Origin of the sequence: Sphingobacterium sp. Lzh-3, from assembly GCF_046764375.1 — a bacterium.
Classification (GTDB): Bacteria; Bacteroidota; Bacteroidia; order Sphingobacteriales; family Sphingobacteriaceae; genus Sphingobacterium.
Map to the genome: position 1 here is coordinate 5014613 of NZ_CP177226.1, position 115343 is coordinate 5129955.

At 38.1% G+C, this 115343-nt stretch carries 104 protein-coding genes, 5 tRNA genes and 1 other RNA gene (2 of these 110 running past the window's edge); 49 read left to right on the top strand and 61 right to left on the bottom strand.

All coding sequences use genetic code 11. The annotated features are described in order from the left end of the window. Positions 1-553: the 5' portion of a hypothetical protein gene (locus ACLCDV_RS21120; RefSeq protein ID WP_411972173.1), read on the bottom strand. Its footprint begins 47 nt before the window's first position; only the first 553 of its 600 coding nucleotides appear in the window; the start codon lies at positions 551-553; the stop codon falls past the left edge of the window. Positions 554-598: 45 nt separating this feature from the next. Between ACLCDV_RS21120 and ACLCDV_RS21125 the strand changes: the two genes are divergently transcribed. Next, the gene (locus ACLCDV_RS21125; RefSeq protein ID WP_201667337.1) at positions 599-1501 is read left to right on the top strand and encodes a pirin family protein; all 903 of its coding nucleotides are present in this window, start codon (positions 599-601) and stop codon (positions 1499-1501) included. A gap of 139 nt (positions 1502-1640) precedes the next feature. On the opposite strand, the gene ACLCDV_RS21130 is transcribed toward ACLCDV_RS21125, so the two are convergent. Both ACLCDV_RS21130 and ACLCDV_RS21135 read right to left on the bottom strand, forming a co-directional pair. Beyond that, positions 1641-2240 (bottom strand): DUF502 domain-containing protein, encoded by a 600-nt coding sequence (locus ACLCDV_RS21130; protein ID WP_046671757.1) that lies wholly within the window; start codon positions 2238-2240, stop codon positions 1641-1643. Between the two features lie 44 nt (positions 2241-2284). Continuing rightward, positions 2285-4726 carry a bifunctional UDP-N-acetylmuramoyl-tripeptide:D-alanyl-D-alanine ligase/alanine racemase gene (locus ACLCDV_RS21135; RefSeq protein ID WP_411972174.1) on the bottom strand — a complete coding sequence of 814 codons (2442 nt, stop codon included), beginning with the start codon at positions 4724-4726 and terminating at the stop codon, positions 2285-2287. A 77-nt stretch (positions 4727-4803) separates the two neighbouring features. On the opposite strand from ACLCDV_RS21135, the gene ACLCDV_RS21140 reads away from it, so the two are divergent. The 3 genes from ACLCDV_RS21140 to ACLCDV_RS21150 all read left to right on the top strand — a co-directional run bounded on the left by ACLCDV_RS21140 (position 4804) and on the right by ACLCDV_RS21150 (position 5567). After that, the gene (locus tag ACLCDV_RS21140; protein ID WP_075994013.1) at positions 4804-5292 is read left to right on the top strand and encodes a regulatory protein RecX; all 489 of its coding nucleotides are present in this window, start codon (positions 4804-4806) and stop codon (positions 5290-5292) included. Positions 5293-5404: 112 nt separating this feature from the next. Next, positions 5405-5477 (top strand) — tRNA-Gly (locus tag ACLCDV_RS21145). 5 nt (positions 5478-5482) lie between these two features. Then, positions 5483-5567: transfer RNA gene (locus ACLCDV_RS21150), tRNA-Leu, on the top strand. Between the two features lie 117 nt (positions 5568-5684). On the opposite strand, the gene ACLCDV_RS21155 is transcribed toward ACLCDV_RS21150, so the two are convergent. The 3 genes from ACLCDV_RS21155 to ACLCDV_RS21165 all read right to left on the bottom strand — a co-directional run bounded on the left by ACLCDV_RS21155 (position 5685) and on the right by ACLCDV_RS21165 (position 9471). Next, positions 5685-6413 carry a chromate transporter gene (locus ACLCDV_RS21155; RefSeq protein WP_411972175.1) on the bottom strand — a complete coding sequence of 243 codons (729 nt, stop codon included), beginning with the start codon at positions 6411-6413 and terminating at the stop codon, positions 5685-5687. 252 nt (positions 6414-6665) lie between these two features. Continuing rightward, a complete protein-coding gene (locus ACLCDV_RS21160; RefSeq protein ID WP_075994015.1) occupies positions 6666-7187 on the bottom strand; it encodes an OmpA family protein in 522 nt (173 codons plus the stop codon). A 97-nt stretch (positions 7188-7284) separates the two neighbouring features. Next, positions 7285-9471 (bottom strand): glucoamylase family protein, encoded by a 2187-nt coding sequence (locus ACLCDV_RS21165; protein WP_411972176.1) that lies wholly within the window; start codon positions 9469-9471, stop codon positions 7285-7287. Between the two features lie 160 nt (positions 9472-9631). Here ACLCDV_RS21165 and ACLCDV_RS21170 point away from each other — a divergent pair, with 160 nt between their 5' ends. After that, positions 9632-10585 carry an acetyl-CoA carboxylase carboxyltransferase subunit alpha gene (locus tag ACLCDV_RS21170; RefSeq protein WP_046671762.1) on the top strand — a complete coding sequence of 318 codons (954 nt, stop codon included), beginning with the start codon at positions 9632-9634 and terminating at the stop codon, positions 10583-10585. A 267-nt stretch (positions 10586-10852) separates the two neighbouring features. After that, a tRNA-Lys gene (locus ACLCDV_RS21175) sits at positions 10853-10925 on the top strand. Between the two features lie 442 nt (positions 10926-11367). Here the strand turns inward: ACLCDV_RS21175 and ACLCDV_RS21180 are convergent. The 3 genes from ACLCDV_RS21180 to ACLCDV_RS21190 all read right to left on the bottom strand — a co-directional run bounded on the left by ACLCDV_RS21180 (position 11368) and on the right by ACLCDV_RS21190 (position 15080). After that, positions 11368-11529, bottom strand: coding sequence for a hypothetical protein (locus tag ACLCDV_RS21180; RefSeq protein WP_411972177.1), 162 nt, complete (start codon positions 11527-11529; stop codon positions 11368-11370). Positions 11530-11556: 27 nt separating this feature from the next. Next, a complete protein-coding gene (locus tag ACLCDV_RS21185; protein ID WP_411972178.1) occupies positions 11557-12909 on the bottom strand; it encodes an AcvB/VirJ family lysyl-phosphatidylglycerol hydrolase in 1353 nt (450 codons plus the stop codon). Between the two features lie 272 nt (positions 12910-13181). Then, a complete protein-coding gene (locus ACLCDV_RS21190; RefSeq protein WP_411972179.1) occupies positions 13182-15080 on the bottom strand; it encodes an alpha-L-fucosidase in 1899 nt (632 codons plus the stop codon). A 381-nt stretch (positions 15081-15461) separates the two neighbouring features. Between ACLCDV_RS21190 and ACLCDV_RS21195 the strand changes: the two genes are divergently transcribed. From ACLCDV_RS21195 to ACLCDV_RS21210, 4 genes are all read left to right on the top strand, one after another. Continuing rightward, positions 15462-15914: an SRPBCC domain-containing protein gene (locus tag ACLCDV_RS21195; protein WP_317669718.1), complete on the top strand. Its 453-nt coding sequence runs from the start codon at positions 15462-15464 to the stop codon at positions 15912-15914. 92 nt (positions 15915-16006) lie between these two features. Further along, the gene (locus ACLCDV_RS21200; protein ID WP_411972180.1) at positions 16007-16435 is read left to right on the top strand and encodes a DUF1801 domain-containing protein; all 429 of its coding nucleotides are present in this window, start codon (positions 16007-16009) and stop codon (positions 16433-16435) included. Positions 16436-16443: 8 nt separating this feature from the next. After that, on the top strand, positions 16444-17373 hold the full coding sequence (locus ACLCDV_RS21205; protein ID WP_411972181.1) for a DUF1801 domain-containing protein: 930 nt from the start codon (positions 16444-16446) through the stop codon (positions 17371-17373). 23 nt (positions 17374-17396) lie between these two features. Continuing rightward, a complete protein-coding gene (locus tag ACLCDV_RS21210; RefSeq protein WP_411972182.1) occupies positions 17397-18221 on the top strand; it encodes a VOC family protein in 825 nt (274 codons plus the stop codon). Positions 18222-18296: 75 nt separating this feature from the next. Here the strand turns inward: ACLCDV_RS21210 and ACLCDV_RS21215 are convergent, their stop codons facing one another. After that, entirely contained in the window at positions 18297-18716 is a 420-nt protein-coding gene (locus tag ACLCDV_RS21215; protein ID WP_411972183.1) for a SufE family protein, read from the bottom strand. A gap of 12 nt (positions 18717-18728) precedes the next feature. Then, the gene (locus tag ACLCDV_RS21220; protein ID WP_411972184.1) at positions 18729-19952 is read right to left on the bottom strand and encodes a SufS family cysteine desulfurase; all 1224 of its coding nucleotides are present in this window, start codon (positions 19950-19952) and stop codon (positions 18729-18731) included. Between the two features lie 190 nt (positions 19953-20142). On the opposite strand from ACLCDV_RS21220, the gene ACLCDV_RS21225 reads away from it, so the two are divergent. Beyond that, on the top strand, positions 20143-21135 hold the full coding sequence (locus tag ACLCDV_RS21225) for an acyl-ACP desaturase (protein WP_317669714.1): 993 nt from the start codon (positions 20143-20145) through the stop codon (positions 21133-21135). A 78-nt stretch (positions 21136-21213) separates the two neighbouring features. Here the strand turns inward: ACLCDV_RS21225 and ACLCDV_RS21230 are convergent, their stop codons facing one another. The 8 genes from ACLCDV_RS21230 to ACLCDV_RS21265 form a co-directional block, all read right to left on the bottom strand. Then, positions 21214-22743: a peptide MFS transporter gene (locus tag ACLCDV_RS21230; protein ID WP_411972185.1), complete on the bottom strand. Its 1530-nt coding sequence runs from the start codon at positions 22741-22743 to the stop codon at positions 21214-21216. Between the two features lie 54 nt (positions 22744-22797). Beyond that, a complete protein-coding gene (locus ACLCDV_RS21235; protein WP_411972186.1) occupies positions 22798-24570 on the bottom strand; it encodes a peptide MFS transporter in 1773 nt (590 codons plus the stop codon). A 137-nt stretch (positions 24571-24707) separates the two neighbouring features. Continuing rightward, on the bottom strand, positions 24708-25037 hold the full coding sequence (locus ACLCDV_RS21240) for a helix-turn-helix domain-containing protein (RefSeq protein WP_046671770.1): 330 nt from the start codon (positions 25035-25037) through the stop codon (positions 24708-24710). 66 nt (positions 25038-25103) lie between these two features. Then, positions 25104-26474, bottom strand: coding sequence for a Mur ligase domain-containing protein (locus ACLCDV_RS21245; RefSeq protein WP_286770958.1), 1371 nt, complete (start codon positions 26472-26474; stop codon positions 25104-25106). A 7-nt stretch (positions 26475-26481) separates the two neighbouring features. Continuing rightward, positions 26482-27321, bottom strand: a complete 840-nt coding sequence (gene prmA / locus ACLCDV_RS21250; protein ID WP_120333341.1) for a 50S ribosomal protein L11 methyltransferase — start codon at positions 27319-27321, stop codon at positions 26482-26484. Positions 27322-27330: 9 nt separating this feature from the next. Then, positions 27331-28098: a triose-phosphate isomerase gene (gene tpiA, locus ACLCDV_RS21255; protein ID WP_120333340.1), complete on the bottom strand. Its 768-nt coding sequence runs from the start codon at positions 28096-28098 to the stop codon at positions 27331-27333. Between the two features lie 11 nt (positions 28099-28109). Continuing rightward, entirely contained in the window at positions 28110-29276 is a 1167-nt protein-coding gene (locus tag ACLCDV_RS21260) for a putative sugar nucleotidyl transferase (RefSeq protein ID WP_317669713.1), read from the bottom strand. Between the two features lie 78 nt (positions 29277-29354). Next, a complete protein-coding gene (locus ACLCDV_RS21265; RefSeq protein WP_046671774.1) occupies positions 29355-29603 on the bottom strand; it encodes a type B 50S ribosomal protein L31 in 249 nt (82 codons plus the stop codon). Between the two features lie 225 nt (positions 29604-29828). On the opposite strand from ACLCDV_RS21265, the gene ACLCDV_RS21270 reads away from it, so the two are divergent. Continuing rightward, complete coding sequence (locus tag ACLCDV_RS21270; RefSeq protein ID WP_333627189.1) at positions 29829-30167, top strand: DUF2853 family protein; 339 nt, start codon at positions 29829-29831, stop codon at positions 30165-30167. Between the two features lie 23 nt (positions 30168-30190). Here the strand turns inward: ACLCDV_RS21270 and ACLCDV_RS21275 are convergent, their stop codons facing one another. Both ACLCDV_RS21275 and ACLCDV_RS21280 read right to left on the bottom strand, forming a co-directional pair. Further along, positions 30191-30835: a carbohydrate-binding family 9-like protein gene (locus ACLCDV_RS21275; RefSeq protein WP_317669711.1), complete on the bottom strand. Its 645-nt coding sequence runs from the start codon at positions 30833-30835 to the stop codon at positions 30191-30193. 79 nt (positions 30836-30914) lie between these two features. After that, the gene (locus ACLCDV_RS21280) at positions 30915-32021 is read right to left on the bottom strand and encodes an aminoglycoside phosphotransferase family protein (protein WP_317669710.1); all 1107 of its coding nucleotides are present in this window, start codon (positions 32019-32021) and stop codon (positions 30915-30917) included. Positions 32022-32251: 230 nt separating this feature from the next. On the opposite strand from ACLCDV_RS21280, the gene ACLCDV_RS21285 reads away from it, so the two are divergent. Then, positions 32252-33598, top strand: a complete 1347-nt coding sequence (locus ACLCDV_RS21285; protein WP_317669709.1) for a Gfo/Idh/MocA family protein — start codon at positions 32252-32254, stop codon at positions 33596-33598. A gap of 144 nt (positions 33599-33742) precedes the next feature. Then, positions 33743-35035: a hemolysin family protein gene (locus ACLCDV_RS21290; protein WP_286850113.1), complete on the top strand. Its 1293-nt coding sequence runs from the start codon at positions 33743-33745 to the stop codon at positions 35033-35035. A gap of 93 nt (positions 35036-35128) precedes the next feature. On the opposite strand, the gene ACLCDV_RS21295 is transcribed toward ACLCDV_RS21290, so the two are convergent. The 8 genes from ACLCDV_RS21295 to ACLCDV_RS21330 all read right to left on the bottom strand — a co-directional run bounded on the left by ACLCDV_RS21295 (position 35129) and on the right by ACLCDV_RS21330 (position 48033). After that, positions 35129-36718: a peptide MFS transporter gene (locus ACLCDV_RS21295; protein ID WP_317669707.1), complete on the bottom strand. Its 1590-nt coding sequence runs from the start codon at positions 36716-36718 to the stop codon at positions 35129-35131. 83 nt (positions 36719-36801) lie between these two features. Further along, positions 36802-38376, bottom strand: coding sequence for a peptide MFS transporter (locus ACLCDV_RS21300; protein ID WP_411972187.1), 1575 nt, complete (start codon positions 38374-38376; stop codon positions 36802-36804). A 274-nt stretch (positions 38377-38650) separates the two neighbouring features. Further along, on the bottom strand, positions 38651-39541 hold the full coding sequence (locus tag ACLCDV_RS21305; RefSeq protein WP_411972188.1) for a TIM barrel protein: 891 nt from the start codon (positions 39539-39541) through the stop codon (positions 38651-38653). Between the two features lie 22 nt (positions 39542-39563). Next, positions 39564-40292, bottom strand: a complete 729-nt coding sequence (locus ACLCDV_RS21310) for a (Fe-S)-binding protein (RefSeq protein WP_313187393.1) — start codon at positions 40290-40292, stop codon at positions 39564-39566. Between the two features lie 20 nt (positions 40293-40312). Next, positions 40313-41611, bottom strand: coding sequence for an MFS transporter (locus ACLCDV_RS21315; protein ID WP_317669705.1), 1299 nt, complete (start codon positions 41609-41611; stop codon positions 40313-40315). A 10-nt stretch (positions 41612-41621) separates the two neighbouring features. Next, entirely contained in the window at positions 41622-42941 is a 1320-nt protein-coding gene (locus ACLCDV_RS21320) for a D-alanyl-D-alanine carboxypeptidase (protein ID WP_411972189.1), read from the bottom strand. Positions 42942-43010: 69 nt separating this feature from the next. Next, on the bottom strand, positions 43011-44741 hold the full coding sequence (locus ACLCDV_RS21325; protein ID WP_411972190.1) for a RagB/SusD family nutrient uptake outer membrane protein: 1731 nt from the start codon (positions 44739-44741) through the stop codon (positions 43011-43013). 22 nt (positions 44742-44763) lie between these two features. Next, a complete protein-coding gene (locus tag ACLCDV_RS21330; RefSeq protein WP_317669702.1) occupies positions 44764-48033 on the bottom strand; it encodes a TonB-dependent receptor in 3270 nt (1089 codons plus the stop codon). A 431-nt stretch (positions 48034-48464) separates the two neighbouring features. Here ACLCDV_RS21330 and mqnC point away from each other — a divergent pair, with 431 nt between their 5' ends. From mqnC to ACLCDV_RS21345, 3 genes are all read left to right on the top strand, one after another. After that, positions 48465-49589, top strand: coding sequence for a cyclic dehypoxanthinyl futalosine synthase (gene mqnC, locus ACLCDV_RS21335; RefSeq protein WP_075994034.1), 1125 nt, complete (start codon positions 48465-48467; stop codon positions 49587-49589). A gap of 9 nt (positions 49590-49598) precedes the next feature. Beyond that, positions 49599-50159, top strand: coding sequence for an SMC-Scp complex subunit ScpB (gene scpB / locus ACLCDV_RS21340; protein WP_293903845.1), 561 nt, complete (start codon positions 49599-49601; stop codon positions 50157-50159). A gap of 153 nt (positions 50160-50312) precedes the next feature. After that, entirely contained in the window at positions 50313-50474 is a 162-nt protein-coding gene (locus tag ACLCDV_RS21345) for a hypothetical protein (protein WP_167450446.1), read from the top strand. 87 nt (positions 50475-50561) lie between these two features. On the opposite strand, the gene trxA is transcribed toward ACLCDV_RS21345, so the two are convergent. The 3 genes from trxA to ACLCDV_RS21360 are packed head-to-tail and all read right to left on the bottom strand — an operon-like array spanning position 50562 to position 52446. Then, on the bottom strand, positions 50562-50858 hold the full coding sequence (gene trxA, locus ACLCDV_RS21350) for a thioredoxin (protein ID WP_088162818.1): 297 nt from the start codon (positions 50856-50858) through the stop codon (positions 50562-50564). Beyond that, the gene (locus ACLCDV_RS21355) at positions 50858-51589 is read right to left on the bottom strand and encodes a rhodanese-like domain-containing protein (protein ID WP_411972191.1); all 732 of its coding nucleotides are present in this window, start codon (positions 51587-51589) and stop codon (positions 50858-50860) included. Before ACLCDV_RS21355 ends, trxA begins: the two co-directional genes overlap by 1 nt. Positions 51590-51597: 8 nt before the next feature. Continuing rightward, entirely contained in the window at positions 51598-52446 is an 849-nt protein-coding gene (locus ACLCDV_RS21360; RefSeq protein ID WP_411972192.1) for a glycoside hydrolase family 25 protein, read from the bottom strand. 67 nt (positions 52447-52513) lie between these two features. On the opposite strand from ACLCDV_RS21360, the gene ACLCDV_RS21365 reads away from it, so the two are divergent. The 4 genes from ACLCDV_RS21365 to ACLCDV_RS21380 all read left to right on the top strand — a co-directional run bounded on the left by ACLCDV_RS21365 (position 52514) and on the right by ACLCDV_RS21380 (position 54253). Further along, a complete protein-coding gene (locus ACLCDV_RS21365) occupies positions 52514-53398 on the top strand; it encodes a bestrophin family protein (protein ID WP_153846862.1) in 885 nt (294 codons plus the stop codon). 95 nt (positions 53399-53493) lie between these two features. Beyond that, positions 53494-53578, top strand: a tRNA-Ser gene (locus ACLCDV_RS21370). 189 nt (positions 53579-53767) lie between these two features. Then, the gene (locus tag ACLCDV_RS21375; RefSeq protein WP_411972193.1) at positions 53768-53950 is read left to right on the top strand and encodes an RNA polymerase sigma factor; all 183 of its coding nucleotides are present in this window, start codon (positions 53768-53770) and stop codon (positions 53948-53950) included. A 218-nt stretch (positions 53951-54168) separates the two neighbouring features. Continuing rightward, positions 54169-54253: transfer RNA gene (locus ACLCDV_RS21380), tRNA-Ser, on the top strand. A gap of 65 nt (positions 54254-54318) precedes the next feature. On the opposite strand, the gene ACLCDV_RS21385 is transcribed toward ACLCDV_RS21380, so the two are convergent. Continuing rightward, a complete protein-coding gene (locus ACLCDV_RS21385) occupies positions 54319-55209 on the bottom strand; it encodes a response regulator transcription factor (protein WP_343569077.1) in 891 nt (296 codons plus the stop codon). Positions 55210-55381: 172 nt separating this feature from the next. On the opposite strand from ACLCDV_RS21385, the gene ACLCDV_RS21390 reads away from it, so the two are divergent. Then, complete coding sequence (locus tag ACLCDV_RS21390) at positions 55382-55924, top strand: hypothetical protein (protein ID WP_411972194.1); 543 nt, start codon at positions 55382-55384, stop codon at positions 55922-55924. 319 nt (positions 55925-56243) lie between these two features. Then, positions 56244-56780 carry an ExbD/TolR family protein gene (locus tag ACLCDV_RS21395; RefSeq protein ID WP_411972195.1) on the top strand — a complete coding sequence of 179 codons (537 nt, stop codon included), beginning with the start codon at positions 56244-56246 and terminating at the stop codon, positions 56778-56780. Between the two features lie 187 nt (positions 56781-56967). On the opposite strand, the gene ACLCDV_RS21400 is transcribed toward ACLCDV_RS21395, so the two are convergent. Beyond that, a complete protein-coding gene (locus ACLCDV_RS21400) occupies positions 56968-57534 on the bottom strand; it encodes a hypothetical protein (protein ID WP_317669690.1) in 567 nt (188 codons plus the stop codon). A 188-nt stretch (positions 57535-57722) separates the two neighbouring features. Here ACLCDV_RS21400 and ACLCDV_RS21405 point away from each other — a divergent pair, with 188 nt between their 5' ends. Further along, positions 57723-58115: a group III truncated hemoglobin gene (locus tag ACLCDV_RS21405; protein WP_411972196.1), complete on the top strand. Its 393-nt coding sequence runs from the start codon at positions 57723-57725 to the stop codon at positions 58113-58115. A 105-nt stretch (positions 58116-58220) separates the two neighbouring features. Here ACLCDV_RS21405 and ACLCDV_RS21410 read toward each other — a convergent pair whose 3' ends face one another. From ACLCDV_RS21410 to fbaA, 3 genes are all read right to left on the bottom strand, one after another. Then, positions 58221-58889, bottom strand: coding sequence for a sterol desaturase family protein (locus tag ACLCDV_RS21410; protein WP_317669688.1), 669 nt, complete (start codon positions 58887-58889; stop codon positions 58221-58223). A 234-nt stretch (positions 58890-59123) separates the two neighbouring features. After that, the gene (locus ACLCDV_RS21415) at positions 59124-59798 is read right to left on the bottom strand and encodes a head GIN domain-containing protein (RefSeq protein WP_313187430.1); all 675 of its coding nucleotides are present in this window, start codon (positions 59796-59798) and stop codon (positions 59124-59126) included. Positions 59799-59933: 135 nt separating this feature from the next. Then, the gene (gene fbaA / locus ACLCDV_RS21420; protein ID WP_153846853.1) at positions 59934-61013 is read right to left on the bottom strand and encodes a class II fructose-bisphosphate aldolase; all 1080 of its coding nucleotides are present in this window, start codon (positions 61011-61013) and stop codon (positions 59934-59936) included. Positions 61014-61329: 316 nt separating this feature from the next. On the opposite strand from fbaA, the gene ACLCDV_RS21425 reads away from it, so the two are divergent. The 6 genes from ACLCDV_RS21425 (at position 61330) to ACLCDV_RS21450 (ending at position 67402) form a co-directional block, all read left to right on the top strand. Next, entirely contained in the window at positions 61330-61677 is a 348-nt protein-coding gene (locus tag ACLCDV_RS21425) for an ArsC family reductase (RefSeq protein ID WP_153846852.1), read from the top strand. A 169-nt stretch (positions 61678-61846) separates the two neighbouring features. Then, positions 61847-63793 (top strand): M1 family metallopeptidase, encoded by a 1947-nt coding sequence (locus ACLCDV_RS21430; protein WP_317669686.1) that lies wholly within the window; start codon positions 61847-61849, stop codon positions 63791-63793. A 121-nt stretch (positions 63794-63914) separates the two neighbouring features. Then, the gene (locus ACLCDV_RS21435) at positions 63915-64601 is read left to right on the top strand and encodes a carboxypeptidase-like regulatory domain-containing protein (RefSeq protein WP_411972197.1); all 687 of its coding nucleotides are present in this window, start codon (positions 63915-63917) and stop codon (positions 64599-64601) included. Positions 64602-64716: 115 nt separating this feature from the next. Next, positions 64717-65130, top strand: coding sequence for an Rrf2 family transcriptional regulator (locus ACLCDV_RS21440; protein ID WP_201638667.1), 414 nt, complete (start codon positions 64717-64719; stop codon positions 65128-65130). A gap of 7 nt (positions 65131-65137) precedes the next feature. Continuing rightward, a complete protein-coding gene (locus ACLCDV_RS21445) occupies positions 65138-65785 on the top strand; it encodes an NAD(P)-dependent oxidoreductase (protein ID WP_411972198.1) in 648 nt (215 codons plus the stop codon). Between the two features lie 132 nt (positions 65786-65917). Continuing rightward, complete coding sequence (locus ACLCDV_RS21450; protein ID WP_317669684.1) at positions 65918-67402, top strand: amino acid permease; 1485 nt, start codon at positions 65918-65920, stop codon at positions 67400-67402. A 66-nt stretch (positions 67403-67468) separates the two neighbouring features. Here the strand turns inward: ACLCDV_RS21450 and ACLCDV_RS21455 are convergent, their stop codons facing one another. Continuing rightward, positions 67469-68011 (bottom strand): DUF1543 domain-containing protein, encoded by a 543-nt coding sequence (locus ACLCDV_RS21455; protein WP_411972199.1) that lies wholly within the window; start codon positions 68009-68011, stop codon positions 67469-67471. 156 nt (positions 68012-68167) lie between these two features. Here ACLCDV_RS21455 and ACLCDV_RS21460 point away from each other — a divergent pair, with 156 nt between their 5' ends. Then, positions 68168-69037 (top strand): serine hydrolase, encoded by an 870-nt coding sequence (locus ACLCDV_RS21460; protein WP_411972200.1) that lies wholly within the window; start codon positions 68168-68170, stop codon positions 69035-69037. A gap of 95 nt (positions 69038-69132) precedes the next feature. On the opposite strand, the gene ACLCDV_RS21465 is transcribed toward ACLCDV_RS21460, so the two are convergent. The 4 genes from ACLCDV_RS21465 to ACLCDV_RS21480 form a co-directional block, all read right to left on the bottom strand. Continuing rightward, the gene (locus tag ACLCDV_RS21465) at positions 69133-69675 is read right to left on the bottom strand and encodes a hypothetical protein (RefSeq protein WP_115046770.1); all 543 of its coding nucleotides are present in this window, start codon (positions 69673-69675) and stop codon (positions 69133-69135) included. An 86-nt stretch (positions 69676-69761) separates the two neighbouring features. Further along, positions 69762-70649 (bottom strand): bifunctional 5,10-methylenetetrahydrofolate dehydrogenase/5,10-methenyltetrahydrofolate cyclohydrolase, encoded by an 888-nt coding sequence (locus tag ACLCDV_RS21470; RefSeq protein ID WP_411972201.1) that lies wholly within the window; start codon positions 70647-70649, stop codon positions 69762-69764. Between the two features lie 64 nt (positions 70650-70713). Continuing rightward, the gene (gene lepA, locus ACLCDV_RS21475) at positions 70714-72504 is read right to left on the bottom strand and encodes a translation elongation factor 4 (RefSeq protein WP_046672392.1); all 1791 of its coding nucleotides are present in this window, start codon (positions 72502-72504) and stop codon (positions 70714-70716) included. A gap of 144 nt (positions 72505-72648) precedes the next feature. Next, complete coding sequence (locus ACLCDV_RS21480; RefSeq protein WP_411972202.1) at positions 72649-73638, bottom strand: cation diffusion facilitator family transporter; 990 nt, start codon at positions 73636-73638, stop codon at positions 72649-72651. A gap of 267 nt (positions 73639-73905) precedes the next feature. On the opposite strand from ACLCDV_RS21480, the gene ACLCDV_RS21485 reads away from it, so the two are divergent. From ACLCDV_RS21485 to ACLCDV_RS21500, 4 genes are all read left to right on the top strand, one after another. Then, a complete protein-coding gene (locus ACLCDV_RS21485) occupies positions 73906-75111 on the top strand; it encodes a pyridoxal phosphate-dependent aminotransferase (RefSeq protein WP_232475608.1) in 1206 nt (401 codons plus the stop codon). A gap of 173 nt (positions 75112-75284) precedes the next feature. Further along, entirely contained in the window at positions 75285-77315 is a 2031-nt protein-coding gene (locus tag ACLCDV_RS21490) for a M3 family metallopeptidase (protein ID WP_411972203.1), read from the top strand. Between the two features lie 252 nt (positions 77316-77567). Further along, positions 77568-77935: a transfer-messenger RNA gene (gene ssrA / locus ACLCDV_RS21495) on the top strand. Between the two features lie 402 nt (positions 77936-78337). Next, the gene (locus ACLCDV_RS21500) at positions 78338-79267 is read left to right on the top strand and encodes a class I SAM-dependent methyltransferase (RefSeq protein ID WP_317669678.1); all 930 of its coding nucleotides are present in this window, start codon (positions 78338-78340) and stop codon (positions 79265-79267) included. A 240-nt stretch (positions 79268-79507) separates the two neighbouring features. Here ACLCDV_RS21500 and ACLCDV_RS21505 read toward each other — a convergent pair whose 3' ends face one another. Then, on the bottom strand, positions 79508-80134 hold the full coding sequence (locus ACLCDV_RS21505) for a hypothetical protein (protein WP_411972204.1): 627 nt from the start codon (positions 80132-80134) through the stop codon (positions 79508-79510). Positions 80135-80380: 246 nt separating this feature from the next. After that, positions 80381-80545: a hypothetical protein gene (locus ACLCDV_RS21510; RefSeq protein ID WP_411972205.1), complete on the bottom strand. Its 165-nt coding sequence runs from the start codon at positions 80543-80545 to the stop codon at positions 80381-80383. A 710-nt stretch (positions 80546-81255) separates the two neighbouring features. On the opposite strand from ACLCDV_RS21510, the gene ACLCDV_RS21515 reads away from it, so the two are divergent. The 3 genes from ACLCDV_RS21515 to ACLCDV_RS21525 are packed head-to-tail and all read left to right on the top strand — an operon-like array spanning position 81256 to position 84927. Continuing rightward, the gene (locus ACLCDV_RS21515) at positions 81256-81408 is read left to right on the top strand and encodes a hypothetical protein (RefSeq protein WP_411972206.1); all 153 of its coding nucleotides are present in this window, start codon (positions 81256-81258) and stop codon (positions 81406-81408) included. 28 nt (positions 81409-81436) lie between these two features. Continuing rightward, entirely contained in the window at positions 81437-81814 is a 378-nt protein-coding gene (locus ACLCDV_RS21520; protein WP_411972207.1) for a hypothetical protein, read from the top strand. Next, the gene (locus tag ACLCDV_RS21525) at positions 81814-84927 is read left to right on the top strand and encodes a lantibiotic dehydratase (protein WP_411972208.1); all 3114 of its coding nucleotides are present in this window, start codon (positions 81814-81816) and stop codon (positions 84925-84927) included. The genes ACLCDV_RS21520 and ACLCDV_RS21525 overlap by 1 nt, the downstream gene beginning before the upstream one ends. On the opposite strand, the gene ACLCDV_RS21530 is transcribed toward ACLCDV_RS21525, so the two are convergent. From ACLCDV_RS21530 to ACLCDV_RS21585, 12 genes are all read right to left on the bottom strand, one after another. Continuing rightward, entirely contained in the window at positions 84924-85628 is a 705-nt protein-coding gene (locus tag ACLCDV_RS21530) for a LytR/AlgR family response regulator transcription factor (RefSeq protein WP_411972209.1), read from the bottom strand. The genes ACLCDV_RS21525 and ACLCDV_RS21530 overlap by 4 nt on opposite strands. Further along, positions 85625-86758, bottom strand: coding sequence for a sensor histidine kinase (locus ACLCDV_RS21535; RefSeq protein ID WP_411972210.1), 1134 nt, complete (start codon positions 86756-86758; stop codon positions 85625-85627). Before ACLCDV_RS21535 ends, ACLCDV_RS21530 begins: the two co-directional genes overlap by 4 nt. A gap of 634 nt (positions 86759-87392) precedes the next feature. Continuing rightward, complete coding sequence (locus ACLCDV_RS21540) at positions 87393-88013, bottom strand: hypothetical protein (RefSeq protein ID WP_411972211.1); 621 nt, start codon at positions 88011-88013, stop codon at positions 87393-87395. A 17-nt stretch (positions 88014-88030) separates the two neighbouring features. Further along, positions 88031-89008, bottom strand: a complete 978-nt coding sequence (locus ACLCDV_RS21545) for a M12 family metallopeptidase (RefSeq protein ID WP_411972212.1) — start codon at positions 89006-89008, stop codon at positions 88031-88033. A gap of 18 nt (positions 89009-89026) precedes the next feature. Beyond that, positions 89027-89368 (bottom strand): DUF4377 domain-containing protein, encoded by a 342-nt coding sequence (locus ACLCDV_RS21550; protein ID WP_411972213.1) that lies wholly within the window; start codon positions 89366-89368, stop codon positions 89027-89029. Positions 89369-89592: 224 nt separating this feature from the next. Beyond that, positions 89593-91140, bottom strand: coding sequence for a S41 family peptidase (locus tag ACLCDV_RS21555; protein WP_411972214.1), 1548 nt, complete (start codon positions 91138-91140; stop codon positions 89593-89595). A gap of 7 nt (positions 91141-91147) precedes the next feature. After that, a complete protein-coding gene (locus ACLCDV_RS21560) occupies positions 91148-92872 on the bottom strand; it encodes a thiol-activated cytolysin family protein (protein WP_411972215.1) in 1725 nt (574 codons plus the stop codon). A gap of 126 nt (positions 92873-92998) precedes the next feature. Beyond that, the gene (locus ACLCDV_RS21565) at positions 92999-93922 is read right to left on the bottom strand and encodes a hypothetical protein (RefSeq protein WP_411972216.1); all 924 of its coding nucleotides are present in this window, start codon (positions 93920-93922) and stop codon (positions 92999-93001) included. Positions 93923-93991: 69 nt separating this feature from the next. Beyond that, complete coding sequence (locus ACLCDV_RS21570) at positions 93992-95146, bottom strand: thiol-activated cytolysin family protein (RefSeq protein ID WP_411972217.1); 1155 nt, start codon at positions 95144-95146, stop codon at positions 93992-93994. 21 nt (positions 95147-95167) lie between these two features. Beyond that, a complete protein-coding gene (locus ACLCDV_RS21575; RefSeq protein WP_411972218.1) occupies positions 95168-96355 on the bottom strand; it encodes a thiol-activated cytolysin family protein in 1188 nt (395 codons plus the stop codon). A 531-nt stretch (positions 96356-96886) separates the two neighbouring features. Further along, positions 96887-97918 (bottom strand): glycoside hydrolase family 18 protein, encoded by a 1032-nt coding sequence (locus ACLCDV_RS21580; protein WP_411972219.1) that lies wholly within the window; start codon positions 97916-97918, stop codon positions 96887-96889. Between the two features lie 87 nt (positions 97919-98005). Beyond that, positions 98006-99199 (bottom strand): DUF5009 domain-containing protein, encoded by a 1194-nt coding sequence (locus tag ACLCDV_RS21585; RefSeq protein WP_411972220.1) that lies wholly within the window; start codon positions 99197-99199, stop codon positions 98006-98008. Between the two features lie 453 nt (positions 99200-99652). Between ACLCDV_RS21585 and ACLCDV_RS21590 the strand changes: the two genes are divergently transcribed. The 3 genes from ACLCDV_RS21590 (at position 99653) to ACLCDV_RS21600 (ending at position 101740) form a co-directional block, all read left to right on the top strand. Continuing rightward, positions 99653-100696 carry a hypothetical protein gene (locus ACLCDV_RS21590; protein ID WP_411972221.1) on the top strand — a complete coding sequence of 348 codons (1044 nt, stop codon included), beginning with the start codon at positions 99653-99655 and terminating at the stop codon, positions 100694-100696. Positions 100697-100708: 12 nt separating this feature from the next. Next, positions 100709-101212, top strand: coding sequence for a GNAT family N-acetyltransferase (locus ACLCDV_RS21595; RefSeq protein ID WP_075994058.1), 504 nt, complete (start codon positions 100709-100711; stop codon positions 101210-101212). A gap of 84 nt (positions 101213-101296) precedes the next feature. Beyond that, positions 101297-101740: a hypothetical protein gene (locus ACLCDV_RS21600; RefSeq protein WP_411972222.1), complete on the top strand. Its 444-nt coding sequence runs from the start codon at positions 101297-101299 to the stop codon at positions 101738-101740. Between the two features lie 61 nt (positions 101741-101801). Here ACLCDV_RS21600 and ACLCDV_RS21605 read toward each other — a convergent pair whose 3' ends face one another. Continuing rightward, entirely contained in the window at positions 101802-102620 is an 819-nt protein-coding gene (locus tag ACLCDV_RS21605; RefSeq protein WP_411972223.1) for a universal stress protein, read from the bottom strand. 117 nt (positions 102621-102737) lie between these two features. After that, positions 102738-103625, bottom strand: a complete 888-nt coding sequence (locus ACLCDV_RS21610; RefSeq protein WP_411972224.1) for a sugar phosphate isomerase/epimerase family protein — start codon at positions 103623-103625, stop codon at positions 102738-102740. 279 nt (positions 103626-103904) lie between these two features. Here ACLCDV_RS21610 and ACLCDV_RS21615 point away from each other — a divergent pair, with 279 nt between their 5' ends. Both ACLCDV_RS21615 and ACLCDV_RS21620 read left to right on the top strand, forming a co-directional pair. Then, positions 103905-104087, top strand: coding sequence for a hypothetical protein (locus tag ACLCDV_RS21615; RefSeq protein WP_088162842.1), 183 nt, complete (start codon positions 103905-103907; stop codon positions 104085-104087). A gap of 478 nt (positions 104088-104565) precedes the next feature. Further along, positions 104566-105039, top strand: coding sequence for a helix-turn-helix domain-containing protein (locus ACLCDV_RS21620; RefSeq protein ID WP_411972225.1), 474 nt, complete (start codon positions 104566-104568; stop codon positions 105037-105039). A gap of 9 nt (positions 105040-105048) precedes the next feature. Here the strand turns inward: ACLCDV_RS21620 and ACLCDV_RS21625 are convergent, their stop codons facing one another. Next, positions 105049-106104: a fatty acid desaturase gene (locus ACLCDV_RS21625; protein WP_411972226.1), complete on the bottom strand. Its 1056-nt coding sequence runs from the start codon at positions 106102-106104 to the stop codon at positions 105049-105051. A 178-nt stretch (positions 106105-106282) separates the two neighbouring features. On the opposite strand from ACLCDV_RS21625, the gene ACLCDV_RS21630 reads away from it, so the two are divergent. Further along, entirely contained in the window at positions 106283-106777 is a 495-nt protein-coding gene (locus ACLCDV_RS21630; protein WP_333577082.1) for a hypothetical protein, read from the top strand. Positions 106778-107362: 585 nt separating this feature from the next. Here ACLCDV_RS21630 and ACLCDV_RS21635 read toward each other — a convergent pair. Both ACLCDV_RS21635 and ACLCDV_RS21640 read right to left on the bottom strand, forming a co-directional pair. Continuing rightward, entirely contained in the window at positions 107363-107773 is a 411-nt protein-coding gene (locus ACLCDV_RS21635; RefSeq protein WP_317669648.1) for a hypothetical protein, read from the bottom strand. A 276-nt stretch (positions 107774-108049) separates the two neighbouring features. Then, positions 108050-109912, bottom strand: coding sequence for a YfbK domain-containing protein (locus tag ACLCDV_RS21640; protein WP_411972227.1), 1863 nt, complete (start codon positions 109910-109912; stop codon positions 108050-108052). Positions 109913-109993: 81 nt separating this feature from the next. Here ACLCDV_RS21640 and ACLCDV_RS21645 point away from each other — a divergent pair, with 81 nt between their 5' ends. The 5 genes from ACLCDV_RS21645 to ACLCDV_RS21665 form a co-directional block, all read left to right on the top strand. Beyond that, complete coding sequence (locus ACLCDV_RS21645; protein ID WP_411972228.1) at positions 109994-110572, top strand: RNA polymerase sigma factor; 579 nt, start codon at positions 109994-109996, stop codon at positions 110570-110572. Further along, complete coding sequence (locus tag ACLCDV_RS21650) at positions 110559-111830, top strand: TonB family protein (protein WP_411972229.1); 1272 nt, start codon at positions 110559-110561, stop codon at positions 111828-111830. The genes ACLCDV_RS21645 and ACLCDV_RS21650 overlap by 14 nt, the downstream gene beginning before the upstream one ends. A gap of 174 nt (positions 111831-112004) precedes the next feature. Further along, positions 112005-113975 carry a transglutaminase domain-containing protein gene (locus ACLCDV_RS21655; RefSeq protein ID WP_411972230.1) on the top strand — a complete coding sequence of 657 codons (1971 nt, stop codon included), beginning with the start codon at positions 112005-112007 and terminating at the stop codon, positions 113973-113975. 393 nt (positions 113976-114368) lie between these two features. After that, positions 114369-114920 (top strand): dihydrofolate reductase family protein, encoded by a 552-nt coding sequence (locus tag ACLCDV_RS21660; RefSeq protein ID WP_411972231.1) that lies wholly within the window; start codon positions 114369-114371, stop codon positions 114918-114920. Further along, positions 114910-115343, top strand: partial view of a MepB family protein gene (locus ACLCDV_RS21665; protein ID WP_411972232.1) — the 5' portion only. The gene runs 100 nt beyond the window's last position; 434 of the gene's 534 nt are visible here — the first part of the coding sequence; it begins with the start codon at positions 114910-114912; the stop codon falls past the right edge of the window. The genes ACLCDV_RS21660 and ACLCDV_RS21665 overlap by 11 nt, the downstream gene beginning before the upstream one ends.

A 115343-nucleotide genomic window follows, 5' to 3' on the forward strand; every position in this document is an offset into this window, starting at 1 on the left:
TCATCAGCAAATTATGTTTTTCCGGAAAAAGATAGTCCAATCGCTGTCGAAAATCACGTATCAATGTGCTGCTAAACTGACTTTCCAGATAATGGTTCACGCGGTAGCTAACTTCCAGCATAATCACCTTTGATGAGCCCGACAATCGGATCCGAACTGGATGAGAAGACATCGTATTATAACCATTTTCAACAGCATGCTGTACCACAGGAAAAAGAATGAGCGGCGGCAACATAATTTCATCCTGAGACTGTAGCTTATTTTCCCATTTGACTGAAAAACCTGCTGGAAGAAAACGTTCGGCCAACTGCAAATATTGGTTCAACAAGTTCAGCTCTACCTGCATAGTCTCAAATCGGTCAACATGAAGCTTAAGCAACTGCTCTTGAAAAACAAAATAGTCCACTGGATCTATTTTGTTATTTTGTATAAAATGCCCTATCAAAAAGCTGTCCAGCTGACTGTTCCTAAAAGACAACCTATCCGCTAGCGCCAAAAGCTCTTCATTTCTTACACTCTTTTTACCCAAAAACCGATTGATTATACTGGACATTTCTTAAATTGCTTTAGATTAGAAACACAAAAATAAGGAAACATTATGTCAAATATTGCAATAGTTATTGAAGAAAGAGCCGCTGACATAGGCAATTTCTTAGTTGGGCGACTTCTTCCTTTCAGGCAGAAACGTATGGTCGGCCCTTTTATCTTTATCGACCACATGGGACCTGATAACATTGCCGAACCGCACTTTATGGATATTGCTCCACATCCGCATATCGGGTTATCCACATTGACTTATCTATTCGAAGGTAGCATTATGCACCGTGACAGCTTAGGAAATGCCGTGGAGATCAAACCAGGAGCAGTCAATTGGATGACGGCAGGTAAGGGTGTCACACACTCTGAAAGAACTCCCGAACAGCTGAGATCGACGCCGCACGACCTACATGGGCTGCAGATTTGGGTGGCCCTACCAAAAGAACTCGAAAAAATGGAACCTAATTTTGTTCACATAGAAGAACCGCAGCTTCCACATTGGACCGAAGACGGTGTATCTTATTGTTTAATTGCAGGTGAAATTAAAAACCATCGTTCCGAGGTACCGGTATATAGTCCATTATATCTTATTGAAATCAAAGCAGAACAAGATGCGACCATTAAACTGGGCGATCACCTATATGGCGAAAGTGGATTATATATCCTTCATGGGACTGTTCATGCGGAAGGCCAGGAATTCGGTCCAAAACAGATTTTAGTTGCCAAGGATGCGAAACTATGTGAATTCGAAATGAAGGCGGGTACTTCAGTTTACATTTTTGGGGGCGAACCTTTTCCTGAACAACGATATATCGACTGGAACTTTGTCGCTTCAGACATTGAAACATTAAAAATAGCGCGCGAAAAATGGGAAAATCATGAATTTCCAAAAGTACCTGGCGATGACGGCTATATTCCAATCCCACCAGTAAATCCGACTTTAGGGCAGAAAAAAAATCAATAGCAATGTCCTATACCAATAACGACATGGACGTATAAATTGGAAAAGCCCCACAAGTAGAAAGACAGAATAAGCAAAAATAAAAATGCTGGAAATCATACAACGACTTCCAGCATTTTTATTTAACCGATATGAAAGCCGACTAATGGGCTATCCCGCTCACACCACCGGAAACAACGAGTTTCATGGCATCTGTTGGAGACATATCTAATTTTTTCACCTTATCTGCACTGATAATGACGACCTGCCCTGCAAAAGAGTAGGAATATGGAAAATACACCATAACTTCTTCTTCAAGCCCAATGCTTTTTAAATCATGCTGCGTTAAGAAACCTATCTTTTTCAGACCAAACTCATTCACCGTCACCAGGACAGGTTCATTAAATTTCTTTGCATCACCAACAAAGGCCTCTGTAAAATCTTTAATCGAAGAATATAAGGTATTTAAAAGTGGAATCCGCTGGATCTGATGATTAATCCACACTTTAATGGGGTCTGTCACAAAATTTGTAAAAATAAGCCCCGCGAGAACCAATACCAAAATAACGGTCAGAATACCTATTCCTGGAATATACAAGGGGTGCCCTCTATCATCCTCCAAAAAATGTTCAGTTAGATTTAATGCCGAATCAACTGATGCAACAATCCAAACTATTAAAAAAATAGCACCAGCTAGAGGAACCACCACCAGGATACCTCGTATCAAATAATTAATAAATCCTCTGATTAATTTGCTAAACATGAATTGAAAATCAAATATTATTCAAAAATGCAGAATATCCTTTATTATTCATAAAAATATACTCTTTTTACGCGTTGGGAAATACTCGTCAGCAGTTCATAAGGAATTGTTCCTATAGCTTTCGCCGCTGACTTTATATCAGGGTACACGATAACTTCATCTTCCTCTCCAACTTCCACATCCGTAACATCCAACATACACATATCCATACATATATCACCTATAGTAGGGACTAAAAACCCGTTTATCAACATTTTACCAACACCGTTACCAAAACGCCTATCGTAACCGTCCGCATAACCAATTTTAATTGTCGCAATCTTACTGTCTCTATACAGGACGCCGTGCCTATTATAACCTACGGTTTCACCTGCAGGGAGGTATTTAATCTGTGTCACATTCGTTTTCAAGGTACTCGCCTCCCTAATGGGTAAATCATGACGCTCAATATCGATACCATAGAGACCTATCCCCAACCTCACCATATCAAAATACGCATTCGGCCACAATTCAATACCCGATGTTGCTGCAATATGACGTAGAAAAGAATATCCTATACCACTTTCGAGACGCTTTGTAAATTCATCCAGCAGATCAATTTGTCGTTGTGTAAATTCCCGATCCTTTTCATTACCTGCAGACGCTAAGTGGGAAAATGCAGATTTAACCTCTAAAATCGCTTCCGCACGTAGCACCGCTATTAAACGATCGACCTCGTCAGGCATAAAACCCAACCGATGCATACCTGTATCTATCTTAATATGAATCGGAAAAGAAGCTATTTGTTTCGTTTTCAGAAAATTCAAAAAGGAGAACAATATTCTAAAGCTATAAATTTCCGGTTCAAGGTGATACTGAACAATGGACTCAAAAGAACTTTCATCAGGGCTCATCACTACAATAGGTAATTTTATGCCCGCACCACGCAAATCAACTCCCTCATCCGCAAAAGCAACCGTCAGATAATCCACCCGATTGAATTGCAAAAGATTTGCGATCTCGAAGCTTCCACTACCATACGAAAAAGCTTTTACCATGGTCATCAACTTCACCTGTTTCGGCAGCAGCTGTCGATATACGTTCAAATTATTCTCGAGTGCATTCAAATTGATTTCAAGCACTGTATCATGTGATTTTGCAACTAAAAGCTGACTGATACGTTCAAAATGAAACTCACGTCCTCCTTTCAATAACACCGTGGCATTTTCAAAAGAAAGCGACCTAATATCGGCCAAGAAAGCAGTTGTATCGCTATATGAAATAGAAGGCACATCAAATTGTGCTGCCACTTTAGGCAACACTTCACCTATCAATATCAATTTATCCAAACGATACTCACGAAGCAAACGTTTCAGCTTGGACAAACTTTTTTCATCTTCGATATGGACCCCAGGGATATCCGACAATATCAACATCTTGAACGGATGCTGTCCCTGCTGATTTAAAAACTCCAGGGCTATCTGCAGCGCATCCAGATCATTACTATAGGAGTCATCGATAATGGAGCTATTCTTTTTTCCTTTTTTTAACTCAAGACGCATCGCCACGGGCTGCAACTCTTTAATCCTCGATGCGATCACTTCATTTTCATAACCAAAACGTAGCATCACCGCTACACAATTTATCGCGTTCTCAACATTTCCTTTATCCACAAACGGTACTTCAACAGCAAAGGTGCGACCGGTATAATAGAACGTGACCATAGTAAATCGGTCGTTAACCTGTTTGATGGAGTATACTTCCAAAGAAAGGCCCTCATCAAGTCCCCAAGAAAATTTTCGTGGCCTATATGGCAATTGAATATTTTCGAGGTAACTATTTGGAAAAATCATGGTTTCAACATTTTTAAAAAGCTCGAGCTTTTCATAAATCTTTTCCTCCTTAGATTTGAAACCAGCTTTGTGGGCAACACCGATGTTGGTCAATAGTCCTATAGTTGGTTTTATCATCTGCTCAAGGCGCAGCATTTCCCCCTTTTCTGAAATCCCCGCTTCGATTAGCGCAAGATTATACTGATCGGACAACCCCCACAAGGACAAAGCCACACCAAGTTGAGAATTATAGCTCTTAGGACTTCGGTAAATCTTATATTCAGGAGACATAAGCTGGAAAAGCCACTCTTTTACAATCGTTTTACCATTGCTTCCAGTAATTCCGATGACAGGATAATCAAATTTCTGACGATGAAAAGTTGCCAGCTCCTGCATAGCAACTAAACTATCCGCTACCCAAAGAATATTAGCTTCCAAAAGCTCCATTTCCTGTCCCTCATCGGCCTGAAGCACAAAATTACGAACTCCTTTTTCGTAGGCTTCCCGGATATACCGATGACCATCTCTGTTCTTCTGAAGTGCAAAAAAAATGCCCTTGTCCGCCTGGGCAATTTTACGGCTGTCATAAAATAAATGCTGGACAAAAGAATTGGGATCCGTGATAAATGTGCGATTGGGATGTAAAATCTGGGCGATTTCCGATATTTTGTACATTCTCCTGATATATTTTGATTGTGTCAAAACTGAACATTTTTTTAGTTATTTCATATTATTTTTGAAATTTTGACAATATGTTTGACGAAGAAAAAAGAAACAAGAAGATATTAACGCAGCATCAGGCGCAGTTGAAAGCGGAAAGCTATTGCGTCTATCAAGAACGCGCACAGCAAGAAGTACGCGATAAGCTCTACAGCTGGGGACTAAACGAAGAAGAAGTCGAAAATGTATTGGCCAATTTGATCAGCGATAATTTTTTAAATGAAGAACGCTTTGCTATTGCCTACTGTAACGGAAAACTCCGCATGAAAGGCTGGGGTAAAGTAAAAATCAAGCAGGCACTCAAAGCAAAAAGGGTATCCGAACAATTGATAAAAATTGCATTTAAGCAAATCGATCTAGATGAATATGAACAAATCTTAAATCATATCATTGACAAAAAACTCCGTGAAATTAGTGGTAAGAACCATTATGCAGTTAAAAACAAAGTTTATCAGTTTGCACTATCCCGCGGATTTGAAAGTGATTTAATTTTTTCTACACTGAATTCAAAGGAGTTATAAAAAACACAGAAAGAAAGTAAATAAATATTTTGCAATATTGAATTTTCGCTCTATATTTGCATCACCAAAAAGGAACGCAAGGTTCTTTTAAAAATTGAAATAAAATTCCAATGCGAAAATAGCTCAGCTGGTAGAGCACAACCTTGCCAAGGTTGGGGTCGCGAGTTCGAATCTCGTTTTTCGCTCACCTGCCTAGGTGGTGGAACTGGTAGACACGCAGGACTTAAAATCCTGTTCCCGTTAAGGGAGTGCGGGTTCGATTCCCGCCCTAGGTACAAGAAAGCTCATCTAACGATGGGCTTTTCTTGTTTATGCGCATATGTTACCTCGAATGGCCCTATCAAATTCACAAAACTCCCTTCAATCTTTAATAAACTTGCTTGCGAAGCTCATCAGCCCATGGGCATTTTATTTAATCGCCATAAAAATAAGAGAAAGCCGTAGGCCAGACTCAACAATATAAGTTTCAACATGCCTATTTTATACTTGAATAAAAGAAAAAGTGAAAATAACACCCAAACCAGAGCCATCGGATCAATGGCATACCAAGAACTGACACCACTTGGAAATAGAATCCCTATACCTAAATAACAGGCCAAATTAACGATTACACCAACTACGGATGCAGTCACTAAAGATAGGATAAATTGTATACATGTATTTTTTTGGGTCCGTTCAATCAGTGGCGCCCCAACAAAAATCAAGGCAAAGTTTGGAAGAAAAGTAAAATATGCTGTAGTGATCAAACCTATTGCTGCCATGGAATAGGACTGATGAAAATGATTGAAGCCAGCCATAAAACCAACATAGGCCAAAACAATCACTAAAGGCCCCGGGATAGCATCAATTTTGGAAGTTTTTGACAAGATTGCATAGCGTAGTAGACCAACAGCAATCACACCCACAATAATCCAGGGCATTGGAAGCCCAGCAAAATACGATAGCAGAAAAGCGGCCAATGCGACCAAATAATGCCATGTGCTGACAAGAGATTTCTGCCCCATCCGAAAGGTTGCAAATATAATGATCGCTAGAACTGCAGGTTTTAAACCCGAAAATAAAGCAATAAGCAATGCGGAGTTGCCATAGTGTGCATATAGTGTACTGAGTCCACAAACCAAAAGGCTTCCCGAAAAATTGGCTTCTGTCTATTATCTTCTTCTAAATTCATCTTTTTCAACGCTTTTTATCTTAGCCTCAGATTTTATCGAAAACAATTCCGGCAGACAGGCCCCATTCCGATTTCTCCCGTATTAAAACACCTTGTTTCGGGAGACCATACACAGCGGCATAAAACCGCCATATAACTGCATAAAAAAAGCGAGATATCTTAAATATCTCGCTTTTTTTATATTAAGAATTGGTCTGATAAACTATTTTTTATCTAAAATAGTAACTTCCACTCTTCTATTTTTTTGACGTCCTTCCGGACTTTTATTATCTCCAACTGGATTTGATTGACCGAAACCTTTTGCCGTAATGCGCGATTCAGCAACCCCTGAATCTACCAAGAACTTCTTAACAGACGCCGCTCTTTTATCGGAAAGCCACTGATTATACTCAACAGTACCCGTAGCATCAGTATATCCATCAACTTTGATCTTATTATTACTTTCCTTCAAGATCAACGCTAATTTACTAACTTCAGTTTTTGCCTTCTCAGATAGGTAAGAAGAGTTTGTTGGAAACAATAAATCAGACGATATACTAAACTTAATCCCTTCATCAGTTCTTTTCGCATCATTAAAATCCTTCTTCACATTTTTCAAACCATCATCAGTTCCATCTTTTGTTACAACTGCACCTGGATTGACTACAATAGCTTGTTGTTTACAGGAAAATAACGATAAACTTGCACATAAGGTTAAAATTCCCAAATTAATTTTTCTAAGCATGTCGTTTCTAACGTATTTAATATCGATTTAAGCAAGTAAATATAGCGAAAAAAGTCCAATATGACATCCGTTCTACGTCATATCTAACGTAACAAATCTATTTCTTGGTATATACTTTTTCTAAAGTCTTTTTTACCTCAGGAATATTCTCATACAATTTCCAAATCATGCCTGAATTTGCATTCTCGATCATCACGGCAATCGTTGCTTGATTCCTCGCACGATAACTTTCAGAAACATCGTTGTTTTTAATATCAATCCAGCTTCTGAAACCATATTGTGTAAATAACACATCAGCGTATTCTTCGTAAAATTTACGTAATGCTTTTAGACCAATCTCCTTTTCAAATGGGTAAGCTGCAATAGCTATTGCAGGATTCACCAAATACCCCTGATAGGTATCTTCCACATTTTCCACTCCCCAAATATCGGTAAATCGAGTCCCTATACTCATTTCATTATCTCTCCGTTTATAGGCAAGAATATAATTCGATAAATATTTCTTGTAATCTACAAAATCATCTACTTTCCCTTTAGGATCCATAATCAAAAAGGGACGATAGACAGCCATCAATGATTCATTTAAACTGCCGCCTGCAATACTTTTGGCAAAAATAACTTTGTCGTCGGAGTATATCGAAATTCCGGCATTTCCCGTGTCGCCAATTAAAGGGTTTGCACTTATTAAACGCGCTAAAGAATCATTTAATTTCATTTTGAGTTCAGGAGCCAAATCATTGGAGTCATCCCCAAAATACAATTCGTTGCCTTTATGTTTGGTTGCAAATCCATTGATATAAGCTGAAATAGCTAAAGGGTGGGTAGGTGAAGACATCGCCAGCAAATACGTACCCAAACTCTCGTTAAATCCACCCAAAGGCTTCGATCGAGCTGTACTGTCTACAGGCGACCACTTATTCCAAAGTACATCAGGATTCTGTGCGTCTGTAAAATAGTTCCAATTTATACGTTCCCAGAGCTTCGTAATGTTATTTCTCAACGTCTGTTCCTCAGGATCCTCTTTAGAAAAATATTGGCGAGCGATTAAAAGCGACTCCATGATATGGGAGGTTCCGCGCAAATCGTACGTTGGAATTGAGTCGCGATAAAAAGGCACCCCCGACCGGCCATCGTAAAGCGCCGTAAAGACCCCTTGATGTTGTTGCGCACTGCTCAGAAATTTCACAATCCGTGTTAATCTAGCCAAAAGAGCTTGTCGCGAGATCAAGTTATTCTCTCCTGCCACAAGTAAGCCCAAGATCGCATAGCCAGTTTCATTTGTAGATACAATAGCCTGCCTATTGCCTCGATCAGGCAGAAACATACCACTATTCACATCATAGTTGTCTATAAAATAATTCACATGAGCATTCCGGATAAAATTTAACATCTCCGTATCCGTACCTTTTTTTGCCTGTACCTCCCTAACCTCAGAAAAAGGAGATTCAACATAATTATAGTCTACCCAAGCGATCTTATAATAATAAGATTTGTTATATTCATTTACTCTATCTAGCGACTTCTGTACATAGATGGGTAAAATTGCTATCGGCTGAAAATTGAGTTTATCTTCCGAACGGTAGATTTTCACATAGCGAATACTTGGTGTTAGCGGCAATTGCCAGACCAACTCGACTTGTTTATCCACGGAACTGATCTTAGATAAGATAGCTGCTGATGACAGTCTTACCTTTGGATAGTTTTTGGGCAAAAACTCTATTTGATCGATAAATAGTTGATTTGTCTGCAGTGCAGTTCCATTCTGTTCCAAAATTAAAGCAGAAACAGGCTTCCCTAATGAAATTCCTACAAATTTAGCGACTGGAATGGAAACATTAAGCCAAGTATCATAAGCAAAATCATCGATATAATTTGCGATATCCACAGCATTTGTCCTCGTATCATTTTGCTGTAAGGTGACCTTTGGCAATTGTCCCTTTTCAGTATTACTTTGAATAAAAAGCTTAAAAGTTAGCTGATCGTCCTTGGCAATTAAATAGGGAAATTTCTGTTTATCGTTTAAAATACTTGCCTCCCATTTACCATTAGGAGAAGAAACGTACCGCAAAGAAAGCGAATTGCCTGGCGTAAAAAACAAACTATCGGAAACCGGTAGGCTATAGCTTACATTTTGGATCCATGATTCACCAGTATAATGAGCGATACTCTTCGCATAACTCCCGTTGATAACACTATTGTCGAATAAAACCTCAGGATAACTTTCTGATCGAACGAGTGTAGGTAAGATCAGTAACAAAATAAAGTAAAAATATTTTTTCAGCATAAGTCAACATTTTTCACAGGCCTACAATCAAAAACTAAGCCACCAGTACGATTATAACGCAAATGTAACAAAGGAATTCCAATGATATTATCCTCCCTAATTTTAATTTCAGAAAAAATGCGCTAAATTAGCCCTCTGAATATTTTCATAAAATAGATATATGAAAACCACGTTTGATTTTGAAAAGCCAATTGCAGACTTGCAATTGCAAATTGAAAAGGTAACTCAAGTTGCCGAAAAAACTCAAGTTGACATGAGCGCAACCGTTCGTGAGCTTGAAGAAAAGCTTGCTTCTACTGAAAAAGAAATATACGGCAATTTAACAGGCTGGCAGAACGTTCAAATGTCACGCCATCCGGATCGCCCTCAGACTTATGATTATATAGAGGCTATCTGCGACGAATTTATCGAGTTACATGGTGATAGAACCGTTAAGGATGATAAAGCGATTGTCGGTGGTATGGCTTCTATTGATGGTAATGCCGTTATGATCATCGGTCATCAAAAAGGTAAAAATACCAAAGAGCGTCAATACCACAACTTTGGAATGGCCAATCCTGAAGGCTACCGAAAAGCCCTACGTTTAATGAAAATGGCTGAAAAGTTCAATAAACCTGTGATCACTTTAATTGATACGATGGGTGCTTATCCAGGACTTGAAGCTGAAGAACGCGGACAGGGTGAAGCTATTGCACGTAACCTCATGGAGATGGCTGTATTGAAAGTTCCAATCATTTGCGTTGTTATTGGTGAAGGAGCTTCAGGTGGAGCTTTGGGTATTGGCGTTGGAAACAGAGTCTACATGATGGAACATACCTGGTATTCGGTCATATCACCTGAATCTTGTTCTTCTATCCTATGGAGAAGCTGGGATCATAAAGAAAAAGCCGCTGAGGCATTAAAATTGACTTCAGAAGACATGTTGGGTAACGGCTTGATTGATGGTATTATCCCTGAACCGCTAGGTGGTGCTCACCAAGATCCTGCGGCAGCAGCGGCTAATCTAAAAAGCCAGCTGTTGAAAGATCTTGCAGAATTGACGGCAAAAGATAGCGATACATTAGTTACTGAAAGAATTGACAAGTTTAGTAAAATGGGCGTGGTAACTGAATAATGTTATCAATACCAGCCTAAAAAATAAAAAAGTCAGCAATTAGCTGGCTTTTTTTATGGCTATTCTACATCAAAAATATGTCTCCTCGTTCCAAAAAACAGCCTCCATACAAACCAATCCTATCCGCAAGTTTCCTAAAAGGCTTTTTTAATAAAAAATAATTCAGTAATTTTTAAATAGTTACAACTTTAATCAATAAAAAAGACAAAAACATTTTGCACAAATAACTTATTTTTCTACCTTTGCATCACTTTCAAAAACAGAAAGGATTCCGTAGCTCAGCTGGTAGAGCAATACACTTTTAATGTATGGGTCCTGGGTTCGAATCCCAGCGGGATCACAAAAGAAAAGCTAATCTTACGATTAGCTTTTTTTGTTTTAACAGTATTTGAACCCGAAAGAATTATCGGAAGGTTTTGATCGGAACATGTTAATCTACTTCCCAAAATGCTTTATTACCCACGATAACGATCGTTCTGTTACCTAAGCGTAGTCTTTTTTTTTAGCTGTAACAAATTAGGATCAAGTAGGAAAGAAATTCGCTCTTATTACAATGCTTGTTCAGTGATGGTTCAGTGATTGTTCAGTGCTCGTTCAGTGATGGTTCAGTATAAACTGAATAATAACTGACTAATTACTGTCTAAAGATTGATTGAAAACTGGTATTAGCTATAAGCTAGTATGAGGATATATCATTTTTGATATTTATCTCTATCATCTTATCATCAAGAAATTGTGGCAATCAGCAAAATTGATCTTCTCAAGGTTAGGAAATGGGCGGGTTAAAGCACAAACACAGCAATCAAATCAATATTGCTCATGCCAAAAGACTTCAATACATCGATCAGCGAGGCCTCCAAGAAAGTACCTTTAGTAAGAAGAATAAGAAAAGCCAGAATTTCCTTGAAATAATAATCATTAGCCTTAAGTGAACGTTTCATCATTAGGCTAGACGATATGATTAAACGTGGCTATTTGATCGCTATGGAGCTGATCACCTTGGCGGCAATAGCTTCATAATCATTATCAAAGTGGTGCCCTCCAGGTAAGATTTCTACAGGTGCTCCTGTATTTCTAAACTTCGTTGCAATCTCGCTATCTTCCCCGAAACCAAATATACACAGTTTATGCAGACTGACTTTCTTTAACTCCGCTACCACATCATAAGGTTCGCTTCGATCACCTAAACTTAGCATATCCGCCACATGGATCTCAAAATCGGCCTGATCATCTGGCGATAACAAAACCAATCCAGTGGTCGCTTTTCTTAACTTCTCGGGAAGGCGGTTGGCGATAAAGGGTATCACACAGGCCCCAAAAGAATAACCCATTATCGAAAAATTGATATTAGGTTCCCTTTCCTGAAAATAGGTCAAGATCTCGGACACTTCCTTTGTCGTTTGTTCTGGTGTCTTTGCATTCCAAAAATATTTCTGTGCATCCAAGCCGATCACTTTGATCCCTTTTGTCGCAAAAGTACTGGCCAGCTCCCTGTCGAAACTGGTCCAACCACCATCGCCAGAAATCATAAACATCAATTCCCTTGTAGCGCCCTTGGGTTCCAATATCTCAATAGGCATATCCGTTTTGAGTACACCCGCATTTTGGCTAGGCTGGCCCGCCACCTGCAACTTTTGAAAGGCCATCCGGAACTGGGGCAGCCAATTATCGGCAATGGAGAAACCATGCCCTACTTTGGGCAAGCTGACCAATTGGACATTTTCTATCCCTTTAAGAAAATCTGCTGTGGCGTTAAAGGGGCAGGTCTGATCTTTTACACCATTAAGTACCCAAAACGGAGCGGCCAGCTTTTCGCTACGATCCAGATAATAACTTTTTCCTGGCTTTAAGATATGGGAAGATAATCCACTGCCCTTACAGAGTGGTTTAGCCATATTGATATCCGGACAGAAGCCTAAGGCAATCCCGCCACGAAAAGTACCTGCCGGAGCCTGGGCAATCAAGCCATAGATCAGGGTTGCCCCATAGGAGTAACCTACCAATATGGGTTTCTGATAGCTTTCAAACTGATATTTCTTTTGGAGGGCCATGCTGAGCTGCTCGAAATCTGCAGCAGGATAATAACAATCCTTTTTTGAACGTGCCATTGAAGTAGCAAAATGCTTCGCGTCGATACCCGCGACGAGCGCCCCCTGTGCAGCTAGAAATTTAGCCATATTAATTACCCCAAACTGCCAACCTCCATCTCCAGAAACAAATAACACCAAGGCATTTGGTTTACCTTTCGGGGCGTACATGCTCAGCTTGCCGAAACTTCCATAGGAGAAAGTCTGTTGGGCGATGGCACATTGCGAAAACAACATGATAAATAAATACAAAATAAGCGATGATCTTTTAGCGGTTTGATCCATGGCAATCCTTCGATAGCGGTTAATATTTACTAGTGTAATTTAATAAAATGCGAATGGATTATGAAAGATATTTCTACGGTATTTTACCTTAAAAGCTATCAGATACTGAGATAGCTCTCGCTTAGATCATGTAGACGATCCACCTGACCGGAATGTATTTAGCTCTAGCATTTTGAACGGCTCTCAATTCCGCAAGAGGGGATGCGCACCAAGCTCAATACAAATTATTCGGGCAGCAATATGACTTCCAAAAACTTCACCATTTCGGTCCCCGCTATAGTATGGGCATGTAATTCAATCACTTGCTTGCCCTTTGGTAATAGCACCGTACCCAATTCAAGTTGATTGTCATGCAAACTGACAGAAGACGACGGATCTATTGTAAAATCCATATTCTTCCCTCCTAAATTTAAGCCGAGCTTCCCTCCCGTACCTGCAACATCTTTCACATACCGTATAGCCACCTTGAAGCGTCCGCCATTTAACACATTCGTTTCCCATCTCAAACCCTGACTTAAACTAGTCCAACCCGTCACATAGTAGCGATTCCTTTTACCATCCCCAAACTTCATCGGACTACCTATCTGTTTTGCATAAAAGGTTAGTAGCCGGTTTTTATTGATATTATGATCCACATACATTAAATCAGGATTAATTGGATTCGTTATCGTATCCTTCAATTGCACCACCACAACGAGGTCATCCTCCTGAGACGTAATTTGATCTATAGGAATATGTAGTCCATCTTTTTCGGATCTATATTTTCTGATCTTTTCTCCGGACAATAACGAAACAGAATTAACCTTAGCAATCAGTCCGCCGACAATGAGATCATTCCGTAGAGGGCGTTCGAATATATGTAAATACAAGGTATTTTTACGCTGTGTAATGACTCCCCAGGGCTGACGAGGTAAACGAGATGGTCCAACATCAATGACACTTTCACTATTCCCCCGCATCCACTGTCCTAAGCCCTTTAAAATTTCGACGTCAGCACCGTCGATGCTTCCATCACCCTTGGGGCCAATATTCATTAGAATATTCCCACCCATGGCCCCAGCCTTCGCTAAGAGTTTGATAAAATGAGCGGTCGGTTTATGGCTCTTATCGGTCGACGAATAGCCATAGGATTCATTTGTAGTTGGTATGGCCTCCCAATAAGCGCCAGAAGCAACTGGATAATATTCCTCAGGTCGATCTGCCGTATTCAGATAATCGCCATAATTCTTTTCCTCGGTACGCGCCAATCGACCATTGACTATGATATTCGGATCTGCTGTTCGAATAGCCTTTAAAATTCTCAGGTTTTCAGATAGCGGCAACTTATGAGGTGTATCAAACCACAACAAATCCGGATGATAACGCTGAATAAGTTCCTCAATCTGTGGAATCGCCTTTTGATCTACATAATGCCTGGCCTTTGTCAACCATTCGGGATACTTGTCAAACCAATTTGTACCACCCAACAATTTATCCCCACCTGGATTACTGTAATCCCAGTCATTGCCCGGAGCATCCGGATGCTCCCAATCAAAAGCATGCGAGTAATAGAATCCAAACAAAAGCCCATATTTATGGCAGGCTGCTGCTAATTCCGCCAATGGGTCCCTTTTAAATGCGGTGCTTGACAATGAATAGTCACTTGAAAATGCAGAAGGATACATCGCAAAGCCATCATGATGCTTAGCCGTGATGATAAAATATCTCATCCCTGCATTTTTTGCCAACAATACCCATTCCTCTGCATCAAACTTTAAAGGATTAAATCTACGTGCAGAATCAAGATACTCAGTACGTGGGATTTTCATCACACGCATCAGATGCTCCGCATAGCCCCCTCCCGGCCTCCCCTTCCAAATATTTCCATATTGAGAATAAACACCCCAATGAACAAACATACCAAATGAGGCTACCTTCCATTTTTCTAGGCGTTGTTCACGAGTTAATGCAGCTTGTTTCCACCAACCAGTCTCTGCTTCAACAATCGCATTTTTATCACGTGCTGTCGCATCATTAAACATATTTGAAGCCTCATTGCCCTCATTTACATTTTTAATCTGTGCGCTCGAAAACAATATTCCCGAAGAAAGCATAAGAAGAAAAAAACACTTGATTTTAAACATAACTTTGGTTTTATGAAGGTGGCAAATCCAACCTGAAAGATTTCAGACAGACACCCTTTCTAAATTTATTGAATTATTGTTCCTGGCGACCTAATGGAAGGAATACAGGATCGATTTTAACTATAATCAAAAATAATTTAAAACTACATTTTATAAGTGTACAATTCGTTCGTTTTAGGGGAAATATTGATCCGGGTCCCAAAAAAGAAAACCTATTCTTGAATAGGATGTTTATATCGTATATACATCTTAATATAAATAAACAGTGATCTAAGCAATAGATTGCTCCATGGTCACCAAAAGATCTTTAAAATATTTTTAACATAATCAGATACAAGCTATCTGTATTTATTGAATATTTGTCTAAAACTTTAAATTAATATGGAAAAACTAACCGCCAAAGCCAGCATCCAAATTCAGAAACCAATCAACGAAGTTTTTGAGGCCATTGTAGATCCTAATAAAATGAATCACTATTTTATAAAATCTTCAACTGGACGTCTAGAGACAGATAAAACGGTAGAATGGACATTTCCAGAATTTCCCGACAGTTTTCCCGTGACAGGAAAAACCATCAACCCCAATTCTTATATCTCTTTTGACTGGAGCGGGGGACTTCCAAATCAACGGGTAGAAATCACACTATCCACATTCGGAGAAAACGCGACGGTCATCAAGATTACAGAACACGAAATGAACAACGATGCAGATGGAATTCTGATTATGATGCGACAAACAGAAGGTTGGGCCAACTTTTTAGCGTGTATGAAAGCCTATCTAGAATATGATATCAATCTGAGAACTGGAGCTTTCGATTTTATGTTCCAAAAATAGTGCTATCTAAAAATAGCTGCTCATCGAATTACTTCAAACACAATATATTCAATTAAAGTTATCCGAATATCCGGCAAAGACTTCAACTATACATGGCAAAAAATAAAACGGCATATACCGAAGCATCTGTCCAAGACTTTATAAAAACAGTTGACGACCCACAAAAACAAATCGATAGTGCAATATTGATACAACTTATGGAAGCCACAACGGGTGAGCCGGCTAAAATGTACGGACCAACGATCATCGGATTTGGAAACTATCATTATACCTATGCAAGCGGGCATGAAGGCTATGCTCCTTTGATCGGATTCAGTCCGCGAAAGTCCGCAATCTCCCTTTATGTATTTACCGGTGCCGATGAGCACCGACATTTGGTCGATCAGCTAGGGAAATTCAAAATAGGCAAAGCCTGCATATACATCAAGAAATTAAGCGACATCAATATAGAGATACTCCATCAGCTTATGTCCGAAACGATACAGTTTATTGAAAATAAGTATACGAGAATCAAAGAATAACACAAATTATGGCAACGAGCATCGCAACAATAGACGAATATATCAATCAATTTGAAGAGGAGAAAAAAGAATATCTGATCAAGGTGAGACAGCTTATTGCTGGCTTAGTCCCTTCTTCTGCAGATGAAACGATCTCTTATCAAATGCCGACCTTCAGATACAAGGGTAATATCATCCATTTTGCGATGAACAAAAACCATTTGGGCCTCTATCCAGGACCAGCTGCTATAGCGTACTTCGCTACAGAACTCAAAAATTTTAAGACCACAAAAGGTGCGATACAAATCCCCTTGGATCAACCGATTCCAACACAAATAATTACCGATATTGTCAATTTTAATATTGATAAGCTTAAAGACAAACAAGGCCCTAATTGGTACCAAAGCCGAGGGAACTGGCAGGAGGCCGAAGAACTCATGCAGCAAATCATCCGGCAAACTTCCTTAAAAAAGGAATTCAAATGGGGGAGTAACATCTATACTCATAAAGGAAAAAATGTCATCGGTTGGGGCGGCTTTAAAAATTTCTTTTCCCTCTGGTTTTATAACGGTGTATTCTTAGCCGATCCGGATAAACATCTCATCAGTGCCTCCGAAGGAAAAACGAAAGCATTACGACAATGGCGCTTTGAAGACGTTATGGATATGGATGTCGAAAAAATAGCCGCCTATATCCAAGAATCCATCCAAACCATTGACGAGGGAAAAGAGCTCAAACCAACGAAATCTCCAACGAAGCCCCCCACTGGCCTATTATTAGAAGCGCTACAGGCAGATCCGACCTTCGGGGAAAGTTTCCGGGCTTTAACACCAGGAAAACAGAAAGAATACATCGAGTACATCGATGAGGCCAAGCAAGAAAAAACGAAACAATCCCGTCTTGAAAAAATTAAGCCGTTGGTCCTCGCTAAAAAGGGATTGAACGACAAATACAAATAGGTGAACGCTAAAACAAAAAGAAAATGATGAATAATTCAATTATCCCATCCATTTGGTTCGATCAGAACGCGCAGGAAGCCTTTGATCTTTACTGTCGCATCTTCCCCGAAAGCCATATTAGCAATAGCTCTCCCATCGTTGTTGAAGCTGTCCTAAACGGTGTAAAATTTATTGGAATAAATGGAGGTCCTATATTCAAACCCAACCCCTCCATATCATTTATGGCCATTTGCGAAAGCAAAGAGGAAATTGATCGTATCTGGAATTCACTTGCTGAGGGCGGCAATACCTTAATGCCACTAAACTACTACCCTTGGAGCCCTTATTACGGCTGGCTGGCCGACAAGTTTGGTGTCAATTGGCAATTATACCTCGGTAAACTAAGCGACACCAACCAACAGGCAATTGTACCAACCTTAATGTATTGCGGAGAGCAACAGGGAAATTGCGAACAAGCTTTAGCATTTTATGCAGAATTATTTCATGATTTTCGAAGCAATGGGATCATGAAATACACAGCAGGTGAATATATCGGATCAATCCAACATACCCAATTTTTAGTCCGGGATTTTACGCTCATGGCAATGGATAGCGGAGTTCCTCAAACTTTCACGTTTAACGAAGGTATTTCACTCACCATCCTCTGTAAAGATCAGCAGGAAATTGATTATTTCTGGAATAATATCACGAAGAAAGGTAAAGAGAGCATGTGTGGCTGGTGTAAAGACGAATTCGGCGTAAGCTGGCAGATCGTACCCGAACAAATTGCAACATTACTACAGCGACCGGGGGCAAATGAAGCGCTCATGAAAATGAAAAAAATCATTATCCAGGAGCTCATAGGATAATTTCAAGAGGAACCTCAAGCTGAGGATAAGAGCTATGTAAAAGAGTATTAAGAAAAGGGGATGAATAATCCCCTTTTAAGCTTTCACTTGCAATGCCAATGCGTACAATTTCATCTGTTTAATCATGGATAGCAAGCCATTTGCCCTTGTCGGTGACAAATGTTCTTTTAACCCTATTTTATCTACAAAATATAAATCGGCATCAACGATCTCCTTGGCGCTGTGTCCAGATAGCACTTTGACCATTAAACTCACCAAGCCTTTTGTGATAATCGCATCGCTATCTGCCGTAAAATACACTTTTCCATTTTTTATTTCCGGGAAAAGCCATACTTTGGACTGACATCCTTTGATGATATATTCATCTGTTTTGTATTGTTCATCAATTAGAGGCACTTCTTTTCCCAGCTGGATGATGTACTCATATTTTTCCATCCAATCCGTAAAGAAAGCAAAATCCTCAATTAATTCATCCTGTATTTCATTAATGGTCATACCTATTTTTTATTAAACCAACATATTGACCGCGCGTTGGATACCGGCGACCAAAATATCTATTTCCTCTTTTGTGTTATATACGGCTAAAGAAGCACGAATCGTTCCCGGGATGCCAAACCTATCCATGACAGGTTGGGCACAATGATGGCCTGTACGCACAGCGATTCCTAATTTATCCAAGATCACACCAACGTCATAAGGATGCGTGCCGTCAATTACAAATGAAATAACGGAACATTTCTTCTCGGCCGTTCCGATAAACCGCATACCCGGAATTTCAGCCAACTTCTCCGTAGCGTACTCCAACAAATCGTGTTCGTAGGCCTCGATATTTTCCAGACCTATTGAATTGATATAATCGATAGCCTCGTTCAAACAGATACCGGCCTCAATATTGGGCGTACCGGCTTCAAATTTAAAAGGCAATTCATTATAGGTCGTTTTTTCAAAAGTAACCTCTTTAATCATATCTCCCCCCCCCTGATAAGGCGGCATCGCGTTCAATAAGTCCTCTTTACCGTATAACACCCCGACTCCAGTAGGGCCGTACATTTTATGCCCGGAGAATACCAAAAAATCTACATCAAGCTTTTGAACATCAATCTGTATATGTTGAACCGCCTGTGCAGCATCAACTAACACAACAGCACCATGTCGGTGAGCAATTGAAATCATCTCACGCACAGGATTGATTGTCCCGAGGGAGTTTGAAACATAGGTTACAGCAACTAATTTGGTTTTCTCATTAAACAAATTGCTGTAGGCATCCATATCAAGCTCACCTTTATCATTCATCGGAATAACCCGAATTTTACAGCCCTTTTCATCACAAAGCATCTGCCAAGGCACAATATTAGAATGGTGCTCCATCGCTGAGATAATAATCTCATCACCTTCGTGGATAAAAGCTCTGCCATAACAAGTTGCAATCAGATTTATTCCATCTGTTGTTCCTTTGGTGATAATGATTTCCTTATCTTCCGCAGCATTGATGAAAGCCTGAACTTTTTTCCGAGTCACCTCAAAAGCGTCCGTCGATATCTGACTAAGATAATGTACGCCCCGATGCACATTACTATTCATATCTGTATAATAATGTACAATCGAATTGATAACAGAACTCGGCTTCTGTGTTGTCGCGCCGTTATCCAAATAAACCAATGGTTTACCATTGACCTCTCTCTTCAGAATCGGAAAATCGGCACGTATTTTATCTATATTAAATTTTTCCAACGTCGTCTAAATAATTTATACAAAGTTAATAGTATTTTATCGAATACAGGCTGGCCAATCTGTTTTTTATGTCATTATCAATATCGGTTTTTCAAGGTATCCTCAGCCAAAAAAGTAATTTCTGGCATTTTAAACAATTATAGTTCGCTTTTATAATTTATTGATGCTATTTAGTTACCTTTGTAATGATATGCAAGAATTACCTCTAAATTTACCAGAAGGCTCACGTAAAGAAGTGATGGCCTATTTGGAACCGTTCATGCTCAATGAGATGAGCGAATACCTGAAGCCTGTTGAAGACATGTGGCAACCTGCCGATTTTCTTCCAGATTCTTCTAGGGACACTTTTTTTGAGGAAGTAAAAGAGTTGCAGGAAAGTGCAAAAGAACTCTCTTATGATTTGGTCGCAGTATTAGTTGGAGACACCATCACCGAAGAGGCCCTTCCAACGTACGAATCATGGTTGACCATGGTAGAAGATGTTGACAAAAACGAACAGGGTGGATGGATGAAATGGGTACGCGCTTGGACGGCTGAAGAAAACCGCCACGGTGACCTGTTGAACAAATACCTTTATTTGTCAGGTAGAATAGACATGCGTCAATTTGAAATGTCTACGCAATATCTTATTCAAGACGGTTTTGATATCGGTACTGGTGCAGACCCTTACCGGAATTTTATTTATACTTCATTTCAGGAATTGGCAACCAACGTTTCCCACCGCCGTGTATCTGGGCTTTCTAAAAAAAGCGGTGATAAACTTTTGGCAAAAATGTGTGGTGTCATCGCATCTGATGAAGCACGCCATGCCAAAGCCTATATGTCTTTTATTTCAAAAGCAATCACCGTAGACCCGAGTGAAGTCATGATTGCATTTGAGGATATGATGCGCAAAAAAATCGTTATGCCAGCACAATTTTTAAGAGAAGCAGGCGAACCTCAAGGAGAAGCTTTTGCACATTTCTCTGATGCAGCTCAACGACTGGGTGTATATACTGCCTTAGACTATGTTGATATATTGAAAGACCTAAACAACGAATGGCAAATAGATCAAGTCACAGGGCTTAATGATAAAGGCGAGAAAGCGAGAGATTATCTACTAAAACTACCCGATCGTTTGGCTAGACTGGCTGATCGGATGAAGGTTCCAGAAAAAGATTATAAATTCAAATGGATTTATTGATATAAAAAAAGCTTGATTTAATAATCAAGCTTTTTTTATGTTGAACGAATAACTTTAATGTGTCAAAATTGTTAACGCTTATTTCACGTTACCCATCAATTTACGTACAACAGGCGACAAGGCTATAAGCACCACACCGGCAATCAAAGAATATAAACCTAATTGTTTATAACTCTCCGTATAAGTCACCAATTTATCCGCCAATGAACTTCCTTCCTTAGCTTCGGCCATACTAGCACCGATCAAACCTGCTACATACTGACCGTAAGCACTCGCCAAGAACCACATTCCCATCATGATACCTTGCAATCTCGCCGGAGACAATTTCGTCATAATGGAAAGACCAATTGGTGATAGACAAAGCTCCCCAACGGTGATCACTAGCAGGGCAAGTGTAAAGACATCCAACGAGGTCATACCATCGTGAGCGAATAAACGCGTAGCAAATAGGACATAATAGCCTAATCCCAAGAAAACAAAACCAAGACCAAACTTAATAATGGTATTTGGCTCAAGTTTACGCTTGCCCAACCAAATCCAAAAAAGGCCAAAAAGAGGTGCTAATGCAATAATAAATAACGCTCCCCCTGAATTGTTAACACCATTTGGATCGAGCGTCATAACGCCCAATAAAGAATCATTCAAATGCTTGGCAGCAAAGATGCTTAAGGAACCGCCACTTTGCTCATATATTCCCCAAAAAATAATCGAGAAAAGAATAAACACCAGGGCAGCAATTAATTTCTTCCGCTCTTCAGCAGTCACTTTAGACATTTCATAGAAAAGATATAACAGCGTCAATGGGCCAATTGTATACATAAAATAGTCTGTATACTGCGTTTTTGACACCATGACCTGAATAATAGGGATAAAAATCAATGTCGCAATATATACGGCATATTCTACCCATTTTGGAAGTGCCTTTGTTTTTACAATCGCATCAGGGTTACCCGGCTGAAGTCCAATTGGCCCCAAATGTCTTTTAGTGAAATGAAAATTCACCAAACTAACCAACATTCCTACCGCCGCCAAACCAAAGGCAACATTCCAACGATGTGCCTCAGAAATAATTGACGTCAGCATATACCCTTTACCGATCGCAACACAGATATATCCGCCTAAGAATGCACCTAAATTTATTCCCGCATAAAACAACGAAAAACCACCATCACGACGAACATCACCTTTTTTATACAGCTCACCTACCATCGTCGATATGTTGGGTTTAAAAAAACCGGTACCTATAATGATAAATGATAAACCAAAAAAGAAATACTTATGCGGATCTGCTGCAAGAAATAAGCTCCCTACGATCATCAATAAGCCACCCCAGAATAAAGACTTTCTAAAACCAAGAATTTTGTCTGCAAACAGCCCACCTATGAATGTAAACGCATAAACAAATGCCTGTGTCGCTCCATATTGTAAATTGGCATCCTTTTCAGCAAAGTTTAATTGTGTGATCATAAAGAACACCAACATACCGCGCATGCCATAGAAACAGAACCTTTCCCACATCTCGGAAAAAAACAAACTCCAGATTTGCTTTGGGTATTTTCCGTCAAAATTTTGAATCTCTTCTAGCGATTCCCTTGTACTAACCTCCATACTAATTTATATTAATCAAAAAAGCTTCTTTCGTAAAAGAAGCTTATATATTTGTTATTTAATTCCGTGCATCAATCGTTTAATCAATGGATTAAACAGCATTACTAACAGGCCTGCTAAGGCAGGAATTGCTGTAAATAAGAAGAAGAAGTAACTCAAGGAGTGTTCCTCTTGAATGGTCTCCACTTGCCCCCCCAATGCTGCAGCAAGTTTCTGCGCAATAGCGATTGCCAAGTACCAGATGCCAAACATAAATGCAAGCATGCGCGCAGGCACCAATTTCGACACATAAGATAAACCTACAGGCGAAATAAATAATTCACCCAACGTATGGAACAAATAGGTCAGCACCAAAAACACCATCGAAATTTTTGTCCCCTGACTTATTCCTATTGATCCTAATCCAATAATCAAAAATCCTATCGCAACCAAGATCAGTCCAAAGCCATATTTAAAGGCCGCCGATGGATTATACTTCGACTCCCAAATTTTGGATACTGAAGAGGCTAGTGCAATGATAAAAAATGAGTTTAGAATAGAGAACCAAGAAACTTTGATTTCTGATGCTTCTTTATTGAATTCGTTGTACAACATCCAGATTACTGCTCCCCAAATCAACCCAAAACAGATAAACAATACGATATTTGAAATGGCAATTTTGTTCCAGGTTACTTTTGCCAATTTAATCAGAACCCAAGAGATAATTGAAAGCGGTACAATCGTCAATAAACCATTTACCACATTAAAGGTCGTCAATGCAGCACCAGTAAGTGATCTATCAATATTATCTCTAGCCACAAGAACTAATGAAGTTGCTCCCTGCTCAAAGCTCATAAAAAAGAAGACCAAGAAAAAAGCCAACAGCACAACTGCGAACATCCGATCCCGCACCACTTTGTCGTAACGCAATATCCGCGTAACAACAAGATAAATAAAGAGAATCAACGCCACAATGACCATTATATACTGCCCTCTTAGAAACGGCGTATCCAACGTAGCAAACACATCACGAATCCCATTTTTAGACAAGGGGTCATTAAAAGCGTATACAAAACCAATAATAGAAACTATCGCGATCAATACATAATCCCGTATGGTAAATGGATTTCTTGTATCCGTATCCTCAGCGATAACTTTATGCTCCCCAGAGGTGGACTTATTTAAAACACCAAGATTTCCCATGAGTGGTTTTGCGAAAACAAACTGCAGTGTTCCCAAAAGCATAAAGATACCAGCCAAACCGAATCCCCAATGCCAGCCATAAGTTTCGGCAATATATCCACATAGCATCATACCAAAGAAAGCACCGGCATTGACCCCCATATAAAATATGGTATAAGCTCCGTCTTTTTTTTCTGGCAGATCTTTATACATCTCACCTAAGATAGATGGCATGTTAGGCTTGAAGAAACCCGTTCCGATAACTAGACACACTAAACCAAGGAAAAACATAATCGAAGTATCAAAGGCCATGGCAGCATGGCCAAGCGTCATAATCGCCGAACCGATGATCACAGCTTTACGCGATCCAATATATTTATCCGCTATAATCCCTCCTATAATAGGAGTTAAATAGAGCATCATGGCATAGGTTCCATAAAGTGCTCCAGCTTGTTGTGCAGTCCAAGACCATCCCGAGAAAGGACTACCTTGAATAACTGCAGCAGTTAAAAACTGCATTAAGAGTACACGCATCCCGTAGAACGAAAAACGTTCCCACATTTCTGTAAAGAAAAGGACAAAAAGCCCTGAACGCTGTCCCAATACATTTGACTTAAAAAAATCAGTCGACGGGCTAGTCGTAATATCCCCGTTTAATCTCCCCATAAATAATCAACCTTTATTTTTTTGATAAAATACTTACAAAGAAACAAAAACAAAATCACTTTTGACCAAAATAAAGTTGCATAAACAAAAAAAGGCAACCCTTTGGATTGCCTTTTCGGTAACAATTTTAATATGCCTTATCTTTTGTGCAATTGCTCATAAAGATCAATAACCTTTTTCTGCAATTCAATTACTTCGCTATCGCGTTGTTGTAATTTTTGCGTCAAAGCATTCACCTCATTTACATACTCTTTGTCTTCTTCAGAATCAGAAGTAGATAAAAGTTGAACAACTGTCAAATTGAATAATTTTGAGATTTGATTCAGGCGAGACAAATTCACATCTGTAATCCCTGTTTCAATTTTAGAAAATGCTGGGATTGAGATATCCAATCGTTTTGCAACATCCTCTTGACTCCACCCCTTTTGGTGTCTAAGTAATCTGATTTTTTTTCCTAATGCATTCATCTGGTAGATATTTTAAACAAAAATAATAAATTACAATTTAATTTACATTAAATTATAATTTTTTCTCTAAAAATCTCTAAAAAACCGATCAGCCAGCACGGACAAATTAACCCCATTATAATTATTTAAACTCATAAGAAGTAAATTGTAGCCCTTTGATTTGACACCATCTAAAAATGAATAGAGTCCGTCTAAACTTACAACAACCTCTAAATCAGGATTATTAAAATTATCCTTAATATTATTTGGGACACTTTCGATATCTTTATTAAGTTCTTTACAAGAATTTATATTCACGTAGACCACAGAGACATCCGACTCTTTCATCGAGTTTGCATATTGTAACAAAAAGGAAGAATCTAAACTATCATACGAGTTTAATTCGATAATTGTGACCAATTTCTGATTAGGAAATTGTTCTTTCACGGCGTGAATACTTGACTTCACTTTATCCGCATTACAGGCATAATCCTGATAAACCACCGATCCTTCCGAGCTTGCAACAAACTCCAAATAACGAATCGAAGTATTAAAACTTTTTATTGCCTCAAAGAACTCTTTCTTTTTGATCCCCAGCCATTCGCAGATCGTATAGGCCCCAGCAATATTAGATAGGTTGTGCTTACCAAACACCTGCAAAGGAACATCTCCATCCGGTGTATTGATATAAGTTACCCCCTTATTAATTGTATAATCAGGAATCTTATAGCCATGTCTATTGATCTTACAATCTTTCGTATCTTGGAGAACCTTCTGTAACACAACATCTTCCTTATTATAAATTAAGGTACCTTTAGGCGGAATTGAGTCAATAAAATCTTCAAATTGTTTAATATATTCCTCTTGTGATATCTTCGAGTTAAACTCGTTCCATACAATACCCGAAATTAAGGCTATATTCGGTTTATAATACAAAAACTTAGACTTCGGATCAATCTTGGATGAAACATATTCATCTCCTTCGATAATAATAATCTTATTATGCTTAGTAATATCGACCAACTTATCAAAGCCCCTTAATTGAGCCCCTACCAAATAGTCAAATTCTTTTCCTAGAAATCGCATAACGTGCATCACCATGCTCGTTATGGTTGTCTTACCGTAACTTCCAGCGATAACCACCCGGATTTTATCCTGTGAAAGCTCTTGTATAAATTCTGGAAAAGAATAAATTTTAAGACCTAATTCCTGTGCTCGCTTTAATTCAGGATTATCTGCCTGGGCATGAGCACCCAAGATCACAGCATCAATATCCTCCGTCACTTTTTCCGCAAACCAGCCCAATTGATTGGGAAGCAAGCCTGCTTCAATCAAATGGGAACGGGAAGGCTCTACGATCTGATCGTCAGAACCTGTCACTTGATGCCCTTGTTTTGCCAATGAAATAGCAAGGTTATGCATCACACTACCACCTATTGCTATAAAATGAATCCGCATAGCTAAATTATCGCTTCACAAACTTGGCTGCACACCAATTATTTAAAACTTTATTGGAGATAAACTCAAAACCTAATGACGTCGCCGCATCGCTTAAGATTGCTAAATCTTCCTGCTCATAGAAACCGCTTAGGTACAGCTCACCCCCTGTTCGAATGCTTAATGCATACTGAGGTAATTGTTCTAAAAGAATGTTACGATTAATATTTGCCAAAATCACATCAAAGACCCGACCTGTTAATACTTCGTAAGATCCACAGAGCGCCTCAATATGCTCAACATGATTGAGTGCCCTATTTTCGATCACACTTTCGACACATATTTCATCATAATCCACCGCCAACACAGAATTAGCACCTTTTTTTGATGCCAAAATGGCCAGAATCCCTGTACCGCAGCCCATGTCCAAAACCTGCTTGCCATTAAAATCATTCTCCAAAATATACTGAAGCATCATCGAAGTTGTTTGATGATGGCCCGTGCCAAAAGACATCTTCGGATCTATAATGATTTCATAGGGAAACTCAGGTTTTGCCTCATGAAAAGTTGCACGCACATAGCATTGCCCCCCAACCTCAATTGGGTTGAAATTACTTTCCCACAATTTATTCCAATTCTGGTTTTCTATTTCCTGTATCTTATAATCGACCTCTAGGCCTTCATAAGGTTGAAGCATCAAAGTTTCTAATGCTTGCAAGTCAAGATTTGCAGCTGAAATATAAGCTGCAAATCCAGATTCGGTATCCTCAAAAGTATCAAAGCCAATATCAGCCAAATCAGATATCAACAAATCCTTCTGCCATTCTTCGCCTGATCGCATTTGAAAGATAACCTCTACGTATTTCATTTCTAAAAATTAGCCGTTAAATACTTTAGCGATATCAATAAAATCTCTCGATTTTAAAGAAGCCCCTCCTATCAAACCACCATCGATGTCGGCTTGAGCAAACAAATCTTTTGCATTACCTGGATTACAAGACCCTCCATACAGAATACTTGTATTATCAGCAATCTCCTGACCATATTGATCAGCTAGCACCTCGCGGATAAATTTATGAACCTCCTGTGCTTGCTCAGGACTAGCTGTCAAGCCAGTACCAATTGCCCAAACTGGCTCATATGCCAATACCACAGATGCAAAAGCTTCTTTAGACAAGTGGAACAATCCATCTGTCAATTGTGTTTTGATCACATCAAAGAAAGCTCCAGATTCGCGTTCTTCTCTTGTTTCTCCAATACAGAATATTGGTGTTAAATCATGTTTTAATGCAATATCCACTTTAGATGCCAACAATGCATCAGTCTCACCAAAATAAGCACGTCTTTCAGAGTGCCCCAAAATAACATGTGAAGCGCCTACTGATTTTACCTGTGAAGCCGAAATCTCACCTGTATAGGCTCCGGACTCAGCTTGGTGAATATTCTGTGCACCGATATTTACATTTGCAACATTTTTCGACAATTGCCCAAGGCTTGACAAATGAATAAATGGGCTACAAACAACCAATTCTTGGTTTCCAATCACTTCATCTTTGGCCATATTGATAATTTCAGAAAACAAGCTCAATCCTGATTGATAGTCTAAATTCATTTTCCAATTACCAGCTACGATTTTTTTACGCATGATTTTACGATTTAATTATATTTTTTGTTAAGTTGATTCAATTTATCTTTAATCTGCTCCGTGAGCTCTTCCCCTTTTGATGCATACAGCGTCTCCAAATATGCCATAAACTTATCAAATTCATAAGTTTGCACACCTCCGTCGAACACCCAAGCAAATGACGGTACAAATTTAGCATAAAAACTTGTATCTGCTAGCATGCTTGCAATTCCAATTACCGTACCTGTATTTAAAGCCGAATTGATACCAAGGCGCGTATAGTCTCCAATAAAGGCTCCGCATTTTAACAGACCTGTATCCCGAACACCGTCCAATGCATAATCGTAAATTGAAACGGTCTTTAAGTTATTCTTCAAATTGGAATTAGAGGTACCAGCCCCTAAGTTACACCAATCCCCTATCACCGAGCAACCTAGATAACCATGATGCCCCTTGGCCGAAAAATCACCTATAACCGAATTCCCGATCTCTCCCCCAATGACACTCTGCTTCCCTATCGAAACATTGCCATAAATCGTGGCGCCCATTTTCACAACAGCTCCTTTACCAAGGTACAATGGACCACGCAAATGCGCTCCCTCCATAATTGTAACATCTTCATCGATATATATGGGGCCTTGGAGGGTATTGATCGTAGCACACTCCACGCTAACACGATCGGCTACATAAAGGTCATTTCCTAACAATTGATTCGTCACAGCTATACTGGACGACTGAACATCTTGTACCAGCAGATTGAAATCACTTGTTATTTCAGTTCCTGTAAGCAAAAACAGATCTTCTACCCCCTTTAGTAGATCCACTGACGTATCAATCTCTTGTACACGATAAGAACCCATACGTGCATAACAACAAGCGATAACGTATCCACCCTGTACAAGGACCTCTCCTACACCCAAGCGCTGTATAGCCTGCAATAATACTACTGACGGGATAACGTTCTCAGACAGCCAAATAATCCCCTCTTCGTTCGAATGAGCGGCAATATAGTGTACATCAAATGCTAAAGCTAATTTTTGCCATTTCTCCCGTAAAGTCAGTATACCAACCCGAAGGTCCAAGCAAGATTTCACGAAAGTAAATGGATAAAGACTCTTTCTATCAAAAGTAGTTAATGGGGAGCTAAGCTTATCCAACAACTGGATCGAATCAAAGCAATCTGTAAAGAAGATTTTCACAAATTAAAAATAACAAAAAAAACTCGACAAATTATATTTATCGAGTTCTTAATATTGTAATATACAGATCTGCTACAATTATTTTTTGTTGTAACGGTTACGGAATTTGTCGATACGACCAGCAGTATCAACCAATTTCATTTTACCTGTATAGAAAGGGTGTGATGTATGAGAGATCTCTAGTTTTACAACTGGATACTCATTACCATCTTCCCATGTGATAGTTTCTTTAGTATCAACACAAGATTTTGTAATAAAAGCATAGTCATTTGACATATCTTTAAATACAACTAATCTGTAATTTGAAGGATGCAAATCTTTTTTCATTATTATTATGATTACGTATATTCAATTATTGAGGTGCAAAGATAACTTATAAAAATGTAACTTACAACAATTACCAAGAATAATTAGCTGAATTTTTCCACATTTTAATTAACGGCACTTATCAAGACTGCAAATGTAACATTCTTTCCCGGAACAAAAGAATAATTTTGTTTATCGACTTTTTTACCTAACTTAACTACCTACAATTAAATCACTTACATAATTATGAGCAAATTAGATGAAAAAATTGCTGCATATGTTGCAGAATCCAAAAAGCTAGGCTTATCATTAGATGAAGCATTTATTGCAAAAGTAACAAAAGGAATAGGACCTTCCATTTACAATGCAGACTCCGAAACCGTCGCTGCATCAGATCCCGAAGAACTGAACCGTGTCAAACAAAATTTCTTAATCAAAAAACTAGGGCTAAAAGATGGCCCTGAGCTAGACAAAGCATTAGAGGAGGTTATTACCGCTATTGGTAAATCCAATAAAAATAAATACCGCGTATTAGTGTATGCTTTATTGGCAAAGAAATTCAAAAAAGAATCTGTTTACCAATAAGCATCACCTTTTTTACTCAACTCCTAACCAAAGACCATTTCTCCAAAAAACTCGGGGAGATGGAAGTTAGGAGTTGGGTTTTCTATTTTATTCCAAGAGATAAAATGTGGTTGTTTGAGATGATCGCCACATTTATAAAAATTCCCATGTATCAGTTTACCTTTCAGCTCTACAAGATCGTCAAACTGAAATACAGCAAGTGGAATGACCTCAATCATACTCCACCGCTTATCGGAACCATTACGCTCAATTAAAGAGTAAGTACGCACCTGTTCTATTGTTGCAATGTCCAACCGATTTCTACTCGCCTTTTCGGCAGGGCCATAACCGATAAGGCCCGTTCCAATTAGATTAAATTCAAGATTATAATAATGTTTGCGTCCATCAAATGAAATAAAGAACTCCACACAACTATCTTCCCATACATTTTGATTTGTATCGGAATAATTACCCCGAAGTTGTTCTTCGATGACATCATATTGCAACACTAGATACTCCCGGGTGTAGCCAATCTTAAATTGTACCTCAGGTTTATACGGGAAAGATTCGCTCCAATTATTAAACTCCAAAGAATGCGATTCAAGATGGCTTAAGAGCTTCGACAAAGTATGATAATCTAGTGTATTGGTCAGCTCTGCTGCGATAGGCAAAATGGTTAGTTTTTTCATTCGAATATTTTTTTTACAGAAAAAAGAAGCTTCATCTACGCGATCGAAGCTTCTCAATATGATTAAAGGTATAAAATTGTTAAATGCAATCAAAAACTACCTTACGCATAAATGCTTCATTCTTTTCCATCTCCTCAACCAATTTCAGTTGCGTATTTGTACGCACAAGATTATGGTCCTCATATTTAGTCTTGTAGTAATGGTCTCCTTCCAAATAGTCCGTTAAGAAACGTACTCCTTGCATATATGGCAATAAGAAGGCTCCATCTACCAATGTTTCTTTCTCCAAAGTTGTCAAGAAGTCATTCGCTTCCTCCAAATAACCTTCGGCATATGCTTTATACAAAGCAAGATTTAGCAGAATTTTCGAAACATCCTTCTCATCCTCAGCAACGGGGTTAATAATCGTCCGAATAGCATCTCCAAAGTCGTATGCCACATAGCCCGGCATGACGGTATCTAAATCGATCACACATTGCATCTTATCCTGGCGATCTAACAATACATTATTAAACTTGGTATCATTATGTGTAATACGCAGCGGAAGCTCCCCCTTACTACCAAGTTCAAGAATGGTTTTCATTCGATCTTCACGACTAAAGATAAAATCCAATTTGTCTTTCACCGACGCTACGCGTTGACAGACATCATTAGCGATTGCTTTTCGAAGATTTTCGAGTCTAAACTCTATATTATGAAAGTTAGGAAGTACCTCAACGATCGATGAGGCATTTAAATCCGATAGCTGCTTTTGAAACAAACCAAAAGCACGACCACCTTCCGCTGCCTGTACTTCAGTCTCTACAATATCATAGCTTTTGGTATCCTCTATGAGAATAAACATGCGCCAATAATTACCCTGACTATCTTTTATATATAATTTCCCATCTTTTGTAGGAACTATTGTCAATACATAGTCGCTGATTCTTTTTCCTTCAGCGACTTTAACTTTCTTACTAAGATGCTTGGTGACAATCTCAATATTGTGCATTAATCCATCCACGTTCGGAAAAACATGGTGATTAATACGTTGTAATAAATGCGATACACCGCTATATACAGTAGTAACTACGCGATAAGTATCATTGATATGGCCAGAACCAAACGGTTGCACTGAAATGATATCTCCTTCTAATGTGAATTGTTTTGCTGCGTTCTCTACTACTAATTGGTTAAAATCAGACATTAAACTATGTTTTTTAAATCATCAATGTGCTTGCAATATCACAAATTGAATTAATAAATGATAATTTTTATTTCAATCAAACGTTTGCATGAAATTTAATAAAATTAAGCAAACGTTTGCACTTTCATTTATCCCAAATGAAATAATATATTTGTTAATAGTAGCCAGTCTTAAAGACTGTTTTCAAACAAGTAAATAACTAATATACAAACTCCTTATATCTCAAAACAATGGATAGAAGAAATTTCATAAAATCGACTGCCATCACTACAGCTGGAATCGGTGTCCTTTCAAGTACAGAATTATTTGCTCAAACAAATGGGAAAATAAAAATCGGTTTTATTGGCGTAGGCCTTAGAGGACGTAATCACGTTCAAATTGCCCTAAACAGAGATGATCTAGAAATTGTGGCTGTCTGTGACACCCAGGAAGAATCTCTAGCACAATGCCGTAAACAATTCAACGCAAAAGGCACCAAACTTCCAAAAGAGTATACTGGTGGAGTTGATGCTTACAAAAAGATGTTAAGCAATGAAAAATTAGATGCTGTCATTATTGCAACGCCTTGGCAATTCCACAAAAACCAAGCTATTGATGCAATGAAAGCTGGTCTATACGTGGGTTGCGAGGTTATTGCAGGTTTAACGCTACAAGATCACTGGGATATTGTGAAAGCATCCGAAGAAACTGGAAAACCTTACATGACCCTAGAAAATGTTGCCTTCCGTCGTGATGTACTTGCGGTATTGAATATGCACAGACAAGGACTATTTGGTGAATTGTTGCACCTGGAAGGCGGTTATCAACACGATTTACGCGAAGTATTATTCAATGACGGAAAAGCCTATTATGGCCATGGCGTTGAATATGGTCCGAAAGCGATTTCTGAGGCACAATGGCGTACACAGTTCAATATCGACCAAGATGGTGATCTATACCCTACACACGGTTTAGGTCCAATTATGCAATTTGCAGATATCAACAAGGGGAACAGATTCACTCATATCACTTCGTACTCAAGTAAAGCCCGTGGATTGGCAGCCTATGTCAATAAAGTTTCCCCGGGACATCCTAACGGTAAGATCAATTACAAAAATGGTGATATCACTCAAACGATGTTACAATGTGCGAATGGAGAAACCATGTTATTAACGCATGATACACACTTACCAAGACCTTACTCTATCGGTTTCCGCGTACAGGGAACAGATGGTATTTGGATGGATGTTGCCAAAGGTATTCACATCGAGGGTAAATCCAAACCACACACCTGGGATTCTGCAGACGAATGGGTAAAGAAATACGATCACCCAATCTGGAAAAAATATGAAGAGGTAGCAAACGGTTCTGGTCATGGCGGTATGGACTGGTTCGTATTCAATGCGTTCATTCAGGCTGTAAAACAAAAAGTACAGACTCCAATTGACGTGTATGATTCAGTAACCATGAGTGCTGTATTCCCATTATCTACCGAGTCTATTGCAAAAGGAAATAAAACGTTGGAATTCCCTGATTTCACAAAAGGAAAATGGAAAACCAAGAAAAATACCTTTATGTTAGATGATAGTGGAATGTAATTGAAAAAACACGCTTATTATCATAAAAGCCGTATTGAAAGATATACGGCTTTTTTTATGAATGCTCGACATAATCAGAATAATCCTACTATTTGGCCGGTCTTTTCCGTAAATTAGCCTAGCAAACAACTTTTTCAACTCATTATGCTTACCGAAGCAATTATTATTTTAGTCCTGATTATTCTAAACGGAATACTATCGGCATCAGAAATATCCATCGTATCCAGCAGAAAGGCAAGGCTACAGGCTGAAAGCGATAAAAACAATGCCGCTGCAAAAATAGCGCTAAACCTAAAAGAATCGCCCAACAGCTTTCTATCCACTGTACAAATAGGCATTACCCTTATTGGCATCCTAACCGGATTCTTTTCTGGCGGCAGTATTTCATCTTACCTCGTAGAGATCTTTAATAAATCCAGTATCATAGCCCCCTATAGTGAACAGCTCGCCGTTATCATTGTCGTCTTTATCATCACCTACTTTTCGTTGGTGCTTGGTGAACTGGTCCCCAAACGTATCGGTATGGCTATTCCGGAGAAGTACGCGATGCTGATTGCTTACCCGATGAACCTGCTTAGCAAAATCGTTCGGCCATTTGTATGGCTACTCAGTATGTCGACGGAGTTTATTGTCAAAATACTCAATATCAAGAGCAGCGGCAATAGTGTCACAGAAGAAGAAATTAAGGCATTAGTAGACGAAGGTGTCGACAGTGGCGTCATCGAAGGTATTGAGCACGATATCGTCGACCGTCTGTTGAGTTTAGGGGACAAAAAAGCGGTCAACCTAATGACTCACCGCAAAAACATTGTTTTTTTGGATCTGGAAGATTCCTTTGAAGAAAACAGAAAGATCATTTTAGACAACGATCATTCCATCTACCCAGTCTGTGAAGGTGGCCTCGACAATATTAAAGGCGTTGTTCATGTAAAATCATTACTCCGTCAATGCCTCCAGAACGAAGCATTTGATCTCAGAACACTTATGTTACCGATCAAGTTTGTTAACGAATTCAGTTCATCTTATAGCATTATGAATACCTTGCGTACCTCCAGTATCCATCAAGCGGTTGTCATTGATGAGTATGGGTCACCACAGGGAATTATTACTTTACGGGATATCGTTGGCGATTTGGTCGGCAACATCACAGAAAGCGACCTAAGTGCCCGTCCGACAATACGTCAATTGGAAAACGGCGATTATGTTGTCGACGGACAATATCAGATTGAGGATCTTTTGGATGAATTTGAAATCGGTCTTTCCGAAGAAGACGAAGATGAGATTAGTAACGTAACCACTGTAGGAGGCCTCGTGTTTCTAAGATTAGATCACGTACCCGAAGAAGGCGAACGTGTCCGATTTAAAAATCTAATTTTCGAAGTGCTTGATATGGATGGACATCGCATCGATAAGCTACTTTTAAAAGTGGAAGAATAAACATAAATAAGCATCAACAGAAAAGTAAAAGAGATAAAAAAGGGCCAATCAGTGTATTGATTAGCCCTTTTTTTATGATGCTATCGATCCTGATTAGTTGATCCCATGCATCATTTTTTTCAATATTGGATTGAAGACAATTAATAGCAATGCCGTAACCCCAGGAACTATTGCAAATATCATAAAGAAATAGGACATCGAATGTTCTTCTGTAATGCGATCAATGTATGAGCCTAAAAATCCACCGATAAAATTGGCAATTGCCGAAGCACAGAACCAGCAACCGAAAAGAAGCCCTAAAAATTTCTTTGGGGAAAGCTTACTAACATAAGACAAGCCAACAGGTGAAAGACAAAGCTCACCTGCTGAATGAAAGAAATAGGCGATCACCAACCAAATCATACTCACAGACGCTGTCTTTGCTCCTTGAGGAATCTCGCTCGCCCCATAAGCTAATGCTGCAAATCCAATTCCCACCAATATTAAACCTAGCGCAAACTTAACTGGTCCCGAAGGGTTCCATATCTTCTCCCAGAATTTGCTAAATGACGATGCCAGTGAAATAATAAAAAATGCATTCAATATCTGAAACCATGAGGCCCCAACTTCCGATCCGGTTATTCCAATTTCTCGAAAAACTTTCCATAAGCCCAAGCACCAAATGATACCAAATGAGACAGCGGTAAATAAAATAGTCAATGGATACTGTTTATATATTTTTCTAGCCAATGCTGTTAGGACGATCGTCACAATAACGATAGGCACAATAGTCAAAATAGTATCAATCCATTTAAATGTCACTGCCGAACTTCCAGACAGGACCCTTTGTGTATAATCCTTTGCAAAGATAGACATGGATCCGCCCGCCTGTTCAAAAGACAGAAAGAAAACCACACTAGCCAACATAAATATGGTGACAACGATTAACCTATCACGGACAACATGTGCAGGAATGACCTCCTCCTCCTCTTCGTGATTTTTGATCTTTTTTTCATGGAAAGCCTGAAGTGCTTTAGGTGAATCTCCGATAATTCCAAATATTTTTTGTCCAAAATAGAATTGCAACATCCCAAAGAACATAAATACACCAGCAAGCCCGAAACCATAATGCCAACCAATTTTTTCGCCGATATAACCACATAGAAGCATTCCCAAAAATGAACCCGCATTGATGCCCATATAAAATATGGTATACCCTGCATCTTTTTTAGGACTTTGATCTGGATAAAGATTTCCTACCATGGAAGAAATATTCGGTTTAAACATCCCGTTACCCAAAATCATTAACACAAGACCAAGATAAAAGAAATTGGAATTCACGCCCTCAAATGCCATAGACAAGTGCCCCAAAGTCATTACCAAAGCGCCTATCAAAATCGCCTTCTTAAAACCGGTTAGCTTATCGGCAATCATTCCACCGATCAATGGGGTTAAATAGACAAAACCAGTATATAAACCGTAAAGTTTCATGGCACGTTCATTACTCCATTCCCATCCCCCATCAGCAAGGGAACTTATTAAAAATAAGGTCAACAATGCCCGCATACCGTAGTAACTAAACCGCTCCCACATCTCTGTAAAGAATAGCACAAATAATCCGGCAGGATGCCCATTTACCATCTTGTCATCGATCCCCTGCTTAGCAAGATGTGCTACAAGAACTTGATCTTTTTCTTGATTCATATAATTTCAATAATTGTTTTATAACTCAGGTTTTGTTTTTATTTTGATAAAAATCGCTTGAAGATACACTATTTTTCTATGAATTAATCAATTCCATGCATCATCTTTTTTATTTTTTTGTTACCCAGAATAAGAAATACAGCAGCCACCATAGGAATTACTGTAAATACAGCAAAGAAATATGACATGGAATGAGATTCTGTAATCTTATCAATATATGACCCAATGAAGCCCCCTATAAAATTAGCTATGGCATTGGCACAAAACCAAAAACCAAACAATAAGCCCAGGAATTTTTTGGGCGATAGTTTACTGACATAAGAAAGTCCGACCGGACCAATACATAATTCGCCCACTGTATGAAAAAAGTACGCCAACACCAACCAGATCATACTAACAGAGGCCGTCTTTGCACCGGTAGGAATCTCAGAGCTTCCAATGGATAAAGCTGCAAAACCAATCCCAACCAATGTCAGTCCCATGGCAAACTTAATTGGACCAGAAGGATTCCATACTTTCTCCCATATCTTACTAAATGATGTGGCCAGCGTAATGATAAAGAAAGAATTTAACATCGGAAACCAGGATACAGTAACTTCTGAATTCATACCATAATATTCCCGATAAACTTTCCAAAGACACAAAGACCAAATGATCACAAAAGAAATACTCGAAAAAAGTATGATCATAGGGTATTTACGTACGATTTTCTTTGCTAAAACAAACAGTACTCCGGTAATTACCACAATCGGCAACACCGTCAATGCAGCATCCAACCATTTAAATAAAACCGCCACTTCACCACTCAATACCCGTTGTGTATAATTTTTCGCAAAGATCGTCATCGAGCCACCTGCTTGCTCAAAAGCTAAATGGAAAACAATACTTGACAACATAAAAATGGCTATTACCAGCAAACGATCACGAACAATATGCTTTGGATTTTCTTCTTGACCGGCCGCAATATCGGTTAACTCGTCTCGCTTCTCGGGTGTATTTCCAATTTTTCCGAAAATGGGTTGTGCAAAATAGAACTGCAACATTCCCAAAAACATAAATACTCCGGCAAGCCCAAAGCCATAATGCCAGCCGATCTTCTCACCAATATAACCGCATAGCATCATTCCTAAAAACGCTCCCCCGTTGATGCCCATATAAAAGATGGTATAACCCGCATCCTTTTTACCGCCTTTATCCGGATATAATTTCCCTACCATCGAAGAAATATTGGGTTTGAACAATCCATTTCCCAAAACAATCAGCACCAAACCCACCAAAAAGAAGCTTTTATTAAATCCCTCTAAAGCCATAGCGATATGTCCCAGCGTCATAATTATGGCTCCGACCATAATGGATTTTTTATATCCTGTTAGGCGATCGGCTATAATCCCGCCGAACAGTGGCGTTAAAAACACCATCCCGGTGTACAAACCATAAAGCTTCATGGCCTCGGAGTTGGTCCAACCCCATCCTTGTTGGGCAATGGTAGAAACCAGAAAATTTACCAACAGCGCCCGCATACCATAATAGCTAAAACGCTCCCACATCTCTGTGAAGAATAATACAAACAAGCCGGCAGGATGCCCTTGTACCAATACATGTTCCGCCCCTACTTTTTGCAAATGGGTTTCAAGAACTGCATTTTTTTCAAAATTCATGTTTTTTTAGTCGTTATTTTTCAAAATAAGGTAGTGCGATTTCCATTTATAAAATATACCATCGGTAAACGGAAAAATCCGATGATCCTCTACACAAAGAAAGAGGTTGTTCACTCGTCTTCATATACTCAAGCAAGATAGTGAAGATTTTAATAGGTTTCTAACGAATGGACGGCAGTTTTTTTCGTTGTTGCATCCGAGCAACACTTCAATTAAAACCTATTAACTAGCCGAGTTCTTTCCATTTCCTGAAAAGAACTCGATTAGTTAAATATTAAATCAAAGGGCGCAAACGTTCCAGTAATTTTTTAGTAGCAAAAATACCCTCTTCTTCGCTCAACTTACTTCCCTCATATTCAATGCCCACATAACCTTTGAATTTTGCTTTTTTAACAATCTTCAACATACGCTCATAGTCAATTTGCGTTTCATTTCCATTGGCATCAAAATCATGTGTTTTGGCACTCACGCCATGCGCATAAGGCATTAGATCCGTTACACCTTGATAACGATCATACTCATAGAAATTACCAAGATCAGGTAAACTTCCACAATACTTACTACCTACTGCTTTTAATGTATTGGCCAACCAGTCACCATGCGAAGAGATACCACCATGGTTTTCCACAATAATACTGATTCCTGCTTTTTTGCCTATATCAGATAAGGCAGTTAAACTTTCAACAACACGTTTACTTACTTCCTCAGGAGTCCCTTTTCCAGCCGCATTGACACGGATTGCATGACAACCTAAGAAATTAGCTGCAGAAATCCACTTATAATGGTTTTGCACGGCTTGTTTTCTCTTTGTTTCATCTTCATCACCGAGATTTCCCTCACCATCAATCATAATGAGTACATTACGTACACCATTATCTTTTGCACGCATATTTAGCTCAGTAAGGTAGTTATTATCATTAGCCTTATCCTTAAAAAACTGATTTACATATTCCACCCCGTAGATACCGTATTTTTTGGCAGCTAATACCGGAAAATCCAAATTGTTCAAATCTCCCTTGAACAAGGATTTATGCAATGACCATTCAGCCAAGGAAATGTCAAACCAATCTTTCTTTGCTACCGCAAAACTCTCCAAAGAGGGAGCTAATGCTATACCAGCAGACGCTAGTGCAAGGTTTTTAAGAAAATCTCTTCTTGAATTCATGTGTTTAGATTTAATGTGTTATTTAAATATTTCCCCAGCCAGTAGTCAACACATCAACGAGGTGCAGCGTCTGAATGGGTAATTTATGTTTATCGATATAAGATTGAAGCTGTAGCAAACAAGATGAATCAGTGGAAATAATATAATCCGCATTCAGATCAAGTGCATTGCGCACTTTTTGCTCAGCCATTGCTGCGGATATTCCTTCGAATTTAACGGCAAAACTACCCCCAAACCCACAACATGTCTCGCTATCTTTCACCTCCACCATCTCCAAACCTAAGACCTTACTCAATAATTTCCGTGGTTCCTCTTTAATCTTGCACTCCCGCAAAGCCGAACAAGAATCGTGGTACACCGCAACACCCTCCAACTCAGCTCCAAAATACTCTTTTTTTAGCACGTTTACTAAAAAATCAGAGATTTCCATAACCTGTTGCTGTATTTTATGACATTGATGGGAATCTGCCGAATTTGCGAATAAATCATTATAGGCATGTCGTACCATACCAGTACAGGACGCCGAAGGAGAAATAATCACATGATCTCCCGAGAAATCACCTAAAAACTTCCGTCCGACCTGTTTTGCATCATCCCAAAATCCAGCATTATAGGCAGGCTGGCCACAGCATGTCTGCTCAGGATTATAGACAACCTCGCAGCCGACCTTTTCTAATAAACGAACCGTATTAAAAGCGGTCTCAGGGTAAAGCTGATCTATAAAACAAGGAACAAAAAGTTCTACTTTCATATGCAATTCAATCAATAAAATTAAGATTTATTGGATACTAATATCCGGATCAAAAGTAACAATCCAATTACAAAAAATAAAGAAAGAACCAATGCCGAATATCGAATATTGTGTGTAACCTGTTCTATAAACCCGAATGAGAATAATCCAATGACAATGGCAACTTTTTCTGTGACGTCATAAAAAGAGAAGAAAGCAGTCGTATCTTTGATATCGGTCGGAATTAATTTAGAATAGGTTGAACGCGATAAGGACTGAATCCCGCCCATCACTAAACCGACCAATGCAGCAATGATATAAAACTGAAGTGGGGTAGATAAATAAAAGGCCGAAATACAGATTCCGATCCAGATCATCACCACAACGATCAACACCTTAATATTCCCAAAAAGTGTAGATAAATAAGACATTAGAAATGCACCTAAGATAGCTACGAGCTGAATGAGAAGAATGGTGGCAATCAACCTTTCTGCGCCTAAATGTAAAATTTTCTCCCCAAAAGAAGAGGCTACAATCATCAACGTCTGAACACCAATTGCATAAAAGAAAAAAGCCGGCAAAAACTGCTTTATTTCAGGAATACCTTTGATCTTTTGGATAACGTGGCCGAATTCATCCCGTACATTCTGAACGAAACTCTTACCTGTGTTATTCTCGGTTGCTTCGATTTTAGGCAGGTATTTAAAAGGAATCATTGAAAACCCAAGCCACCACAATCCGACCATTAGAAACGATATACGGGCCGGTAGTGAAGCATCTGTAATACCAAACCATTCAGGCTTAAGCACCACTACAAAACAAAGAATCTGTAAAGTGACACAGCCAATATAACCATAGGCAAAACCTTGCGCACTCACCTTATCTTGCTGATCGACTGTCGCCAAAAGCGGCAAATAGGAATTATTAAACAAAACACCGCCAATATACCCCATCGCTGCTAGCACAAAACAGATGATACCAATTTCCAAAGTTTCAAGTTTGAAAAAAAATAAACACATACATGCAACTGCGCCAACATAAGTGAAGAATTTCATAATCTGTTTCTTTTTTCCTTTTGCATCAGCGTACGAAGAAATAAAGGGCAAAGAAAAAGACATCAACAGATAGGCAAAAGCCAAAGAAAAATTGGAAAGTGCGGTATTGACGACTTCAATCCCAAAGAAACGAACAACATCACCATGCTCTTTTGTTGTAGTAATTGCGGTATAGTAAACAGGGAATATCGTGGAAGTAATAACAAGGTTGTATGCAGAATTGGCCCAATCGAACATGGCCCAAGAACGAATCAATTTTTTATTGTTTTTTACAATTGCTTCCATTTAAATTGGCTTAATAAGTTTGACGAATATAAGTAATTATTTTAGCCATTTCTTTACGAATTGCACTTGCTCGATCATCTATATAATTATTGTTCATAAAAGAAAATGCCAGGCGCCTTCCTGTCCGTGTGATCAAATAACCACTTTGATTATAGACAGATGTAATCGTTCCTGTTTTAGCAAAAACAAACGGTTCTCCGAGATCTTTGCTATAGGTACGTTTCAGGGTACCATCTACACCTCCAGCCGGAAAAAGACGAAACCGTTCCTTCTCATCCGGCAACTTATTTTTCAAGACGACCAATAGATCGACATTATTTTGCGGAGTCACTTTGTTATAGGACGACAAGCCCGATCCATCAAAAATGGCAACCTCAGCTGAAAAGTATTTATAAACGTTATTCTTCATCCAGTCGCGCACCAAGTAAGTATCAAATTGACCGAATTGTTTCCACGAACACATCATTAAAAATTGTTCAGCAATAAAATTATCACTTGGCAACATCATTTCACGGATTAAATTTTTGGTACTGCCGGAATAGAGTATCTTGGTATTGCTTGGTTTTTGGTAAGACAATAAGGTCACGGATTTACCTAGACTATCCGACAATAATTTAATAAATAAGCTATCAGAATAGATAAATGGAACTTCATTGACATAGCCGTTCGGAACGGGACGTTTGGACATCCAAAAGGAATTTGCACGAAATGAACGGGAAAGTTCAAAATCACCTGCCTTAGGTTCCGGCAAAAAATCCAGTGAATTTTGAAAACTAGCTGGAGAAGTTGATAAATAATTATAACCTTTTTGTCGAAAAGTGACCACATTGCCATAAATAGGAAATGTACTGATTTCAGGCTGATAATAAGCTTCAAAATCTTCCATCGCCCAACCATGCGCAAAGAACTTATTCTTCATTGTCCCTGGCACAACAAAAATGCGTTTATTCGTATTTTTTAAAAAGTTGTACACCACCCGGGTATCTAAGCGATTATGCAAAAACGTCGGATCACCTGTCCCCCAAATAAGCAGCGAGTCTCCACGTTCCACATACTCCAAACCAGGTATTGAATCCCCCAAAAGTGCTAGAGCAGCATAGGTAGTATACATCTTTGTATTGGAAGCTGGTGTAAAATGCTTATTACCATTTATATCCATGACATATTTATTGGCATTTAGGTCATACAAAGAAAAACCAACAAAATGATCATTTAATATTTTAGATTCTTGAAATAGCTGATAAACATCCTCAAAACCCTGAGCCTTCGTCACGAAACTAGCAACTGACACAAACCACAACAGCAACAATGCACTTAAAAATTTTTTCATTGCTGTAAACATAACAAAAAATGCGGCCATCTGATTAGATGGCCGCGTAAATAATCGAATACAAAAAAATTAGTATCCGGGATTCTGTTTTAGATTTCCCATACTCGCATTGATTTCAACTTGAGGAATCGGGAAGATTTCATTTTTATTGGGAGTAAAGTTGATATTTTTAAATGTAGGAAGAATACCTCCTTCGAAGGCCGAATAGGCTGTAATTACATCCTTCGCTATCCCCCAACGTACAAGGTCATAAAAACGATGTCCTTCCATTGCGAGCTCCAATCTACGCTCAAAACGTACTGCTCGTCTAGCCTGATCTTGGTCAGTGAAAGTGAGATAAGGTTTCACATTATATTTTGCAGCAGGCACTCCAGTATCTGTCAGCTTTCCAGGCAATTTAGATGCCCTGATTCGAATAGAATTGACATACTTCAATGCTTCAGGAAGGTTATTCAATTCAACTTCACACTCAGCCGCCATTAATATAACATCGGCCAGGCGAATAATATTTACATCTAAATCTGTAACATAGGTGCCATCATTCGCCGTATGTCCTGAGAATAGCGCTTTAGGGATCATTGTCTTTATAATAGAGAAGGGGCCAGCATGTGGTCGCTGTCCATCCTCACGTCTCAACCAAGGATCTCCAGGAAATACACCATAATCCAAATACATGACTCCTCTTCTTCCGACATTATAATCAAGGCGAGGATCGAATTGTAGATTTGTATTCACCTTATAATCAGTAAGATCCTTTCCTGTCAAAAGAATATCCGAAGTATACGGATTGTTTCTATAAGATCCATCTAACAACGGTAATCCATTCGCGTCAACTTTATAGGCATTAACCAAGTCTATGGAAGGTTGATAAAAACCACAACATCCAACAGGTCCACCATTTAAACCCGACAACATATCCCCAACATTTGCATTATCTCCCGAACCATCCGGGTTAATTATATGCTTTGATACCATAATTGCCTCAGGACCGTCTTCTTTCAGTACATCGTAGTTGTCCTGGTAAGGCATTGTGGTGATGTCTTTTCCTGCAATGACAGCCTTAAACAAATCAAGTGCTTCTTTATACTTTTTCTGATAAAGGTAAAATTTCCCTAAATATGATTTAGCCACATTTTGGTCCATTCGTCCAGCCTCGTTGTTAATTTTTGTCAAAGGTAAATTCGCAACAGCAGTTTTCAAATCACTTTCAATCAGCGGCAAAATATCCTGATCATTTTTAATAGTTTTAGCCTCTTCAATTGAGGTATTTTCATTTATAATTGGAATATTTTTAAATACACGCCATAATAGAAAATAATAGTGGGCCCGTAACAATTTTGCCTCTCCTTCGATCTGTTTAGCACGCTCTGCAGTTACAGTCTTACCTTTACTCTGATCCTCAGCTAATAATTTGAGCGTTGTATTTGTACGGAGAACACCTTCATAGTACACTTGCCACATCGTACTTAAATTATCATTCGATGAAATAGGAGAAAAGTTCACCAATGCATTCATATCAGGTTGATCTGTCGGTATGGATCCTTTATGCGCATTATCTGAAGTAATTTCACCAAATACCCATTGGCTCGGAGCAGAAGAATAATTGCCCCAGGTACCACTCACATTACCATTTAATATGGAATAGGCACCTATTAGCGATGCTTCTACACCTTTTTTAATGCCGACCTGATCTTCAATCAATTGTCCTTGCGGATTCTTTTCCAAAAAACTTTTACCACAACTCGCTAAGCCCAGAATAGCTATACCCGTGATTCCAAGCAATATTTTTATATTTTTCATTTTACTCAAATTAAACATTAAACTAAAATCCTACACTTACGCCCAACATGTATTGTCTTGACTGTGGATACACCCCAAAATCAACGCCAAGTGCAGGGTATTTGGAAGGTGTCGCCGTAACTTCAGGATCTAATCCTTTATATTTTGTAATTGTAAACAAATTGGTCACCCCTAGATAAGCACGAAGTCTCTTCACCCCGGTATTTGATCCAAATAATTTATCAGTCTGAAAGTTATATCCAATCTGGAAATTTTTCATTTTGAAAAAGCTCGCATCTTGAATATAATATGTTGATGAAGCGTATTCATTTGGAGATACTTTATCTTTGGTTATCGATGGTACAGAACCAGATGGGTTTTCAGTACTCCACATGTCTAGGAGCCGCGTACTTTTTTGTCCATCAAAAACACCAAAATCAGTAAAATAACGAGTTGCTTCATAATTTTGATTACCTTTTGATCCATAGAAATACATCATCATATCAAAATTTTGATACCGCGCGTTAAAATTAATTGCATAGGTAAAATCCGGATGTGGGCTACCAATAATCGTTTTATCACTTTCGTCTATTTTACCATCGTTATTGATATCCTCAAAGCGGAAGCCGCCCACACGAGCCAAATCATAAGAAGCATACTGAGTCAACTCACCGCTATTCTGATAAATTCCTGCGACCTTAAATCCATAAAATGCGCCAAAAGGGCTTCCCGCTTTCATAATAGATGTCTCCATACTCCGAAACGCTCCGTACACAACCTGTTCGACTCCCGGAGCGAGTGAAAGAATTTTATTGTCATTTTTCGAGAAATTAACCCCTAAGTCAAAATCAAATTTATTCGGATCATGTTGCTTATGGTGATAGTTAAGAGACAACTCTACCCCTTTATTTTGCATATCACCTACATTTAAATAAGGAGAGTTCCCCCTTCCAACAGCTGTTGCAGGTAGAGGTAGAGCAAATAACATATCGGTAGTTTTCTTATTATACCAGTCAAATGTTCCGTCTATTTTACCTTCAAGAATAGAGAAGTCCAATCCGAGATTGAGCGATTTGACCTGTTCCCATTTCACATTTTCATTTTGATAATCGCTGATCCACATCCCACTTACAAGACTTCCACCAATTGGATAGGAAGAGGAATTTTGTGATAGTTGAAATCTCTTTAAGTATTGATAACCGGGAATTCGTTGATTTCCCGTAATTCCATAACCCGCCCTGATTTTCAAATCATTCAACCAAGAGATATTTTTCATAAAATCCTCCTGTGACAAGCGCCATGCTGCACTGGCTCCTGGAAATACACCATACTTGTTATTCGGTCCGAAATTTGAAGAACCGTCCCTTCTTACTGTGGCACTTAATATATAACGATCTTTATAAGAATAGTCTACCTTTCCAAACAATGAAAACAGCGAACCGTAGGCTCCTTCACTTGCTCCCGATTTCTTGCTACCCGAACCGACATAAAAATAATCTAAGTTATTCGTAATAAAGAAATCATTATCAGTTCCTCTAACTTGGCGATGCGAATTGTCAATAGCCTCCGTTCCCAACAAAATATTTAAATTATGAACGTCGTTAAAATTCACTTTATAATTCAATGTATTGGTCCAAGTCCACTCAGTATTGTAACCTGCCGTTTCGGCAATCCCATTATTGGCACTTCCCTCCTGAAACTCGAGATTTGGATAGGTATAATCAACACCATAATAATTTTCATATTTAATACCAAAACTTGTCCTGAATGTCAATCCCTTCAAAATATCATATTCTCCAAAAGCATTGCCAAAAAATAGATTGGATCTATTCACATCATCTTTTGCGCGATAAGCAATAGCGACAGGATTTTCACCATTTCCCCATCCGCCAATCGACCCAGCGAAGTTCCCTCCCTCATCATACACAGGAATAATGTTCTTAATCCGATAGGCAAAGCCAAGCGCACTACCTTCACCTATATAATCTCCGGCTGTATTCGTATTAACACCAATACCATGACCTTTTGTCATCGAATACTGCATATTTTCTCCAAAACGAAGTTTCTTGTTAAATGCAGAGAAGTTCGTATTTGAACGGACGTTAAATCTTTCAAATCCAGTATGGATTACTGTTCCTTTTTGCCCTAAATATCCTCCCGAGACTGCATAAGATGCGTTTTCACCACCACCAACTGCACTCAATTGATAGGATTGCGTAGGGGCATTTTGTGATAATTCTTTAAACCAATCCGTACCCGCCTGGTTGGCTTTTGTAATTTGAAAAAATTCTTCTTTGTTGTCCGCGTAGTTATACTTCGACATATCTACATTCTTAGGATCTATCTCATTCCCAGAAAGCGAACCATAGCGGAGATAAACGGGAAGATCACCTGTATTACCATTTATCCTATATACCTGCAGAGGATCTAACATTTTCGGAAATCTACTGCTATTAGGTACTTGTACGCCATAATAAGTATCCAAATTAATCTGTGGTTTACCTGATTTACCCGATTTTGTTGTTATAATAATAACACCATTATTTGCACGAGAACCGTAAATAGAAGCTGCCGACGCATCTTTCAGGACCTGCATAGACTCGATATCATTCTGGTTTAACCAGCTCAGTTTTCCTTCGTATGGAACACCATCGATAACATATAGCGGTTCATTGTTATTAATTGTACTGTAGCCACGGATTTTAATCGCTGGAGTAGCACCCGGTGCACCGTCCGTAACAACTTGAACCCCTGTGGCACGTCCCTGTAAGGACTCTACAGCACTCGCAGCTGGTGTGGTCTTCAATTGATCTGTATTGACTACAGCAACAGATCCGGTCAGATCCTTCTTCCGCTGTGTAGAATAACCAGTGACAACGACTTCCTCTAATGCATCTTCACTGCCGCTTAGTGAAATCGTAAGATCAGCTTTCGAAGAAACAGCTACCTCCGTACTTTTGTATCCAATGTAACTGACAATAAGCACATCCCCGATTTTTCCTTGAATAGTAAATGCGCCATTTTCATCTGTCGATGTTCCATTACTACTCCCCTTAATTTTGACAGATACACCAGTAAGACCTTGACCTGTAGCCGCATCCTTCACTACTCCCTTGATCGGTGTCTGTTGTAAGCCTTTGGTTTTCATTAATGAAACGACTTCAACTTTGCCATGGTTGGTTAATCCACTGGCAAATCCATGAGTGGTCATTCCTCCCCCAATGAGAAGAGAACTCATAATCAGAAACCTCTTATTGAACTTTTGGCCCAATATGAGATCAAAACAGCAATTTTTGTCCGTTTTTTTCATCATAATTTTACTAAATAGGTGGTTTAAAAAAATTTATGTTTATTCTTTAGTTGTTTTAGTTGATATTGGTTTTAATTTAAGTTTTTGGTCATTTTTTTAGGTCTGACGACAACAATGCGATATTATTGACAGGTTCAGGCCCTTTGGTTATTCATTTTTTTTCTAATTTGGTTATTTTCCAGAAATGTTAAAATCTGTTAAATAAATGTAAAGAATAATAAATGTAAAAAAAAAGGAAAAATCTTAATTAATTCACAAAGCGCTATAAATCAAGTTATTGTATTTTATACACTAAGCTAAAATGCAATAGTATTGTTACACAAGCACATCCTTTTGTTTTTTATATCCGGAACGTTTCCCAAAATTCAATGTGCATTGTCAAATATTCCGCAAATAGGTCCAAATAAGCTAAAAGCTCCTTATATTTGTTGTTGATGAATGTAAGTAATTTATTAGAACGGGCGCTCCGATTTGAGTTCCTATCCAAGGAAGAGGGTGTTTTTTTATATCAAAACGCACCTACAGCTGATTTGACTTTCGTAGCCAATGAATTGCGTAAAATACAAGTGCCACATGGCAAAGTAACCTGGCAAATCGACAGAAATGTCAATACCACGAATGTGTGTATTGCAAATTGCAAGTTTTGTAATTTTTTCCGTCGCCCTGGTCATGAAGATAGTTACATTACCGATATTGAAAGCTACAAACAAAAGATAGAGGAAACTTTTAAATACGGGGGCGATCAACTGCTGCTGCAAGGTGGCCATCACCCGGATTTAGGTATTGAGTTTTACAAAAACCTTTACAAGCAATTAAAGGAACTTTATCCTACGCTAAAACTACATTCGCTCGGCCCGCCTGAAATTGCACACATTTCCAAACTGGAGAATATGAGCCATATTGAAGTTTTGACGCAATTGAAAGAAGCAGGACTAGACTCGCTACCTGGAGCGGGAGCTGAAATTCTCAATGATCGTGTGAGACGTCTTATATCAAAAGGAAAATGCGGTGGTAAAGAATGGTTGGATGTTATGCGGGCAGCCCATAAAATTAATTTACCAACTTCTGCCACCATGATGTTTGGTCATATCGAAACGATAGAAGAACGTTTTGAACATTTGGTATGGATTCGCGAAGTACAGGATGAAAAACCTCAGGAGTCCCATGGATTTATTGCGTTTATCCCTTGGCCTTTCCAAGATGATGGTACCTTATTGAAAAGACTTCGCGGCATTACTAACAACGTAACAAGTGAAGAATATATTCGCATGATTGCCTTAAGCCGCATTATGCTTCCTAATATTAAAAATATACAGGCTTCTTGGCTCACCGTCGGAAAGCGCACAGCGCAATTATGTCTGCACGCTGGAGCGAACGACTTCGGCTCAATTATGATTGAAGAAAATGTCGTTTCGGCAGCTGGTGCACCACATCGGTTTACATCAAAATCTATACAGGAAGCTATTTTGGAAGCTGGATTCAGCCCACAACTGCGAACACAAAAATATGAGTTCCGCGAGCTACCAGCCCATATGGTCGAACAGGTCATTAACTATTAATACGATACATTGAAAGACGTCATAAGAAATATTGAAGCAATTATATTTGCTTCTGCGGAAGGAATAGATCTTGCCGATATCAAACAGATTTTGCAGGAAGCAATGGCTATTGAGGTTTCAAGAGATGAATTACGTGACTTGATTAAAAAAATTGAAACGAAGTACCAGGACGAAGACTATGTACTTGAATTACGCTATATCAACAACGCTTATCAGTTTTTGACAAAAGCTGTTTATCATGAATCGATACAACAGCTCCAAAATCACAATAACAAACGAAAACTAAGTCAGTCAGCACTTGAAACACTTGCAATCATTGCCTACAGACAACCGATAACAAAATTAGAAGTGGAGCAGATAAGAGGTGTCAGCTGTGATTATTCTATTCAACGATTACTGGAAAAGAAGCTGATCAAAATTGCGGGAAAAGCAGATAGTATCGGAAAACCATTACTTTATGCAACAAGCCAGCAGTTCATGGATCATTTCGGAATCAATGGTGTGAGAGATCTCCCACAATTGAAAGACATCGTTACTGAGGACAATGCGATTGGCGAAACAAATGAATAAATAAAATAAAATAAATTTTTATTTTCAAAATACAATTCAACATACTGATTAACAGAAAAATAAAGCTTAATATTTTTTTTAAAAAAAGTTTTAAAAAATAGTTTTCTTCTCTAATTTTACAACATTGAATAAGAAACAATAAAGTATTATTTTATGAACACGGCAACTTTAGCTAACGAAGATCTTGAAGAAGTAAAATTCGCATCTTTCAACGGTCCTGATGACGATGATGATGATTTCGATGATGATTTCGATTTACCTGAAATCGACTCGATTGGAGGATTAGATGACTTCGATGATGACGATGAATTTTAATATTTTAGTGCGATATAACACTACCTATTAAAACACCAGAGTATCATTAAAAAATAAGGCGTTCAATTTGATTGAACGCCTTATTTTTTACTTTACTTGATCGATCAATTTATGTAATTCCATCTTGGGAATCATGCCGCTTTGCCGCCATACTTGTTGGCCATTTTTGAACAACACGAAAGTAGGCACGCCACTTACCTTATAAATCGAAGCAATTTTTGGATTCTTATCCACGTCAATCTTAATGATAGACAAATCTTCTTGATAAAATTCCTTTACATCCTGTAAAATCGGCGCCATAGTCTGGCAGGGACCGCACCACGTCGCAAAAAAATCCACCAAAACCAGCGAATTTGATTGAATAATCTGGTCAAAAGTAGCCATTATTGATTCTCCTTTACTTCTTCTTGCAATGCCTTATACCCACCTTGGATATTGCATATATGTTTAAATCCTTTAGTGCTCAAAATAGATACAGCCACTGCACTCCTATAACCTGATTGACAGTGTACATACAGCTGTTGATTGTCTTTTTTAAGCGTAGAACCAAAATTAACGAAATCTGTTAATGGAATATTCATTGCATTGTCAATATGTCCATTACCAAATTCTTTAGCTGTTCTTACATCCACAATATGACCTTGATCTGATCTTTTCCTGAATTCTCCTGCACTGATATTACGCAACGAAACTACATCTTCGCTAGTTTTCCAAGTTTCAATACCGCCTTCTAAAACCCCAATAATATGGGTATAGCCCAACTTTAATAAATGATGATAAACCGTATCTTGACTATCTATATCTGTAATCAATAAAAGCTTTTGGGCTTTATTGGGAAACACTTGCGCCAAAAAGTGATCAAAAGGACCTTTAAAGCCTATATTTATAGATTTAGGAACAAATCCTTGTAGGAATATGTCGCCAGGTCGCGTATCAAGAACTTGGATAGCTGTTTCACGACGCAATTTTTTAAATTCTTTCAATGTTAATCGTGGTAAATCTGAAGCGGGTTGCGACATCTCGACCCGATGACTCTTCGATTCCGCATGCAACTGCATTTGACCATTAAACAGTGCTAAACAAACCCCACATAATGTGATAAAAACTCTACGCATATATTTTACTATTTAAAAGGAATAAGCAGCTTTTCCAATTCCTCAATTTTACCATTGTATATATTTAAGTCCACATTGCCCTGAATCCCTCTGACAGTACCTTTTTCAGAAAATTGCCAGAAGGCCCAATGCTCTTTGGGATTCTCAACCCAAAAGTTATAATTTGCAATCCACAACGTATAACCTGCAAATTCTTTTTCCAAAAAGTCACTATAAAACTTATCTCCGGAGTAAAGAATGGGTTTTACTTTGTAGTGAGCTTCGACTTCTTCAAGCCAACGTTTTAGTCCAACTTTCAAGCTATCCATCGATTGCTGTTTTGGATGCTCCTCAATATCCAAGACCGGTGGAAGATCGCCAGACTGTAGTTTAACCTTCCGAATAAAATTCTTCGCTTGCTTGACCGAATTCTCATTGGGTCTAAAATAGTGGTAGGCCCCTCTCAAAACTGCCCTATTTTCCGTTTTACTCCAATTTCGATTAAACTTATCATCAATGCCTTTTTCACCCATTGTCGCCCTGATAAACACAAAATCTATCGGAAAATGATCATTGATTGTGCTTACCTTTTGCCAATCTATTTCTTCCTGATAGGTAGACACGTCTATGCCAAACACCTTATCATCGTGCTTGCTCATAATCTCAATATTACGAATATCATATTTAGCTTCCTTCGTCAGAGACTTGTCTTTGGAGGTAGCCACGCGAAAATAGTATATAATTCCAGCCCGATAATGCCACACAACAAGACAGAGGAAAAGCACCAGCATTCCTGCTATCATCCAAATCCACTTTGTTCCACGAACCTGACTTCCTTTTGTACTTGTTTTCTTTCTTTTTGATCGCTGTTGTGCCATAGCACGATGAAGTTACGGCAATAGCAATTAACTCGCAAAATTTTCGCAACAATTTATATTTTTGTGTATGATCGTATACAACCCCAAAGATTGGCTTTCGGCAACTTTCAAGTTGCATAAATCAGATACCTTCAAAAAGTTATTGCCATTTCTTGTTTTGATAGCGTTTTATTCCTGGATGATTGCCTTTCTAGAATTGGAATACCTCAAACTAAATGAAAAGAGCTGGGTCAAAAACATTACCATTGTCCACAACCTACTCGGTTTTGTTATATCGCTTTTACTGGTATTCCGAACAAACACGGCCTATGACCGCTGGTGGGAAGCCAGAAAACAATGGGGTACATTGACTAATGTTAGTAGAGCCTTTTCGTACAAACTAAATGCCATGCTGGATGTAGATGACAAAGTGAATCGTAGTTTTTTCAGAAAGGCAATCCCCCTATTCGCAGAAACACTATACGATTTTCTAAGATCGGATTACACCAAGTTTATGCTCGACGAAAACGAACACCCTGAGTTAAAGGCTTTGGATAATAAAAAACATGGTCCGAACCAAGTTTCTACCATGATCTTCCACAAAATCAATGATCTATATAAAGAAGGAACTATAACTGGCGATCAGCTTATTATCCTTAATGAGGAAATTATTACCATGACACATGTTTGTGGAGCTTGTGAGCGTATTAAAAACACCCCAATACCATTGGCATATAGTGCATTTATCAAGAAGTTCATTATCTTCTATACCATGACCCTTCCAGTAGGTTATGTTTTTTCTATCGGTTACTTTGTTGTGATTGCTGTACCATTTATCTTATATGTTTTAGCATCTCTTGAATTAATTGGTGAGTCCATTGAAGAGCCATTTGGTATCGACCAAGACGATTTACCGATCGACAAAATTGCGGCCAACATCAGGAAACACTGCCATGAGATTATCCCTGCATAGACTTTTTTAAAAACAATCTAGCTCATTTTCAAACGCTAAGACTAGCTATAGAAAATAAGTTTTGTAAATCTATTCGAAATTTCTACTTTTGTCGCGGAGAGTTGGCAGAGTGGTCGAATGCGGCGGTCTTGAAAACCGTTAACTGTCACAGGTTCGGGGGTTCGAATCCCTCACTCTCCGCAGAAAAAGCCTTTCAGAAATGAAAGGCTTTTTGCTTTTGCATCTTTATTCTCCCCCATCAAAAGATCAATTTTCTTACAGTACCATTCCATTCGAATTATCAGAGCGTTACCTACAAGAAAATAACATTTCGCACAACTCTTCCTGGTCGGTTTTTTATGGAACTAGACACATTTTTAAAATAACCCGATGACCAACAAAGAAAACTTTGAGATTATTTACAAAGAATATGCGCCAGCCATCGGCAAGTTATGCCTCAGTTATACCATAGACCGAGATAATGCAGAAGATTTAATCCAAGAGACCTTCATCACCGCATGGAAAAAACTCGACAGTTTCCGCTACAATGCCAAATTAAGCACCTGGGTATAAATAACCTTAAAACAAGATTATGATTACATCTAAAGCGAACATATCGTCCAGATCAGAGTCCGCTACCTCCAATATGACATCGAAAAATAGGTCAACCCTTAAAAATAATCAATTGGTATTCAACCACATTTCTATTTAAGAGCACTAAAACTGCTTTTAAACAAAGAAAAATGTAAAATAAGTTTTGTAATTCTACCCAAAATTTCTACTTTTGTCGCGGAGAGTTGGCAGAGTGGTCGAATGCGGCGGTCTTGAAAACCGTTAACTGTCACAGGTTCGGGGGTTCGAATCCCTCACTCTCCGCAGAAAAAGCCTTTCAGAAATGAAAGGCTTTTTGCATTTTAGCCCAATTTATCCCCTTACTCTTCTTAAGAACTTACCTCAAGTTTATATCCTTTACCACGTATAACCGTAATTTTGATATTCGGATCAAACTCCAATTTTTTCCTAAGTTTTGATATAAACATATCTAAACTGCGCCCAACAATAATTCCCTCATCTTCCCAAATCTCCTTTTGCAGCCGTGTTCGCGCTATCGTCTGGTTAGGAGACAAGGCGAAAATATGTAACAGACGAGCTTCCGTTCCAGTGAGATCTATGGTGTTTTCATTAATGACCATTTCTCGCTCCTGCGGATTAAACAAAACGGCCCCAAAGGTTAAAATACTGTTATTTTGATCGTCTAACACATTGCTTCGCCTCCGATCCGATTTCAAAAAAAAGAATCCAGCAAATGCTAAAAACAACAGGATACCAAGAAAATAGCTATTCGCTGCTGTATTTATCCCGCTCGGTTTAAATTTAATATTGATCATGTAACATCCTTTAGGTTGCACTCTACCTCTACAAGCAATAATATCATCTTTTTTATTATGGGAAATAGCATATCCATAAGCTACACTCGAATTGCCACAGTTGAGTACATTAACGACATAATCACGGGCATGAGGATCATTGATCAACAGGCGCTGAATAGCACTCACCAGTGAGTCTGGTGTAAAGGTGATTTCATTCTCAAACCTGATCTGATATTCATTTTCTTGAATCTTTTCTACCGGAAGTACCCTTGATCTACTGTCTCCAGACTGCGTAAGCAGTTCATCCCCTATCCTCCTAAGCAAAACTTCCCTCCTAGCGCTATCAAAATCGTCTGTGCCAGTCATATCAAAAGCAACAAAGGCCATCGCAATAAACAAGAGTATTATGCCGCCATACAAGTACTTGCGGTTCCCTGAGAAAATATTTCGGCTTTCAGACATACGATTTACAATTTATTTACAAAGATTACATCACTATTTACAATCTAAATCCCTCTATATAAGTATCATCAAAGTAATTTTGTTACATCACTCTAAAACAGATACGAGAAAAAAAGTTTGAACGGATCTAATTTACTGGGATAAATCTAATGTTCATTAAACTTTTAAAAATATGAAAAAAATTATCTACGTATTGGTTTTACCGCTCGCTATAGGAAGTGGCTTGGCCTTTGCTAATCGCGAAATCAAAAATGAAACTTTTAAAAAAACGGCCCCGAATTCACGCACTCTCACTGAAACGACCACCGAAAGGAATAAATGGGAAGCGAGCCCCAATGGTATAAAATTCAAAAAATGGAAAGAATCTTCCGAAGGTATAAAAGTACTTGACAATGCTGCGAAAATAAAGAATCAAATAAAGAATTCTACCGACATAGAGGCGGTTGTAACTTCTCTTTACCTTCCATTAGGTGCACAGTTAGGTTTCGGAGTAATGGTTAGGATTAATCGTGAAGACTATATTCTAAGTTTTGGTCTGGAAAATTCTAATGAATTTCAACAATTGAAAAGTCTGAAAGTAAACGACAAAATAACGATAAGAGGTCGTAGTGTCATGTACGCACCTAAGTATTCGTATCCAATAATAGCGGGCGACTATGTACAAAGAGATAACAAAATAATTTATAAACGTATCCCTAATCAAGGCGGTTGCTAAGTAACTTACCACCACTCCGCAAGAAAAGCCTTTCAGCATTGAAGGGCTTTTTTGCACACCACTAGAAAAACTTCGAAAGCCCAGCAAGCGCCCTAAATCGATTGAAAGGACAAAATGACAAGAGAATTGGTCAAATCGGATCAACAACGAACAAACTAAAACATAGCATAAAAAAAGTGATTATCAACAATTAAGAAAAAAAAAAAACAGAAAGTACTTGAGAAAAACCCCAGTTTTTAAAAAAAATACTGTGGAATCCGTTCTTCTCTGACATCATAATAAAGAGTAACAACAACGTGTTAACCTAAAGATAACGATCATGGCAGAATTAAACCAAAAAACGCAAGAAACGGGAAAGAAAAAAATAAGAAGCAAAAAAATGGCTCCTAAAGTAGATTTAACAGCCATGGTAGACCTCGCATTTCTTCTCATTACATTCTTTATGTTGACCACAACATTAAATAAACCATCTGCAATGGATATCGCTATGCCAGACAAAAGTAAATCAGATGTAGAAAGTTCGGTTCTTATTGATGAAAACCGCACCGCGACTCTTATCTTAGGCGAAGGAAAATTCATGTGGTATCATGGAGATTTCAAAAAACCGATCAGCTCTTCAAAAGTACCGGTAGATATCGAGAAAGGGCTCTCAGGCGTTATTACACAGTTAAAAGCTAAGATAAGCTCTATGCCCGATACAAAGGACATGATTGTATTGATTAAGCCTAGCAAAGAAGCGCGCACAAAAGATGTTATTCAGACGATAGATCAATTGAAGGGCCAGCATATTGCACGTTATGTGATCAGTAAAACGCAAATCGAGGAAGAAAAGCAATTGCTCGCTGCGCTCCAATAATATTACTATGTAATGAACAATATCCCGCCAGCATATTGAAGCAACGGATTGAGTCAAATTTTATTGGATAAAATCGATTAACATCACGAAAACACCGAAGAGTGTATCTTCATTAAATTGACTAGAACAAGTTTACCGAAAGGTCGTATGATCGATCTTTCGGTAGATTCCAAACCCGTACCGAAAATTATCTTTTATCCAGATTATTCCAATAACGCTCCACATTTTCCTTTACCTCAACCGGTAGGGATGCATAATTTTCTGAAAACGTTGTTTGACTATAACCATCTGTTTCCTCCGCACGAAGACGGTAAAACTTGTTCTTGTAAAGAACAAGTCCTATACAGCTAAGCTGCTTTTGGAGATCATCTTTTGGATGCCTTGAATAGATAAATAATGCATCCAATTTACCATCCTTATCCGCATCAAAAAATGCCTTCCGAGATTCCCAAACCGACGTAACGATCCCCTCTTCGGATATCAATTCATCAGCCACAAGCTGCCACATTCCATCGATCTGCTGAAATTGTTGTACATAAAGCTTATCGGGATCGGCACCCCGTTCCTCTTTTGAAAATACAATATAATTGTCTTCTTTTGGAGTTTGAATGCGTTCCACTTGTAACACACGCTTCCCCTTAAATGGAAAACCAGAAGATTGAAAATTTTCCTTATTGATCGAAATTGTTGTAACCTGCGCCTCGACAGCATAAAATCCCATCGATAATAGGATTAAAAGAACGTATTTTCCCATATGTTTTTCCCTTAGTATTGAGTCAATTTACTGACAATAAAAGAGAATTACAATATTTCAACGAGACATCTTTACATCCAAGTGATGCGATTCTCCCTAAATGTCACTACATTTAATCCAGATAAACATCATGAAGAAGCTTTTGATCCAGCTACAGGTCTTTATTCATGAGCTTAGATCATACGCCGATGAAACAAGATATCCAAACACTCGATGACATTAAAGTATTAGTAGATCAATTTTATACGACGATACGTAACGATACTTTGCTCGGACCTATTTTTAAAGAACGAATCCGAGACAATTGGGCGATCCATCTTGAGAAGATGTATAGTTTCTGGCAGACTATCCTACTGGATGAACATAGCTATTTTGGCAGCCCCTTTCCACCCCATATCAACTTACCCATTGATGCGCAACATTTTGGTCAATGGCTCAAATTATTCGAAGCAACAGTAGATCGCCTATACAGTGGACAAAAGGCAGAAGAAGCCAAATGGCGTGCGCAGAAAATGGCCCAAATGTTTCAGTTCAAACTGGAATACCTGCACGCCAACCCCGACAAGAAGCCATTGATCTAAAGTTAGCCTACAAGGCCCACTTGACATTGTCAAATAAAAAGAAAAATTAATCCATAAAAAAAGCCCTGGAGTTTCCAAGGGCTTTTTTAGTTGATGTGATTCAATTTATGCTTTTTCTTCCTTTAAGGAAGTAGAATCTTTTTTGGGTTCCTTTTCTTCGAAACCTGAGCGTAAAATTTCATCCCATAAGGAAGAACTCACTCCAAAACCTTTTTCTGGATCAGAATAATGGTGCAACATATGGTGCTGCTTGATCCGTTTGAAAATACCGCTTTTAAAATTAGCATGGTGCATTGCATAATGACATTCGTCATAGATCAAATACCCCACCATAAAACCTGAGAAAAAACAGGCTAAGATAAACTCATTCGAAAAAAACAATGTAAAGCCAAGATACACCAAAAGAGCTAGTGGAATACTCGCTGACAACGGCATCACCAAACGCATACGGTCTCTTGGATAATCATGATGCACACCATGGAAAATAAAAGCGATTCGCTTTCCCCATTCCGATGTCGGATGAAAATGAAACACCCAACGATGTAATGCATATTCAAAAGCAGTCCAGAAAGCTAAACCAAAAATAAAATACCCACTGTATGTTAAAAAAGAAATCTCTCCCCAAACTAGAGCTTTATACGAAAAGAAAACAACCACGGGTACATAGAAAATCAAAGGTACACTCCAATGCACTTTCGTCAAAGACTCTAAAAAGTCATTCTTGAACATGCGCGTAGATTCCGTAGAATTTGAAACATAATTACGCTTTGCCATAATACTATTTTTATTATTCCCTCACAAAAATAAGTATTTTAAGCACAAATGAAGAAGGTTTCTGATGAGAAAAACAAAATAACTGACCTTTTTAATAAAAAGGTTAAACAACAATCATCACCCCAATCAAGCTAAACCCTTTTTATTTCATCTATTACCTCAAATTTCCACTCTTTTCTATAAAATCAACTAAAATAAACTCGCACTAAAATTGACAAATCCAAGACAGTTTACTTATTTAAAGTTGACTGTTCCGCCAGCCATTTTCTTTTCTACACGTTGTTCCGGTTTTCCATAGACATCAATGACACCACCACCACGTGTTTTTGTTTCGATCGAATCAGTGGCAAAAACATCCGCTTTTCCTCCGCCATTGACAGTAACTACCGTTGTGGCTGTCTTAAAATCTTTTCCTTCATATTTGCCGCCAAAGTTTGAAATGATCTCCTGTTTATTTGCCTTTCCATATAAAGCGATTGTAGCCCCTGAGGTCACTTTAATTTCAGCTGTTTTTACCGCTGTATAAAGATCGACCAGACCACCTTCTGAAGCATATACTTTTAAGTGGTCAGCAGCAACTGGATTATTTGTCGTTGCAAATACCTTGGCTCCTTTTTTTGCTTCCACATTGTTCAAACTCTTGTAATATACCTTCACAGAGATATTCCCCCCTTGCAGCATATTCAAGGTATTCATTTTCAAAACCAAGGATCCATTTGTGTTGACGACCTTAACATTTTCATGGTTCTGTCCTTCAAACGTCACCAAGGACTCGTCGGATTTAATCAACTCCACCTGAATCTTGTCCGTCGCTACAACCGAAGAAAAATCGCCAACATTTTGCTTCACCTGCCCAAACCCCATTTGGGCAATTAATAAAAGAATTACACTGACTCCTAAAAATTTCATATTTACTTGACTTTTTATTGTTGTTCGTCAAAAAATAAGCCAATTCCTATTAAGAACAACATTTTTAACCTATTTTGACATAAAAAAGGCGCCCTATATAAGGGCGCCTTTATGATCTATTTTTTCAACCTATGCTTATAGTTTGCTATTAACGTCTACTGCATTCAAATCAGCGAACGCTTCTTTCAGACGAGCAACAAAAGTTTCTTCACCTTTACGTAACCAAACGCGTGGATCGTAATATTTTTTATTTGGAGAATCAGTTCCTTCTGGGTTACCGATCTGACCTTGCAAATAATCATGGTTTTTCGCTTCATAAGCTCTTACACCATCCCAGAATGCCCATTGCATATCCGTATCAATGTTCATTTTGATCGCACCGTATGAAATCGCCTCTGCAATTTCTTCAGGAGAAGAACCAGAACCACCGTGGAATACGAAGTTTACAGGCTTCTCAGCAGTAAGATTATATTTCTCACGAATATATTCTTGTGAATTATGTAATATAACTGGTTGCAATTTCACATTACCTGGTTTGTAAACACCATGAACATTACCAAATGCAGCTGCCACTGTAAATTTGTCAGATACTTTAGACAATTCTTCAAAAGCATACGCAACCTCTTCCGGTTGGGTATACAGTTTTGAACTATCTACATCCGAGTTGTCAACACCGTCTTCTTCACCACCTGTCACACCCAGCTCGATCTCCACAGTCATACCAAGTGGTTTCATACGCGCTAAGTATTTAGCTGAAATTTCAATATTTTCTTCAATTGGCTCTTCCGATAAATCCAACATGTGAGAAGAGAACAATGGTTTTCCGTGTTGCGCAAAGAATTTCTCGCCAGCGTCCAACAAACCGTCGATCCAAGGTAAAAGTTTCTTAGCTGCGTGATCTGTATGCAGAATAACTGCTACACCATAATGCTCAGCTAATAAATGAACATGTTGTGCTGCAGATACCGCTCCCAATACGCAAGCTTGTAAATTATCGTTGTTTAAGGTTTTACCAGCGTAGAATTGCGCTCCACCATTTGACAATTGAATAATTACAGGAGAATTTACTGCTTTCGCAGTTTCCATAACCGCATTGATAGAGTTTGTTCCGATAATGTTTACCGCAGGCAAAGCAAACTTATGTTTCTTCGCAACCTCAAACAACTCTTGTACTTGATCTCCTGTCAATACACCTTTAAAATCTTTTAGGCTCATATTTCTGTTATTGATTTATTTTAATCTTTCATTAAACTTGAAGCTACTAAATTATTAAAAATTATTATTACTTCCTAATTTTTATAGTGTACTAAATACACTATCATTTCCCGTGGTATGTAGAATCTTAACGAATCATAAAACCTTGATTGTTCAATTGCATAAGAACTTTCCGGTTGCTCCTTTTTTCAATGGCATTGCCAACAAAATATTCACAATTATCCTTCAACCACAGATAAGACACCATAGAAATATGAATTATTTTAAAAATTGAATCGGGATTGATTAAATTTGGATTCACCAAATTGTCACTATTATGCTACAGGTATACGGTATCAAAAATTGTAACACAGTAAAAAAAGCACTTACATGGTTGGAAGACAATAATGTTCCCTTTCAATTTCATGACTTCAAAAAAGAAGGCGTCAGTGTAGATAAATTAAAAGAATGGGAAACACAGGTAGACTGGCAGGCGCTAGTGAATAAAAAGGGAACCACTTGGAAAAAGTTATCTCCAGAAACTCAAGAGCAAGTCATTGATAGTGATAGTGCCAATAAAGTACTTCAGGAAAATACAAGTATGATTAAACGTCCTGTTATTGAATACAACAAAGGTATATTACTCGGTTTTAATGAAGCAGAGTACGTAACAAATTTAAAATAGTTCCACAAAGCTTCCCGGAATGGAGGTTCTAAAAAGCCTCCAATTATCTTAAATAAACCTTTAAGATCCCTTTCTATCCCTTATATTATGAAACGTCGTTTGCGTTTTTTTTGGCTCAACGTACTTTTCATTGTATATTGGAGCAAATAAACATAATTTAAGTAGACGTATGATGAAAAGAATTGCACTGGCTTCTTTAAGCCTTGTTGCGTTGAGCTATGCTTATCCGGCCTTTGCACAGGAGAAAACATCCAATTACAGCTATACAGAGGCCTTTGCACCCTTGTTTTTTAAAAATAATGGCAATGAATATCGTTCTGCAGCCGGAAAACCGGGCCCTGCCTACTGGCAAAATGCAGCCGACTATAAAATTCAGGCTTCCCTGAACGATCAAAATGATCAAATTACAGGATCTGTCGAGATTACCTATAGCAACAATAGTCCAGACAATATGAACTATCTGTGGTTACAATTAGATCAAAATATGTTTTCACAACATGGCCGTGGTCAATTGATCTCCCCCTTGACCAACAGCCGTTACGGTGATGGTAACTCAACTTTTGATGGTGGATATCAGATACAATCTGTTACGGATGTAAACGGAAATGCCATCGAATATATTATTGACGATACCCGTATGCAACTTCGACTTCCTGCGGCATTAAAGAGCAAGGGCGGAAAAATAACTTTTAAAATTAAATACCAATACACCGTTCCTAAATATGGTGCGGACCGTACAGGTATACTTGACACAAAAAACGGAAAAATCTATGCCATTGCACAATGGTTCCCAAGACTGTGTGTCTATGACGACATTAGAGGTTGGAATACCCTTCCTTATACAGGACCGGGAGAGTTCTATCGTGAATTCGGAAATTACCAGGTTGAGATCACTACTCCGGCAAACCACATGGTTGTATTGGGTGGCGAATTATTAAACCCACAGGAAGTATTTACAGCTGAGCAACTCAAGCGATACCAACAGGCACAACGCAGCGACGAAACCGTGATCATCCGCTCCGCCGAAGAAGTTAACGCAAAAAACTCCAGGCCTGACAAGAAAACCTTAACCTGGAAATATCAACTTAATAATGCACAAGACATTGCCTGGGCGTCCTCTACGGCATTTATTTTAGATGGTGCGAAGATCAATCTACCGAGTGGAAAAAAATCCCTCGCGTTGTCAGCCTATCCAATTGAAAGTAACAGTAACAATGCCTGGGAACGCTCGACAGAATACACGAAAGCTGCAATTGAAATCTATTCAAAAAGCTGGTTTGAGTATCCTTACCCTGTAGCTGTCAATGTAGCCTCCAATGTTGGTGGAATGGAATATCCAGCCTTGTCGTTCTGTGGCAATCAGGCCAAAGCAGGCTCACTTTGGGGTGTTACCAACCACGAGTTTGGTCACAATTGGTTCCCAATGATTGTCGCATCCAACGAACGTGAACATGGATGGATGGATGAAGGGTTCAATACATTTATTAACGAACTCGCAACAAAGGAATTCAACAATGGCGAATATTACCGTAATCAGGCGAGCAGATCGTACATCTTTACTGCCCGTAATCTTGAACCGATCATGAGTACCCCGCAAAACATGAAAGAACGTAATATTGGTGCTTTGGTCTACTATAAGCCAGCTTATGGACTGAAATTATTGCGAAACGAAATCATCGGTCCTGAGCGCTTCGATTACGCCTTTAAAAAGTATATCCAAGAATGGGCTTACAAACACCCTACACCGGAGGATTTCTTCAAAGCTATTGAAAATGGTGCTGGAGAAAACCTAAACTGGTTCTGGCGCGGGTGGTTTGTCAACAACTGGCAAATGGACCAAGGTATAAAATCGGTATCCTATGTCAACAATGAGCCAAAATTTGGCGCACTTGTCACCGTGGAAAATCTCGAAAAATTACCGATGCCAGTTATTGTTGAAGCTACAACCGTATCAGGCAAGAAGATTCGAAAAAAACTACCCGTGGAAATCTGGGAAAGAAACGACGTATGGCAATTTAAAATACCCACCACAGAGTCATTGCAATCTGTACAGTTAGATCCTGACATGGTCATGCCGGACAAAAACCCAGACAATAATTCGTGGAAAGCAAATTAGCAGATTTTCAAAATCTATTCGTTATTTTTGGCTAGAGAACGATCATGAACGTATGGCGTAAACAAAACGGCAAATACCCTGTTCATTCATAGATTGAAAATACATAACTATATTTATTCACATGAAAATCTTACAAACGATTCTAAGCTGCTTACTTATTACACTAATGAGTGGACATCTTGTTGCACAGGAAAAAACCAAGGGGATTATTATGGAACTTGTCAGCGGTGAGAAAATTGAGGCTGCACAAATTCAAAATTTAAGAACCAGGGCTGAAGTACAGACCAATAGAGATGGCTCCTTTGCAATTGACGCCAATATTAACGACCTCTTGTTAATCAAGGCTGTGGGATATGAACAAGATACTGTCTTCATTTATGATAGCAGCTTACGCAGAATCTATTTGAACAGAATGAATAATGTTATCGAACTCAATGAAGTTGTTGTAGAACGGATGACAGACAGTAGACTTGCTGCTGAAATCCAGCGCGAGAAGACTTTAGGAAAGTATTCCGACGCAAGTCAAAACCGCGGCGGAGTGCGAATTTCTCCAAGCCGTATATTTAGCAAAGAGGGAAAACAGGCACGTTCAAATCACAAACTCCTCGTCGCAGAACTTGAGAAAAGAGCAGTTGATCGAAAATTCACCGAAAATCTGATCAAAGAATTGACTCCGCTCAATGGTTCAGATCTAGCCCTGTTTAAGGAAAGGTTTAGACCTTCCTATAAATTTATTCAAAACAGCAGCCAAGAGACTCTGAAGGTCTATATCATGGATAGCTATAAAAAATTTAACGAGAAAAAATAAAAAACAAACACTTTTATCACGTGATTGTCAGAAGGTTTTAAACTGTAATAATTTTTATTTCAGTTTAAAACCTTTTCTGTTACTTTGTGTTATAATTTAGAAAAATCAGCAGAGGATGTTACACAACTTGAGGTTCGCAACAGCATTACACATTATGGTTCTGGCACAGTTAGAAGAGTCAAATCAATGGCTTTCTTCTGAATATATTGCGTCAAGCATCCAGGTCAATGCAAGTGTGGTTCGCAAAGAAATTGCATCTCTCAAAACAGCATCTTTACTGACAAGTAAAGAAGGTAAGGGCGGCGGTATTCGCATAAATCCCGAGAATCCAACGATTACCTTGGCTGATATTTATATCAGCACCAAGCAAACCGATTTCGGCGGGAAATTTAACAATCCCAATCCGGCATGTATTGTGGGCAAAAATATCAACTCCAAACTCCAAGATCTGTATCAGGAAGTCGACACTGATATTGTACAGCGTTTGGAAAAGATAACCCTGGCTGATTTTAGCAAAACATTTAATTAAAGGAAACATGAAAGTAGCAGTAATTGGATCCACAGGATACGTAGGATCTCATCTCGTAAAAGAATTGGTAGACCGTAACTATGACGTAGTCGCCATCGCCCGCCACATCGAAAATATTCCATCGAGTGAAAAAGTAACCAAACTCCAAGTAGATATCAATGATAATAATCAATTGGTTTCTGCGCTAAAAGGTGTTGATGTTGTTGTTTCGGCTTTCAATGCCGGATGGACTAACCCTAATCTTTATGAAGATTTTACAAAAGGTGCATTGGCCATCCAACAGGCTGTTAAAGATGCCGGTATCAATCGTTTCATTGTTATTGGTGGTGCAGGAAGTTTATTGGTTGATGGAAATAGACTGGTCGATTCACCGGATTTTCCCAAAGAAATTAAACCTGGGGCATTAGCTGCAGCAGATTATCTGAATACCATCCGGAAAGAAGATCAACTTACCTGGACCATGTTTAGTCCTGCTATAGAAATGAATTCCCATGCTGGTGGAACACGTACCGGAAAATACCGCACAGGCCTTGATGCTCCGGTATTTGATCAGGAGGGTCGTTCTAGATTATCAGTAGAGGATCTTGCTGTAGCAATAGCAGACGAAATTGAGAACAAACAATTCCTCAATAAACGCTTTACAGCAGCGTATTAGTACCCAAACAGGCATTTGATTCAGATTTTATTACAAAAGGGAGGAGCAATCTTCCCTTTTTTCATTGAGATCATTTATATTTGACATTAATTAAACAATTGAAAAGCTAAATAATCGTAAAGAATTAATCCTATGCTATTTAAAAAATCGATTCCTCAACTCATTGCTGAAGCAAATGAAAATGGAGAACACACGCTAAAGAGGACACTGTCCAGCTCGGGCCTTATCGCCCTCGGTGTCGGGGCTATCATTGGGGCAGGACTTTTCTCCCTAACAGGGATTGCCGCTGCTGAAAATGCAGGGCCAGCTGTTATCCTATCTTTCATTATCGCAGCAGTAGGCTGTGGATTCGCAGGTCTTTGTTATGCCGAATTTGCCTCTATGATCCCTGTTGCGGGAAGTGCTTACACATATTCCTACGCCACAATGGGTGAATTTGTTGCCTGGATAATCGGCTGGGATCTCGTCCTAGAATATGCACTAGCAGGAGCCACGGTTGCCGTCAGTTGGTCTCAGTATTTCAATCAGCTCCTGATGATATTTCATATCCAGCTCCCCGACACCCTGCTCAAAGGCCCTTGGGAAGGTGGTGTAGTCAATCTGCCGGCCATCATTATTGTTTGTTTACTATCGCTGTTACTGATGCGCGGCACACAGGAATCATCCCGCGTAAACAATATATTGGTTATCCTAAAAGTTGGTGTAGTATTGATTTTCATTGCCTTGGGATGGAGCTTTATCAATCCTGCTAACCACGATCCATTTATCCCTACAAATGCAGGTGAAGAGCTTGTGAAAAGTGGACAGCAAAGCTTTTGGTCATTTTTAAAAAGTGATGACTTCGGTCACTTTGGTATCAGTGGAGTATTACGGGCTGCAGGCGTTGTCTTTTTTGCATTCATCGGTTTCGACGCGGTAAGTACAGCTGCTCAAGAAGCAAAAAATCCAAAAAAAGGTATGCCAATCGGTATCATCGGCTCGTTAATAATCTGTACACTTTTGTATGTTTTATTCTCTTACGTCATGACAGGTATCGAAAACTATACGATGTTCAAAGGTGATGCTAAACCAGTTGCGACAGCTTTTGCTCGAACAGGCTATCATTTCTTAAATACAGCGTTGATTATTACGATTATTGCAGGATATACTTCAGTTATTCTCGTGATGTTACTTGGTCAGAGCCGCGTATTTTATTCGATGAGTAAAGATGGTTTGCTTCCAAAGATATTTTCAGACTTATCCAAAAGACAGACTCCTTGGAAAACAAATGCTATTTTCATGGTATTCGTAAGTATATTCGCAGGTTTCGTTCCAGTTTCTGATCTTGGGCATATGGTAAGTATTGGTACCCTATTTGCCTTCACCCTTGTATGTGTAGGTATTCTAGTACTACGTAAAACAGATCCTAATTTGGAGCGCCCGTTTAAAACACCATTGGTTCCTTTCGTTCCGATCATGGGTATCTTGGTCTGTATTTTAATGATGGCCTCATTGCCAATTGAAAGCTGGGAGCGTTTAGCGGTCTGGCTCGCTTTAGGCTTATTAATTTACTTTGTATACGGTAAAAAACATAGTGTCATTAGAAAACAACATCAGAACCAACAAAATATTGGTTAAACATAAAAAAGGCTTCTTTATTAAGAAGCCTTTTTTATGTTTAAGAAATCTAATCGCACATTCTTATTACAGCGCACTCAGTTTAAAATATCCATTCGCAATGGTATCTTCTTCTAGACCGATCTTTGGCGTAATTTGAATACTATACAGCTCTTTATCATGAGGTAATAGCAGATCTTCTATCTCATAAATATCATCAACATCCAAACCGTACTTATCATCGATATGTGCCGAACTGTGGTGCTTCCAAAAAACAGTGCGTTTTGCCTTTTCAGTCGCCTTGGCCAAACTGGATGCTACAATAAGTTCTTTGTAATGGAACTCGTCAAATTCATTCGGTTTGTAGCCACCTAAATTGACAAAAAACAACTTCAATTCTGAATCAATAGCCTGTTCATTCCCCCTTTCAGTAACCTTGATCTCATATTCCCCAATCTTATGGACAATACGGTACGCATCAATGTGAATTTTACCGTCAGCCTCGGGCCAAAAATCTTTAATGGGATCGACAATATCCTTGAGCTCATTACCAATACCAAAGAAAATGTCATGCTGTTCTGTCCGTCTATTTTTCGGTTTACAACCGATCAAAATCATAAATAATTTCATAGTCAAAAATCAGTCTTTCAATGTTCGTGCTAGAATATCCACTTTATTTTTCATCGATGTCTGTGCGTACGAATCATGGATATTTCATAACTTAAGCCCTATAAACAATAAAATTAACTATTATCCACCAAATTTAACATATTTTATATCTTCACAATGCACAAAATATTCCTATCATTTGCGTTACTATTCTTATCATTACTGTCCTTTGGTCAAAAAGCCGCTACCGATAAAAAACTCGAATCACAGATTAAACAGCTGATTCAGGGTTTTCAAGGCGATGTTGGCATTTATGTACACCATCTCAAAAAAAACAAAGAAGTCAACATCCAGGGCGACAGCATTTTCCCGACGGCAAGCATTGTCAAAATCCCCATTTTAGTCGGCATCTTTGATAAAATTGAAAAAGGTGAACTACAACTTGATCAGCAACTGCTCTACCGTGCTAGTCAACGATATGGCGGCTCAGGGCTAATGCAATTTTTTAAAGATAGTACACAAGTTGATCTGAAAACCTTGGTTGCGCTTATGCTATCTTATAGTGATAATGTAACCAGCATTTGGAATCAAAAACTTGCGGGCGGAGGTGTCGCGATCAATAAATTAATGAGCGATTTTCAACTGGCCAACACACGTGTCAACTCACAGACAGAGGGACGAAAGCCAGATTGGGAAAGATATGGCTGGGGCCAGACTACACCAAAAGAAATGGCCGACTTGGTCACACTAATCCGACAAGGCAAAGTTGTATCGCCAAAATCTTCCGATCAGATGTATCGTTTTATGGGCAACATGTTCTATGATGAAAGAGGACTATCGCAAATCCCGTCCACTGTTAAAACAGCTTCAAAAACAGGCTCTTTAGATGACGTACGCAATGAGGTCATTTTGGTCAATGCGCCGAAAGGAGATTACGTTTTCAGTATTTTCACCAAAAACAATGTAGACAAAAGCTGGGGTAAAACAAATGAAGCAGAGGTGCTTACCCGTAAGCTTTCCAAATTATTATGGGATTATTACCAATAAACCTATTTAAGTCAATATTGTAAAGATGTGATATAAAAAAGGGGGGCACTCAAAAAAGTGCTCCCCTTCCCTATCGTTCAAATGAAATACGTCAACTAATTTTTCAACGCTTCACCTACATTTTTAGCTTTCCGACTAATATCGTCACCTACTTTTTTGGAAGCATCTTTTACATCTTTAGCAGCCTCTTTGGTTCCGGTAGCAACATCATTTGCAACTTTCTTCGTACCGTCAGCGACATCTTTTGCAGCGTCTTTTGTTTTATCAACAGCTGTATTTGTCGCATCTACTGTCGCATCTTTTGCGTCTTTCAATCCCTCTTTTACATCTTCTCCAGCATTACGCAAAGCATCCTTGGTTTTTTCCCAGGCAGTGTTAGCTTCTTCAGAAGCAGCTCGAGCCTTTTCCTCGGCGGCTTTATCGCCTTTTGCGATAGCTTCATCCAAATCCTTTTTCGCCTGCTCTGCTTTCAAACGGGCATTTTCCTCCGCATTTTTTAAATCTGCGATTGCCGCATCTACATGCTCACCGACTGTTTTTGCCGAATCTGTCGCTGTAGTGTCTTTTTTCTCCGAATTGTTGCAAGAAGACATGACCAATGCTCCTGCTACGACTGCTAAAAGTGCAATTTTTTTCATTATAAATTGATTTATGAGTGTAGTTTTCAACGGCTCATCAGAGCACGTATACATCAATTTACAACTTCTATGCCAATTAGACAAAATTATTGCTTCGGATAGATTGTTCCTTTTGCAGCTTCCAGTGTATTTTTCAACAAACCGACGATCGTCATTAACCCAACTCCGCCCGGTACAGGTGTAATCCAGGATGCTTTAGGAGCAACATTTTCAAAATCGACATCACCATATAGCTTAAAACCAGATTTCGTTGCTGTAGAAGTTTCTCTATTAATACCGACATCAATTACTACTGCCCCATCTTTCACCATGTCTGCTGTAACAAAATTTTTCTTACCGATTGCCGCAACAACGATATCACCCCGCAAAACCTCTGTTTTAAGGTCCTTTGTGCGACTATGTGTTAATGTCACAGTACAATTACCTGGATTGGAATTACGAGCCAGTAAGATACTCATCGGCGATCCGACGATATTGCTTCTTCCAACCACTACGGCGTGCTTGCCTGCTGTATCGATCTTATAATAATCCAACATCAACATAATACCATATGGCGTAGCTGGAATAAAACAAGGAAGATTACGTTGCATACGTCCGAGGTTGATCGGATGGAAACCATCCACATCTTTGCGGTAATCAATTGCTTCGGTAACTTTATCCGGATCAATATGTTTTGGTAAAGGCAACTGCACAATCAAACCATCGATAGACTCATCCTGATTGATTTCTTTGATCTTAGCGATCAATTCATCCTCTGTTATGTTTTCATCATAACGAATGTTTGTTGATTCAAAGCCGACCAGTTGACAGTTGCGCATTTTGCTAGCTACATAGGTTTCGCTACCACCATCATTCCCCACAAGGATAGCAACCAGATGAGGCTTACGGCCAGTCTGTGTCGTAAATTCAGCCGCATCTAACGCAATTTGCTCTTTAATTTTTTCGGAAACTAGTTTACCATCTAAAAGATTCATGTTTAGGAGATTTTATTGTATTTAAAAGGAGCTCAAGAGCTCCTTTATTATTGTGTTATTTTGATTAATCTAATTTCAATACCGCCATAAATGCAGATTGCGGAATCTCTACGTTCCCAACCTGACGCATGCGTTTCTTACCTTTCTTTTGTTTTTCCAAAAGCTTACGCTTCCGGGAGATATCACCACCATAACATTTTGCCGTAACATCTTTACGTAAAGCTGAGATCGTCTCCCGGGCAATAATCTTTGCACCGATTGACGCCTGGATACGAATTTCAAATTGTTGACGGGGTAACAGTTCTTTTAGTTTTTCACAGATCTTTTTACCAAAATCATACGCGTTGCTCCGATGTATCAACGATGACAAGGCATCTACAGGTTCATCGTTCAATCGAATATCCAGTTTTACCAAATCTGACTTGCGATAACCAATCTGGTGGTAATCAAATGAAGCGTAACCTTTAGAGATTGTTTTCAACTTATCATAAAAGTCAAATACAATTTCTCCCATTGGCATTTCAAAAACCAATTCAACACGATCTGAAGTCAAATAATGCTGGTTCATGATCGTACCACGTTTTTGGATACAAAGTGACATAATTGGTCCAACGAAATCCGATTTCGTAATAATATTAGCTTTTATATATGGCTCTTCGATTGAATCCAATTTACTTGGATCCGGTAGATCAGAAGGATTATGTACGATCACTTCCTCTTTATCTTTGGTCATATAGGCCTTATAGGATACGTTGGGAACTGTCGTGATCACCGTCATATCAAACTCGCGCTCTAGGCGTTCTTGAATAATCTCCATGTGAAGCATACCCAAGAAACCACAACGGAAACCGAAACCCAAGGCTGCCGACGACTCTGGTTCAAACACCAAAGAAGCATCGTTTAGCTGCAAACGGTGCATCGATTCACGCAACTCCTCGTAATCCTCCGTATCTACAGGATAAATACCCGCAAAGACCATCGGTTTCACCTCTTCAAACCCTTGGATAGCCTCAGAACAAGGACGATCTTTATGCGTAATGGTATCCCCTACTTTCACCTCCCGTGCCTCCTTGATACCAGAGATAATATAACCTACATCACCGGTCTTAATGACTTCTTTAGGTACTTGATTCAACTTCAGTGTACCAATTTCATCGGCAAAATATTCTTTCCCAGTAGCGACAAATTTCACGCGGTCGCCCTTGCGGATTTCACCATTTTCAACTTTAAAGTAAGCCATGATACCACGGAATGAGTTGAAAACAGAGTCAAAAATCAAGGCTTGCAAAGGTCCATCAGGATCACCCACTGGATGTGGAATACGGTCCACAATAGCTTCCAAAATATCCGGAACACCAAGACCTGTTTTACCAGATGCAGGAATAATCGCATCGCGGTCACCACCGATCAAATCCACAATCTGATCTTTGACTTCTTCCGGCATAGCACCAGGAAGGTCCATTTTGTTGAGAATTGGGATGATTTCCAAATCATGCTCCAACGCTAGATATAAATTTGAAATCGTTTGCGCCTGAATACCTTGAGATGCATCAACGATCAATAAAGCGCCCTCGCAGGCAGCAATTGAACGCGACACCTCATAAGAAAAATCCACGTGTCCCGGGGTATCAATCAGGTTCAAGATATATTCCTGACCATCTCTTTTATAATTCATTTGGATGGCGTGACTCTTGATCGTAATACCACGTTCACGTTCCAAATCCATATTATCAAGTAATTGTGCCTGTGCCTCACGCTGACTGATGGTATTGGTATACTCTAAAAGGCGGTCTGCCAAAGTACTTTTGCCATGGTCAATATGCGCAATAATACAGAAATTACGAATGTGCTTCATATAGGATTTTTAAACTCTTTTGCTAAAAGGCAAAGATACCTTTTTTTATATATATTTATATAAACTAGCTTTTTTTTAGTTTACTATACGCGAAGACATCAGACTAGACACTATTCCTATTAAGAACGGTAGAAACTGCATCCGCTATTCAGCAATAGCATATAAAAAATGTTTCTGATTTCGTGTAACATTGTCTGTGTCCCACGAAATTCGTCCCCGAAATTGCTCCGAACGAATTGGGCAATTTTCGACCTGACAATATTGGCAGCACTGTGGAAGACAAGGATCCGCATGAACGAAAAATTCGGTCCGTACCGACATCTCCTTATTGACAATCTTATCCACTGCAGAAATTTCATCATGCACCTTGATAAGGTCAAGGTAACGGGGTAGTGTGAGATGGCAATCTACATGGAGTTCGTTCCCATAGCGCTGTACACGAAGATTATGAACATCAATCCATTCATCTTTCCGATTGCCCTCCAAGATTTCGACGACATCCTGTACGAGCGCTGTATCCGATTCATCCATCAATCCACCGATCGATTGGCGAAGTAGCTTATAACCATTGAAGAGGATAAAAAGCCCCAATACAATTGAAATGACCACATCGATCCATTGGAAACCTGTCAGTCTCATCAATAGTAAACCCAGTATCAATCCGACCGTACTATAGGCATCTACCTGCAGATGTTTTCCGTCCGCCACCAAGGTAATAGAGCCCAATGCACGTCCACGCTTCATGATATAGAATCCTACTGCAAAATTTATCACAGATGTAATACCGATCAAATAAATCCCTTGTTCAAGGTGCGTTAACGCTGCCGGAAAGAAAAGATTGTAACAAGCCTTGGCTAAGATAATGGCGCCGGCGATAAAAATAAGTCCACCTTCCAAAAACACCGAAAAGAACTCCACTTTACCATGCCCGTAGGGATGATTCTCATCCTTAGGTTGCGCCGAAAGATAAATACTATAAAATGCAAAACCCGAAGCAATCACATTAACGATACTCTCTGCCGCATCTGTAAAAATTGCACTGGAGTCCGTTAAAAAGTAGGCAAAAAACTTCACAATCATCAAACCTATTCCCGTAAAAAGCGATAGTAAAACCAATCTTCTTTGTCTTGACATGATGCTTATCTTCTATATGAAACCTTCTATGAGCTAATGATGAAATGAGGACTAGCCAGCATTTTTGTGAGCGCAAAGGTAAAGATATAACGACAAATCAGAACGATTAGTTTTGAACATCCAACATCAAGGATCAATTAAATAACTGTGCTAAATCGCTTCAACTGCCCTTTTATTAAAAAAGCCCAATAAAAGAGCTACTTTTCTTTATAAATTCTCAAAAATAAAGAAGATTATTTGCAACGTATATAATATCTTTGTCTTACCATGAGCACATCATCATACTTATCAGACAGGATAAATAATTTGTCCGAATCGGCTACACTTAAAATGACCAAGTTGGGCCGCGAATTAGCAGCGAAAGGCGTTAATGTAATTAGCCTTAGCGTAGGTGAACCTGATTTCAACACCCCTGAGCATGTAAAAGATGCAGCGAAGAAAGCCCTAGATGAAAACTGGACGCGTTACTCGCCGGTACCGGGATACCCTGAGTTGCGCCAGGCAATTGTAAACAAGTTGAAGACAGAAAACAATTTAGATTATGATATCTCTCAAATTGTTGTTTCTACAGGTGCGAAACAATCCCTGTCTAATGTAATTTTGACGTTGATCAACCCGGGTGATGAGGTAATTATCCCAACACCCTATTGGGTATCATACTCCGAAATGGTCGTTTTAGCAGAAGGAAAATCGGTATTTATCAATACAGAGATCGACAATAACTTTAAGATTACACCAGCACAATTGGAAGCGGCAATTACACCAAAAACCAAATTGTTTATGTTCTCTTCGCCAAACAACCCCACAGGAACAGTTTACAGCAAAGATGAATTGGCTGCATTAGCTGAAGTTTTCGAAAAACATCCACAGGTATTTATCCTATCCGATGAAATCTACGAACATATCAACTTTGTAGACAAACACGAATCCATCGCACAATTTGAAAGCATCAAAGATAGAGTAATTATCATCAATGGCTTTTCAAAAGCATTTGCAATGACGGGATGGCGTTTAGGTTATATCGCTGCCAACAAAACCATTGCTGCCGCGAATGATAAATTACAAGGACAGACAACCTCAGGTACATGTTCAATTTCTCAACGTGCGGGAATCGTCGCTTATGAACAAGGATTAGAATCTGTCAACAAAATGAAAGAAGCTTTCGCTCGTCGTCGCCAATTGGTATACGATCTATTGACTGAAATCCCTGGCGTAAGAACAAATCTTCCAGAGGGCGCATTCTATTTCTTCCCAGAAATCTCTTCATTCTTTGGTAAAAAAGACCAAGATGGTAATGTCATTAAAAACTCATCTGATTTGGCATTGTACTTATTGAATGTTGGTCACGTAGCTACAGTTGGTGGAGATTCATTCGGTAACGACAATTACATCCGCTTGTCTTATGCAGCCTCAGACGAAAGTTTGATCGAAGCTTTAAAAAGAATCAAAGAAGCATTAGGAAAACTGGCCTAATCTCCTATCCAAATATAAAAAAAGAGCTCCTCTGAGCTCTTTTTTTATGCAGTTCTAATTTTCCTCCTAAATTTTCGGCGCAGCCTAAACGCCTATTCGGTCAAATATCATCTCTGCCCCATAATTTAAGCAGATGTTATCGCTTGAAATAAATATTTATTACATTTACTCCTATGAGTATTTTAACAGAAAAATTTAAAACGCAGCACGACACGGCTCCGTTTTCACAGATAAAAAACGAAGATTATATTCCCGCATTTGATGAGGCTATTCAGAAGACAAAAGATGAAGTCGATGCTATCGTCAACAATCCCGAAACGGCAACTTTTGACAATACCATCGCTGCGATGTCCTACTCTGGACAGACACTAGATCGTTTGTCCAATATCTTTTTCAATCTCCATTCCGCTGAAACCAACGCTGATCTCGAAAAGATCGCACAGGATGTCGCCCCAAAACTATCTGCTTTAGGCAATGATATCACCTTAAATTTCGATCTTTTCAAAAGGGTTAAGGCTGTATACGACCAGAAGGATCAACTGACATTGACGGCAGAGCAAACCACCTTATTGGAAAAATCCTATAAGGATTTTGTACGCAACGGCGCACTTTTAAATGATGAACAGAAAGAAAAGCTCCGCGAAATAGATGCCGAGCTATCACTTTTAAAATTGAAATTCGGGGAGAATGTCCTGGCCGAAACCAATGCCTATCAGCTGTTGGTAACAGACGAAAAAGATCTTGCTGGACTTCCAGAGGGTGCTGTAGAAGCTGCCCATGCTTTGGCTAAAGCCAACGAAAAAGAAGGCTGGCTTTTTACCCTGGATTTCCCGAGCTATCTTCCTTTTGTCACTTATGCCGACAATCGGGAACTTCGCAAAGAAATTACCCTCGCCGCAGGCCGTAAAGCTTTTCAGGATAACGAGCACAACAACGTGGACAATGTCCTTAAAATTGTAAAACTGCGCTTCGAACGGGCTAACTTATTAGGCTACGCCACCCATGCAGACTTTGTCCTTGCCGAACGTATGGCGCAAAACCCAAGTAAAGTCACCGAATTCCTAAACGACCTACTTGGAAAAGCGAAACCAGCGGCAGTGAAAGAATTTGCAGAATTATCCCAATTTGCAAAAAACATGCATGGCATAGACCAATTGGAAAAATGGGATGGCGCCTATTATGCCGAAAAGCTGAAACAGGAACGCTTTAATTTGGACGATGAAAAACTCAAACCTTATTTCAAACTCGAAAATGTCTTACAAGGTGCATTTGAAGTAGCCCATCGCTTGTTTGGCATCAACTTCAAGGAAGTCGATACAATAGATACCTACCACGAAGAAGTACAAACATTTGAGGTCAGTAAAGACAACGGTGAATTAGTCGCTATCTTCTATGCCGATTTCTTCCCGCGTAAAGGAAAGAGAAATGGGGCCTGGATGACATCTTTCAAGCCACAGTACATTCAACAGGGTAAACAAGAACGTCCGCATGTCTCCATTGTTTGCAATTTTACGCGTCCTACAGCTTCAAAACCTTCGCTGTTGACCTTTCAGGAAGTGACCACATTATTTCACGAATTTGGACATGCCCTACATGGTATGTTAGCTGATAGCACTTATCCTACACTATCTGGAACCTCTGTATATTGGGATTTTGTCGAGTTACCAAGTCAGGTGATGGAAAACTGGTGCTACGAAAAAGAAGCTCTTGAGCTATTTGCCAAACACTATGAAACTGGCGAAGTGATCCCGATTGAACTTGTCGAAAAGATCCGCGAAAGCGCTTCATTTCTTGAGGGTATGGCAACAATGCGCCAATTGAGCTTTGGTCTATTGGATATGGGCTGGCATGGACAGGATCCAACCGCGATCTCGGATCTGAAAGCATTCGAAGATGAGCAGTTTGCCTCGACAAAACTCTATCCCGATGTCAAGGACAATGCCATGAGCACGGCCTTCTCCCATATTTTCAATGGCGGTTATTCTTCGGGCTATTACAGCTATAAATGGGCCGAAGTACTGGATGCCGATGCATTTGACTACTTTAAACAAAACGGTATTTTCAATAAGGAAATCGCAACCAAATTCAAGGATAATATTCTTTCAAAAGGTGGGACCGAACATCCAATGGTTCTTTACAAACGTTTCCGGGGACAAGAACCTTCGGTAGAACCTTTGTTGAAAAGGGCTGGATTGATCAAATAATTGGATTGATCAAATAAGAAAGCTGGATATAAAATCCAGCTTTTTTATTGGAAACATAAATCCATCAAGAACTTTCTGCCTATCAAAATCCCTGTAAAAGTAACAGAACACTCAGCCAGTCAAATAAGGTTCGATTCTTAAGCTATTTTATTAAAGCATCATTTGTTTCCCATTCAGAACCAAAGCATTAAACAAGAATCGCACGTATTTTGCTGATTAAGCAAAAAAATAGTACCTTTGTAAGACATAATTGGGGTTGACCGGAATTGACAGGATGGAGACGGTTATGTAAGCATGTAGTGCGTTGTTAGTAGAGCACTTTAATCTGAACTTTCAGAATTATAACTGGCGAAGAAAACTACGCCTTAGCTGCTTAAGTTAGACTTAACATAGCTATTTGTCCCGTTAGATCCTGTTCTTTGGTTTAACATTCGGGGCATCGAACAATAGAACTGGCAAGTGTGATGTTGCTAAGCACTTGTGAGAAACAGCAACTACGGCGTACGGTATAGGTAAGCGACTCACCTTCCCTCGCTCGACAATTAAAGAGAAGCTAAACATGTAGAAAGCGTATACAGTACCATGACTGGACGAGAGTTCGAATCTCTCCAGCTCCACTTTAGGAGACACTTAATAGAAAGTGTCTCCTTTTTTTATACCCATAAAAAACTGTTAACCAAACTATTAAAGCATGTTCTTTTATAGTTCGAAAATTTTAACAAAATTTTGTAATCCTTGGTTATCCATGAAGCAAAAAATGAGGTTTATAGCCACTCTCCTATCGTTTTTCCAGAGTTCGATTTCTCCTTAACGATTCGGCATCCAAGCTACATGAATTCCATTTTTAGCTAATATCGCCATAGCTTTATTAAAGCAAGTAATCATCCAGCTTTTTTATTTAATATATCCAAGTTATATACGTGTTGGTATAGGTCAAAATAGAGTTGGTCGAGAATTTTTGCTCCGTCTAAATTGTAATTGTATTTTATTCTGTTAATGTAGTTCATTAAAAAGTCTATAAAGTGAAAAATACTAGTATGAAGGTGAAATCATTTCAAGAAGACAGTTATAATAGGCATTCCAATTGGTATACAAATCTCTTTCCCGAAAAAGAACAGAAGATAGCTTTGTTAAATGGAATAAAGACATATAAAGGAACCATAAATCATTGGTTGCAGAATCAGTTTTTTGAATGTGTTAAACCCATTACAAAATATAAAAATGCTTCCTGGTTGACCGTAGGTGACGCTTACGGGCATGATGCGAACTATTTAATCGAGAATGGCGTCCAAAACGTAATTGCCTCCGATATAAGTGATGAATTTCTTGCCGTCTCTAAAGAGGTTGGCATTGTTGAGCAATACTCCGCTGAAAATGCAGAAAATCTCTCGTTCGAAAATAATAGCATAGATTATATCCTATGTAAAGAAACCTATCATCATTTTCCACGGCCTTATGCCGCTCTTTATGAAATGATCCGAGTAGCAAAAAAGGGGATTGTAATTATCGAACCGCAAGATCCGATCATGAAAATGCCTTTCTTGTTATTTATGAACAATGTTTTAGAGAAGGTAAAATATGGCTTAGTAAATAAGATATGGAAAAACCGCTTTTCTTATGAAGCAGTTGGCAACTTTGTATATAAGGTTTCTGAAAGGGAAATGGAAAAGTTTGCAGCTGGTATAAACTTACCATTGGTAGCGATCAAAAATTTCAATCCAAACTTCTGGTTTCCAGGAAGTGAAAAAATTCCAGCTGAAAAATCAGAGATGAAGTTTAGAAAAATTCTCTTCAAAAAAGGTCTTAGGGATTTTTTATCAAATTTTGGCATTGTACCAAGTCAGTCTTTAAGCATAATAATATTTAAAACCCTTCCTGTAGTCGAATTACGGGAATCTTTAAAAAAGGATGGATACAAATTAATTGAAATACCAAAGAATCCATATTTATAAAGTTAAATAACGATGGAATACTCCTCGTTATTTAACTTTCTTTAATTTCTTCCAAAAGGATTAATAGGAATCCCTATGGAAAACCCCAAGATTCCTTTATCCTTTATTGGAATGTTACTTATGTTGAATGTCAATCTTCCACTTTTACGTAAAAACGAAAATTTCAATTACCATTGGTATTTTGAATTACTACAATTTTTGGAGAATCAGGGTTTAATGGAACAGTTTGTGAGAAAACAATTATAATTTATTATAATTTGAGGTATTATAATGTTCATTAATCCAGTTTACCATTCCAATTAAGTATCCTTTCATTTTTCTTGCTGTAGAGAATTCAACGTCTAATGATTTCTTCTGCAAACTATCGGCGGAGATAAAACTTGTATTAGGAGTTCTGAAATGTTTAGCATAGTAACTGAATGTTTTTCCGATATCCTCCTTGGGAATTAGACCCTGCTCCATAAATAGACGAATTAGAAACCCAATTTGAGGGACAGGAAGATTTATTTGAGCCTTCTCATTTTCTTCCCAAAGTTTGGAATCTTCGATTTCCGACCTTCTTAATTCTTTCCGTTGTTTGATATTGTCCTTTTTCTCTCGATAAAAGATCTTTAATTGTTCCCTTATTGATTCATCATCCAATTTAAATCGCCAGCTACTCGACTTTGGAATTTCATTCAAATGGTCCTCCATAGCGATCAGTAACTCTGTCTGAAAATGTAAACTTGAGTTTTGGAGCAATAGATCACTGCAGCGTTTAGCATAGTAATTGAAAAATTCGGGTGAATTAAAATCATAGGTGATTAAAAGGTCTTCAACGCTTTCAGAAACTAAGAGTTCAATATTTAAAAGCTTACCTAATATCATATATCCGTATTTTAGTTCTCCTTTTTTAATCTCTTTTCATCTAATGATGTGTTTTTTAGTCTCGATCTTACTATCTCGACGTTATTCTTAAATATCCGCTTTCCAACAAATGAGGCATATCTCGTTAATGACAATTCACGTAATAACTTTTCATTTAGTTTTTCACAATCATCTAAAAGAGACTCTATTATTGATAATATTTGAAGATACAAATTGCGAACTTGAAGGCTCTTCTCAATTCCTATTTTAATCTTTGATATGGTGATTAAATAGGAATATGGTCAATATAAGCTGTGACATCGCAGTTTTTGCCCTTTTTGTTGTGGTTCCAATAATTTCAGTAAAACTTGAAAGAAAATAGATCATCTTCGTTTTAAGCAATTCCAAAAATTCAGTTTGAATGACTATCATATTTTTATGATCAGAATATTCTAGAGGACAAAACACTTCTTCAATTTTAAATAACCATTCACTTGTGGACTAATCGGAATATATAATTTCTTTAGCAAATTGCATAGGTTTAGAATTTGTTAGTCTGATATAACTGAGTATTCGATTTAAGATTAACCTTCCAAATTTTAATGGGTTAACGCTTTTATGGAGGTTTCCAATAATAAAATTAAGATTTGCCACTATTGAAGGCTGATCTCATTAAAACAAACGTTAATACATAGCTTGCCTCTAGGTCTATAAATACAGAAATATGTCAACTTCATATCTAGAAATCAACATATTTTACCCCTATTAAACCCACCCCTTTTAATTAGTGCCATACCATTTCAAAAAATCCATCTTTTCGGTTTTTACAATCCATAGGAAGATGGATGTAAGGTTTTATTTTAATAGAATAATTAGATCATATTCTATAGCCGATTATTATAGCACTTAATGTTCAACCCACCAATTATTCTCGTCCAACTCAGCTTCCACCCATCCCAAATAGCCAAATAACTCGACAAACAAAAAAAATATAAAAAACACGCTTACAAGCATATAAAACAAATAAATAGGGCAAAAATGATAGTTCATATTGGTCAAATTCGAGTTTGTCGAGAATATTTTTCAAAAGGAAAAAGTAAAGCGAGTTTAGGTGAAAATATTATTAAACAAAACACAAAAAAATGGAAAAATTAAGCCCAAAAGAAATAGAGCAATTACTAATAATTGACAAAGAAATAATTGGAAGTGCAGATTATTTTCAATCGGCAAATAAAGGATTGGATTCAGATGATGGTTTACCAACGGTAACAGTATTTACAACCATGTTCTTGTAATTTAAGTTAGTGCTAATAGAGTTTAAAGATGGAGAATTGTCTAACATGCATCCTTATAGAAGATGAAGCGTTGGGTATCGAAATGATGGAAGATTATATTAGTCGTAGAGATGATCTTACATTAATGGGAACTGCAATACAATTATCAGAAATAGAATGTCTTTTAGAGTCCTCTTCTCCATCTATCATTTTCCTAGATCTAATAATCCCACATGGAGATCAAAATGATTTTAATTTCTCAAAATTCCCTAAGAGTTCTTCCTTTATTGTTATCTCTGCAATACCAATCAGCCATTTCAAAGGAGAACTTCCCCCAGGTAAAATATATGAACTTTTGAAACCTATATCCTTCAAAAATTTCACTATGTGTGTTGACAAGGTTGTGCAAAAAATAAAATCCAGTTAATGTTCAAAGAAGTCAAACCAGCCGACTTTTTCATTGTCCGAAATCCAAGGTTTTCAAATGTTACATGGGATTTAATCAACAATTGTCATACAGCTGAATCATTTTGGCAGTTTGCAACTGAATTGCTCGCAGATCCACAGGTATTTGATGCAATTACAATTGCAAGTTATGATCTTGCAAATCAGTTAAATGATTTGTTAAATGAGCCATTTGGCGATAAAACAAGAAAACTTCTTCCGGCTCTTTACAAATATATTAGTAGAATGGCTAATAGGCCCACTCCATTCGGCAAATTCTCTTCGATTTCAATCGGAGAGATTTCTAATAATCAGACGGATCTTATTTTAGGTGATAATTTTGTATCTAAATATCGTTTAGATTTGGTTACTCAGGTAAAAATAAACCAAGAGCTTCTAGAAAATTTAGAGATACTAGAAAATATTAAATTTTATCCGAACACCACAATAATAAATAATGGTGATTCATTCACATACATAGAAAATATTTATGGCCAAGTCAATACAAATTACAATTGGTCGAAGATCAATTCTAATTCTTTGATTAAATTCATTCTACTATATGCTGAAAATGGCAAAAATTTTAAAGATATTTTAGCGTATTTGCTTGAAATGGGAATATCAGAAGAGAAGTGCCGCAAATTTATTTGTGAATTGATAAATTCAAAAATACTAATTTCAGAAACGCATCCAATCACAACCAAAGACGATGATTATTTACTGAATCAGGCAGTTAAACTTTCCAAAAATTCAGAATTAGAATATAAACTTATAGAGATCAGTAATAAATTGAAAATGGTCAACGAGGAATCAACTTGTCCCTACGATGATTTCAACAGCAATATTTTTATTGAAGCGCTATATGATAATTCTAAGAATATATTCCAAGTAGATACCACAAGAACCTTAGAAAAGCAGATTCTGAATAAAAAAGATATAGATCTTTTAACTAAAGAAATATTTGAATTAAGAGCATTAAATAGGGCACAGATACCGAAGGATCTTAAAGATTTTTGTAAGAAGTTCGCTTCAAGATATGGGGATCAAGAAATACCATTATTGGAAGCACTTGATCCCGAAAATGGAATTGGGTATGGAATAACAACAAAATTTATTTCCAATGATTATCCCCTATTATTGGATCTGGGAAATTATGAAGGTAAAGAAACCGCTCCACGTAGTAAAACTTTCCAAGAAGATTTGATTGATAAATATCTAATTGACAATATATCAGAACAAAAGGTCATTGAACTAAAAAATGAAGACATAAGTATAAATAGCTTAAAAGTCAAATTTGAAGAGACTATTCCATTAGGATTTTATGTGTTTGGAAATCTCCTAAAAACTAAAGAAACAGATTCTGGGAAACAAAGCCTTAGGTTTCATCTTACTACATGCGGAGGAGTATCGGCCCTACCCCTTTTAACCAGGTTTTCATATTTAAATAATGAATTAAAATCCAAACTTGAGGAACTGGCTATTGCTGAACAAAACAATGCAAATGGTGCTATACTAGCAGAAATAATATTTTCGCCAAATTGCAAGTCTGGAAATATACTAAGGCGACCTAGTCTATTTAGTTATGAAATCCCAATTATCGGCCAATCTTCTAAAGATAATGAGCATACTATTTTACTAAGCGATCTTGTCGTAAAAGTACATAGAAATACTGTCTTTCTTAGGTTAAAAAGACTTAACAAAAGAGTGTTACCAAGACTTAGTAGTGCCCATAATTTTCATTATGGAATGTCAGTTTATAGATTTCTATGCGATCTACAATTGCAGGACAATCCAATAAATATATCTTGGGATTGGGGAGAGTCAATCAAGAAACCATTTCTGCCAAGGGTTGTCTACAAGCATCTCGTATTATCCAGAGCCCAATGGAACATAAGTTCAAGCATATTCAGAAATCATACTTTCAAAAATAATGATGAGAAAATACATTTTCTTTTATCAAAATTTCAACTTCCTAGGAAAGTAATATTGATTCAAGGCGATAATGAAATGTACTTGGATCTTCATCATGAACTCAGTAAAGATATCCTCCTAAAAGAATTAAATAAAAAAGATATTAAACTATCTGAAGATCTATATGACAACTTTGATAGTGTCTTCATTAATAAAAATGGTGAAAAGGTAAATAATGAAGTTTTAATCCCTTTTTTAGGGAGGCCTAAAATATATTCAAAAGAACTATCATATAATTCTAATGAAGATGTTATTAGATCTTTTACTCCAGGGAGCGAGTGGCTTTATTTAAAAGTTTATTGCGGAGAAAAGCCGGGCGATAGTATTTTAAGAAATCAAATAAATAAGCTAATAACAAGCCTGAAATCCAGTGATCTTATCGAAAAATGGTTTTTTATAAGATTTTATGATCCCGATCCCCATTTACGAATAAGATTAAAACTTAAAGGTAATTTAAACACGTCGTTTTATCTTGTAACCAGATTTATCCAGGATATTTTTACCCCGTTAATAGACCACAGAATAGTAACTCGGATAATTTTCGATACTTACGAAAGGGAACTTGAACGATATGGCCCCCATAATATGGAGATTTGTGAATCAATTTTCTGTTTAGAAAGTGATGTCATCCTTGAATTACTTGTATTAATAAAACAAGAAGGCGAAGCACTGCGCTGGAAGTTCGCTTTACTTATTATAAGTATCTTCTTAAAAACTTTTGGCTTTGAAAATGAACAAAAAATCAATCTACTTGAACAACTTCGCAACGATTTTCTTCAAGAATTCAAACATCATCCTAATGCAAAATACATTATGGATCAGAAATTCAGATCTGAAATTAAAGAAATAAATCATTTCATGGAAAATATGGATTCTATTAATCCTAGAGCTCAAATACTATTAAGAAAATATGAGGTTGAAATGTACTTTTTTGCAAAACTCTGCCAAAATAACATCGACTTCCAAATAAAACCAAATGCGATTATTTCTTCTTTAATTCATATGCTTTTAAACCGGATATTTTACACACATCAAAGAGAGCAGGAAATGGTAATATACCATTTCTTAACAAAGTACCTTTATAGCCAGCAAAAGAAAAATACTTTCTTTAATTCATCTGATTAAACATTAGACAGTCCTAATCTTTTGTAAAGTTCAGCTCGATACTGTCCTCCTATAGGAATGTCTTCTAGATCTCCTTTCATTTTTATTATATTTCCTTGCACTTTTTTTGCAAAATCCAAGTTAACTATATAGGATTTGTGTACACGGATAAACTGTTTCGCATTCGACAAAGCTTCTTCCATATCACTAAGCTTCTTCCAAAGACTATATTTTTTTTCAAAAGTTTCTATATGGACATAATCTTTATCGCTTTTGATAAAAAAGACTTCATTATAAGGTGTGATAATAATGCTGGATCTATCCTTAATTATCAGAAAATTCAATCCCGGTTGATTACTTTTTTCAGATTCTAGAAATGCTCCAGCCTTCTCAATAGTTTGAATGAGCCTTTCAACACCGAATGGTTTCAAGACATAATCCAATACATTTAATTGATACCCTTCTATGGCATAATTCGGGTCCCCGGTTACAAATACAAATAACGGAGGATTCTTTAGGCTCTTAAGAAATGTTACTCCATCTAAATCTGGCATCTGGATATCGCAAAAAACAAGATCGACTGCTGTCGATTTTATAGTTGCCATTGCGTCCATTGCATTGTCAAAAACTCCTATTATATCGACTCGAGGTATCTTCCTCAAATGTGACACAAGTAGCTCTTGCGCCAATACTTCATCATCAATTACAATACATTTAATCATCTCTCTAAATTATTCATATCAATTTCTAAAATTATAGCGTAACTAGCAGATTCATCCTTTATATCCAAGACATAACTATTGCTATATTTCAATTCTAATCTTCTCTTCACGTTTTGTAAACCTATTCCTCCCTTTATTGGTTCTTTACTATCTCTATTCACTCCATTGGCCACTACAAATTTTAATATGCCATCATTTAGACTTAATGATACATGAATCCAAGCGTCTTTCCTGCTTCTTTCAGGACCATGTTTAATAGCATTTTCAATAAAAGGTAAAAGCATTAGTGGGGCTATTCTGTAGGGCTCTTTGATTTCATCAATTAAAACTTCTAGTTTTACCCCCTGTCCAAATCTAATTTGAATGAGATTGAGGTAATCTCGGAGGAATTGGATCTCTTTCTTTAAAATTATCTTGTCATCACCTGTTTGATAGAGCATATATCGAAGCATACTTGAAAGCTGCTCTATTGTTTCAGCAGTATTAGGATCACCCTTTTCAGCCAGCCTATAAATACTATTCAACGTATTAAAGAGAAAATGCGGTGAAATTTGCGATTTTAATATTTCCAGTTCCATTTTCAAATTGTCTCGTTCCAAATTTGCTTTAGCAAGCTCTAATTCGGCCTTATTTCTTTCCATTACCAGCATGATGTTCGCATCTTCAACAAGTAATTTAGCAAGCTTGGGAGCCAAAGGCAGAGAAATTAAAAATAGAAAGTCAAGAATTAACGTAGGAACTTTCTTTATGCTATATATTCCTAAAAAACCATCTTCAAGGAAGTAATGGACATACTTATAAATTCGTTTATCTTCAACAGGGACAATTTCTTCTAATAGCTCACATGTAATATATGTAAGTGCCAGCCACCAAAAATATGCGAAAATAAAAAAAAGTAAAATTGGAATCGCTCGTCCCTTGGACACCCATTTGGAAATTAACCAACTTGCCGAATAAAAAAGACTGGTAGTAACAATAAGCTCTTTGATTACAAACGCCCAAACATAGTTTCCACCATATCTTCGGAAAGTATAATAGTAAAGACAGGATACTAATCCCCAAAACACGATGTGACAAATAACCCTTATAGGATGTGTATACCATTTCCCCCAAATATTCTCACTCCTCATTTACAAAAGGTTTATACTTTTCAACAATTAGCAACAAAATTACAGTTAAGTTATAAAAATTATTACAAACTTTCTTGTAATAAAAACGTTCAAGCAATACTTTATGCTACGTCATATCACCCCAAAATATTGCAATACCCTCTACCTAAACTAATTAAAAATACATAACGGTAAATAATCTTTTATCCTTGATTTAATTCCATTTAAACCATCAATGTACAAAGGGTTTATTAAAAAGAAAGATTCACTATTCTTAAAAATACCAGATGATAATGGACAGGAAAACTCTTATGTTTCCTTGAATTGTGAAATTCTAAATAACACCGAAATGATTATTCGGAATGAAAAGAGTGATCCTGTGGTATATGTCAAATACAAAAGATAAAAAGAAACCCGTATTTTCTATAAGGGTTTCTTTTTTTATAAATGATGGAGTTGTTCAAATTTAATTGAAAAATATAGGAAGAATAATTCCGAGTCTCAAACCATGAATACTTAGATGGGTTTGGTTCAATCTGATTGTCGGGCGGCTTCCATTTTTAAGAAATAAGGTATCGACACCATTCGACGTTTGTTCTGTTAGATAATTATAAATGAGGAAAATGCTTAACTGGTTTTTGATTTTCGTGGAAATTCATAACGAGTAACCAATATTAAAGCCATTTGATAAATGGGTAAAACTTTTGGGATGTTCAAAATTATTGATGAGGTTCCAGTTCCCATAAGAATTGTAATAAACCCTGTTCAATATAAAATCACCTTGCAAAGAAAAGATAGGTGAAATCTTGTAATCCTTTTTAATCTTTAGACCAAAACCATCCGCCCGATATTTGTAATAAGATGTTAAATCACTATCTTCCGTTGAATGCATATCAAACTTTCTACGGTATGCAAATACATTTATGCCGGCTCCGAGATTGAATTTCGTGCCTTTAAAAGGTAGATATAGAACACTTAAATTCATTTGACTGTGTCTACCATTTTCACTACCAAAGTATAATGAACTAGTCTGTCCTGCTCGGTTATCCTCTTGATAATCAACATCTGTTCCTCTGCCAGATAAGGTCCTTAAAAATGTATAAGAAGCTGACAATTCAAAGAATTTGTATGGTTTATAAGAAAGCTCAATTCCTGTTCCTGTGCTTAATAGGTTCTTAAAATCCAATTCTGAGAGAATATTTGGATTTTCACCAAACATATTTCCAGCGATATTCCAATTAAAATTACTTGTCTCTATTTCTTGATAAATTCGCATACGCAAACTACCCTGTGCTAATTATTTAGCCAAATTCTATCAAGACTACTTAATAAGGTGCCTGATACAATTGGATCACCGTTTAATTTAGTATACATTGGTAATGATGTATTGTTAACATGATCCGTTGAGGAAGTATAAGAATCATATCCCATAATTGAACTGAAATCGTATGCCCCGAAATAAGAATAATTGGTTGTCACCTTTGTGAACTGGGCAAGGCCTTTAGTTGTTAGATTATTTGTCTTAATAGAAACATATTGATCTCGATCTGGACGATTTTGTTCATGCATCATACCAATCGCATGGCAAAGCTCATGTACAATTGTAGAATAGTCATTATCAAAGGGTGGATTTGGAAATGCAAAATCTGATAATTTTAATTCTTGTTTTCCTCCTTCTAGGCGTCGTCCAATATGGGACGAAGAACTAGCAGATAGATTGCCAACATAATTAATTTCTATATAGGGATATGCGAATCCCCCAGTTGGATCAACTGTTGGTTGTCCTGTTGCATTATAAAATCTTACATTCGTATTGTCTTGAATATGATTGAGTGCTAATTTTATTCTATTTATAAAATAATCTTTATTTGGGTGATTTAAGATACTTGGCCCATAAGTAAATCTTACCATAGCCCAAAGTCTATATGGGTCTGCATTCATTCCTAAATTTCTCGATAACGTTCCTTCTTTTTTTTCGACGACAGCTACCGGAATATTAAATACAGGATGAATGGTGGTATCGGGACTATCTTTGGTTTTACCATCTTCTCCACTTAAATTACCCTTTTCATCCAAGGCTTTTAGTTGCATTGGAGATAGAATCATATCTCCTCCAAAAATATATTCATCTCCTATTTTCTCGACGATTATTCCTGATTTTAGGGTTACAAATTCTGAATTTTCACTTTTGATTTTAGAGTCAATTTCAGGATGTTTACTACAAGAAAAGACTAGTAAACTCGCTAGTAACAAAATACTTGTTCTTTTCATAATGTTATTTGTTTATAGTTACCTGTTCTTTAGAAATAACTTCAATAATTTGTAGGTTTTGGGATTTCCATCTATTGGCGGAGATGCCAAAATAATTATCTGAACTTTTAAGTTGTAACGGTTTCCTTCCTCGAAAATAAAACCACTAATCTCGTCTAAACCTAAATGATACTCTTCATTATTACTCTCCCTCACCTTTAGCGCTGGTATATCCTTAGGTTGGTCTGGTTTCGCTGGAGGATGAGCTGCGACGTACTCAATATCAGGTTGGATCTCCAACTGAGTGATATAGGTTTGATCAAAATTTTCTTTGCTGCACGAAAACAGGAAAATTAACAAAAGGAAAATGCTATTTCTCATGGATCTACTTTTAAATCTAAAATACAATTGGCCTTCAATACTTTCTGGTACTAATATTATTGAAATATTTTAACTCTAAAAAGTTATCTCGACCAACTCTATTTCGACCCATACAAACAATGTAATTTCCTCAATGAAAAAAGACTGAACTCAATTTCTATTACTTTTAGAATAAAAAACAGGTAAGGCTACCATTAATCTTTTGGGATGAAAATATGCAGGCTCTATTTCAACTTAATTTTTAACTCACTTTTATTTTTAATATTTCCAATTAACCGATCAGTATTAAAATAAAATGAATATTTATCCTGCCTTATTTTATTACCAGCCTTTAGCTCCATTCTTTTATTTTCCATTCCTAGTATCCAAGCAATAGCTGGGTCATCTTGTACTCCAAAGTCAGTATCTGTATCGTCATTTAAGGCAACATCAGCTTTGATACCTTTGAAATAGTTGCTTTCCCTATTGGCATTTTTGAGTTCATACATCCCTAAATACAGGTCAAATTGACCCACTGGAATTCCAAATGATCCAACTGGCTTACCATAAGTATATACAGCAGAAAGGTTATTCTCTGACACACCTATAACCTGAACATCCATATACGGTTTTAGAATATTGATCAGAAGCTCACTGGCAGATGCAGTTCTGTTGCTCACTATAAAGTAAACTTTTTTTAAATCCGTCAACCCTTCATCTTTATGAAAATACGTTGTATTGGCTTCCACACTATAATCAATATCATAAAGACTTATCTCTTTGCCATTAATGATAACAGGCCGATTATATTCGTCATACAATTTGTAATTTTCTAATATTTTTGAAGTCCCATCCTGCATTTGCCTGTTATAATGTTCAGTATACATAATCTTTGCGTCTGTATTATCTGGTGCAACCAGATTCGCAATAAAATCAGCTGTAACCTGATATCCCCCTTGGTTGTACCGAAGATCAATGATGAGTTCATTAATTTTTTCCTGTGTAAAAGAAAGAAAAATTGGAGTAAGATATTTCTGCGCATTTTGAATTGGGGTGAAACTATTTAAAGCAAAATAACCGATTTTCCTTTCTCCATTTCTCAATATATTTCGCTTTACCACTGGATTTATCTCATACGAAGCTGCATTTAAACGTACTTCCCGCTTTTTAACACCATCCTCTGTCACTTCAAGCTTAATGAACGACATGGAAAGTGACTTTTTCCATTGCTCTAGAAACGAATTTTCTGTTAGTACATTTTCCCCATTTATGGATAAAATTTGTGCCCCACGCTTGAGACCTGCTTTACCCGCAGGTGAATTTGGATCAACATACAATAAACGGAGGATATTATTTTTAACCACCACGGACAGGCCAAACGTATTACTTATATCATAAGCATACTGAGGTTCTTTATTTTGGAATTCCCTAAATACAATACTGGAATATTTAGGTCTATTCAAATCTAATGGATTCTGTTCAAAGAGGTTGCCTGTCCCACCATCTTTCGCAAATTGTGTAATTTCAAATATTTCATTCTCATAACACCGAAACTCACTCAACCCCTCATTATAAAACCGCGAAGGGTTGAAACGATCAACCGATGGAAGATGATCGTTCCATAAATATACTCCCTGCGCAAGAAGAAAAATAGAGTCTAGATTTTCACTTATCCTATTTTTCTCTTTAGATATTTGAGGAATGTCATCATTCTTTTTAGTACAAGATTGCAATAGAAAGAAGACCGACAAAATGAAAATTCCAAGATTCGTTTGCTTCATTTTGATTTCCAAGTTTTAATTAGGGATACATTTCACCGGACCGCTGTGCCTTGTAATGGTCAACAACTTTAGGAAGAACACGATAATTCTCACTTGGAACCATATCAAAATGGCAATAGTCCCTCGATATTGTCGCATCTGATCCATATTGTACATAATAAAATACCCTCTTATTCTCAATCAGTTGTTTTGCTGTTGGATACCTTAAAACCAAGTTATCCGTCTGCTTTCCCGTGCTCCAAGCCCCAACCCAATTATAAGTGCTTTTAGATCCATAATCCCTCTCATAATTGTAGGTCACAAAAATTGGGACATCATCATATTTGTCTATTGCCGCCGCATTTTTATAAAAACACATATAAATATCAGAATTAGTATACTTTGGATTTGAAGATGAATTCGCCTCCCACTGGCTGTTCTTGTACTCAATACGGACATAAGGTTTGTCAAAAGGGCCATAGTTAATCTGGAAAGGTGCTTCTACCAGACCGTTCCCACTGTTCAGGTAGGCTAGTTGAAAGGCAATAGGAACTCCCGGACTTGCCTTGGAATACGTAGTATTAGCGCTCAATACTTGAATAAAACCATTCAGGCCAGCAACTGCAACTGCAGGTGAAGTATCTGTGCCAATCCCTGTATATTTAACTTTTATCGTTGCGGAATTTATAATATCTTTCTCTTCATTAGTTAATGCGGTACCGATACCAATCAGATTTTTCAATATTCCGAGTTGCTTATAAACAGCATTATACAATTTAGTCGAACTATAGTTAGATTCTATTACCATAATACCCATGCGACCGTAGGTCACGCTTTTTACATAGACAGGAGTTACCCCACCAGTTATAGCCTGCATATCCAGACCTGTAGGATCAAATAATTGCGTAGTATTTTGAGGAACGTCCATATCAATTGTAAAATTGTGCTGGAAAAATTTAATCTTAATCGCCGATGTGGAAGCGATCAAGTGATTCTCTCCCTGCTGAGTGGTATTGGTGTTAATCAAAAATGCATCTAACCCTTTATTGAATCCATAAATCGTTTTCAATTCCTCATATACACGAAAAGTATCCATCTCCACTATCAAAGAAGCAGCGCCTACTTCACCAGGATTTGTATTTTCCAAATCCGTCAGAGCGGCATTGTATAATGCAGCTTGAGAAGTCGGACGGGGAAGACTGGTTCGAGCAACCGCTGATCCAGAGACCGGCATGGAAGTAGATATGGTAATCGGTCGGATATTATTGGAAATACCTGTCAACATTTGAGGCGAAAAAACACCTTCTATGCTCTGGCCCTTTAATATTGCGCCGGGATAAATATTGAGTCCCATTGATTGATCTGTAATAGTGAACATCTGGGATTTATATTTCTGATAGAAATATAGTTTATTTGGATCAGACGTTGGAGCATTACTGCCATTAACAATGATCCCGGGACCATCTTTATAACCACCTGAACCTGCTTTTGGCTTAAAGGGATTATCTTCATCAGGAGGAGTAGTCAAGTCTGCTCTTTTCCCTCCTGCTGATCTTTTGCCAGACACATTATTTTCCGGATTAGATTTTGAACTGACCGTAAAATCTTGGATCTTCGGTAATCTTAAATGATCCAAAGCTTGTCTACCGTTTCCACTGTCAAAGTCGGATTCCAGTTTCGAACAACTAGCCCCTAAGAATAGCATCAATAACAAAGGGACACCCTTAATGATCCTTTGCAAAAAATAATTTGTTCTACTTTTCATATTTTTAAGATTTTATAGGCATAGGTCTCCCTGGCATCCAGGAAACATGATGCTTATTGGTTTAAAAAAGTGTTATTGATTAATTTAGATCTTTATTACCAACCTAGAATTCTATTTATTTGGAGATTAACTACCAAGTGGCATTCCGTTACTTATTGCCCATTTTCGGTTTCTCTTCTCTTTTAACTGCCCCTTTTCATCATAGATATTATAACCAGCACTTACCACATTATTCTGAATATTGTAATCGGTAATTTTCACAGAATAATCTGCCGGAATATTATTTGTCTCCTTTAGGTTATCTCGCCAGATCACAACCTGCTTTCCTGCCCATTTGTCCTCTATACTGGTGACTATTTGCATCCGACCCACGTAGCCGTCATTTAAGAACAACATATATTCATAGTTGTTAATCGGGATATTCCATAAATTACCAGAAGGATAGTAAGCATCAGAAGCATCAATATCCTTGGTATAACGAATGGAAAAATCTCGCTCATAACAGACCAACTGCGTACCGCGCTGTCCCAACCCCATATATCCCCCGCCTCTATTGAGGTCTTTATCCGTGCCCTCCCGGACCAACAACGAATTACCATACCACTGAACCAAAGAATAAGGAAAAGTTACATAAGCCCAATCCAGAGGCTCTTCTACCTTATACTTTTTGGTATAAAACTTTTTGCTGTCAAGATCAATATTCGCCAAAAGCTGGATGTATTTGTTCCTAGTCTCTAGATCATCAAGCACTATTTCCAATGATAAGGTGGCTTGATCTCTGTTAATAAACCTGTTTGGAGCAACCAAATCAACAATCAAATTACGCATGTCCTTAGGTATTTCAGTAGAATCAATTGTCGGGCAAACTTCTGAAAAAATGGTCTTCCCATCCTTATTATCGACCCTAATCTCTAATGTATTGTCCAACGTATTTACCACATAGTATTGGTTCCCCGTACTATCTGTTTTAGCTTCGGTCCTCCATTTTTCATTTTTCTTCACAGGAACATCTGGAGTATCTTTTTTACATGAAAATAAGAAGTATGCCATTAGTAAACATACACTTAAAATCCCTAAACTCTTTTGTCTATATGTTGTATTCATCATCATAAAATATATTTAATGGTCAATTCTAAACGTCGTTTTAAATGGCGAGTTATCTTTTAGATATTTTGCAGTATAGTAAATAGGCACACCTGGATCACTCGCTGTAAATGTACCTACGTTCTGTGCAATAAAATCAGATACACCATCAGGACTTGGATTGATCAATAACTGGATCACATTATTGCCGATGGTACTACCCAACAAATAAATAGTTATTCGACAACTGGCAAATAGATTCGTTTCTTCCTGTGTATATGATTCCGTAGTTTTTTTAAGAATCTTCTTCACCATCTTCTGAAAAGCACTTCTCATTTCGGAACTATTGTTGTTAGATTCAAGTACCAATAATCCAAACCTACCATAAGTTACAGAATTAATATATACCGGAGAAATTCCATCAAATACATTGGCAGGAATAGAAGCCATATCAATCAACTCATTAGCAGCAGGATCAGACATTGTATACGTAAAATTTTCCACCGTATAACTGGCCATGAACTTAGTGGAATAGTAGGTTCCGCTTGAATAAGAATCGAAATTTGTATTAGTCGAAGAAAATAGTTTATGCTGATTTACATTATAGCCAAATGCATATTTCACTTCCTCATATTTTGAAAATGCAGAAAAATAGTCTGAGTAATTAAGTATCGTATTCCCTGAAAAATCAGGTGCTAAAAGTGCATTGCGTAAAAATATCCGGCTATTTGAAAGACTTGGAATGGAGATGGTACCAATTGATAAACTGGAAGGAAATGATAATTGGACACTGATCGGTGCAGTTTGATACCCGGAAAAGGTTTCAAATTGATCCGATGCTATTGACGCTGCCTTTAAAAGTGAGCCGGGATAAATGTAACTTAGATTCCCTGGTGTTACGACCATCTCGTCAGATTCATAAAATGAGCTTGTTCCCGACCCATTTGTCCATACACTATCCCGAAGATGTATCATTCCGGCAGTTTTCTTGCGGTCAAATACTGTTTTGATGTCTTTATTTTTATTCCTCAGATCAACAATATCCAATGGTGCAATACGAAGTGTGCTAAAATATTCCGAGAGCAGTTTCCCATCGCCTTTTTCAGTAGGCGATGGGGTTTGAATTTCTTCTTTTTTACATCCTATAAATGAAAGAAGGAAAAAAATGGCTATGATTATTTTGACTCTCATACCAAATAAAATTTAAATGACCTAATTGGCAATATTAATCTTGAACTGATTCCTAAAGGTGGAAAAATCATCGAGATAATTTAAAGAGTAATAAAGAATATCCCCTGGACTATCTTTTGTAAAGCCACCATTTGCCGCCAAAACCTCTGCAAAACCTGTTAGACCGGTTGTTATTGCCTTAACGATACTCTTTCCATCAGCTCCGATAATATACACTTTCATCCGCGAATTATTTATTATAGTTTTCTGCGCATTAGTTAGTCGCAAGTTCAATGCTGCCGAAAATGATGGACCTAGACTGTCAGTCGACGAGACGTTTAACATTTCTGCGGATAATGTTAGCGCGACATTAAGTGTTTTTTTGACCGCGTTGTAAGAGGAATCTGACTCCATGATAAAAATCCCCTTTCTTCCGTAAGTTACCGAACTGACAATTACAGGTCTGATCCCATTGAAAATAGAGTAGTCAAAATTGCTCTTGAGAAAAGGCTCATAAATTGGAGGTTCGATAGCGATGGAAAAGTTCTCTTGCGTAAATTCAGCCCTTACGATTGTTGTAGCAGTTGAATTTTCAAGGGTATCCAGATAATTAACAGTTAAAATTTTAGCAAGATTCAGATTTGCTCCAAAAGACTTTTTTAGTTCCTCGGTCTTTCTAAATTGACTCTGCTCATAAGTAAACGATTGGATCTGGTTTCCTGCTGCCGAACTCAATGCAGCACGTAGATAACTAAGATCTTGTATTTTCGAAGGTATTACAGTCCTATAAATACTGTCAGTAGGGAAATTGGCGTACATGGTAATTGGGTTTCTATAAGTTATTGGTACGAAAACCGGATTCACATTGTCTACATCAATTGCCGTCTCCCCCTTTAGAATAGCACCCAGATATAATTTTCTTCTCGTTTCTTCAAGAACAGCCGGAATATCGGTAGTTTCATAGAATGAAGTTTTTCCTGCATTATTGGGCCAAATACTGTCCCTTAGAAATGTAAGGGAATTTTGTTTGCCTTTTTTTGAGAAGCCTTGTATTCCGGCCGTATCAAAACTTGAAAGATTTATCTCAGTAGGTTTAAATGTGTAAGTTTTCAGACCTTTCAGTCCAGAGTTGGGCTCAATGGTTCCTCCCGGAACGAGATCTTTGGAACAGGAAGTGATTAAAACCACAAATGTTGCTATTAAAGCAATACAATTTAGTTTCTTTTTCATAATCGGTAATATATAAAGTTTAAAATTGGACAATTCATACCCAAACTTTCCCCTTCTTCTTTTATAATATCACCGAATATATCTCCTCTAATGATATACAGTTGGAACAAAAAGCAGTAATTTAAAGTACTTTCATTTCGAATTATAAAAGGTCTTCTTTCCCTAATTATTGATAATTCTAAACCTTATTTTATTAATTACCAAATTAACTCGACGAACGGGATTTCAACCAATACAAACATACCGATTGACACGATGAAAAATTTTCTGATTTCATAAATATATTTCGTCAACATCTTTATTTATCATAAACAAGTAAAAATCAGTAAGCCACTGATCAGTCAGATAGAGGGCTACAGTACTGCATAGCGCAATATTAACAGTTGGTAGCCAAATAATAACATATCACCATCTATGACAGATGGATATGGCTGCTATCGAAATGAGCGGGCTGGACTGATAAACGACATTATAAAACATCTAATAAAAAACCACAAACAAAAAAGCCTAACTCACGTTAGGCTTTTTTGTTTATTCTAGAATACCTTTGTAGACGGCATCGCGTAAGACGCCTCCTGCTGTATCTCCCGCGTATTCCCAGTACATCGCACCGCGTAGTCCTGTCCTGTGTACATAATCGCATTTAAGTGCAATCGATTCTGGCGTTTCATAAGTCAGTACAAAATCCCCTTTATCGTTGACAAGATAATGCGCTTTAGCCTCATCGTCCCATTTCTGCTCAAAGCCCTGAAGTGAAAGCAGATCTTTATAATCGATAAAACCCTTGACTTCAGTTTTATTGCCCCGACCATAGAATGGAATTCCCAGCACCAATTTTTCAACAGGCATACCGCCCTCGATGTGGGCCTTAACGGCCTCCACACAAGTTGTATGTCCAGATAAAGGTGAACGGTGCAAACTCGCGTGATGATAAGGCGGATGACCCGAATCATAAGTCATGATATTGACAAAATCCACATCATTCTTAATCTTGTCAAAAGCAATATACTTACCGTTCGCAACAGAAGCCAAAGTCAACAGTTTCTTCTTACCAATAGCCTTGCGGATATCGTGCATGAGCAAGGTGAAATTCTCCGTATCCGCTAAAGAAGACGAGATCCCTGCAGAAGAATTCGTTGGATATTCCCAGTCAATATCAATACCATCAAGATTAAACGCCTTCATCACACGCCAGCAGTCTTTGGCAAACTTTTGCCGATTAGATTCATTAGCAGCCATTTCGCTAAACCGACCGCTTCCCCAGCCGCCAACGGACAGCAATACCTTTAAATGTGGATGTGCTTTCTTAAGATCCGTAATAGCCTTCAATCTAGATTCATTATCTATACGTAGGCCGTCAAAGCTATCGCTGACATGTGCAAAGGCATAATTGATATGCGTCAGATAAGTCGGATCAGGCATCACTTTAGACCATGAAGTGACATAGGCGATAACAACTTTTTTGTTTTTCGCTCGTGCACAACTTACACTAGGATACAACAATAAAGTCAATAACAGAACAGTGAAGGTCTGACTAAATATTGATTTCAATTTACATTCCATAATAGCTTCTTTATTTTATTTTTAGATGATAGTGATCGTTCTAATATATAATCCGTAAAGCATCCACATTTGATGCTTACTCGCTAACTAAAGTTTCAGATAAATATGTAGCTTCTTTAGCAAGATTGCATACCACAACATGGCTAAAGCCCAAAGCAATGAACCGGCAATAGCTAAGCTCATATAATCCGATTGTTTATAAAAGAATAGTGATAGATGAAAACCCCAACAGACAAAGTAGATCAGATCAGGAGCAAGATACGTCGTTAATGAGTTCTTTCCGGCCTCCTCAAACAATCCTATCCCGCGATGGTAGCCTTTCACATCAATGAAATAATAAAGTGGTATCAAAAGCAATACGCTAATCCCGCAACAAACCAATGCCCAACTTGGCGTACCATGGATTTTGGATAAAATAAACCAAAAACGCAATACAAAACCTGCAACTAGCCAAATCAAACCAATAACCAGCAAAAAACGCAACAATACCCTTGGATTTGCCGCATAACGTTTCATAAGCATCCCTATGATTGTTCCAGACAACACAATACAGGGTATATTCCCAGCTAGAAGAACATGTAAATATCTTCCGATACCAGGGAATTCAACTTTAAATCCCATTTGGCTCAGCATATTGAGTACCAAAAACACCAACCAACCACATACAACCACAATTATCTTTCCCCTGCTCAATAAGAAAATAGAAGCCGCGGAAAAATATCCCCATCCAATCAGCCCTAAAATCCCCCACCACCCTACTTCCAGGCCTTTTCCATCCGACGCTTTGAAAATATATAGGAGATAAATAATCCCCATAATACCAACTGCACGCAGCCCCTTATAAATGGACTGATATTGCATGTCTTTTGGATAATGATTCCAAATCAGAAAAACGAATACATATAGCAGTCCCAACCACAACAAATGTGACATCCCCGTAAGCTGTGCATCAACTCGCGAACCATTCAGTATCAATACACCAATAAGCAATAAACTTAATGTTCTGATCAGAATATGAACAAAAATGACCGTTGTCGATGAACCTATCTTTTCCCTGGCCGCAACAGCATGAGGCACTGCCATTCCAACCATAAAAAGAAATCCCGGAAATACCCAATCCGCCAATCCCATTCCATCCTCATCTGCTTCCGAATGAACCAGCCATTTAGGTACACCCGGAATAAACAAGTCATTGACAAATAACATCAAGAACAGCGTGAAACCACGCATAACATCCATTGAACGGATTCGGATTTTAGGTACAGCTTGCAATGTGTTCATAATTGATTCGTTATGTTTAAAAATTAGCTTACAGCTTAGCTACTAGCCAATCTCTTCCCTAGATCCTTCTTAGATAATTTTTTAGTGATTTTATAGCGACCGGAACTCGGTGAAAAATCCCGCTTAGAAAAGTTCCTGAATAACTAAACGAAAAGACAAGCTATTTCGCTAAGATCTATCATCAATAAGGCTGATGTCTCTTCATTGAATGATCTGAGATGAGAAAAAAATAACACTATATAGTGAAATATTTGTTCAAATTAGTGTAAATTTTATTCATAAAACACAGAAATCGTGCAATTTACCTCCGCTATCGATATAAACCAGCCAGAAGCATAACAAGAAATGTCGCACATCTATGAATTGTTACCTTTATGAAGGGTAATTGTATTGTATATAAAAAGCAATTTATCTAAGTTTGACAAATACAGATTTAATATAAAGCCGATCTTCATGAAATTCATTCTTTTTATCTGCTTGCTATTCGTAACACAAGCTATCTTTGGGCAGAATATCAGCGTCATCAATAAAGAATCCACCCTCTTTGAACTTGAAAACCCGAACGGTAAAATTGATTTTTTAGTTATTGATCCTGATCCACAAATTAAGAAACCTCTGTTTTTATTTTGTCAGGGATCGTTACCCTTGCCGCTATACTTTAATTACAAAAAAGAGGGATTAAGTCTTTTTGGAGGAGGATTAACCAACTTTAACTACCAGGATATTATTAAATCGTATCATCTCGTCGTTATTTCAATGCCAGAAACTCCTGTTATCGTCGACGAATCTCAGCTTAATGACTCTTATTGGTATTATGGTGACTCAAAAGATAAAAATATCCCGAGTATAGCGTACCAAAAAGCAGACTATCTAGAAAATTATGTAAACCGGGCCGTTGCAGTATTAGATTATCTTAGCGGACAACCATGGGTCGATAATTCACAATTAGTTGTATTCGGTCACTCTCAGGGTGGACACGTAGCCTCCAAACTAGCCTATCGCTATAAAAAAGTAAGTAAATTAGGCCTATCGGGAACTAATATATTCGGACGAATAGACCAAGATATACGACAGGCAAAACGCGATGTTCAAAAAGGAAAAATTTCCTGGCAACAAGCTGCTCAAAAAATTGAACAAACCTATGCGTTTTATAAAGATGCCAACAATCCAGAAAAATTAAAAAACAATCCCAATTTGCGTTCATGGAAGTCATTTTCGCAACCTGCTATTGACGAACTATTGGCCTTTAATAAACCGATCTATCTCGTCTTCGGTACAGAAGACATTGTATCTGAATTAAATGATTTAGTACCTCTTTATTTTATAAAAAATCAGAAAAGCAACCTCACTATAAAACGCTATTATAATCAGGACCATAATTATTTTGAAGTTCAGAACGATGGCCGGCCCGATTACAACAAGCCCCATTGGAACGAGGTAATGAATGGCTTTTTAGCTTGGGCATTAGAATCAAACCAAACAGTAAACAACAATTAAACAGTACAAACCATGAATCAATTAAAATTTCGCGACGCAGCACAACATGATTTACCACGCATAGTAGAAATATACAACTCTACAATAGCCTCCCGCATGGTTACTGCAGACACTGCCCCAGTATCTGTTGCCAGTAGACAAAAATGGTTTGACGAACATAACGCTTCGAAAAGACCCCTGTGGCTGATAGAAGATGAAAATAACCAGATACTTGGATGGGTAAGTTTTCAATCTTTCTATGGTCGTCCAGCTTATGACGCAACAGTAGAAATCAGTATCTATTTGGATGAACAGCAACGTGGTCGAGGCCTTGGTAAACAGATTCTTCAATACTGCATTGATAAAGCTCCAGATTTAGGCGTACATACCTTATTGGGATTTATCTTTGCACACAATCTTCCAAGCATTGCATTATTTGAAAAAATGGGTTTCAAGGAATGGGCTAACTTACCCAATATAGCAACCTTAGACCAGGAAGAACGTAGTCTAAAAATATTAGGCATACGAATTAAATAACAACGTGACGGCCTAAGTAGCTGTTACTAAAAATAAAATTGTTAAATTGAAGTATTAACTTGATAAGATCTATAATTCGGTAATATGAAACATTTAATCCAATTCTCCTTGATGTTGATTGCTTATATATTGGTCTTTTCCAGCCCCCTGTCGGCACAAAATCCAGACCGTACTAAAACTATCCCGATCGCAAGTGATTCGGCATATAACAAGATAATACAAGTGCTTCAGGATGGTGGTTATTTTATTGTACAGCTCGATCGGCCTTCGGGATTTATTCAAACCAGTACGTATTTTGAAAACAGTAATTTTCTAAGCAATAAAGAAGGGGAAAAATTAATATTCAACTTCCTGATCAGCCCTTTACAAGCTGAAAAATCAAAAATAGTTCTAAATATATTTTCAATACAAAGGCGCAAAGGCGGGAGCTTTGACGCACCCAATTACTATGATGAAGATAAGGGAATCGTCCGGGACAATAAAGCCTACCAGCAAATTTGGGATAAGATACTCCCCCTATTTCAATAAATACAATCAAAATAAAGCCCAGTTGATCTCAGCTCAACTGGGCTTTTATAGTGAAAAAGAATTAGATCGAGATTGTCAGCAAAGGAACATCTAGCCCCGAGGCCATCATACGAGTCTTACTTCGATGGGTCAATGAACTCCAAAAACCGTACTTATAAGGAATCATAACCAGCAGATCTGTACTGCTTTCTTTAACTTCGTCCCGGATAGCTTTTACGACCTCATTGGACGTTACGTTTTTGTAGTAATAACTTACAATTCCCATCACATCGTTGATGGTTTCCCGTGTTTCGTTTCCTTTTTCCTCATTTAGCTGCTCTACTGTCTTACGAATGTTGAGTACCTCTAGTACCGCACCAAACTCAGCCGCAAAATCTTTTACTTTTTCAAGAATCTCCTTTTGCACACCACGAACAATATCACAGGCAAAAAGAATATGCTCCAGACCCGTAAATTTTGCGCCCAGCGGAACTGAAAGGATTGGTATTTTTAATTTACTGATTGCTGCCGTGGTCGTATTACCAAGCATATCTTGATCAAAGGAACGTTTGGCCATTCCCATCACCAACAAATCGGCATTCGTCTCATGGATGCATTTTGTAATCTGGTCATAAAACAAGCCTGCTGCCAGATAAGGAATAGTCAAAACACCACTTTCGGCCGTAATAGCCTCGGCTTTACGTCGTAAAACCTTACTTTGATGTTCAAAAATCTTGAACATAGAATCGGGAGAAAGTCGAGCGTTCATCGCATGGATGGAAGGATTTTGAAGAGAAAATAAAACGAGCTCGTATTCTTTTCCTGCGAAAACTTCCATAATAAACTTTAAGGCATGTTCGGCCTCTTCAGCGTAGTCTGTGGCAACAATAATCCGTTTCATATGGTCTAATTTAATTCAATAAAAAATCCCTTTTTATTACATTCAAGTTAACGAAAAATAATAAATCTATCAAACGGAGAATTGTCTCAACTGGGTCAATTTTCTCCCGATTTTCGGCTATTTTAAGTAGCTAGCCTTTACAAAAGAAGCTTTTTTTAGATAATCAATGCTTTGTTGTAAACCGGTGTAAATATCGTTACGTGTTTCTTCCAGCTCAACAAAAATATATTGCAGGCCAGCAACTTTTGAATTGTTAAAAATTGCATCAAAACCGACCATACCACTTTGACCAATTTCACGATGGTCCTTAATGTGCAAAGCCTTGAATCTGCCGGCATATTTATTGAAATAATCAACAGGACTAACTTGTCCCATTACGGCCCAATACACATCCATCTCGAAAAATACATTCTCAGGATTTGTATGCTCTATCATATAATCGTACATTACCTTATCTTCCACTTTTCTAAACTCATGCGAGTGGTTGTGGTATCCGTATACGATTCCTTGCTGACGGCATTTCGCTCCCACAGCATCAAGGTAGCGACATTGTGTTTCCAGATCCTTAAGTGTTTTTGGCACGTCCATCCAAGGCGTAACAATATATTTCATTCCCGCCGCCTTATGAGTAGCAATACATTCGTCCCACCATTTTAGTGATTCCGTAAAATCTCCAGAAGCAAGCTCCTTGTCTGATAAAGTCTTCGTTGCGTGTGATGAAATCACTTTCATTCCAGCTTTTTCTACTTTTGCCTTAAATTCTTGTGGACTCAAGTTATATAATTTACCATCCTTGTATCCAGCGGCTTCCACTCCTGTATAACCCAATGCTGAGATCTTTTGTAGAATCTGGTCGAAATTCGGGTTTTTCCCGATTTCTTCACGTACAGAATACAACTGTAGACCAATTTCCTTTTTTGCAGCTTTCTGTTGTGCAAATGTTGGACTAAGAGCCAACATCATACATCCAGCTACCAATGTTCCAATAAGAGTTCTTCTTTTCATTTAGTGCTCAATTATTTATTACAGACTTCGTTCAACGCAAAATTATTTGTAAACGCAGCGTTTACAGGTTGTTTAGGTTTATCGCGTTAAATATAGCCGCAATGTATGCAAATACTCGAAAAAACACAATGCTTTACCGTTTTATTTATTAACATCGCGCACTCAGTGCCACAAAACAGGTCTTTTATATGAATTAAAAATTGGCCTAACTCAACGATTTGTATCCCAACAATGTTCTACTCATAAAACAAACAATTCTAATATTTAACAATTCGACTAATGGAAAATAAATATGACATCCCCGAACACAACGACCAAAAACAGGAAGAGAAGCTCCCTGAGGTTGCCATTGAAGAAAAAGATGATGAACCCGCTGGCCGAAATTTAAAACGTACGCTGATAATCGCGGTATGCGTATTAATCGTATTTTACCTGATTTATTATTTTATGAGTGGACGATAATATGCAACTCACCACAGCTCCGGCGGAACTTGACGGATTCTTGGAAACCGAAGCTGGGCAAGTCGACTTTTTTTGTCATTCACGACCTGGTAGATACCGACCATAAAATGGTCAACGTGTTGACGTTCTGACAATTTACCTTAGCTCCGGCGGAACTTGACGGATTCTTGGAAGCCGAAGCCAGGCAAATTGACGTTTTTCTCTTACAGTATCTTGTTTTTCATACCCTATGTCCTATTAAGATAGCGAACTATCCTTAAAGTTATTTACATAGGTTGGAGATATAAGGTGTGCTAGCAGTCACTCTAAAGATTCAGTTCTGGCACTCATTCAAAATCAACCTAGACTTTCATGAAATGATTCTTATCACCGATCAAAAACATCTGTTATAACAAATATAGAACAAAAAAAATTAAATGCAAATTTTTAAACAAAATAATAAACTATTTTTTGCGCAAATTGTCATTCAATTCGTTGTATGACGGATGAAGATAAAGCCCTGTTGGAAATAATTGGTTTGCGCTTCCGCGCGAAAAGAAATGATCTATATTATTCACTGCGTGATCTATCCAATCTAACGGGCATTTCAACAGGAACACTCAACGGTATAGAAAAAGGCAAGGACTTAACCCTTACAAATTTTTTGACTTTATGTCGTAGCCTGGAGATTCAACCAGCACTTTTTTTTCAGCATGACATTGCTTTCAATTCACCCTACTCTTTACCTCCGGATACACAAGAAAGAATAGACCTGAGCAAAAAACTGGATAACCTCGTCTATCATTCGGAATTCTTCCAGACGGCACGACGCGTTTCTGAGGTATTGGTCCAATTGGGAATTGACAGGAATCAAAGCAATAAATTCTCTGTTTACCTATCAAACTATTGTGAAGAAGGTGCTCTTATCTACGAACAGCATGGAAATTATAAAACTTATCGCAAAAAGGACTAAACCAAAGTCCTAAACTTCTTTGTTGGGAAGCGCACGAAAGCGGTTTGCTCTTCTAAACGTTCCCAAATCATTAAAACGCACGCCATACTTACGTAAGATTTCTTGCGCCTTCTTACGCCCAATATGCCGGACGTAAAAAGTTTCATTCACAACAAAATGATGAATGCTATGGGTCCAGCCAAAAAAGAAACAAAACAATTGCATTGGAAAAGTCCACCAAACAGTCAATACCTGCGTTTGTTCAATCACATTTCCAGCTTCCACATCACCAAAATAGTGCATGTTTGACGTGATGAAATGCAAACAAAATTGGCGCAATAAGTTGGGCAGTAGAATAACATAAATGATCCAATGCAGACTTATCAACATGTTATCCACATAGTGTGGAAAACTCAACTCCACCCCAAAAACCATTCTTAACCAATCAAATAATAAGTCTGCAAAGAAGAAATATAAGATCACATGTGCAAAAATTGTTACTGGAACAATGCTTAAAAACATAATCCGTTTGAGGTGTGAAGAGGTCTCCAATTTCAGATTCCCATTTTTCACCTCTTTGTCCATATCATTAAACATACGATGCAGCCGAAAGAGCCCGCCCAATACAACATCGGCTGTTGTTACCAAACGTTTGATAGACCACTGTTCGCCATTCGTCACACTGCGTTCCTCAACATCATGTAATGTACCCGAAAATTTATGATGATGATGATGCAAGGTCCTGCGTATCCAGGGATTAACAGTCAGTGGGCGTAATATCCATACACTAAAAAGCATAAAATGATGAATAACTTTTTGTCTTTTAAAATAAAGCCAATGAATCAGATCATGTTCGATTTCATGTAAAACACCCATAAAAAAGGCATTACTGACAATCATAAGCCAAGCCGGAACAAGAGCGCGAGACCAAGCTATCGATACAACAACAATACCCAGGATCGCTAGTGCAAATATGGCCATTCCGATACTGTCCTGACTTTTTAAGATGGGGTACATTCCTTTCAGCTGCTGATAGGAAAGATTTATTTCCCTCCTAATCTGGCTCGACTTTTCCTGATGTGTCAATTCGATGTGATTTTATCGGTAAAAATAAGGATTTTTTCGCAGACATCTAACATGTTAGGTAGAATGACCCCACCTACAAAAAGCTATAATAGGCTCTAAAAAATATTTCCAAAGGCTGTAACAAAACGAGCAGGCCTAATACTAATGAATTAAAATAAATGTATAAACATAAACAGGCATGGAAAAGAAATCAATTTACAACTGGAAGAATAATTTGTTCGGAACTAAATCAACCCTCTACCGCAATGAAGCAGTTATAGGAAATTTAGAATCTATCGATTGGAATCTGGACGCTCATGTTTCTATCCACAACGATCAGTTTCGTTTCAAAAATAAGGGTTTTTTCAACCCATACACGGAGATTCGTAATCAAAACAATGAACTGATTGGCGATATCGAATATGATACATGGACAAGTAAGGCCACTATTAGCCTAATCGATAAAAAATATACATGGAGGTCGAAAAATATGTGGATGACCTCCTGGCAAATTGAGAACGAGCAAGGGAAAGTTGTCGAAATCAAACCTTCTTCGCTCAATAATGGCGGGAAAATAGAAAGCTTTGAGCATAGCGAATTGATCTTGTCTATAAGTTTATACCTTCAAAAGCGTATTACAATGATGGTTTCTATGGTTGCCCTGATCCCACTATTTACCTTACTATTATGTTAACGTGGCAGTCAACTTTTAATACATATCACCCAAAGCAGATCCGACATCGAATCTGCTTTTTTTGTATAGAATACCAATAAACTTTCGATTGGGCAAAAGGCAGTTTGTGCTTCTTACACTGTTTTACCTGAAACCAACGTATGGATTTGCGAGACTATATCTCAAATTTATCGCCACTGACTGAACCAAATGGAGCATTAACAGCAGCTAGCTCGGAAATATAAGCTTGGAAAGAGGATAAAGGTGCTCCAGGGTAATAAATTCATCAACAGGAGAAATAAGACCATTCAGAAATAAGTACACAAAACACTTAATTACAATAAGATAACAACATATTAACCCTGAATTTATGTAAACACCTTAAATTAGTGTAAACGATGTGATTTTACAATCGATGGTTTCAACAGCCACATCAATTTCGGCCATGAAGCCAATCGTCTTTATATCTAGTAGGCATTTGGTTACCCCCTCAGCAATCCTCAACACATATCCATGTGCAAGCCCTACTACTTTCTCTATTCAGTTCGGCAAGCTCATTCCTTGCCGAACATTCTATTACCCATCGGATCAGTTCATCTATATGACTTAACTGCCAAAAGGATCTGTCTTTTTTTCGGTTTTTACGATTTTAATCAGATGCTCCAACGCATTTTTCAGACGTTTGGCATCCTCTTCCGTTTGGATTGCCCATAAAATTTCATCCGTACTAGGCGAGGACTTAAATCGAATTTGATAACCTGATTTTACACGTGCAATGACCAGTACATCTGATTTGCCAATATCACTTCGAAAATGCTGGCCACTGGAAAGAAAGACTGTCAACACCTTCCCATCAACTGTTACTGTATCAATTTTTGTATCCTTATAATGGTAGGCAACCTTATATAGCTTATTAATATAAGCCATGGTCTGTTGTTTATTCAAGCTCGCATTTTGGGCTACCGAAGGTATTGCAATACCAATAGCCAAAAGAAAGCACAAAAAAAAGTTCTTCATTTATCTATCATTTTTTATTTCCACATATTTCGTTCCCTACAGGGTCGGCCACATATACCATGCATCAATCAAGCCCAGCGACTGACTCATCTGACTGTACCAACCTACCAAAGATCGCGCAGCTTCGATCAGCTAAAGCAAAATACGTTCCTTTTATTGATGATCTAAAAATATAGATTTTATTTACTTTTTTGGCTATTGTCTCACAAACTAAACTATTTCCAGCAGCAGCATTTCAATTGCTGCTACTGAAAACCCTTATTTGGTCATTTTTATTTATTCTTTCGATCTCGATAAATCCCGGGCATTTTCGGCAATACGGATAAATTCAGCACGATAACCTTCCTCATCTTTGCCTTTAGAAGCTTTTGCTCGCGCTATGAGCTGATCAAAATTGGCCTTTTGCTTAAAATCAGAATCACGAAGTAATAACCCTAGTTCCGCTACCGCTGTTACGAATTGTAAATCTTCACTCACACTCTTCAATTCCGTAACGGTAGTTCCGACCACCTTTTGCTGCAACTTGCTTTTCTCCCCTTCAGGCTCCTTATACCGAAATTTAACTGTGGCCAGTTCAGCATTTCTCCGCCCAGTTGCCTGATCCGCTTGTTGCTGATATTTTAAGGGATCTACTGTTCCGATCACCCCCGACTCCACACCTACAGGTACAATTTCATATAAGGCTGTCACCACATGTCCGACCCCCATATCACCACCCATCTTTTGATCATTATTAAAATCCTCAGCCTCCAACAAGCGGTTTTCGTATCCCACTAAACGGTAGGCCTGCACATAACTTGGGTTAAATTCGACCTGAATCTTGACATCTTTAGCAACGGTAAACAAAGTTCCCCCAAATTCGGTTACCATCGCTTTTCGTGCCTCAGAAATATTGTCTATATAGGCATAATTCCCATGCCCTTTGTCTGCAAGGATTTCCATCTTACTGTCCTTCAGATTTCCCATGCCATACCCCAATACTGTGAGGAAAACCCCCGATTTACTTTCTTTGGAAATTAATTCTTCCATCGATTCGTCACTACTCTCCCCAACATTGAAATCGCCGTCACTGGCCAAAATGATCCGGTTGTTTCCTCCTTTGATAAATTGTTGCTTCGCAATTTCATAGGCCTTCTTAATTCCTGCAGCACCAGCTGTACTTCCACCGGCTTCCAGCTCCTCAATAGCCGATTTTATTTTCATCTTTTCATCACCGGGCGTACTCTCCAGTTTTACCCCTGCCGATCCAGCATAGGTCACAATGGCGACATGGTCCACAGCACGAAGCTGATCGACCAACATCTTCAGCGAAGCTTTCACCAAAGGTAGACGCCCCGGTCCCATCATTGACCCCGACACATCGATCAAAAACACCAAATTTGAAGCTTTAAGATTCGCTGTAGGAATATCTTTCGCCTTTAACGTGACGCGCATGAGCTGATGCGTCGTGTTCCAAGGTGCCTTCGTCAATTCGGTGACGATATTTACAGGTTCACCATTTTTAGGTCCGCCCACTTGATACTGAAAGTAATTGATCATCTCTTCAACCCGTACCGCGTCCTTTTCAGGCAGTGTTCCCGAATTGATAAATCGACGCACATTACTATAGGAAGCAGCATCAACGTCGGCTGCGAAGGTCGATAAAGGCTCCTTACGTGGATTGATAAAGTTATTTTCCTTCAACTTTTGATAAGATTCTTGATTCTGATTAGGCACATACGCCGTTCCTCTAGTATACACACCCGATACTTGCCCATACATAGCCGCATTAACATTCATCACCGATGCCGTCTGACGCTTCGCCTTGTGCGCATATCCGGTAACCACAACCTCATCCAGCGCATTATTTTGCTGCACCAACGCCACATCAACCTTTGACCGATGGTTGACTGCTACCCGTTGCTCAAGATATCCGATATAACTAAAAATCAAGATGTTTTTACCATCAAGGACTTGAATACGATAGTTTCCCTTGTCATCGGTCTGCACAAGCGCTTTGGTGGCAATATTGCGCACCTGTACCCCCACAAGGGCGATTCCTGTATTCGCATCGACAACCTTCCCCCTAACCTCATATCCTTGCTTGGCATATCCGCCTAAGGATAGCAACAAGCCGATTACAAAAAGTATTGATCTCATATCTTTTACATTTTTGCCAAGGGATGCCTCAAATATTAAATTTCCATAAACCAGAAAAAAAAAATATTTTTAACCAATAAAATGTTCGCATTCAAGTCGTCAAAAATAGATACAGCACAAGACCACGAGCTCTTGCTGCACTACCAGGAGTCTAAGGAGCTCCAGGTATTGGGTGATCTATACCAACGACATACGGAGATGGTATACTATGTTTGCTTACGGTATCTCCAAGATTCCGAATTGAGCAAAGATGCTGTCATGAATATCTTTGAAGAATTAATACACAAAGTCAACAAACAAGAAATCAAGGACTTCCCAAGGTGGCTTTATGTATTAAGCAAGAACCATTGTCTGATGTATTTGAGGTCTCAAAAGAACAAAACGCAAATTTCTTTGGATGAATTTGTGAAATTTCCGGGCGACATGCATCAGTATGAACAATATGATGAAAAAGAAGAAAAGCTAACAGCCATGGAAGGCTGTCTGGGAAAATTGCCAGACAAACAGCAACAGTCGGTTAGACTCTTCTTTTTGGAGGAAAAATGTTACAAAGAGATTAGTGAATCTACCGGTTATAGCTTGAACGAAGTAAAAAGCTATATTCAGAATGGAAAACGGAATTTAAAAAATTGCATGGAGGCTTGGAATGAGCAACAGTAATTACGACATAGCATACTTAAAGAAATACGTCAACGGCGAACTATCTCCTACGGAGATGTATGCGCTTGAACGGGAGGCGCAACGTGACCCCATGTTGGCGGATATTCTTATGGGTATTGAAATGGATCAGAATAAAACCGTAATTACAACAATCAACAACCAAATTGCGCAACGTATTGAAAAAGACAATTCCGCTAAAATAAAGGTCTTTGATTGGAAGACACTTAGCATCGCCGCAGCAGCAGTGATCGTATTGGGGGTTGGTCTTCTTCTTTACCGTCAGCAGGACAAAAATTCATCCGAAGCGAAACGTACCGCTGAAGTAAATACTACGCAGGAAAAGCCCAAAACAAAAGTTACAGAAGCAGATTCTATGACGCTATCAGATGATATTGCTTCAAAAATAGGATCGCGAGAACATTTGCCACAATTAGCAGATAATAACAGACCACGACTTCAGGAACAGCATCCACTGGAAGAGGTGACCGTTTTATCGCGTGAACCCTCCTTACGTGTAAAATCACTGGAAGAAATGAAGGAAGGTCTCAATAACGATCGCCCTGTATTTGGATTAAGACCTACAGACAGCACAATTGTTATCGGTTATGCGCCAATGGCAAAGAAAAAAGATGCTTCCCAAACGATGATGATTCGGGGAACCTCAAGTTTAAACAATACACTTGCAGGCAGAGCTCCAGGTATTTCGATTCCACAACAGCAAGGTACACCACTACAACTTACGATTCGGGACAAAGAGACAGGCTTACCTATTTCGGGAGTGACACTCATTCAACCCAATAGCAAGTTTGCTACGAATACCGACGCACAGGGACAAGCGACCATCCAACCCAGTACAATGGATTCACTCGTCGACATCATGGCTCTTGGGTACAACTCGGTTGCATTGAATATGCGTCGCAACAAAAATACGACAATCAAACTACAACCTTCCAGCTCATTTCTTGAAGAAGTCGTCGTCACAACGATGTCCTCACGCAAAACAAAAAGTGCCGAACCGATCTGGGGCTGGCGATCATTCAACAATTACATCAAGAAAAAAACTTCCAAAAGCCGTTATGAAGGTACCGTACGCTTAAGCTTTTATATCGATAAAGATGGATTGCCAACCAATATCAGTATTCTCCAAAGTGCAAATGATTATCTCGATTCGAAAGCCAAAGAAATCCTTCTTTCAGGTCCAAAATGGAAAGGAGAAGACTACCGCTATGTCACATTAACCTTCGAATTTACCCTTTAAGTGCCTCATAAGCACACAATACCGGGTATATCCCTAGGCCGCACAGATTAATTGCATTGTTCAAACAAGAAAACAAGTACATAAATTCTTCATATCAATTTAATTGCCAAATGATTTTGATTTAAAATTATTTCATATTTTAGCGTTATAATTATTAACCATACAGTCATTTTTATGAAAAGTTTTTTCACTGGTCTCCTCCTGCTTAGTGGTTTATACCTACAAGCACAAGATTTTTCATTCGGTAAAATTAAAAAGGAAGATTTTGCCATTACTGTTGACAAAATAGACACGGCGGCGAATGCCTTTGTCTTACGTGAATATGGCTCAGCCGAAGTCAGTTACAATAAGAATAAAGGTCTTGTAGTTGAGTTTTTTAAACATGTACGCATTAAAATCTTGAACAAGGAAGCTTATAGTTATGCAAATTTCAGCATTCCATTATATAAAAGCGGAAATGAGCGCGAAGTCCTAATGGAGATCAAAGGAGCATCCTATCATCTCGTTGGTGAAAAGGTTGTAGAAACGGAGATGACCAAAGCGAATATTTTTAACGAAAATTCCTCTGAAAACTATGCGGTAACGAAAGCGGCCATTCCGCAGGTCCAGGAAGGTACAATTATTGAATACCGCTACCGCACAGAATCTCCATTTATCTTTAACCTAAATGCCTGGGAATTTCAGGAGGATCTTCCGAAACTCTATAGTCAATATGTTACGCGTATTCCCGAAATCTGCCATTATAAAGCCAATTTAAAAGGCGCATTCGGAGTAAGCGACCGAAAAGTGGAAAATTACAACACAGGCTTATTTTCCGAAGTTGGCGAAATATTAGGTAATAAAACAGTATATACGATGGAAAATATCCCCGCTTTCCATACTGAAGATTACATGACTTCTTCCAAAAATTTCAGATCAATCATCTTCTTTGAACTCGGTCGATATAGTGTTCCTATGGGACCTACAAAAGACTTCTCACTCACCTGGGAAAATGTTAGAGATAAACTTGTACAAGATGAAAGCTTTGGTGGACAAGTGAAAAGAAAAAGTGCATTGAAAGATTTCATTGATCCCGTCTTGCAGGACTCAAAAGATGATCTAGAAAAAGCGGTACGCCTGTATACTTATTTTCAGAAACAAATAAAATGGAATAATCGCCATTCAATCTATGCAAAAAACATTAAAGAAGCCATCGAAAAAAGAACAGGCAATAGCGCTGATATCAACCTCGGGCTCGTCAATGCCTTACGCTATGCGAAACTAGATGCTATCCCTGTTATTTTATCGACACGCGACAATGGGTATGCCGGACTGTATGCACCGGCAATATCGGAGTTCAACCATGTGATCGCACAGGTAAAAATAGGAGAAAACTACTACCTGCTGGATGCCACCTCCCCTTATGAGATGTTTGGAAATATCCCGATGAAATGTGTCAACTATCAAGGAAGATCAATTCCGCTGGAAGGCGAATCCAACTGGGTGAAACTCGATGCAAATCTTTCATCTACTTACAGTAACTTCTTCTATGGCGAACTATCCGAAAATGGCGAATTAAAAGGAAAATGGATTACTTCACGTAATGGTTATGGTGCTTCTAAAATGCGTGAACGCCTTCAAGGAAGTAATTCAGAAGAAGAATTCTATGAAAAAATAGATGAAGAAAACAACCGCATTAAAATCAACAGTTTTAAAGTATCCAATAGGGAATCACTCGATAAACCATTAACAGAGGAGTTTGAAATTGAAATTAAAAATTTTGCAACCTTGCAAAATGGTCAGCTTCTATTTAATCCTTATATTGATACCAAGATGTCTAAAAACCCTTTCAATCTAACAGAGCGGAATTATCCCATCGACTTTGGTTCACTGGTTCAAGAAGAAAGCTACATTGAAATAAAACTGCCAAAAGGTTACACTTACCCAACAACAGATAGGCTAAAAAACATCAGTATGGCCCTTCCTGAGCGCGCCGCACGATATATTTTTAAAATCAATAATACGGCACCTGATGTTCTCGTAATCGAGTCTGCAACACAATTAAACAAACCGTTGTTTATGCCAGAAGAATATTTTGATTTAAAGGAGTTTTTCAGCAGAATCATCCAGGCGGAAAAATTAGATATTGTACTCAAAAAAATATAATAACAACCCTTAACACAAACTTCATTTTATATTGATAATTAGCTTAAATAAGGGTGATAACTTTGAATATCAAAAAAATAGTAAAATGATTAAAGATTCAGATTTATTCGAACTAGAGAATACCTTCCTTGGTGAAGGTTTCGAATTAGATGGTGATGATATTATCACCGATGAAGACTAGGTCTTCACTTTTTTAGCAAGTATTATTCCCCTTATATAATCTCAAAGCCCAGACATTCTTTGCTGGGCTTTTTCTTTTCTCCGTTGTTCACCAATTTGGCCAAAACTTATTATTTTCCTATCTTTATGTTATCCTGACAATCCGATATTGAGCTAACCCAGCTCCTATTTTACGGGAACACATGCAACAGGTTTAAAGCAAATAACACACACATGAGAAAGATAATATTGGATCTGGCCATGACCCTAGATGGCTTTATTGAGGGCTCACAGGGAGAGGTTGACTGGTGCATTATGGATGATGACATGGATTTCGATGGCTTTTTGGCTTCGATCGATACCATCTTCTATGGCCGCGTGAGCTATGATGCCTGGGGTAATTTCCAGCCGCACGCTACAGCCGATGAAACAGAAATAAATCTTTGGAAAAATGTCCATGCGAAGAAAAAATATGTTTTTTCGAGTCTGGCAAGGCAAGATGAAAACGCTACTTTCATCCAGACTGATATCACTAAACAAGTTCAGGAAATAAAAGCACAGTCCGGAAAGGATATTTGGCTATATGGTGGAGCGCGTCTGATTAAAACATTCATTCAAGCTAACCTTGTAGACGTCTATCGCATTTCTGTTCATCCTATTGCCCTGGGAAGTGGCAAGCCTTTATTCGAAAACTTACCTGAACGACTATCCCTAAAACTTGTTCAAAGCGTCGCATTCAAATCGGGAGTTGTTCAGTTAATCTATACCCCCCAACGTGAATCTTAACCATCAGGCAACCCTGCAGATCGCAGATCATATGATCAGAAAAGTGCTAGATCAACTCGGAAGCATACTTATGCTCCACTGCTCGCAGCTATCGGAAGATCAAACAGGTAGGGCCTATTATGGTGTTAATTTTCAACTGGGCAACAAACACTTCAAATTTAGAAAGGCCAAGATAACACCAAAAAAAGCGGGATTATTCGTTGCGCTCTGGAAACGTGGCACCGATGGCAAGACCATACCTTTTACTGCAGATGATCATTTCGATTATTACCTTATTTCGGTTGAACAGGATCAATATTTCGGCCTATTTGTCTTTCCAAAACAGGCGTTAGTTGAACATACAATCCTCACAGCAGGTTGTCAAATGGGCAAACGCGGATTCCGTATTTATCCAGATTGGAGTATCCCAACGAACAAACAGGC

Excerpts from the sequence above, each read along its gene's own strand:
- ACLCDV_RS21125 (WP_201667337.1), top strand. The coding sequence starts at position 599 with ATGTCAAATATTGCAATAGTTATTGAAGAAAGAGCCGCTGACATAGGC.
- ACLCDV_RS21130 (WP_046671757.1), bottom strand. The coding sequence starts at position 2,240 with ATGTTTAGCAAATTAATCAGAGGATTTATTAATTATTTGATACGAGGT.
- ACLCDV_RS21135 (WP_411972174.1), bottom strand. The coding sequence starts at position 4,726 with ATGTACAAAATATCGGAAATCGCCCAGATTTTACATCCCAATCGCACA.
- ACLCDV_RS21140 (WP_075994013.1), top strand. The coding sequence starts at position 4,804 with ATGTTTGACGAAGAAAAAAGAAACAAGAAGATATTAACGCAGCATCAG.
- ACLCDV_RS21160 (WP_075994015.1), bottom strand. The coding sequence starts at position 7,187 with ATGCTTAGAAAAATTAATTTGGGAATTTTAACCTTATGTGCAAGTTTA.
- ACLCDV_RS21165 (WP_411972176.1), bottom strand. The coding sequence starts at position 9,471 with ATGCTGAAAAAATATTTTTACTTTATTTTGTTACTGATCTTACCTACA.
- ACLCDV_RS21170 (WP_046671762.1), top strand. The coding sequence starts at position 9,632 with ATGAAAACCACGTTTGATTTTGAAAAGCCAATTGCAGACTTGCAATTG.
- ACLCDV_RS21180 (WP_411972177.1), bottom strand. The coding sequence starts at position 11,529 with ATGATGAAACGTTCACTTAAGGCTAATGATTATTATTTCAAGGAAATT.
- ACLCDV_RS21185 (WP_411972178.1), bottom strand. The coding sequence starts at position 12,909 with ATGTTGTTTTCGCAATGTGCCATCGCCCAACAGACTTTCTCCTATGGA.
- ACLCDV_RS21190 (WP_411972179.1), bottom strand. The coding sequence starts at position 15,080 with ATGTTTAAAATCAAGTGTTTTTTTCTTCTTATGCTTTCTTCGGGAATA.
- ACLCDV_RS21195 (WP_317669718.1), top strand. The coding sequence starts at position 15,462 with ATGGAAAAACTAACCGCCAAAGCCAGCATCCAAATTCAGAAACCAATC.
- ACLCDV_RS21200 (WP_411972180.1), top strand. The coding sequence starts at position 16,007 with ATGGCAAAAAATAAAACGGCATATACCGAAGCATCTGTCCAAGACTTT.
- ACLCDV_RS21205 (WP_411972181.1), top strand. The coding sequence starts at position 16,444 with ATGGCAACGAGCATCGCAACAATAGACGAATATATCAATCAATTTGAA.
- ACLCDV_RS21210 (WP_411972182.1), top strand. The coding sequence starts at position 17,397 with ATGATGAATAATTCAATTATCCCATCCATTTGGTTCGATCAGAACGCG.
- ACLCDV_RS21215 (WP_411972183.1), bottom strand. The coding sequence starts at position 18,716 with ATGACCATTAATGAAATACAGGATGAATTAATTGAGGATTTTGCTTTC.
- ACLCDV_RS21225 (WP_317669714.1), top strand. The coding sequence starts at position 20,143 with ATGCAAGAATTACCTCTAAATTTACCAGAAGGCTCACGTAAAGAAGTG.
- ACLCDV_RS21230 (WP_411972185.1), bottom strand. The coding sequence starts at position 22,743 with ATGGAGGTTAGTACAAGGGAATCGCTAGAAGAGATTCAAAATTTTGAC.
- ACLCDV_RS21235 (WP_411972186.1), bottom strand. The coding sequence starts at position 24,570 with ATGGGGAGATTAAACGGGGATATTACGACTAGCCCGTCGACTGATTTT.
- ACLCDV_RS21240 (WP_046671770.1), bottom strand. The coding sequence starts at position 25,037 with ATGAATGCATTAGGAAAAAAAATCAGATTACTTAGACACCAAAAGGGG.
- ACLCDV_RS21245 (WP_286770958.1), bottom strand. The coding sequence starts at position 26,474 with ATGCGGATTCATTTTATAGCAATAGGTGGTAGTGTGATGCATAACCTT.
- prmA (WP_120333341.1), bottom strand. The coding sequence starts at position 27,321 with ATGAAATACGTAGAGGTTATCTTTCAAATGCGATCAGGCGAAGAATGG.
- tpiA (WP_120333340.1), bottom strand. The coding sequence starts at position 28,098 with ATGCGTAAAAAAATCGTAGCTGGTAATTGGAAAATGAATTTAGACTAT.
- ACLCDV_RS21265 (WP_046671774.1), bottom strand. The coding sequence starts at position 29,603 with ATGAAAAAAGATTTGCATCCTTCAAATTACAGATTAGTTGTATTTAAA.
- ACLCDV_RS21270 (WP_333627189.1), top strand. The coding sequence starts at position 29,829 with ATGAGCAAATTAGATGAAAAAATTGCTGCATATGTTGCAGAATCCAAA.
- ACLCDV_RS21275 (WP_317669711.1), bottom strand. The coding sequence starts at position 30,835 with ATGAAAAAACTAACCATTTTGCCTATCGCAGCAGAGCTGACCAATACA.
- ACLCDV_RS21280 (WP_317669710.1), bottom strand. The coding sequence starts at position 32,021 with ATGTCTGATTTTAACCAATTAGTAGTAGAGAACGCAGCAAAACAATTC.
- ACLCDV_RS21285 (WP_317669709.1), top strand. The coding sequence starts at position 32,252 with ATGGATAGAAGAAATTTCATAAAATCGACTGCCATCACTACAGCTGGA.
- ACLCDV_RS21290 (WP_286850113.1), top strand. The coding sequence starts at position 33,743 with ATGCTTACCGAAGCAATTATTATTTTAGTCCTGATTATTCTAAACGGA.
- ACLCDV_RS21295 (WP_317669707.1), bottom strand. The coding sequence starts at position 36,718 with ATGAATCAAGAAAAAGATCAAGTTCTTGTAGCACATCTTGCTAAGCAG.
- ACLCDV_RS21300 (WP_411972187.1), bottom strand. The coding sequence starts at position 38,376 with ATGAATTTTGAAAAAAATGCAGTTCTTGAAACCCATTTGCAAAAAGTA.
- ACLCDV_RS21305 (WP_411972188.1), bottom strand. The coding sequence starts at position 39,541 with ATGAATTCAAGAAGAGATTTTCTTAAAAACCTTGCACTAGCGTCTGCT.
- ACLCDV_RS21310 (WP_313187393.1), bottom strand. The coding sequence starts at position 40,292 with ATGAAAGTAGAACTTTTTGTTCCTTGTTTTATAGATCAGCTTTACCCT.
- ACLCDV_RS21315 (WP_317669705.1), bottom strand. The coding sequence starts at position 41,611 with ATGGAAGCAATTGTAAAAAACAATAAAAAATTGATTCGTTCTTGGGCC.
- ACLCDV_RS21320 (WP_411972189.1), bottom strand. The coding sequence starts at position 42,941 with ATGAAAAAATTTTTAAGTGCATTGTTGCTGTTGTGGTTTGTGTCAGTT.
- ACLCDV_RS21325 (WP_411972190.1), bottom strand. The coding sequence starts at position 44,741 with ATGAAAAATATAAAAATATTGCTTGGAATCACGGGTATAGCTATTCTG.
- ACLCDV_RS21330 (WP_317669702.1), bottom strand. The coding sequence starts at position 48,033 with ATGATGAAAAAAACGGACAAAAATTGCTGTTTTGATCTCATATTGGGC.
- mqnC (WP_075994034.1), top strand. The coding sequence starts at position 48,465 with ATGAATGTAAGTAATTTATTAGAACGGGCGCTCCGATTTGAGTTCCTA.
- ACLCDV_RS21345 (WP_167450446.1), top strand. The coding sequence starts at position 50,313 with ATGAACACGGCAACTTTAGCTAACGAAGATCTTGAAGAAGTAAAATTC.
- trxA (WP_088162818.1), bottom strand. The coding sequence starts at position 50,858 with ATGGCTACTTTTGACCAGATTATTCAATCAAATTCGCTGGTTTTGGTG.
- ACLCDV_RS21355 (WP_411972191.1), bottom strand. The coding sequence starts at position 51,589 with ATGCGTAGAGTTTTTATCACATTATGTGGGGTTTGTTTAGCACTGTTT.
- ACLCDV_RS21360 (WP_411972192.1), bottom strand. The coding sequence starts at position 52,446 with ATGGCACAACAGCGATCAAAAAGAAAGAAAACAAGTACAAAAGGAAGT.
- ACLCDV_RS21365 (WP_153846862.1), top strand. The coding sequence starts at position 52,514 with ATGATCGTATACAACCCCAAAGATTGGCTTTCGGCAACTTTCAAGTTG.
- ACLCDV_RS21375 (WP_411972193.1), top strand. The coding sequence starts at position 53,768 with ATGACCAACAAAGAAAACTTTGAGATTATTTACAAAGAATATGCGCCA.
- ACLCDV_RS21385 (WP_343569077.1), bottom strand. The coding sequence starts at position 55,209 with ATGTCTGAAAGCCGAAATATTTTCTCAGGGAACCGCAAGTACTTGTAT.
- ACLCDV_RS21390 (WP_411972194.1), top strand. The coding sequence starts at position 55,382 with ATGAAAAAAATTATCTACGTATTGGTTTTACCGCTCGCTATAGGAAGT.
- ACLCDV_RS21395 (WP_411972195.1), top strand. The coding sequence starts at position 56,244 with ATGGCAGAATTAAACCAAAAAACGCAAGAAACGGGAAAGAAAAAAATA.
- ACLCDV_RS21400 (WP_317669690.1), bottom strand. The coding sequence starts at position 57,534 with ATGGGAAAATACGTTCTTTTAATCCTATTATCGATGGGATTTTATGCT.
- ACLCDV_RS21405 (WP_411972196.1), top strand. The coding sequence starts at position 57,723 with ATGAAACAAGATATCCAAACACTCGATGACATTAAAGTATTAGTAGAT.
- ACLCDV_RS21410 (WP_317669688.1), bottom strand. The coding sequence starts at position 58,889 with ATGGCAAAGCGTAATTATGTTTCAAATTCTACGGAATCTACGCGCATG.
- ACLCDV_RS21415 (WP_313187430.1), bottom strand. The coding sequence starts at position 59,798 with ATGAAATTTTTAGGAGTCAGTGTAATTCTTTTATTAATTGCCCAAATG.
- fbaA (WP_153846853.1), bottom strand. The coding sequence starts at position 61,013 with ATGAGCCTAAAAGATTTTAAAGGTGTATTGACAGGAGATCAAGTACAA.
- ACLCDV_RS21425 (WP_153846852.1), top strand. The coding sequence starts at position 61,330 with ATGCTACAGGTATACGGTATCAAAAATTGTAACACAGTAAAAAAAGCA.
- ACLCDV_RS21430 (WP_317669686.1), top strand. The coding sequence starts at position 61,847 with ATGATGAAAAGAATTGCACTGGCTTCTTTAAGCCTTGTTGCGTTGAGC.
- ACLCDV_RS21435 (WP_411972197.1), top strand. The coding sequence starts at position 63,915 with ATGAAAATCTTACAAACGATTCTAAGCTGCTTACTTATTACACTAATG.
- ACLCDV_RS21440 (WP_201638667.1), top strand. The coding sequence starts at position 64,717 with ATGTTACACAACTTGAGGTTCGCAACAGCATTACACATTATGGTTCTG.
- ACLCDV_RS21445 (WP_411972198.1), top strand. The coding sequence starts at position 65,138 with ATGAAAGTAGCAGTAATTGGATCCACAGGATACGTAGGATCTCATCTC.
- ACLCDV_RS21450 (WP_317669684.1), top strand. The coding sequence starts at position 65,918 with ATGCTATTTAAAAAATCGATTCCTCAACTCATTGCTGAAGCAAATGAA.
- ACLCDV_RS21455 (WP_411972199.1), bottom strand. The coding sequence starts at position 68,011 with ATGAAATTATTTATGATTTTGATCGGTTGTAAACCGAAAAATAGACGG.
- ACLCDV_RS21460 (WP_411972200.1), top strand. The coding sequence starts at position 68,168 with ATGCACAAAATATTCCTATCATTTGCGTTACTATTCTTATCATTACTG.
- ACLCDV_RS21465 (WP_115046770.1), bottom strand. The coding sequence starts at position 69,675 with ATGAAAAAAATTGCACTTTTAGCAGTCGTAGCAGGAGCATTGGTCATG.
- ACLCDV_RS21470 (WP_411972201.1), bottom strand. The coding sequence starts at position 70,649 with ATGAATCTTTTAGATGGTAAACTAGTTTCCGAAAAAATTAAAGAGCAA.
- lepA (WP_046672392.1), bottom strand. The coding sequence starts at position 72,504 with ATGAAGCACATTCGTAATTTCTGTATTATTGCGCATATTGACCATGGC.
- ACLCDV_RS21480 (WP_411972202.1), bottom strand. The coding sequence starts at position 73,638 with ATGTCAAGACAAAGAAGATTGGTTTTACTATCGCTTTTTACGGGAATA.
- ACLCDV_RS21485 (WP_232475608.1), top strand. The coding sequence starts at position 73,906 with ATGAGCACATCATCATACTTATCAGACAGGATAAATAATTTGTCCGAA.
- ACLCDV_RS21490 (WP_411972203.1), top strand. The coding sequence starts at position 75,285 with ATGAGTATTTTAACAGAAAAATTTAAAACGCAGCACGACACGGCTCCG.
- ACLCDV_RS21505 (WP_411972204.1), bottom strand. The coding sequence starts at position 80,134 with ATGATATTAGGTAAGCTTTTAAATATTGAACTCTTAGTTTCTGAAAGC.
- ACLCDV_RS21510 (WP_411972205.1), bottom strand. The coding sequence starts at position 80,545 with ATGATAGTCATTCAAACTGAATTTTTGGAATTGCTTAAAACGAAGATG.
- ACLCDV_RS21515 (WP_411972206.1), top strand. The coding sequence starts at position 81,256 with ATGGAAAAATTAAGCCCAAAAGAAATAGAGCAATTACTAATAATTGAC.
- ACLCDV_RS21520 (WP_411972207.1), top strand. The coding sequence starts at position 81,437 with ATGGAGAATTGTCTAACATGCATCCTTATAGAAGATGAAGCGTTGGGT.
- ACLCDV_RS21525 (WP_411972208.1), top strand. The coding sequence starts at position 81,814 with ATGTTCAAAGAAGTCAAACCAGCCGACTTTTTCATTGTCCGAAATCCA.
- ACLCDV_RS21530 (WP_411972209.1), bottom strand. The coding sequence starts at position 85,628 with ATGATTAAATGTATTGTAATTGATGATGAAGTATTGGCGCAAGAGCTA.
- ACLCDV_RS21535 (WP_411972210.1), bottom strand. The coding sequence starts at position 86,758 with ATGAGGAGTGAGAATATTTGGGGGAAATGGTATACACATCCTATAAGG.
- ACLCDV_RS21540 (WP_411972211.1), bottom strand. The coding sequence starts at position 88,013 with ATGCGAATTTATCAAGAAATAGAGACAAGTAATTTTAATTGGAATATC.
- ACLCDV_RS21545 (WP_411972212.1), bottom strand. The coding sequence starts at position 89,008 with ATGAAAAGAACAAGTATTTTGTTACTAGCGAGTTTACTAGTCTTTTCT.
- ACLCDV_RS21550 (WP_411972213.1), bottom strand. The coding sequence starts at position 89,368 with ATGAGAAATAGCATTTTCCTTTTGTTAATTTTCCTGTTTTCGTGCAGC.
- ACLCDV_RS21560 (WP_411972215.1), bottom strand. The coding sequence starts at position 92,872 with ATGAAAAGTAGAACAAATTATTTTTTGCAAAGGATCATTAAGGGTGTC.
- ACLCDV_RS21565 (WP_411972216.1), bottom strand. The coding sequence starts at position 93,922 with ATGGCATACTTCTTATTTTCATGTAAAAAAGATACTCCAGATGTTCCT.
- ACLCDV_RS21570 (WP_411972217.1), bottom strand. The coding sequence starts at position 95,146 with ATGAGAGTCAAAATAATCATAGCCATTTTTTTCCTTCTTTCATTTATA.
- ACLCDV_RS21575 (WP_411972218.1), bottom strand. The coding sequence starts at position 96,355 with ATGAAAAAGAAACTAAATTGTATTGCTTTAATAGCAACATTTGTGGTT.
- ACLCDV_RS21580 (WP_411972219.1), bottom strand. The coding sequence starts at position 97,918 with ATGGAATGTAAATTGAAATCAATATTTAGTCAGACCTTCACTGTTCTG.
- ACLCDV_RS21585 (WP_411972220.1), bottom strand. The coding sequence starts at position 99,199 with ATGAACACATTGCAAGCTGTACCTAAAATCCGAATCCGTTCAATGGAT.
- ACLCDV_RS21590 (WP_411972221.1), top strand. The coding sequence starts at position 99,653 with ATGAAATTCATTCTTTTTATCTGCTTGCTATTCGTAACACAAGCTATC.
- ACLCDV_RS21595 (WP_075994058.1), top strand. The coding sequence starts at position 100,709 with ATGAATCAATTAAAATTTCGCGACGCAGCACAACATGATTTACCACGC.
- ACLCDV_RS21600 (WP_411972222.1), top strand. The coding sequence starts at position 101,297 with ATGAAACATTTAATCCAATTCTCCTTGATGTTGATTGCTTATATATTG.
- ACLCDV_RS21605 (WP_411972223.1), bottom strand. The coding sequence starts at position 102,620 with ATGAAACGGATTATTGTTGCCACAGACTACGCTGAAGAGGCCGAACAT.
- ACLCDV_RS21610 (WP_411972224.1), bottom strand. The coding sequence starts at position 103,625 with ATGAAAAGAAGAACTCTTATTGGAACATTGGTAGCTGGATGTATGATG.
- ACLCDV_RS21615 (WP_088162842.1), top strand. The coding sequence starts at position 103,905 with ATGGAAAATAAATATGACATCCCCGAACACAACGACCAAAAACAGGAA.
- ACLCDV_RS21620 (WP_411972225.1), top strand. The coding sequence starts at position 104,566 with ATGACGGATGAAGATAAAGCCCTGTTGGAAATAATTGGTTTGCGCTTC.
- ACLCDV_RS21630 (WP_333577082.1), top strand. The coding sequence starts at position 106,283 with ATGGAAAAGAAATCAATTTACAACTGGAAGAATAATTTGTTCGGAACT.
- ACLCDV_RS21635 (WP_317669648.1), bottom strand. The coding sequence starts at position 107,773 with ATGAAGAACTTTTTTTTGTGCTTTCTTTTGGCTATTGGTATTGCAATA.
- ACLCDV_RS21640 (WP_411972227.1), bottom strand. The coding sequence starts at position 109,912 with ATGAGATCAATACTTTTTGTAATCGGCTTGTTGCTATCCTTAGGCGGA.
- ACLCDV_RS21645 (WP_411972228.1), top strand. The coding sequence starts at position 109,994 with ATGTTCGCATTCAAGTCGTCAAAAATAGATACAGCACAAGACCACGAG.
- ACLCDV_RS21650 (WP_411972229.1), top strand. The coding sequence starts at position 110,559 with ATGAGCAACAGTAATTACGACATAGCATACTTAAAGAAATACGTCAAC.
- ACLCDV_RS21655 (WP_411972230.1), top strand. The coding sequence starts at position 112,005 with ATGAAAAGTTTTTTCACTGGTCTCCTCCTGCTTAGTGGTTTATACCTA.
- ACLCDV_RS21660 (WP_411972231.1), top strand. The coding sequence starts at position 114,369 with ATGAGAAAGATAATATTGGATCTGGCCATGACCCTAGATGGCTTTATT.